Source organism: Mesorhizobium sp. AD1-1 (genome assembly GCF_020164655.1).
GTDB lineage: Bacteria > Pseudomonadota > Alphaproteobacteria > Rhizobiales > Rhizobiaceae > Mesorhizobium > Mesorhizobium ciceri.
In genome coordinates, this window is the sequence record NZ_JAIUGP010000012.1 from 1 (window position 1) to 111,327 (window position 111,327).

Here is a 111,327-nt window from a genome sequence, read left to right on the forward strand (position 1 = left end):
CCCCACCGGAGAGACGGCGGCCGCGAAGCGGCCGGATGAGGGGGCATCTTTACTGCCATGAAGATGCTTCGCAAATTCGCTGTTGGAGCGGCAGGGTGCGCCGGCATCCTCGCCCTTTCCGCCGCGTCCCTCTGGGAACTCGACCGCGCCTTCCCGCCCCCGCTTCCAGCCGAACTCACGGTCTCCACCGAAGTCCAGGACCGCGACGGCCAGTTGTTGCGCGCCTTCGCCACGCCGGACGGCTACTGGCGGCTCGAAACCCGGCTCGACCAGGTCGACAAGCAATTCGTCGACATGCTGGTCACCTATGAAGACAAACGTTTCTGGGACCATGAGGGCGTCGACGTGCTGGCGCTGGCGCGCGCCGCCGGCCAGTTCGCCACCAGCGGCCACATCGTTTCCGGCGGCTCGACGCTTTCGATGCAGCTTGCCCGGCTGATCGAGCCGCGCGAAAGCCGCAGCCTCGGCTCCAAGATCAAGCAAATGCTGCGCGCCATCCAGATCGAGCGGCGGCTGTCGAAACGCGAAATCCTCGAACGCTATCTGACGCTGGCGCCTTATGGCGGCAATCTGGAAGGCGTGCGCGCCGCCTCGCTGGCCTATTTCGGCAAGGAGCCGAAGCGGCTTACCGTTTCCGAATCGGCGCTGCTCGTCGCCCTGCCGCAGCTGCCGGAAAAACGCCGCCCCGACCGCAATTTGAAGATCGCCCACGCCGCCCGCGACCGGGTGCTGACCCGCATGGTCTCCTCCGGACTGCTCGGCGAGCGCGAGGCCGCGCGTGCCGCCCTCGACGATGTGTCGGGCCTGCGCCGTACCCTGCCGGCCCTCGCTGCGCATGCAGCCTATGCGATGCTGCCCAAGGCCGTCCCCGGCCAGCCCTTGCAACTGACAATCCGCAAGAGCGTCCAGGAGGGGCTGGAACAGGTGGCGAGGGACGCCGCCACCAAGCTCGGCCCTCGCCTGTCGGTCGCCATGGTGCTGGCCGACTCCCGCACCGGCGACATCCTTGGCGAAGTCGGCTCGGCCAATTTCTTCGACGCCAGCCGCTCCGGCTGGATCGACATGACAAAGATCGTCCGCTCGCCCGGCTCGACGCTGAAGCCGTTCATCTACGGTCTTGCCTTCGAACAGGGCCTGGTGGCGCAGGAGACGCTGATCGATGACAGCCCTGTCGATTTCTCCGGCTACCGGCCGAAGAATTTCGACATGGGCTACCAGGGCGATGTCAGCATCCGGCAAGCGCTGCAACTGTCGCTCAACGTGCCGGCGATCCGCGTGCTCGACGCGGTCGGGCCAACGCGGCTGATGGCGCGCTTCCGCCAGGCCGGCGTCAGCCCCATACTGCCGGTCAACGAGGCGCCGGGCCTGGCCATCGGCCTTGGCGGCGTAGGCGTCACGCTGCGCGACCTCGTCCAGCTCTACACAGGGCTCGCCAATGGCGGCAAGACGCACACGCTGCATGACGGCACCGAGCCGGCCAATGCCGAGCGCACCAGCGCCACCATCCTCGACGGTCTGGCCAACTGGCAGATCATCGACATACTGTCGGGCGTCAAGCCGCCCGAGGGTGCCCTGCAGCGCGGCATTGCCTACAAGACCGGCACGTCCTACGGCTACCGCGACGCGTGGTCGGTCGGCTTCGACGGCCGCTATGTGCTCGGTGTCTGGGTCGGCCGTCCCGACGCCGGCGCGGTGCCCGGACTGTCCGGTTATGTCTCGGCCGCTCCCATCCTGTTCGAGGGTTTTGTCCGCTCGGGCCTGGCCACCGTCCCCTTGCCGGGCAAGCCGCCCGGACTGTTCAACCCCAGGCGCGAGGACCTGCCGGTGACGCTCGCCCGCTTCGGCGCCGGGGCGGACGGCCTGGTGCAGGCGACGGTGACCGAACCCGCACCGACCATCATCTTCCCGCCCGACGGCGCCCGCGTCGATCTCGGCACCAATTCGGTCGACGCCTCGCCGCTGGTGCTGAAGCTGCAAGGCGGCCGTGCGCCATTCCGCTGGCTGGCCAACGGCAAGCCGCTGGTGGGCATCGACCGTCGCCGCACCGCGACCTGGCAGCCCGACGGCGCCGGCTATTCGACGCTGACCGTCATCGACGCCGCGGGACGTGCGGCGAGCGTGAAGGTGTTTGTCGAATAGACGGCTGCAAGCGATTCGTGGAATTGGCTTTCCACAGGCTCAGCGGATAGCAGGATACTTCACCCATGCCTGTTCCGAGGCACCCCCCTCTGGCCTGCCGGCGATCTCCCCCGCAAGGAGGGCGATCGGATGTCCTTGCCGCTTTCGCCAGTTATCAATGGTGGAGCAGGACGCCAAAGCTGCCAATCTCCCCCCTTGCGGGGGAGATGCCTGGCAAGGCAGAGGGGGGTGCCTCGCGCGATCCTTTCCTGTCGGCAGCCTCAGCACTGGCAGCAACAATCCTTGTCCCGGTAATCACCCTCCCTGCTCTCGCTGACCCACTCCCCGCCGGCTTTGTCCGGCTCGCCGATGTCGACCCCTCGATCCGCCAGGACATCCGCTACGCCGGATCGGATAATTTTCTGCACCGCAAGGTGAACGGCTATGGCGCCCCGGTCTGCATCCTCACCGAGGATGCGGCGAAGGCACTCTCCGCTGTCCAGAAAGCGATCGCGGCCAAACGCCTGACCCTGGTGGTGTTCGATTGCTACCGCCCTGCCCGCGCCGTCGCCGACATGGGCGAATGGACAAAACAGGGCGGGCCGCCCGATCCGCAATGGTATCCGGAGGTCAGGCGCAGCGACCTGATCGCCAAGGGCTATGTCGGAGAGTTGTCGACTCATTCACGTGGCTCGACCGTCGACGTCGCCGTCGCCCGGATGGACCGCAGGTCCAGCCCGAACCCGGCCTGCGGCACCGGGGATGCCGACACGCTCGATTTCGGTACCGGTTTCGACTGCTTTGATTCAATGAGCGAAACCGCATACCGCGGCCCTGCCAGTGAAGCGGCGGCAAATCGCAAGATGCTTGTCGAAGCCATGCGCGCGGGCGGCTTCAAGAACTATGCAAGGGAATGGTGGCACTTCACGCTGAAAAGCGAACCGTTCGCCAAACAGCGTTTCGACTTTCCCATCACCGCCGATTGAGGCACCGGATCAAATTCCACACCTTGCCTCGGCACTACCCATTGCTAGATAGGCTGAGTGGCAGGGCCATGGATTCTTCCTTTGGCCGCAAGAGGAAAATATTTCTCCAAAGGACGAAATGGCGCCGAACATTTTCTCAAGAGGGGCAAAAAAGGCAACATTGAATGCATCTAATTTCTACCAATTCGGTAGATTTGGCGCGGGTTCAACGGAGGCAGAAATGACCAAACCTCATTTCAGGAAACTGCTCGGCGCACTGGTCGCCACATCTGTCCAGTTCGGCACGCTCGGTTTCGCGTTTGCCGATACCACCATTCTCAACGTCTCCTACGATCCGACACGCGAGCTCTACAAGGCCTATGACGAAGCTTTCGTCGCCCATTGGAAGGCCGAGACCGGAGAGACGGTCACCGTCCAGCAGTCGCATGGCGGATCGGGCGCCCAGGCCCGCGCCGTGATCGACGGCCTCGACGCCGATGTGGTGACGCTGGCACTCGAAGGCGACATCAATGCCATCGTCTCGAAGTCGAAGAAGATCAATCCGGACTGGCGCACCAAATTCGAAAACAATTCGGCGCCCTACACCTCGACCATCATCTTCCTCGTGCGCAAGGGCAATCCCAAGGGCATTCACGACTGGAGCGACCTCGTCAAGGACGGTGTCCAGGTGATCACGCCCAATCCCAAGACGTCCGGCGGCGCGCGCTGGAACTATCTCGCCGCATGGGCCTACGCCAACGCCAATGACGGGGGCGACGAGACCAAGACCAAGGAGTTCGTCGGCAAGCTCTACGCCAATGCTCCGGTGCTCGACACCGGCGCGCGCGGCTCGACCGTGACCTTCGCGCAAAAGGGTCTCGGCGATGTGCTTATCGCCTGGGAAAACGAGGCCTATCTGGCGCTCGACGAGTTCGGCGCCGACAATTTCGACATCGTCTACCCGCCGACCTCCATCCTGGCAGAACCGCCGGTGGCGGTGGTCGACGCCAATGTCGATGCCAAGGGCACGCGCAAGATCGCCGAAGCCTATCTGAGCTGGCTCTATTCCAAAGAAGCGCAGACGATCATCGCCAAGAACCATTATCGTCCTGCCAAGCCCGATCTGGTGCCGGCCGAGGACCTCGCCAAGCTGCCGCCGATCAAACTTGTAACCATCGACGATCCACAGTTTGGTGGCTGGAAAAAAGCACAGCCTTATCATTTCGGCGATGGTGGTATATTCGACCAGATCTACAAGCCCCAGTAAGCAGTCGATATTCAGGACGACATGACCACAGCACCCGCCCAAGCGGGGTGGCGATTCAGGCAGCCGAGCGTCATTCCGGGTTTCGGATTGACGCTCGGCTTCTCGCTTGCCTACCTCACCCTCATCATCCTCATCCCGCTATCCGGGCTGCTCTGGCGCTCGGCCGCCCTTGGCTGGCCTGAATTCTGGGCGATCGCCACCGATCGCCGCACCATCAATGCGCTGAGAATCAGCTTCGGCACTGCCTTCGTCGCGGCTGCTGTCAACGTCGTCTTCGGCACGCTGGTCGCATGGGTGCTGGTGCGTTACCGCTTCCCCGGCCGCCGCATCGTCGATGCCATGGTCGATCTGCCCTTCGCCTTGCCGACGGCTGTGGCCGGCATCGCGCTGACCACGCTCTACGCGCCGAACGGCTGGATCGGCAAATTGCTGATGCCGCTCGGCATCAAGGTCGCCTATACCCCGCTGGGTATCGTCATCGCGCTGATCTTCATCGGCCTGCCCTTCGTCGTGCGCACCGTGCAGCCGATCATGGAGGAGATCGACAAGGAAGTGGAGGAAGCCGCGGCCACCCTTGGCGCCAATCGTTTCCAGATCATCACCCGCATCCTGTTTCCGGGCCTGGCGCCGGCCATCGTCACCGGCTTCGCGCTCGCCTTCGCGCGCGGCGTCGGCGAATACGGCTCGGTCATCTTCATCGCCGGCAACTTGCCCTACAAATCAGAGATCGCGCCGCTGCTGATCGTCATCCGGCTGGAGGAATACAATTACCCGGCGGCAACCGCGATTGCGGCGATCATGCTCGCTCTGTCATTCATCATGCTTTTGGTCGTCAATCTCGCACAGTCGTGGAGCCGCAAGCGCTATGGCTGATCCGGAGATCAAATCCTACGAACCGCACCATGAAAGCCAATCGGCGGCGGTCACGGAAAGCCGCCCGGCGCGCCTGGCCCTGATGGCCGTCGCCTTTGCCTTCCTCGGCATTTTCCTGCTCTTGCCGCTGATCATCGTCTTCAACGAAGCCTTCGCCAAGGGCATCGGTGCCTACACCGAAGCGCTCGGCAATCCCGACACACGCTCGGCGATCCGGCTGACGCTGCTGGTCGCCGCGATCTCGGTACCGCTCAACATTGTGTTCGGCATCTCCGCCGCCTGGGCGATCGCCAAGTTCGAGTTCAAGGGCAAGGCCTTCCTGACCACGCTGATCGACCTTCCCTTCTCGGTCTCCCCGGTCATATCGGGCCTCGTCTATGTGCTTCTGTTCGGCGCCCAGGGGCTGCTCGGCACCTGGCTGAAAGCGCATGGCATCGTCATCCTGTTTGCCGTGCCGGGCATCGTGCTGGCCACAATCTTCGTCACCTTCCCCTTCGTCGCCCGCGAGTTGATCCCGCTGATGCAGGAGCAAGGCAATGGCGACGAGGAGGCAGCGCTTTCGCTTGGCGCCAATGGCTGGCAGACCTTCTGGTACGTGACCTTGCCCAACGTCAAATGGGGGCTGCTCTACGGCGTGCTCCTGTGCAATGCGCGCGCCATGGGCGAGTTCGGCGCAGTCTCGGTGGTGTCGGGCCATATACGCGGCCTGACCAACACCATGCCGCTGCATGTCGAAATCCTCTATAACGAGTACAACGCCGTCGGCGCCTTCGCCGTCGCTTCATTGCTTGCGGGCCTGGCGCTCGTCACGCTGGTCTTGAAAACACTTCTCGAGATGCGCTACGGCGCCGAGATCGCCGCGACGCGCGGACACTGACAGAGGGATTTGCATGGAAGTTCGCGTTGCCAACGTGCGCAAGGAGTTTGACCGGTTTCCGGCCCTCCACGACGTGTCGCTCGATATCAAGTCGGGCGAACTGATCGCGTTGCTGGGGCCGTCCGGCTCCGGCAAGACGACGCTGCTCAGGCTGATCGCCGGACTGGAGCGGCCGACGCGCGGAAATATCTTCTTCGGCGACGAGGACGCCTCGCACAAGTCGATCCAGGATCGCAATGTCGGCTTTGTCTTCCAGCACTATGCGCTGTTCCGGCACATGACGGTGGCCGACAATATCGGCTTCGGCCTGAAGGTCCGGCACGGGCCGTCGCGCCCCCCGGCGCAGGAGATCCGCCGCCGCGCCTCCGAGCTTCTCGACCTTGTCCAGCTGTCGGGGCTGGAAAAGCGCTATCCGGCGCAGCTTTCCGGCGGCCAGCGGCAGCGCGTGGCGCTGGCGCGGGCCATGGCCATCGAACCCAAGGTGCTGCTGCTCGACGAACCGTTCGGCGCGCTTGACGCGCAGGTGCGCCGGGAATTGCGCCGCTGGCTGCGCGAAATCCATGACGCCACCGGCCACACCACCGTCTTCGTCACCCACGACCAGGAAGAGGCGCTGGAGCTTGCCGACCGCGTCGTGGTGATGAGCCAGGGTCGCATCGAGCAGGTCGGCACCGCCGACGACATCTACGACACGCCGAACTCGCCCTTCGTCTACGGCTTCATCGGTGAATCGAGCTCGCTTCCCGTCAAAGTCGAGAATGGCGAGATCTGGCTCGCCGACCGTCCGATCGGGCTTGCCGCGCCCAACGAGCCCTCGGGCGATGCGACGCTCTACTTCCGCCCGCACGATGTCGAATTGCTGGACGGCTGCAGCGGCTGCATCGCCGGCACGGTCGCCGCCAGCCGGCGCGTCGCCGGCACGCGCCGGGTCGAGCTTGAAATCGGTGGTGAGCGTCAGCGGGTCGAAATCGAGTTGCCGGTCGATCATCCCGCGGCGCAAAAAAGCCGGGTGGCGTTCCGCCCCGGCCGCTGGAAGCTTTTTCCGGCGGCTTGATTCTCGGCTCAAGCGCTACGCCAACCAGTTTTCGACCTTCAGATTCCTGATCCGGGTGAACTCTCCCGTGTTGGGCTGCGGTTGTTGCGAAACAGCTTCGCCTCCTTGGGCGGCGTTGAATGACGGTTCTGGGGCATGGCGGCAGCTCTTTGTATATGCCTTTTGTATATGCCATGCAGCACCGCAAACAAGGCGCAGAAAAACTCCGACGAAGGTAGCCATCTCCTGGAACAGAATTCCAACAGGTGCCAACTTAGGCGATATATTTTTCCCACGACGAGGCCGCGAACCGACAGCGCATGCCTCGTCGCGCATGATACGTCACGGCTATGGTCCGACCATCAACGCATTGCATCGGAGCCTGTTTTCATGAAACGATTTTTCCTCGGGCTTGCCACCGTCGCCGGCCTGTTCCTTGCATCCTCCCAAGCCTGGTCGGCCGACAAACTGCTCAACGCATCCTATGATGTCGGCCGCGAACTGTTCGTGCAGGTCAACAAGGCTTTCATCGCCCAGCATCCGGGCGTCACCGTCGACCAGTCGCATGCCGGCACTTCGGCGCAGGCACGCGCCATCGCCGAGGGTCTTGGCGCCGACGTTGTTACCTTCAACCAGGTCATCGACATCGACTTCCTGGTCAAGAAGGGCCTCGTCTCGGCCGACTGGCAGAAGGATTTCCCTGACAATGCCTCGCCCTTCTATTCTCTGCCTTCGTTCCTTGTCCGCGCGGGCAACCCCAAGCACATCAAGGACTGGAACGATCTCGTGCGCGACGACGTGCAGGTGATCTTCCCAAACCCGAAAACATCCGGCAATGCGCGCTACACCTATCTGGCGGCCACCGCCTACGCCAAGGAAGCCTTCAAGGGCGATGACGCCAAGGTGAAAGAGTTCATCACCAAGCTGTTCAACAACGTGCCGATCTTCGACACCGGCGGCCGCGCCGCGACCACCACCTTCGTGCAGCGCGAGATCGGTGATGTGCTGATCACCTTCGAGTCGGAGACGCGCGGCATCCGCAAGGAGTATGGCGACGACAAGTTCGAGCAGGTTACGCCTTCGGTCAGCCTGCTGGCCGAATTCCCGGTCGCCATCGTCGACAAGGTTGCCGACGATCACGGCACGCGCGATCTGGCCAAGACCTATCTCGACTTCCTCTACACACCGGAGGGCCAGGACATCGCCGCCCGCAACGGCCTCAGAGCCCGCGACGCCGCTGTGGCGGCGAAATACAAGGCCGATTTCCCCGATGTCCGGCTGCTGACGGTGGAAGACGTTTTCGGCGGCTGGGACAAGGTGCAGAAAGAGCATTTCGCCGCCGGCGGCCTGCTCGACCAGACCTACGGCAGCCGCTGAGGCAGCGATACCTGCACAGCAGACGAAAAAGCCGGCGCGCTGCCGGCTTTTTTCGTTTTTGAACGCCGATAACCTGGTTATCAGCGGAATATCCGCGTTCTCAGTGCAAAACGTTACAAAGAATCAACGCGTTTATGCCTAACGTGCAATTTGGTGGCTGTTTCGCGAAACATCATCGCGCGGCGAAGACGTCATTATTTGCACACAAACAGTCGCCAGATGCGAGTGGTTGGGGCTTTTATGGGTTGATCTGGGCATGCTGACAAAAAAAGGCAAATACGGCCTCAAGGCCCTCGTGCATCTGTCTGGCCTGCCGGCCGGCCAATTGGCCTTCGTCAATGACATCGCTGTGGCCAACAATATCCCGAAGAAATTCCTCGATGCCATCCTGGGCGAATTGCGCAATGCCGGCTTCGTCCAGAGCCGCAAAGGCAAGGAAGGCGGCTACCGCCTTGCCCGGCCGGCCTCCGAAATCAAGATCGGCCATGTCGTGCGCGTGCTTGACGGGCCGCTGGCGCCGATCCCTTGCGCCAGCCGCACGCAGTATCAACGCTGCGAGGATTGCGACGAGGCGACCTGCCAGGTCCGCCACATGATGCTGGAGGTGCGGCAGGCAATCGCCGAAGTGCTGGATAATCGCAGCCTCGCCGCCATGCGCGATGCCGACAATGACGATTTTCCGGTCGAGCTGACGTCGCAGATCTAAACCACCGACTTCAAGCTGATCGCGTTCAGATAGAGATTCCTGCATTGAAGGAGAGGTTCTCCAAATCTCGGGTTGCGAAGCTCGAAATCACGGAGAACCTCATGCAGTTTTGGCCTATCCGTTCACATTAGACGCAGCCTCGAATACAGCGCGTGCGGACGTCGTACCCGCTACGTGCTCAGTACCCGCCACACCGAGGTCCATCCATCCCGCATTCACGGCCTCGAACATTTCTTCGGCAGGCCCGGAGTGACCCTTCGGGATGCCGAATTGCTCGAACGCTTCCGCCCACCCCGCACGCGGAATTGCAAAGGCCTTCACGGCGAGATTCAGGACTTCACCCAACTGCTCGGCGACTTCATCCGCGGTGACCATCGAACCGATCTCGACGATGCGTTGCCCTGACCACGTCGACCCGGTCAAAAGGGTTGCGACCTGTGCGCCGATGTCGTTCGTCGCAACCATGGTCGATTTCCGGTTTGTCGGATTATAGTAGACCGGCAGCATTCCGCCCTGCGCGACCTGCAAGCCGTAGAGGAAATTTTCGAAGAATCCCCCCGCGCGCACAAATGCGGTTGGTGATGTCAGGCCGCGAAACCCTTGCTCCAGAAGCGACAAGGCCGCGATCACCCCGTGCCCGCTTGTTCTGTTCGCACCCATCGACGAAAGCGCAACCACTCGCGGCGGCGCTGCCTTGGTCAGAGCCTCGACATAGCTAGCAATCACGCTCCTCGCTTCTTTGTAATCGGGCGACGGCGCCCAGACAGGGGGCAACATGACGAACGCGCCTTCGACGCCTTTGAGGGCTCGCTCGATGGCTGCCGAATCATTCCAGTCGCCGTCTACCAGTTCCACGCCCTGGTTCGCCCAATTGGCCGCCTTGTCGCGGTTGCGGACGAGTGCGCGTACCTCCTTGCCGTGCGCCAGCAGATGCTCTGCCGTTGCGCCGCCAACTTTTCCCGTGATTCCCATTACTAGGAACATGTGTTTTCTCCTGATGTCGGGGGACAGAGCTGCCCCTGTTGGTTCAATGGATGAGCGGCAGAATGGCCCGGATACGGGGATCGCGGAGATAGAGGCCGCCCCAGGTCATCGCGCCCAGAAGCAGGGAGATGATTTCCGGCGGCGACCCCAACTCACCGATGCGGAGATGGGCGCAGATGGCACCTCCCAAAAAGCCCGTCACCAGGATCGCGCCGAGGACGGCGGTGACCGGGATGGCGTAGAGGATGGCGCAGGCGAGGATGATCGGACCCACGACACGGGTCAGGTCCATCGCAAACCCGGTTTCCTGCAACATGCTGGCGATCTGTGCCGGCGCGAAAAGCTGAACAGTGCCATCTGCCGTCAGGGCGATGACGACAAACGCGCTCATGATCCGGCCGGCCCACAGGGCGCGATGCAAGATCATAATTTCCGGTGTCTGATGCAGGTTCACAGTTTCGGACACTTGTCATTCTCCGATGGGGAGATCCCATATTCGAAGCTTACTGTGCCTCTCAACTGTGATAAATGCCGAGGAAATGAACCAACTGTTCTCTTTTTGGGGAACAATCCGAGGCACAAAAATGCAGAATCTCGAACCCATCCTCATTTTCACAACGGTCGCGGAAATGGGGAGCTTCACCCGCGCGGCCGACAGCCTGGGCATCCAAAAGGGGAGAGCCTCAACGGCGGTCCGCAAGCTGGAAGAAGATGTGGGTGTCAGGCTTCTGCACCGGACGACGCGCAGCGTGCGGTTGACGGAGGACGGACGCGCATTTCATGCCCGCGCCCGCGATCTGCTTGCTGAAGTCGATGATCTGCACTCGATGTTCGCAGGCGACCGCGTGGCACTTCGCGGCCGTTTGCGGGTCGACCTTCCGACCGAAGTGGCGCGCACAACGATCGTACCGGCTTTGCCGGATTTCATGGCGGCTCACCCCGAGTTGGAGCTGGAGGTGTCGAGTACGGATCGGCAAGTCGATCTGGTTCAAGAGGGGTTCGATTGTGTATTGCGGCTTGGACCCATTCGGGACGAGACCCTGATTGCCCGCCCGTTGGGCCTGTTGCGCATGGCCAACGCAGCCAGTCCCGCCTATCTGGCGCGCCATGGCGTGCCTCGATCGCTGGAAGATCTCCAGCGTCAGGAACATAGGGCAATTCATTTTTCGACGCTGCTGGGCGCGCGACCCTATGGATGGGAATATCCGGACGGCGACAGCTACGCGACGCTTCAGTTGCCAGGTGCGCTACACGTCAACAGCGCACAGACCTACGAAGCAGCGGCCCTCGCCGGCCTTGGCCTGATCCAGGCGCCACTCTTGGGCATTGGCCGATACTTGGAGAGTGGAGCGCTTGTCGAGATCCTACCCGATTTTCGTCGCCGGCCGCTCGCCGTGTCCCTCGTCGTCGCACATCGGAACAATCTATCGCGCCGAGTCCGCGCGTTCATGAAATGGATCGAAGATGTGCTGATGCCATATATGGAATAGCGATACGACTATCTTCGTCCGGCCTTCGAAATCAACACTTCGTAAGCGGCGCGCTTGTCTCAAGTCTAGGGCAAGCGAAATTTGCGGAAGTCTCGAGCGCGGACATGACCTTGCACGGCCCAAGCCGACGCAGTAAAGCGGGGTTCGAAGAACGGGCTGGACCGATGAGGCTGTGGTGGTTAGAAAAATCCCGCAAGGCCGCCCGCAAGCTGCCGTCGGCAGCCAGTTTCCGCACTGAAATCATCGCCGACGTCTTCGTCCCGGAACGGGCGGAGGATGTACGCTTCTTCAGCCGCAAGCTGGTTCGCCCTGGCCGGCTTCGCCGCTTTTCCAACAAGGATCTTCGCGAAGGCCTGCTGTCTATCTTCTATCTCGTGGTGGCGGCGGCACTGCCGGTGCGGTGGTGGGCGCCGATCTGCGGCCGCGTATCGAGGTTTCGCCTCAAGCGCCATATGCGCAAGGAATTCCCGGCCTACGCTGCCGCCACGCTCGCGGTGCTGGGCGATGGTATCGATGCACGCAAGCTGTTCGAGGGATTGCTGGCAGCGCGCCACCGCCGCCGCTTGCAGCTCGCCGCTCATCTGGTGGCCGGCCGCTGGTCGCCGACGATCCGGCTGGAGGGGCTGGCGGGGCTGCGGTCGGCCTTGCAGCGCGGCCACGGCGCCATCCTCTGGTGCGATCAGTTCACCGCCCAGACCATCATCGGCAAGCGCGCGCTGTACGAGGCCGGTATCGAAGCGCATCAGGTGAGCGTCAACACCCACGGTATTTCCGAATCGGCGTTCGGCTTGCGTTTCCTCAATCCGCCGCTGATCGATGTCGAAAACCGGTTCCTGAAAAGCCGGGTCGTCTTTGGCCGCGACGACACCTATCAAGTCACCATCCGCATCCAGAAGATCCTGAAGCAGAATGGCGTGGTGACGATGACCAACACCGTCCACGCCGGCACGACCTTCACCGAGGCAGCCATGGGCGAAAGCGGCTGGACGCATCTCGCCTCGGCACCGGCGAATTTCGCCGCCAGGGGCAGGACCGCCCTGTTTGCCATGTCGACCTTCGAAGTGGTTCCCTTCATCGAATACCGGGCCGTGCTCAGCCCCGAGCTGACGCCGGAGGCATCTGTCAGCCCGGCAACGGACATGGCCAGGGATGGCGCCAAGAACATGACTGTGCAGGCGCACTACATCCTGCTCAAACGCGACCGCCTGCTGGAAGCGCTGAAGCTCTACCCCGAGCAGATGCTGACGTGGTCCCGCCGGCAGCGGCTGACCGAGGTCTCGGACAGCATCGGCATCGGAATGGATGAAGGCTCATGACCGGCGTATCAGGCGGACCGCGGCGGCGACGAGCTCACCGACCGGGCGTGTGGCATTGAGTTTCGAGGCGCGCTCATCCGCAGCCGGCGGCTCGAGGATGGCGAACTGGCTGTCGACCAGGCTCGCCGGCATGAAGTGGCCCTTGCGGCTGCCGACGCGCTGCCTGGCCGTACCAGGGTCGATCTCCAGATAGAGGAAGACGATTTCCGGGCAGAAGCCGCTCAGCCGGTCGCGGTAGCTGCGCTTCAGCGCCGAGCAGGCGGCGACCACGCCGTTGCCCTGCCCCACCGACGCGGCGATGCGCTCGCCGATCGCGTTGAGCCAGCCTTCGCGCAGCTGATCGGTAAGCGGCTCGCCGCTTGCCATGCGTGCGACGTTTTCCGGAGGATGCAGCCTGTCGCCCTCGATAAAGGTAACGCCCAGAGCGGCGGCAAGCCCAATGCCCACCGCCGACTTGCCGCAGCCGGCGACGCCCATAACCACGATGGCCGGCACCGAGCCGGGGGCGCTCGTCGGCGCCTGTGCTGCCGCTTCGTCCACTGTCAGCGGCTTGCCGGCGCGCGGCCGTAGAGCAGCAGCATGGCGACGATGACGACACCGTAGATGATCTGCCGCCCCGCCTCCGGCATCTGCATGACCGACAAGATGGATTGCAGCAACGTGATGAGGATGACACCGGCGACAGTGCCGAGATAGGAGCCGCGCCCGCCCAGGATCGAGGTGCCGCCAAGCACCACCGCGGCGATCGACGGCAGCAGATAAGCGTCGCCCATCGACTGCGCCGCCTTGGAGGCATAGCCGGCCAGAAGCACGCCGCCGAAAGCCGAGAGCCCGCCGGAGACGGCGAAGGCGATCATCACCACGCGCCTTGTGTCGATGCCGGAGAGATAGGCCGCGCGCTCGCGGTTGCCGATGCCGTAGACGGTGCGGCCGAAGCCGGTCCGCGTCAGCACGAACACCATCGCGGCCCCGATCAGCGCCCAGATGATGACGGCGTTGGGCACGCCCGGAATGGCGAAACCGGTCGCCAGGTAGCGCATCGCGCCCGTCGCCGAATCCTGCGGCGAGAAGCCGCCGGTGTAGACCACCATCAGCCCTTGCGCGACAGCGTTGGTGGCCAATGTGATGATCATCGAGGGGATGCGCAGATAGGCGACGCCGATGCCGTTGACGACGCCGATCAGCATGCCGCAGATGATGCCGAACGGGATGGCCAACGCCACGCCGACCGGGCCGTACGCCGCCGCGGCGCAGGCCATCATGGCGCCCGCCGCCACCGCCCACGGCACCGACAGGTCGATCTGGCCGAGCAGGATGACCAGCATCATGCCTGTCGCGATGACGCCGAGGAATGAAGCCACCTTGAGCTGCTGCAGGAGATATTCAGGCGACAGGAAGCTTCTGGAGTAGAGGCTGCCGAAGAACAGCAAAAGCACGATGCAGGCAAAGGCCGTCAGCACCGCCGGATCGGCGCGGCGGATGAATCTGGGCATGCGGCCGGCAATGCCGCCAAGCGTCGTTTCGCTCACAGGAACCACTCCAGCCGGTTGCGGACCCGAAACAGGGCGAAGGCGCCGAGGCTGACGGCGACCAGCAGGATAACGCCCTGGAACAGCGGCTGCCAGAGCGGATCGAAATCGAAGACGAACAACAAGTCGCCGATCGTGCGGAAAGCCAGTGCGCCGAAGATGGCGCCGATGGCGCTGCCCTTGCCGCCGAACAGCGAAACCCCGCCGAGCACCACGGCGGCGATCGAAAACAGCGTGTAGGAGTTGCCGCTGGCATAGGCCGCCTCACCCGTATAGGTGAAGAAGGTCAGGAACAGTCCGCCGATCGCCGCCAGCAGGCCGGCCAGCGTGTAGGCGGCGAACTTGCCGCGCCGGATCGGCACACCCGACATGTAGGCCGCCGTCTCCGATGAGCCTGCCGCGTAGGCGGCGCGGCCAAGCACCGAGCGGCTGAACGGCACCCAGATCACCAGCACGATGGCCAGCAGCACGATGAGACTTGCCGGCACCACGCCGAACACACGGCCGGTCAGCGCATCGGCCAGGTCCTCATTGACCGAGCCGCCCGGAAATGGCCGCAGCAACAGGCCGATGCCGTAATAGACGGCGCCTGTGGCAATGGTGGCGACAATCGGCTGCAGCCGGCCATAGATGACGATGGCGCCGTTGATGGCGCCGCACAGCAGTCCCACCGCCAGCACGGCGATGACGCCGAGCGTCGTCTGCATCGGCGTTCCCACCACCAGCCACGAAGCCAGGCAGTTGGTGAGGAGAAAAATCATGCCGACGGACAGGTCGATGCCGGCGGTGATCACCACCAGCGTCTGCGCCATGGCGACGAAGGCGAGCAGCACGCCCTTGTTGGCCGCCGTCTGCACCACATTGGCGGTGAAGCCGGCCGGATGGTTCGAGGTGTAGATGACGAACATGACGATGAAGATGCCGAACGCCAGCAGCGTTCCGCGCTGCTCGGCCAGCCAGTAACGCCAATCCTTCATGCGCCCACTCCCAGGCCCACCGGGCTCTCCTCGCCATGGATGTTGAGCGCGCTTGATATCAGCGCCCGCTCGGTGATCTCGGCGCCGACCAGCTCGCGCTTGACCGCCCCGTCATAGAGCACCAGCACACGGTCGCAGCAGCCGATCAGCTCGTCATAGTCGGTCGAGTAGAACAGGATCGCCGCACCCGCGTCGGCCAGTTTGCGCATCAGCTGGTACAGCTCCTGCTTGGTGCCGACGTCGATGCCGCGCGTCGGATCGTTGAGCAGGATGATGCGCGGCTGGCGCATCAGCCATTTGGCGATGACCACCTTCTGCTGGTTGCCGCCCGAAAGCGCGCCGACCGGAATGTCGAGGCCCGCGGTCTTGATCGCCAAAAGGCCGACCATGTCGTCGATCAGCCGCTGCTCGGCGGCACGGTCGATGATGCCGGCTTTCGACAGCCGGTCGAGGGCGGCGAAGGACAGGTTCTCGCGCACCGTCATCGGCAGCATCAGCCCTTCGGTCTTGCGGTCCTCGGGAATGAGCGCCATGCCGATGCCGTCGTCGCGCGCAACGGATGGACTGGTGATCGACACAGGCTTGCCGTCGATCAGGATCTGGCCGCTGAGGCCGCGCAGCACGCCGAAGAAGGCGAGCAGCAATTCGCGCTGGCCCTGGCCGTCGAGGCCGCCAAGGCCGACCACCTCACCTGCCCTGACGGTCAGCGAGATGTCGTGCAGCCGGTCGGCCCATGAGAGCTTGCGGGCCTCGAGCCTGGGGGCCGCGGCGGCAGGCACGGCCGTCGGCTTGGGCGGAAAGATATGGCTGTATTCGCGGCCGATCATCAGTTCGACCACCTCATTGTCACTCTTCGAGCCGGCTGGATAGCTGGCGACATTGCGGCCGTTGCGGAACACCGTGCACTGATCCGCCAGTTCGGCGATCTCGTTCATGCGGTGCGAGATGTAAAGCAGCGCCAGCCCTTCCGAGCGCAGCCGCTTCAGCACCGCGAAGATCTTCGAGACATCCGCGGCAGTCAGCGCGGAGGTCGCCTCGTCGAGGATGAGGATGCGCGGCTTGCGTGCCAATGCCTTGGCGATCTCGACCATCTGCCGGCGCGACAATGGCAGGTCCTTGACCAGCGCCAGCGGGTGGATGTCGGCGGCGCCGGCACGAGCAAGTGCTTCTTCGGCGATGCGGCGCTGCGCCTTGCGGTCGATCATGCCGAAGCGTTTGGGCGGGTCGGAAATGACGATGTTGTCGGCAACGCTTAGCTCGGGGACCAGCGACAGTTCCTGGAAGATGCAGACGATGCCGGCCTTGTTGGCGGCACCCGGAGAAGCGAAGGTCGCCTCGCGCCCGTCCAGCGTCATGCGGCCCTCATCGGGCGCCACGACACCTGCCATGACCTTGATCAGCGTCGACTTGCCGGCGCCGTTTTCGCCGAGAATGGCGTGGATGCTGCCGGCTTCGACAACAAGCTCGGCCTTTTCCAGCGCGCGTACACCGCCATAGCGCTTGGATATGCCTTCCATACGAAAGAGCGGAGCCGCACCGTCCATCGGCCCTCCCAGGGCGATTGTGGAATTGAGACAAACGCCGCGGCTCAAGCCGCGGCGCCAGGTGACAGCCAGCGATGATTTACTGGTTTTCCTTGGTCTGACCCATGATTTCCTGGGCGCTGAAATTGATGCCGCAGGTCGGGAAGGAATTGCCGACGAAGAAATTGTCGGATTCCTTGGGGAAGTAATCCGTGCCTTCCTTCATGTTCGGGTCTTCGGCGATCGCCAGCGGCAGCTTCACCTCTTGTGGCACGACTTCGCCTTCGAGTGCGGCGATCGCGGTCTTGATGGCGACGGCGACCTGAGCCGGGCCCGAGCCCGCGGACGAGCACTTCAGCCCGTCGGCTGAATGCGCGGCGCAGAACTTGCGGAAGCCGTTCTCGGTCTCGCCGCCAAACGGCACGAACGGATGCTTGGCGTCGATCATCGCCTGCACGATGCCCGTGTCGCCGCCCTGCCCGGTGATGCCGTCGAACGGACCGTTGGTGGCGATCGCATCCGCGGTCACCTTCTGTGCCACGCCGTCATCCCATTTGCCGGCGACTTCGGTCACGTCCCACTTCTTGCCGGACGCATCGAAGACCTCGTGGATGCCGTTGTGACGATCGGTGTCGACGGAGGTGCCGGCGACGCCGCGCACTTCCAGGATCTTGCCGCCGTTCGGTATCTTGCCGACCAGCCACTTGGCCCACAATTCGCCAAGACCCTTCTGATCGACATTGACGTTGATGGCGTCCTTGGTGTCGAGAATGTTGTCGAAGGCGACCAGCACGATGCCCGCTTCCTTGGCACGCTTGATGACCGGACCGAAGGCCGTCGGGTTCTGGGCGTCGGTGACGATGGCGTCATAGCCGGAATCGATGAAATTGTTGATCGCCGAGATCTGTGCCGGCACGTCCTCGCCCGTCGAGACGACCTTGAATTCCTTGATCTTGGCTTTGACTTCAGGTTGCGCGGCGTAGGCCTTGGCCGTCTGCACCATCTGGATGCGCCAGGTGTTGGCGATATAGCCATTGGCGAAGGCGATGCGGAACGGCCCTTCCTTCTTGGGATATTTGAAGAATTTGGTCTCCGCGCTCCACGGCGCGAAACAGTCCGCCTGAGCGGCGGGACCCGACACGATTTCGGGTCCGGCGGCCATGGCGGCCGAATTGAGCATGACGAATGCAGTGGCGGCAACGACGCCACCAACAAGTGACTTGATCATCGATAATCCTCCCGATTGCAGTTCTGATTGTTCGTTTCGCAATGCGAATTTTTCGCGCGATGGACCGGCACCTCCCGCCTCGCCATGCGCTTCCTCGGCCGCCCGTGATGGCCGACCCGGTACCTCCCTTGTCGCCGCCAGCGGGGCGAAAACTATCATATTATCCATAATAAACAAGTATTAGTTGTCGCTTATGTATAATAAACAGGTGCGACCTGTCGTTCATGCACCTGCCTGTAGGAGATGGTAGCGCTACCAAATTGGCGTGTAAACCGGCATTCGCACAGTCGCTTCTGTGCGTTTCAACGCGCCGTGCTCTCGCGGCGCTTGAGCTCGAAACCGAGGTCTACGATCCGTTGCTCCGGTCTTTTGCCGGCGATCGCAGCAAGCGCCATGGCGACGGCACGCCGGCCGATCTCATAACGATGGGTGCGGATGCTGGTGACCGAAGGAAACGCCACCTGCATCATGTCGAGATCGTTGAAACCGACGATGCCGATCGTCTTCGGCACCGCGATCGAGGCGCGATGGCATTCGAACAAGACGCCGAGCGCGATGTCGTCATTGTTGCAGAACACCCCGTCGAGTGTCGGCACCTTGGCCAGCGCGTCGCGGAACATCTCGCGGCCGAGCGACACGCTGGACAGCACCGGCGTGGTGGTGACGAGGCGCGGGTCGAACAGGCCCGCGGCCTCCATCGCCGCGCGATAGCCGGCAAGGCGCCGCTGCGAACGCGGATCCATGCGCGCGCCGATGAAGCCGATGCGGCGATAGCCGGCCTCGATCAGATGCTCGGTCGCCGCCCTCCCGCCATCGAGATGCGAGAAGCCGACCATCATGTCGACCGGATCGGGACCGGTTTCCATCACCTGCACCACAGGGCAGCCGGCACTTTCCAGCAGCTTTCGCGAAGCCGGCGTCTGATCGATGCCGGCGACGATCAGCGCCGCTGGCCGTTGCGAACCGAACAGCTGCAGCAGCCGCTCTTCCTCGAGGCCGGAATAGTGGGTGTTGCCAAGCTGGATGCGGAACGGGCTGGCCGACAGGCTGTCATAGATGCCGCGCACCACCTCGGCGAAGACGTTGTTGGTAAGCGACGGCACCAGCACGCCGAACACCTCGGCGCGCGCCGAGGCCAGCGCCCGGGCATTCGGGTCCGGCACGTAGCCCAGTTCGTCGACAGCGGCCTGGATCTGGCGGCGCAACTCTTCGGAGACACGCTCCGGCTCGCGCAGGGCGCGCGACACGGTGATGGCGCCGACACCGGCCTTGCGCGCGACATCCGCGATGGTCGGCCGGCCGCCGCCCCGGCGCGTGCGCAGCTTGGTCAAAATCGAGTCCTCGCAAGATACAGATCGGAAGCCATCGCGCCCGCAGCCGTCATATGTTGTCAAAGTGGGATATTTATCCGCGTGCTTCCTTCTCGACGCTAGGTCAATGTCCGCTCCCCAAAGAGAAAAATCAGCAGAGAAAGAAGACCAAACGAGACTAAAAATCCGGCCCATGCTCCAAACAGGAGCTTGCGAAGCGATCGGAATTCGTCAGCAACAAGAAATCTGTTGAAACGGCTATTCCTGCGGCCGGCTCGCTCGCTCCAACCAAGTGATCTTTCCTCAGTAGTGTCTACAAGCGCCCCGGTTCTGCCGAGCACCAGGATAATCGAATAGAAAATTGCGGCGGCGCCTGCGAAGCATCCCGCGGTGCAGGCCCACACCGCTATTGTTAGAAGAATGGGCTTACCGTGAAGATCGAGATGCATTTTGTGCGCCCGGAATAAGGCTTAAGCTGCAACCGTCAATGATCGCCGCGACCGCCACAATAACAGAACGATAGCCAGTATATTCAAGATATTCCAGGCAATGCCGTTCAGGAACGCAGCCGCATAAGAGCCGGTCAAATCGTAGATCCAGCCCGACATCCAGCCGCCGATCGCCATGCCGAAGATGGTCGCCATCATGACGATGCCGATACGCTGGCCGGCCTCGTTGGCCGGCATGTAATCGCGCACGATGATCGCGTAGCAAGGCACGATGCCGCCCTGCGACAGGCCGAACACCAGCGACACCACATAGAGCGAGGCAAGCCCGTCGAACGGGATGTAGAATAGCAGCGACAGGCACTGCAGGACCGAGCCGATCATCAATGTCCACACGGCGCCGATACGGTCGGCGAGGAAGCCGGACGCCAGCCGGCTGACGACGCCGCCCGCCATCATGATCGACAGCATGTCGGCGCCATGTGCGACGCCGTAGCCAAGGTCCATGCAATAGGCGACGATATGCACTTGCGGCATCGACATCGCCACGCAGCAGCCGAGCCCGGCGACGACCAGCAGCACCTGCAAGGCCGCCGGCGACAGCGAGATCGGCTGCACCGACCGGCTTCCGGGCGAACCCGCGACGGCCGCCGCCGGGGCACCGCGCCGCAGCATCAGCACCAGCGGCACCATTGTCACCAGGCAGAAGATGCCGATTGCCGCATAGGTGAAGCGCCAGCCCTCCGCCTTCATCAGCGTCGGCATGATGGTCGGCCACAACGCCCCGGCAAGATAATTGCCGGCCGCCGCCGCCGTGACCGCAACACCGCGACGGCGGTTGAACCAGTGCGAGATATCGGCGATCAGCGGCCCGAAGATCACCGACGTGCCGATACCGATCAGCACTCCCTGGGCAAGCGTGAATTGCAGGATCGAGGTCGATAGCGCCGCGAGCAGCAGGCCGGCGGAAAGCGCAATCGAAGAGATCAGCGCCGGGATCCAGTAACCCATCCGGTCGATGGCGCGGCCGACCAGCACGTTGCCGGCGGCGAAACCGACCATGGTCGCCGTGTAAGGCATGGACGCCGCGGCGCGGTCGACGCCGAACTCGGCCTGCACGGCGGGCAGCACGACGACGACAGCCCACATGCCCACGGCGCCGATCGTCGCCAGCAGCATCGAGATGGCAAGCCGCATCCAGGCATAGGAGCTGTCGATGCCGGGGCCGGGCTGGAGGCTGTCGGTTCGGGTCAAGGCGTTTCCTGTCGGCGGTCTCGGAGATCGGCTGCCGTTTGCGGCACTATCGGCGCATTCTCAGGCCGCAGCAGCGCCACAGCGGGCAAATCCGTGGCTCCAGAGCCAGGGGCGGGCGTGGGGTCAATGCCAATCTGCGGAGCTTCCCGACAATGACAAAAGACGGCCAACGTGCAGTTAGCTACCGACATTGGTAGACAGCGTAGGTGATGTCACAGTCGGCTCTCGTCAGCGAGCCACAATACGTGATATTTTCCGCTACATGAGGGGACCCGAGACCAGCTATATAGCCGCCACGTCTATCGCCGCTTTCTTGGGCGGCTTTGCGTTTTTGTACGGCACGCATTTCGCCCTATTTGATGCTCATTGGTGTCTTGTCAGCGAAAAGAATTGCGTTAGAGAGTGGGTGGGCGCGCTTAGCGGTTGGGCCGCGTTCGTGGGCGCGATACTCGCACTGCCATATGTCGCTTCGCAGGTGCGTGAAGCGCGTCGTCAAACGGAGTTCGCGATCGGCGACGCAGATCCCGAATTTATCATTGGGAGAAACCGTCGGACCCGACGAACCGTGCTCACGGTTCGCAATTGGAACAGACGACGGATTATGGTCGACACCGTTACGATCGTTAGAAACACTAATCGCCTTGCGATCTATGACCTAGCCGATGCCGATGACCTTTCGGTCCCGACATGGAAACAACAGCAATATCTCGGTGAGCGCGCTAGCTTCGGAGTAGACGGGTGGGTTGATCGGAGTCAGCAACCGCCCAAGCGGCGGCTGAAGATCCTCTTATCGAAAGATGGAGAATTTACCGAAGACCCTGATGTAATTGGATCCAAGATGGATTTAGAGATTTCATACCGCGTTGTGGGCCAGTTGCATGAGCAACGTCAATCGACCGTTACAACTCTCGACATTGCAGATGAATAGCAGTGTCATTGCCGGCTCTCAGCCATATGAGGAAGCCGGATCGGTTGCTCCTCTGTGGCTAGCGCTGAATAGGCGAGCCGGAGATCACCGCATAAAGCAGCGCCACAACTGGCAAATCCGTGGCCCCAGAGCCGGCAAGGTGGCAGGAACCGATGCCGATGTGCGGAGTTTCCCGGCAACCACCCCGCAAAGGAGTCCTGCGATGACCGCCACCAGGAAAAAATGGTCGGCCGAGGTGACCGAGCACAGCAACGCAATGGATCTTGAGGATCACGTCTTCGAATCCGACGACGCCAGGAAGATCGCCGCCTCGCTGAAACGATCCGCCGAACACAGCCACAGGCGCAAGGCCGAGCCTTTTCAATCCGCCATGTCGATGCTGAATTTTTACATCAACCGCGCCGGCAAGAACTTGCCTGCCGCGCGCAAAAAAGTGCTTGAGGACGCCAAGGACGAACTGCGCAGCGCCTTCGGACGTGACAAGGATGATTAGCGGCCGGTCCGGCCCTACCGGGCGCGGATGACGCCGTCTGTGTTGGCGAGCAGTTTGCGCACAGCATTGCGCGCCGCGTCGGGGCGCTGCAGGCGGATGTTCTTCTCGATCGCCTCGTGCAGCTTCTGCGCGTGGTTGAGATCGTCGATCTCCCGTGTCGTATAGGCAAAGAGATGATCGAAGGCGGATTCGATCAGTACGCCGAGCGGCACCAGCAGGTCGTTGCCCGAAGCCCGCAGGATGGCGAGATGGAAGCGCGTGTCGGCGCGGGTCCGCTCCTGCAGGCTCGTCGCCGCGCCCATCTCACGGCAGGCCAGGCTGATCTCGGCCATTTGCTCGTCGGTTCTTCGCATGGCGGCGAACGCGGTCGCTTCCGGCTCGATGATGTGGCGGAATTCCTGCACGGTCTTGAGGAACACTTCGCGGTCCGGCGACGTCGCGTACCAGGCCAGCACATCGCGATCGAGCAGGTTCCACCGTTCCTTCGGCTCGACCCAGCTGCCGATCTTGGGACGTGAGGCCAAAAGGCTCTTGGCCATCAGCATCTTGATCGCTTCGCGCACCGCCGAGCGGCTGACGCTGAAGGTCTCCGACCATTTCGCTTCATTGGGCAGGATGGTGCCAGGCGGATAATCGCCGCGCACGATCCTGAGGCCAATTTCACTGGCCAGCGAGGCGTGGACGCTGGAGCCGGGAATACGCGCGGCGTCCGCCCGGCGAACGCCGCCCGGACGGTCCCCGGAGGCCGCTTTCCCCAACGATTTTTCCTTGTTCGGCTTCGCGTCCCGCATGGGGTCCAGAAAGTCCGTATTAAGCAGGCTGTCAAGCGCGGCAAGCGGCTTGCATCGCAAAGCTGCCCGCTGTGCACAGATCAGCCCCGATCCGCCGCTTGATTGGCATGTCGATATTCAGATCAGGCCGAGCCGAGAATGACGGATTTCAAGAACCGGAGCGCAGCGTACTTTTGGGTACGTGAGCATCGGCCTACGCCGGCCGTAGCCTTGACTGCCACGACCACTCATAAGCGCTTCGGCCGGCGAAGGCGGAAGCGCAGAAAGCCGTCATTCGCAGGCCGGCATCACCTGAGTGTCGACATGCCTAGGCCTGCTTGACGTATTTGCGCCAGCTATGCTCCGGGCGGAAGCCCAGCACGTCACGCGCCTTGCGGTTGGAGAGCAGCGTCTCGTATTCGCCGAGTTCGGCCTTGACCGGCACGCCGGGGTAGAACCGCTTCAAGAGTTCGGCTGTCGGCAGGTCGGACGAGGTGTCGTCATTGGCCGCGTTGAACACCTGATAGCCGAGCCCGTCCTTCTCTATGGCGCGCAGCGTGATCTGGCCAAGGTCGCGCGCGTCGACATAGCTCCAGGCGATGCGCTTGCGGAAACCCGGATCGGCGAACCATTTCGGAAACAGCGAATATTCGTGCGGCTCGATGACGTTGCCGATGCGCAGGGCATAAATGTCGGTGCCGTTGCGCTGCGCGAAGGCCCGCGCCGTCTTCTCGTTGACGACCTTGGACAAGGCATAGCTGTCCATCGGATCGACGTCATACTCCTCGTCGAGCGGGAAATATTTTGGATCGCGCGGCTCGTTGGCGAAGACCAGCCCATAGGTGGTCTCGCTGGAGGCGATGATTACCTTTCGGATACCGAGCTTAACTGCCGCCTCGATGACATTGTAGGTGCCGAGCGCATTGATGCGGAACACCTCGTTGTCGGTGGTGATCATGATGCGCGGGATGGCGGCGAAATGCACCACCGCATCGACCGGCTGCGGACGCAGCGAGGGGTCGAATTCATGCAGGCCCATATAGCTCGACAGTGCGTTGAACACCTGCCCGCTGTCGGTGATGTCGGTGATCAGCGTGCGCACCTTGGGGTTGTCGAGCGGCTTGGTGTCGATGTTGAGCACCTGGCAGCCTTGCTCGACCAGATACTGGACGACATGGCGTCCGGCCTTGCCGCTGCCGCCGGTGAACATGATCCGCTTCGTCATTTTGCTCTCCACATCCTCAGGAATTTATGTGTATTGTCAGACAATATCGCCATCCGCAACCACCCACGCCTGCAAAACGGCAGCGCCTGACATCCATCATTGCAACAGGACTTGAAGACATGAACACGACTGCCGCGAGCGAAAAGATCGGCTTCATCGGGCTTGGCCTGATGGGCCACGGGATCGCCAAGAACATCGTCGACAAGGGCTACAGCCTGACCTTTCTCGGCCGCAAGAACCGCAAGCCGGCGGAAGACCTGCTTGGCCGCGGCGCCACCGAAGCATCGACCTCGCGCGATGTGGCGGCGGCATCGACAATCGTCTTCATCTGCGTCACCGGTTCGCGCGAGGTCGAAGCCATCATTCGCGGCCCGGGCGGCCTCAAGGAGGGTTTGAAGAAAGGTTCCGTCGTCGTCGACTGCTCGACCTCCGACCCCGTCTCGACCATTGCGCTTGCCGCTGAACTCAAGGCGCTCGGCATCGATTTTGTCGACGCACCGCTCAGCCGCACGCCGAAGGAAGCCTGGGAAGGCACACTCGACGCCATGGTCGGCGCGCCGGACGCCCTCTTTGCCAGGGTGAAACCGGTAATCGAAACCTGGGCCGGCCGCATCGTCCATATCGGCGACACCGGCGATGGCCATCGCATGAAGCTGCTCAACAATTTCATCTCGCTCGGCTACGCCGCGATCTATTCCGAGGCACTGGCACTGGCTGAGAAGGTCGGCATCTCGCCGCCGCGCTTCGACAGCGTCATCCGCAATGGCCGTATGGATTGCGGCTTCTACCAGACCTTCATGCGCTGGACGCTGGAAGGTGACCGCGACGCGCACAAATTCACCATCGCCAATGCCTTCAAGGACCTGACCTATCTGGAATCGATGGCGGGTGCGGCCGGCATTGCCAACCCGCTCGGCAACGCCACCAAGAACGCCTTCGCCGGTGCTCATGCAACCGGCCCGGCCGAGCAATTCGTACCGATGCTGGCAACGCATATCGGCAAGGTGAACGGCGTCGACCTGATGCCGATGAAGGATGGCAAGAAGCAGACCATTTAACCGATTGCCCAACGCAGGCGCCGATCACCGCCTCCAGCGCCCGATCCCTTCATCGGTATCCGCAAGCAGCTTGTGCACGGCGTTGCGCGCGGCGGCTGGGCGCTGCAGGCGGATGTTCTTTTCGATTGCCTCATGCAGCTTCTGCGCCTGGCGCTGATCGGCCACCTGCTGTGTCGTGAATGCGAAGAGATGGTCGAGCGCCGACTCGATCAACACGCCGAGCGGCACAAGGAGGTCGTTGCCGGAGGCGCGCAGGATGGCCAGATGAAAGCGCGTATCGGCGCGGATACGCTCCTGCAGGCTCAAGGCCTCGCCCATCTCGCGGCAGGCCTGGCTGATTTCCGCCATTTGCTCGTCACTGCGCCGTATGGCGGCAAAGGCCGATGCTTCCGGCTCGATGATATGACGAAACTCCTGCACGGTTCGCAGGAACGCCTCGCGGTCGGGCGCCGTCGCGTACCAGGCCAGCACGTCGCGGTCGAGCAGGTTCCAGCGCTCCTTCGGCTCGACCCAGCTGCCGATCTTGGGGCGTGAGGCCAACAGGCTTTTCGCCATCAGCATCTTGATGGCTTCGCGCACCGCCGAACGGCTGACATTGAAGATCTCGGCCCATCTGGACTCGTTGGGCAGGATGGTGCCGGGCGGATAGTCGCCACGCACGATCCGCAGGCCGATCTCGCCGGCCAGCGAGACATGGACGCTCGCTCCCGCAAAATGCGCGGCACCGGCCTTGCGCATGACAGCCGGGCCGTGGCTGGCTTGTGCCTTGGCCCGGTCGGTTCGCTTGCTTGACTTCTCGTCCGGCATCCACGTTCCAATGCGTCGACCGTCTGTCGTCCGGACTGGTCCGAACCGCACGGGCGCCGATCTCGTTGCCGAAAAATCCAGATCACGGGCGCAGCAAAGCCGGAGCCGGTTGCCCCAACCATTGCGTCCGTTCGGGAATTATCGCTTCCGTCCAGGAATGACGGGGCGCCCGCAGCCGGGCGCCCCGAAATCGAGAACCTACTTCTGGATGCAGGTGTCGACCGTATCCTTGGTGCACTCGTCGAGGCCGGTGAACACCGGATCGGCGACCGCCTTGCCTTCGATCAGGTCGATCATCACCGACGGTGCCTTGTAGCCCATTTCGAACGGCCGCTGGCCGACCAGAGCCGTTACAAGGCCGTCACGAGCGATCGCAATCTCGTCGCCGATCGTGTCGGCGGCGCCGATGACGAAGTCGTTGCTGGCGATCCGGTCCTTGAGCGGTCCGAACAGATCGCGATAGGGCTGCGGCGCGCCGAACAGCGGCCAGCCGCCCATGATGCCGAAGGCGTCCAGCTTGGGGTTGGCGGCGAGGATGTCGGTCATCGCCTGCACGCCCTTGGCGCCATCGTCGTTGGTGAACACCGGGCAGCCGGCGACTTCGGTCCAGCCACCTTCACCGGCAAGTGCGGCGAGGCCCTCCTTGCCCGACAGTGCGTCACGCATGCCTTGCGCACGGCGCAGGATGTTGTCGGCTGCCGGGTTGCCTTCGATGGTGCAGATCGTGCCACCATTCGGCTTGCCCTTCTTGATGTACTCGCCGATCTTCTTGCCCATCAGGTAATTGTCGGTACCGAGATAGGTCTTGCGAAGACCTGCGTCTTCCTTGCTGAGATCGGCATCGACCGTCATGATCGGGATCGACGGATTGGCACTCTTGATCGTCTGCGCGATCAGCGGCGCGTTGGACGGCGAGATCGCCATCGCCACCGTGTCGGCCTTGCTCAGCATGTCCTGGACGATCTGCGCCTCGCCGGCCTCGTCCGAAGTCGACGCCGGACCGGTGTAGAAGCATTCATATTCCGAGCTGGCGTTTTCCTTGTTCCACTTCTCGCAGCCCTGGTGGATGGCCTCGAAGAACGGATTGTCGAGACCTTTCACGACAATGACGAGCTGTTTCTTGGCCAAAGCCGGCCCGGCACCCAACGCCATGGCGGCGACGGCGGCGAGCAAAAGTGTTTTCCTCATGTCAGTCCTCCCTTGAAACAAACGGACACGGCGTGCCCGCCATACAGATCGACCGGATGCGTGATGACCGAGGGTCGTTTCGCGAGCGCTCGTGTCGCCAGGACAGATCGATAAGCATTTCCAGATTCGGCTTCAGACCAGCTCACACACAGGTGCCGCCGGATCCTGGACCGTCAAACCTCCGCCAATTCCGGCCGGCGAACCGCCAGCGGAGATCGGCATAATCTCCTCCGACGCTTAGCTAATATCGGCTTGGCGCCAACGTCAATGCTATTTGTCCTACAAAACGGATTTTTAAAATAGTCCTGGCCCAATTCGTCCGACAATTGATTGACGTGCGCCGGCTTTTGCGTAAAAGAACGCTAACGCCGTCTTCGGGAGGAGCCGGGGAGAGCGAGGCCAAAGCAGCGTCGGCATCCACGCCGGTAACAGCTGCAGGTCGCAAAACACGGGGAGGCAAAGGCTGGTGGCGGTTCTCGAACTCACCAACATCTCAAGGCATTTCGGCGCCATCCAGGCCGTCAACGACGTTTCGCTGTCGATCGAGCCCGGACAGGTGGTCGGCCTGATGGGCGACAACGGCGCCGGCAAGTCGACGCTGGTCAAGATGATCGCTGGCAATTTCCGCCCGAGCCATGGCACCATGCACATGGACGGCAAGGAATTGATCCTGCACAAGCCGGCGGAAGCCCGCCAGCACGGCATCGAGATCGTCCACCAGGACCTTGCGCTCTGCAACAATCTGACTGCCGCCGCCAATGTCTATCTCGGCCGTGAGTTGCGGCGCGGCGTCGGGCCGTTCCGGATCCTCGACTATGCCTCGATGTACAAGCGTGCCGGCCAGCTCTTCGCCGAATTGAAGTCCGAGACCCGTCCGCGCGACCTCGTCAAGCAGATGTCGGGCGGCCAGCGCCAGGCGGTGGCGATTGCCCGCACCATGCTGTCGCAGGCCAAGATCGTGCTGATGGACGAACCGACGGCGGCGATCTCGGTGCGCCAGGTCGCCGAAGTGCTGAACCTTATCCGCCATTTGCGCGATCAGGGCATCGCCGTCGTTCTGATCAGCCACCGCATGCCTGACGTGTTCACCGTCGCCGACCGCGTCATCGTCATGCGGCGCGGGCGCAAGGTCGCCGACAAGACGATTGCGTCGAGCTCGCCCGAGGAAGTCACGGGGCTGATCACCGGCGCTATCGAACAGGTTTGATTTCAAGCGAATTCCACCACGCACAGCAGATGAAGGTCGACGATGGCACTGACAATTGACCAGCCGATCGAGCATAAGCAGCAATCCTTGGCCGCGAGACTGTTTGCCAGCCAGACTTTCTGGGTGGTGATCGCGGTCATCCTTGCCTGCGTGTTCCTGTCGTTTGCCACCGACGCTTTCGCCACCTCGAAGAACCTCTACAACATCACCCGCAACATCACCTTCGTCGCCATCATCGCGCTCGGCATGACCTTCGTCATCATCACCGGCGGCATCGACCTGTCGGTCGGCTCGGTGCTGTGCCTGTCGTCGATGGTGCTGGCCGTCACCATGCATGCCGGCTACTCGATCGAGGTCGGCATCCTGGCCTCGATTGCCACCGCGCTCGCCATTGGCGCCTTCAACGGCGTGCTGATCGCCTATCTCGGCTTTCCACCCTTCGTGGTGACGCTCGGCATGCTGTCGATCGCCCGAAGCCTCGCCATGGTCGCCTCCAACAACACGGTGGTCTTCCAGTTCGGGCCGGACCATGCCAAGCTTCTGTCATTGGGCGGCGGCGCCTGGGTGTTCGGCATCGCCAACCCGGTGCTTTACATGATCCTTCTGGCGCTGATCACCGGCTTCATCCTGCGCTGGACCAAGTTCGGCCGCCATATCTTCGCCATCGGCGGCAATGAGCACGCGGCAACGCTGACCGGCGTTCCGGTGCGCCAGATCAAGGTTGCCGTCTACATGATCTCGGCACTGTCGGCGGGCATTGCGGGCATCATCCAGACCGGCTGGCTGGGTGCCGTCACCACCAATCTCGGCACCGGCATGGAGCTGCAGGTAATCGCCGCCACCGTCATCGGCGGCGCCAATCTGGCCGGCGGCGTCGGCACCGCCTTCGGCGCCATCGTCGGCGCGGCCCTGATCGAGGTGATCCGCAACAGTCTCGGCCTGCTCGGCATCAATGCCTTCTGGCAAGGCGTCTTCATCGGCGGCGCCATCCTGCTGGCGGTGCTGTTCGACCGCATCCGCAATTTCCGCCGCAGCGACTAGAACCATGATCCCGAAAAGTGGAAACCGGTTTTCTCGGACAAACGGAACCGTTTGTCCGGAGATCATGGTCAAACAAAAGACGGTTTGATGGCCAACTCCCTGTTCAGCCTCGAGGGCCGGCTGGCGCTGGTGACCGGCTCCGGCCAGGGCATCGGCTTCGCGCTGGCTCGGGGCCTGGCCGAACATGGGGCAAGCGTGGTGCTGAACGGCCGCGACGCCGCCAGGATCGACAGCGCCGTCGAAAAGCTGCGCAACGCCGGCTTCAAGGCGCACGCCTCGGTATTCGACGTCACCGATTTTCAGGCGGTCAACGAGGACATTGCCCGCATCGAGGCCGAGATCGGCGCCATCGACACCCTCATCAACAATGCCGGCATACAATTCCGCGCCCCGCTCGAGGACTTTCCCGAGGAGCAATGGGAGCGCCTGTTCAAGACCAATGTGTCGGGCGCCTTCCATGCAGCCAAGGCGGTCGCCCGCCACATGATCCCGCGCGGCAAGGGCAAGATCATCAACGTCGGTTCGGTGCAGAGCGAACTGGCAAGGCCGAACATCGCGCCCTACACCGCCACCAAGGGCGCGATCCGCAACCTGACAAGGGGCATGTGCGCCGATTGGGCCAAACACGGCCTGCAGATCAATGCGATCGCGCCCGGCTATTTCCGCACCGAGATGAACCAGGCGCTGGTCGACAATCCCGAATTTTCCGCCTGGCTGGAAAAGCGCACGCCGGCCGGGCGCTGGGGCAATGTCGACGAGTTGATCGGCGCCGCCGTGTTTCTGGCGTCAGATGCCTCGTCCTTCGTCAACGGCCATACGCTGTATGTCGATGGCGGCATGACGGCTTCGGTTTGAGGTTGGCAATTCTCCCGACCGCCATTCGTTCCAGTGCCTATCGCTCAGTCTGAAAATCCGGCCTCACTGGCCGTCATTCGCCCTCGCCGCCCGCGCGCGTCTTGACGCGGCCCCGAACTCGGCCGCACAATCCCCACTGCAGGCGAAGGGAGGCCAGTCGCCTGCGGGAGGATATACCCATGACGGAAGCGATCAGGCTCTACTGGGGCCGGTTCGGACATGTTTCTATCCTGAATGTCGCAAGCGACTTCGTCACCCATGCCCATGTCGAGGCCCATCTCATCATCTGGCTGGAAGGTACGGCCGGCGAAATGACCATCGGCCGCGAGACCGTCCGGCTTGGACCTGGAACGGCCGCCGGCATCAACTCCTTCCAGCCGCACAGCCATGTTCTGTCGCAAAACGGGACGCCCGGTCTGTTTCTCGCCTTCTACGTCGATCCCGACTGGGCGCGGCGCCGCCGCGACCTGCCTTCGTCGGCGCCGCTGTTTTCACAAGCCGCGATCACGCTGGAACCGTGGCTGCATCAGGCCGCCGCCAATCTGCTCGACCACCTCAGCGACAATGAGAGCGTCGACGACATCGCCAACTACGAGATCGAGCGTTTCATCGATAGCGTGCTCGACGCCGCCGACGCCTCGGCGCCGCAGGAGGGCCGTGTCCGCATCAACACCATGCAGGATTTTCGTGTCCGCAAGGCAATCCAGCTGATGAAGGCCAATGTCTGCGAGCGCATCTGCTTCGACGACGTGGCGCGCAGCGTCGGGCTGTCGCGACCGCATTTCTTCGCTTTGTTCAAGGAACAGACCAATCTGACGCCCAATGTCTACTGGAACACGCTGCGCATGGAGGAAGCGGTGCGGCAGCTGCAATGGTCGCAGGAACCGCTGATCTCGGTCGCCTGCAATCTCGGCTTCACCACGCAGGGCAATTTCTCGCGCTTCTTCCGCGACCATGTCGGCGTGCCGCCGACGCTCTACCGCGAGGCCGCGCGGGCGATCGCCTGAGCCAACCGCCCTTTTTCAGACTCCCCGCCCTTTTTCAGACTCCCCGCCCTTTTTCAGACTCCTTGATAGGCGCTCAAGACGCATTGATAAGCGTCGCTGAAATGGCCGCCCTACCCTTGCACCGGATCGCTTTTGCAAGGGAACATTTTGAATGGCCAAAGTCACCATCTCCAGCGTCATCGACGCGCCGGTCGAAAAGGTCTGGGCGCGCATACGCGACTTCAACGGGCTGCCGGACTGGCATCCGCGCATGGTGGAAAGCCACATTGAAGACGGCAAGGATGCCACCACAATCGGCTGCGTGCGCAATTTCCAGCTCGCCAGCGGCGCCCGCCTACGCGAAAAGCTGCTCGACTTCTCCGATCAGAATTTCCTGGTCAGCTACTCCATCCTCGAGACGCCGCAGCCGCTGACCAACCACAAGGCGACCCTGCAGCTGCGGCGCGTGACCGATGGCGACCGCACCTACGCCGAATGGACCGCCAGCTTCGACGCCGCCCCCGAGGAGGCAGACAAGCTGGCCGAGGGCATGGGCGCCAATGTCTTTCAGGGCGGCTTCAACGCCCTGAAAAGCCATTTCGCCGGCCAGAGCTGACAGGAGCCAACCATGGCGCTGGCACTGCAGACTTTTGCAACGGTGAAAGACGCGAACGCGGCACTGAAGGCGGCCGGCACTCGCTATCTCGGTGGCGGCACGCTGGTCGTCCGCGCGGCCAATGAAGGCGATGTTTCGGTATCCGGCCTTATCAGGTCGACCGAGCCGTCCCTGTCCACCATCGCCGTTGCCGGCGATAAAGTCCGCATCGGCGCTTCGGTGACCATGGCGGCGATCGCCGGCCATCCGGAGCTCGGCACGCTCGCCAAGGCCGCCCGCGCCGTCGGCGGCCCGGCCATCCGCAACATGGCGACCGTCGGCGGCAATCTTTTTGCCCCGGCCCCCTATGGCGATTTCGCCGTTGCCCTGCTGGCGCTCGATGCGACGGTCAGCACCGATGACGGTGAAACGCCGATCGAGACTTTTCTGGCCAATCGGGGCGGCAGCCGCGCCGTCGTCACTTTCGTGAGCGTCACGCTTCCGAAGGCCGCCAGTTTCCGCTTCCTGAAAGTGTCGAGGATCAAGCCCAAGGGCGTCTCCGTGCTCAGCATAGCCGGTGATCTGGAACTGTCGTCGGATGGCTCCGTGACCTCGGCGCGGATCGCGCTCGGCTGCATGGCGGATCGGCCCATGCGCGCCAGGGCGGCAGAAAAAGCGCTGATCGGCCGAACGCTGACCGCTGACGGCATCGCGCCGGCTATGGCCGCGGCCGGTGATGGCATCTCGCCCATCACCGACTCGATCGCCAGCGCCTGGTATCGCGCCGAAGTCCTGCCGGTTCATCTCGGCCGGTTGCTGCTCGCATAATATTTCGTTCGGGGGCGCGCGTCTGTCCGCTGGTTCGGGCAGGCGCGCTGGGAGGAAAACATGGCAAAGGTTCCGGTTCAATTCACGCTCAACGGCTCGGAAAAGGCCGAATTCATCGACAGCGGCACGACGCTGCTTCAGGCGCTGCGCGACAAGATCGGCGACACCTCGCCGAAAGGCGGCTGCCATCAAGGCACCTGCGGCGCCTGTTCTGTCATCATAGACGGCGAACTCCGGCTCTCCTGCCTGACGTTGGCCGAGACCTGCAATGGCGCCGTCATCAGCACGACATCAGGGCTTTCGGAAAGCGGCGTGCTGCACCCGTTGCAGCGGGCCTTCCTCGACACGTTCGCCACGCAATGCGGCTTCTGCACGCCGGGCATGCTCATGGCAGCCAAGGTGCTGCTCGACCACACGCCCAACCCCAGCCGCGACGAGGTGGTCGAAGCGCTGTCGGGCAACATCTGCCGCTGCACCGGCTACGAGCCGATCATCCAGGCGGTGCTGACCGCCGCGCGGTCCAACTCTCAGAACGCGGCTTGAGGTTACAAAAAATGGAACTGCGCAAGAGCTACTTCGCCGATGTCCGCAAGGATGATCTGCACGAGATCGGCCAGCCGCGGCCGCGCTCGGATTCACCCGGCCATGTCACCGGCAAGACCGCCTTTTTCGCCGACCGCAACTTTCCCGGCATGCTGCACCTGAAGATGGTGCGCAGCCCGCATCACCATGCCCGCATCCGCTCGATCGACACCTCCGAGGCGGAGAAACATCCAGGCGTGGTGAAAATTCTGACCGCCAAGGATGTGCCGCACAATGTCTACACCATCCTGATCCTGATCCAGATCGGGCCGGAGGACGAGACGGTGCTTGCCGACGGCAAGGTGCGCTGGAAGGGCGAGGCCGTGGTCGCGGTGCTGGCCGAAACCGAGCGCGCGGCACAAGAGGCCGCAGCCAAGGTCAAGGTCGACTATGAGGTGCTGCCGGCCGTCTTCGACATGGAAGAGGCGCTGAGACCCGACGCGCCGCTGGTCAACGAATATCACGGCCAGAATTATTACCTCTATGATAGCGGCGAGTGCCGCAAGGTGCGCTTCGGCGATGTCGAGGCGGGCTTCGCCGGCGCCGACCACATACTGGAGCAGAGCTACCAGTCTTCGCCGATCGAGCACGCGCCGACCGAGACCACCGGCTGCGTGGTGGCGCCCGAGGGCAATGACCGCTTCACCTGCTACACCAACACGCAGGCGATGTTCTTCACGCTCGACAACACCTCGATCATCCTGCAGATGCCGGGCAGCAAATTGCATTTCGTCGGCGGCACAGTCGGTGGCGGTTTTGGCGGCAAGGTCGACGTCATCGTCGAGCCGATCGCCATCCTCGGCGCAAAACTAACAGGACGACCAGTCTGTTTTATCTACAGCCGCGAGGAGGAGATGCAGATCTCGTCGCCGCGCGCCGCTGAAAAGGTCGTCATCAAGGACGGCGTCATGAAAGATGGCCGCATCGTCGCGCGCAAGGTCACCGGATACACCGATGCCGGCGCCTATTCGCGCCACTCGCCCTATGGCGCGCAGAAGGGCGCGGGGCATTATCCCGGCCCCTACACTATTCCGAATGTCTGGATCGACACCTACTGCGTCTACACCAACCGCACGCCGTCGTCGGCCATGCGCGGCTTCGGCGTCACCATCGGCGATTTCGCGCTGGAGGTGCAGATGGACAAGCTGGCGCGCCTGATCGGCATGGATCCGCTCGAATTCCGCTTCATCAACGCCTATCGCGACGGTGATATGAAAGCGCACCGCCAGCCGACAGAGGGCGCCGCACTGATCGAATGCATGCAGGAAGCTTCGCGCGCCGCCAACTGGCCGGTGGCGGAAAGGTACATGGCGATGTCCTCCTACGTGAAGGGAGCTTGAGATGGCGATCAGGCGCGGACGCGGCGTTGCCGCGATCAACTATCCCACCGGCATGAACCTCGGCGGCGACCCGACGCAGGCGCTGGTGCACTCGACGCCAACAGGCAATTTCATGGTGACATTGTCCTCCGTCGATCTCGGCCAGGGCATGAAGCAGATCATGGCGCAGATCTGCGCCGAGACCATCGGCGTGCCGACAGACCGCGTCGTCGTCGACACCGCCGACACCGACACCGGCCCGCACTGCATGGGCACCTTCGCCTCGCGCGGTACGCACCGCGCCGGCAACGCCGTCATCCAGGCGGCAAGGGAAGCGCGGCAGGTGATGCTGGAAGTGGCCGCCGAGGAACTGGAGGTGAACGCCTCCGACCTCGAGACAGACGGCCAGGGCAACATCCTGGTCAAGGGCGCCCCGCAAAAATCGATCTCGATCTTCGATGTCGCGCTGTCCGCGCATTTCAAGCGCGGTCGCTCGATCTCGGGCCGCGGCATGTTCCTGATCCCGCGCTCCTATCCGGAGAAAGAGACTGGCGCGATGAAGCCGTCGACCTGCTACGCGCATGCCTGCACCGTGGCCGAGGTCGAGGTCGACGACGAGACCGGCGAGGTCACCGTGCTGACGGTGAAGAACGTCTTCGAGATCGGCCGCGCGCTGAACCCGAAAATGGTCGAACAGCAACTGGTCGGCGGTTCGTGGATGGGCATCAGCCATGCGCTCTACGAGACGACCGAGCCCTATTATCCCAACCGCGACCATGGCGGCACGGACTTCAACCAGTATCTGATGCCCGGCCCCGGCGACCTCGCCGAGACCGAGATCATCGTGCTGGAGCGGCCATCGGCGGACGGACCATACGGCGCCAAGGGGCCGGGCGAAATGTGCGCCAACCCGCAGATCCCGGCGGTCGCCAATGCCGTCTTCGACGCTGTCGGCGTGCGCATCGACACGCTGCCGATCACGCCGGAGCGCATCCTGCGCGCGCTGAAGGCGCAAGCGGCGAACTGAGGCTGGAATGAACGGGACAAGCGCCGAGACTGTCGCAATCTCACCGGAGGCGGTGGCGCAGCATCTTGCCGCCTCGCGCTATCTGGCCGACGACAGTCTTGCGACCGCGATCTTCCTGGCGATCCGGCTGGGGAAGCCGCTGCTGCTCGAAGGCGCACCAGGCGTCGGCAAGACGGAAGCGGCCAAGGCGATCGCCGCGCTGCTCGGCCGCGATCTGGTGCGGCTGCAATGCTATGAAGGCATCGACGCCGCGCATGCGCTCTACGAATGGAATTATCAACGCCAGCTGCTCGCCATTCGCCACGCCGGCGAGCACGAGATCGACATCTACGAAGACCGTTTCCTGATCGCCCGGCCGCTGCTGCAGGTGCTGAAAGCGCCGGAACAGCGCGTGCTGCTGGTCGACGAGATCGACCGCTCGGATCATGAATTCGAGGCGCTGCTTCTGGAATTCCTCTCCGATTTCCAGATCAGCATTCCCGAACGCGGCACGATCCGCGCCACGGCACAGCCGATCGTCATCCTGACCTCGAACCGCACCCGCGAGCTTGCCGAGGCGCTGCGCCGCCGCTGTGTCTACCACTGGATCGGCTATCCCGACGCCGAGCGCGAGGCCGCCATCATCATGCTGCGCGCAGGCAATGTGGCCGAGGTAACGGCGCGCGCGGTGGCGGCGGCCGTGCAGACCATCCGCGCCCGGCCGCTGGCCAAGCCGCCGGGTATCGCCGAGGCCGTCGAATGGGCCAATGCCGCGACCATCCTGGAGAAGGGCGGCAGCCCGTGGCCGGAAGCCTTCCGCCGCGCCATCGGCGTGCTGATCAAGGACGAGGAAGACCTTTCCTACATTGCGCCGGAGCTTGGACGGATCGTCGAGGAGGCACTGGCGTGACGCGGGAGGTCATTTCGCAAGGCTGGCGGGACAGCGCCCCCCTCTGTCCTGCCGGACATCTCCCCCTCAAGGGGGGAGATCGGATGTCATCCCCGCTTTCGCTAATCGCTGACGTCGCCGAACAGAGCGAAGCGCCGAAGCTGCCAATCTCCCCCCTTGAGGGGGAGATGTCCGGCAGGACAGAAGGGGGCGACACAGAATGATGCGGGAAACAAGCTTCCCCCGCGCCGCCTCGCCATTCCTGGGTTTTGCCAGGCTCTTGCGCCGCTACGGCTTTGCCATAGCCCCCGAGCAAGTCTCCGGCTTCATGCAGGCGGTGACGTTGCTCGGGCCGCGCTCGATGGCCGACATCCGCGAGGCGGCCCTCGCCACCCTGGCGCCGCCGCCCGACCGCCGCGACGAATTCGAAGCGCATTTCCAGAGCCATTTCTATGGCAACAGGTCCGCCGTGGTCGAAGGCGACGCCGACGAGGAAACCCGCATCAAGGATGATGGCGGTGCGAGCCAGGAAGAGATCGAGGTCATCAGCCATCAGGAAGGTGGCGAACTCTCTTCCGGCGCCGAACAACTGAGTACCCGCGATTTCAAGCGCGACGACGACAACCTTGCCGCTTTCCGCCGCAGGCTCGCTTCAGCCTTGCCCGCCCGCCGCTCGTTCCGCACCGTGCGCACGCATTCGCGCGGCAAGCTCGATCTGCGCCGGTCGCTGCGGGAAATCGTCAGCGCCGATGGCGACGTGCCCTCGCCGCTGCTGCGCCGCCGCCAGACCGTGCCGCGCAAGCTGCTGCTGCTGATCGACGTTTCCGGCTCGATGAAGCTGCACACCGCAGACTATCTCAAGCTGGCGCATGCCGCCGTGCAAGGTGCCGACCGCGCCGAAATCTTCACCTTCGGCACGCGGCTGACCCGCATCACCACGGCATTGCGCATCCGCGACCGCGACCAGGCATTGGCCCGCGCCGCTGCCCAGGTCGACGATTGGGACGGCGGCACCCGGATGGGGCCGACGCTGCTCGCCTTCCTCTCGGTGCCGCGCTTTTCAGCCTTTGCACGCGGTGCCGCTATCGTCATCCTGTCCGACGCGCTGGAACGCGGCGATCATGCCGAGTTGGAGACAGCCATGCGGCGGCTGAGCGCCCGCGCCTTCCGGCTGTCGCTGGCCACACCTTTGGCCGGCGACCCGCGCTTCCGGCCGGCAACGGCGGCACTTCGCGCCATCCTGCCCGACCTCGACGATCTCGTCGACGGCTCGTCGCTTGCCGGTCTCACCGATTTCATCCTGTCGCTCGCCCGCCCTGCTCCGGCGGCGGCGACAATCTGGAAGAGGGTTTCATGATGCAGAAAACCATCGACGCACATTTTCACATCTGGCGCCAACAGGACCAGCCATGGCTGGTCGGACCGATGGTGCCGCGCATCTTCGGCCCCTACGAACCGATCCGGCGCGACTATCCGATCGAGGAATTTCTCGAAGACCAGAGGGATTCAGGCGTCGAGAAGGCCGTCTACGTCCAGACCAACTGGGCCAAGGAGGATTTCGAGAAGGAAGTCGCTTTCCTGCAGAAGACGTCCGACGAAACCGGCTGGCCGCATGCCATCGTCGGCTACACCGACATGACCGTCGACGATATCAGGCCTCAGATCGATCGCTTGATGAAATACAAGCTGCTGCGCGGCGTGCGCATGCAGTTGCACTGGCACGAGACCCCGGCCTTCCGCTTCGCCGCCTCCGCCGATCAGGTGATCGACCCGAAAGTGCGCGCCAATGTGGCGCGGCTCAAGGATTATGGCCTGTCCTTCGACCTGCAGCTCTTCCCCGCCCAGATGAAGGACGGCCTGACGCTGGTCGGCGAGAACCCCGAAACGAATTTCATCCTCACCCATGCAGGCATGCTGACCGGCATGGAACCGGAAACCACCGAGGCCTGGAAGGCAGGCCTGCAAACGCTGTCGGCGGCGCCCAATCTTTACGCCAAGCTGTCGGGCCTCGGCACCTTCGTCCACCGCAACGATCCCCTGCTGATCGCCTATGTCGTAGACAACGCGATCGATATCCTGGGCGCCGACCATCTGATGTTCGGCTCGAACTTCCCGATCGAGAAGCTGTGGACCAGCCACGCTGAGCTGATCAAGGCGCACCGCGACGCGGTGGCCAAGCATGGTGCGGTGGCCGAGGCGGATATCTTCTGGAACACGGCGGAGAAGGTTTACCGGCCGGTGTGACGCCTCACTTCACCGCGAACTGCGGATCGACTGGAATCTGCATCGCCGTCACCAGATGGTTGGTCTGGCCGGCGAGCCCGATGATCGACACCAGTTCGCCATGCTGCGCATCGGTCATGCCCTTGGCGCGGGCTGCCGCCGTGTGCGAGTGGACGCAGTAGGAGCAGCCATTGGCGGTCGACACCGCGATGTAGATCATCTCCTTGGTCAGCGGATCGATGGCGCTGTCGGCGACCATCACCACCTTCAACTGTTCCCAGATCCGCTTCAGCGCCGGAGGATCATTGGCCAGCCCGCGCCAGAAATTGTTGACGAAATCAGATTTGCGCGTCGCGCGGATGTCTTCGAACACGGCTTTCACGGCGGGAATCTTTTCGACCTCGGCATCGCTGAGGAGTTTTGTGGTGGCCATGGGGTTTTTCCTTCGTTGGATCGTTACGTGAATTGAATCAGGTCTTGAGCAATCGCGGCCAATCCACTCGTCCGATTCACTTTTCCAGCGCCGGCGTCTAGATTCAGGTCAGGCCGAGTCGAAAATGGTGGGTTCCGAGAACCGGAGCGGAGCGTACTTTTCGTACGTGAGCACCGGAAGCGCAGGAAACCGCCATTTGCAGGCCGGCCTCACCTGAATCTAATGCACGGCCGCGTACATGATCTTCTCCTCCGTGGCCTCCGCCGGCGAAAACTCCTCGACGATGCGGCCCTGGCGGCAGACCAGGATGCGGTCGGACAGGTTCATGATCTCCGGCAGGTAGGACGAGATGACGACGACGGCCAGCCCCTCATCGGCCAGCCGGTTGATGATCTGGTGGATCTCGGCGATCGCGCCGACATCGACGCCACGTGTCGGCTCGTCGAAGATGACGATGCGCGGCTTCTGCACCAGCCCCTTGCCGATCACCACCTTCTGCTGGTTGCCGCCTGACAGCTCGACGACGCGCGCATTGTCGTTGATTGCCTTGATGTTCAGCGCCTTCGTCCATTCGGCCGAGAGCGCGCGCATCTCCTGCGTGTTGATCACCCAGGCCTTTTCGCGGCCCGCCGCCAGCAGTCCGCCGAACAGGTTTTCGGCAATGCCCATCGTCTCGAAGATGCCTTCGCTCTTGCGGTCCTCGGTGACATAGACGATGCCGTCGGCCACCGCTTCGCTCGGCACGAGATAGCGCACCGGTCTGTCATCGAGTTCAATCGCGCCGCCGCGCAGGAAATCCCGCTTGTAGATGCCTGAGACGATCTTGAATGTCTCGGTGCGGCCGGAGCCGATCAGCCCAAACACGCCGGTGATCTGGCCCTCGAAGATCGAAAAAGAGGTGTTGCGCACGACATTGCTCATCGAAATGTCCTGCACCGACAGCACTTTCTTGCCCGCCTTGCGCAGCTTCGCTTCGTCGCGCTGGCGGTAGATCTGTCCCGATAGCGTGCGCCCGACCATGGCGGAAACGATCCTGTCGCGGTCGAAGGCGGATGTGTCGTCGGTAATGACCAGCTCGCCGTCGCGCAGGATGGTGATGCGGTCGGCGATATCGAGCGCCTCTTCCAGCGCATGGCTGATGAAGACGATCGAGACGCCGCCCGCCTTCAGCCGGCGGATCAGCGCGAAGAAGTGCCGCTTCTCCTCCGGCGTCAGCGTCGCCGTCGGCTCGTCGAAGATGATGATCTCGGCATTGTGGTGGACGGCGCGCGCGATCTCGACCATCTGCCGCTTGGCCGCACCCAGCGTTGCCACCATGGCGTTCGGATCGACCGGAAAATTCAGCGACTGCAGGAACTGCTGCGCTGAAATGTAGGTGCCGCGCAGCCGGTTGAGGAACTTTTCGGTGCCGAGATAAAGGTTCTGCGCCACCGTCATCGACGGCACCAGGCTGGTCTCCTGGAACACCATCGCGATGCCGGCTTCAAGCGCTGCGTGCGGCGAGGCGTAGGCGATTTCCTGGCCCTTGTGGAACATCTTGCCTGAAGTGGCGTCGACCACACCGGCGATGATCTTGGTCAGCGTCGATTTTCCCGCGCCGTTCTCGCCGAGCAGCGCATGGATCTCGCCCTTGCGCAGCTCGAAGCTGACGTTCTTCACCGCGGGCACGCCGCGATAATTCTTGGTGACGTTTTCCAGCCGAACGATCGGTTCCATCAGAAACCTCCCGAAGCGAGGTCGATCGCCAGCACGCAGTCACCGCCTCTGGAGGCGACAAACAGCCGGCCGTCCTTTTCCGCAACGCTGCAGATGCCATGACGCGTGCCGTTGGCGCGGCTGTGCAGGCTGAACAGCGGCTGCATCTTCTGGTCGAGCCTGACCACCAGCCCATAGGAGCGGCTCGGCGACCACGGCTTGTGGATGCCCATGGTGCGGATGCCGCCGCATTGCAGCGGCTCGAGGAAGCTGCGGCTGGACGCCAGTGCCGGCGCGATCCAGTAGGCCGGCGGCACTTGGCTCAGCATGTCCTGCCGGTAATGCGTTTCCTGCAGCACGAATTCGATCAGCCGGTTGCGCGGCGCAAACAAGGTCAGCCAGGCCCCACCATCGGCGGACGGCGACAGCCTCGCGGGATAGCCTGGCAGATGCGTCAGAACCGTCGAACGGCTGCCCGTCGCGCCGCCGAAACGCACCAACTGATGGCGCCAGCTTTCACTGACAAGCACATCCTTGCCGACAGGATGCAGCCCGTAGGGAAAGGCAATGTCGCCGGCGAGCTTGCGAAAATCACCGCCTGCCGCGTCTCGCTTCCAGAGCGAACCGGACGCGCCCTTCTTCATCAGATCGGCGGCCCATTGCGATGGCACATGCTCGGCCGAGCCGTTGGCCAGCCACAGCGTGCCGTCATCCGCATAGGCTAGTGCGGTGATGCAGCTGATCCCGGCCGGCAGCGAAACCTCCACGCCTGACATCAGCAACTTGCCGCTTTCCAGCCCGACCGTCAGTTCGCCCAATGGCGACAGCGCCAGCGCGGTGACGGCAGACGGAAAGGTCTCGACCACGACAGGTTGCGCTCCAGCAGCAATCGAATGGATGGCGTTGCCGCTGGAGACCACCAGCCTGTCACCGGTAACCAGCAGATTATCCGGTTCCGTCAGCTCGGCAAAAGCCGGCGCATCATCCAGCCGCGTATTGGGGCGAAAAGCGCCGTCGAGCGGCGGGATGGTCACCGCCTTGCCGCGGAACAGGTCGAGCACCGGGTCGAGGATCATGGCTTTGCTCCCCAATAGGAAGCGGGGCTGGTCCAGTTCGGGTCGGCGCCTGCAATCTTGTAGCGGCCGATGCGGTTGTTGAGGATGCCGCCTACGAACAGATACCCCTTGTGCTCGCGCATCGAGGTGACCATCGGGTGCGCGCCGCCGGTGAGATCGCCCATCGCTTCGACGATGCCGCCCCTGTCATTGAATTTCACCACACCGCCGGTGTTGATGTTGGGGAACAGCCATTCGTCCTGCGGCAGCCGGCGCGTCATGCGCTTGCGCATGTCGGGATGGCGCAGCGACAGGTCGAAGCTCGGCGTGCGCATGCCGAGCCACGCCATCCAGTAATTGCCGTCGGAGGCGCGGTTGATGTTGTCGGGATAGCCCGGCATGTCGCGGATGACGCATTCGGCGGTGCCGGCCTTCGGCCCTTCCAGCCAGTAGCGGTGCACGCGGCAGGCCCAGCTTTCGGCGAAGAACAGCGACTTGCCGTCATGCGCCATGCACACACCGTTGGTGTAGCGGTAGCCGTCGAGCAGCGTCTTCGTCGAACCGTCCTTCGGGTCGTAGACCAGCAGCCGGCCGGTGGCACGGTTCTCGATCGAATCCAGCGCCCAGTCATGGGCGTCATAACGCTTGGTCGAGTCGGTGAAATAGATGCGGCCATCGGGTGCGATGTCGCAGTCGTTGGGGTCACGCAGCCGCGCATCGTCGACGATCGAGGTCCAGGACCGCGATGTCTCGGCCGACAGCCGTTTGACTTCGCGCTGCGGCGAGACCGAATAGAGTCCCATGGCGCCGACGCAGCTGATCAGATTGCCTGATTTGTCGAAGGCCAGCCCCAGCGGGAAACCGCCGATATGGGCAAACACCTCCGACCTGACATAATCGGGCGCGAAGAAACGGACGATCTCGCCATGGCGCGTGCCGCAATAGAGATTGTCGTCGCGGTCGAGGATGACGTCTTCCGGCCCCTCCAGCTCGCCAAGCCCGATATGCTCTGCGGCCGACAGCCTGTTGTCGAGTTCGTATGGGGTGCCCGAGCCGGGTGCGGCCGACTGTGTCTCGCCCATCTTGAGATAGACCGGCGCGACATAGACCTCGTTCAGCACCTTGTGCCGGTTCTTCAGCCAGCGGATGTCGATGGTCACCGCCACTGCCAGCATGATGCCGAGCACCATCTGGTTGGTGCCGGTGCCGTAGCCCAGCCGGATCAGCCCATTGGTCATGGTCAAGACGATGATGGCGCCCATCAGCCCCTTGATTACCGAGCCTCGCCCGCCGCCGAGGCTGACGCCGCCGACCACCGCCGCCGTCAGCGCCATGATCTCGAGGTTGAGGCCGGTTCCCGGCCCTGCCCCGCTCAACCGGCAAGCAATGAGGAAGCCGCCGATCGAGGCGCAGAAGCCGGAGAAGACATAGGTCATGAACACGGTGCGGCGCACGCGGATGCCGGCATTGTGCGCCGAGCGCCTGGAGCCGCCGACCGCCAGCACGTGCCAGCCCGGCCGCGAACGCGTCAGCGCGATATGGGTGACGATGGCCAGGATGATCGCCAGCCACACCGAGACGGACAGCCCCCAGAAGGTGCTGTCGCCGATGAAGTCGAGCACATCCGATGTCGCGGTCGAGAGCTGCACATCGGCGGCATAGGTGGTGACCAGGATGTCGAACAGCGCCCGGCCGAAGATGAAGGTCACCAGCGTGGTGAGAAAGGCGCGCAGCCTGAGATAGCCGACAAGGTAGCCGTTGATGGCGCCGAAGATGAGGCCGGTGGCGAGCGATGCGGCCAGCGCCAGCCAGATCGACTGTTCGAGGATGAAGAAGACATAGACGGCGGAAAAGCACGACAGCGCGAAGATCGAGCCGACCGACAGATCGATGCCGCCACCCAGCATCACCACCGTCATGCCGGTGACGACCATCGAGAACTCGCCGAGCTGGCGGGTCGATTCCTGCAAAGCGGTCAGCTTGAAGAAGCCGGGAATGACCGAGCCGAAGGTCGCCAATGTCGCCACCAGCGCCAGGAACGGAATGGCGTTGTCGGTCCAGCGTTTGGTCAGTATCTCGCCGACGACATGGTCGGGCACGAGATTGTAGCGCCAGGACTGGAGGCGTTCGCGAAAGGACATCGGCTGCTGCTATTCCATGAGGGGACGAGGTGACCGGATCCTTCCGGTCACCTCGCTTGTACTTCAGTCGAAAAGGTGCGGCTTACTTTGCCGCCGCCGCTTGTGCCTGCAGCGCCTTCAGGTCCCAGCAGCTGTCGGGCTTGAGGTCGGCCTTGGTCGTCGCCTTCTCCAGCGTGTAGATGTAGGTGTGCGAGGTGCCGGCCGGCTGGCCGCTCTGCAGCAGGAACTTGATGATGGCGTTCATGTCGCCCGACTGGCGAGCAAGATCGGTCATCACCACAGCGCCATAGGTGCCGTCGACCAGCTTGTCGCAATCGGCCGCCTTCTCGCCGCCGCCGGTGGTGACCAGGAACACCTTGCCGTCGAGTTTGGCATCGCGGATCGCGGCGGACGCGCCGGTGGCGTCGCCATCCCAGAAATCGATGATCGAGCAGATATCCGGGTTCTGCTGCAGCATCGTCGTCGTCACGTTGCGCGAGGTCGTCGCATCCCAGTTGGAATCGGGCTTGGCCACCACCTTGAAGTCGGGATTCTTGTCCAGCACCTTCATGATGCCGGCATACTGATAGAGGCTGGAGGAATTCGCCTGGTCACCCTGCACAAGGCCGATCTTCTTCGACGAGTTCGGGCCGCAGCCCTTGATCGCCGCTTCGGCCTCGAGCTGGCCAAGCCGGTCCCAGTCACTGCCGATAAAGGCGTCGGCCGGGAAGTTGGCGGGATTGTCGACCAGGATGACATAGGTGCCGGCGGCCTGTGCCTTCTTCATCAGCTTGGAATAGGAGTTGAGGTCCGGCGCGTGGATGATCAGCACATCCGGCCTGGTGTCCGAGGAGATGGCGTCCGTGATCGCCTGCGCGCCGGCATCGACGACCCAGTTCGGGTCGCGCGTCTCGAACACGCCGCCCCAGGCCTCGACTTCGGTCTTCAGATAGTGCGCCCAGCCCTGCGCCAGGTCGAAGCCCATTGCCAGCGGCACCAGCATGACGCGCTTGCCCTTGAGCGCCTGCGCGTACGCAGCCGGCCCCGGATCGTCGGCGGCGAAGGTTGGCGCCACGAAGGCGGTGACGGCGAGCGCCGTGGCGGCGGCCATGAGTGTCTTGATCAGTTTCATGTCGGATCCTTTTGCTTTGGTCGTTGTTATCAGCGGCCGGCCCCAACCGTCCGCCGCAGTTCAGGTCTAGATGTCGCCCTGCTGGGCGGTCTGCTCGTCACGTGGATTGATGATGCCGTCGACGATGATGGCGCCGAGCAGGATCGCTGCCTTGATCAGGTTCTGGTAGAGCAGCGGAATGTCGATGATGGTCATGGCGTTGAGCAGGATGCCGATCAGTGCCGCACCGACCAGCACGTTGCGCACCCCGCCGCGCCCGCCGGACAGACCGATGCCGCCGATAACCGCCACCAGCACGATATCGTAGAGCAGCGTCGAATTGACGACGCGGGTGTTGATCGAATGCAGGCTGGCCGCCGTCAGCAGGCCGGCGACCAGTGCGACGAAGGCGGAAAGCACATAGCGCAGCACCAGCATCGGCCGCACCGGCATGCCGATGTTGCGGGCGGCCACCGGATTATCGCCGGCGAAATAGATATAGCGGCCCCATTTGGTGTGGCGCAGGAACAGGAAGAACAGGAAGGCCAGCCCTGCGAAGACGAACACCTCGATGGGAATGTCGAGGAAGCGCAGGCCACCGAGCAACTCGACCCAATGGCCCTGCGGCACCGGCACGGCATCCTGCGTGATCAGTTGCGAGCGTACATAGCCGAAGACGAAGGAGCCTGTCGCCAGCGTCACGAAGATCGCCGGCACGTCGGCATAGGCGACGAGAAAACCATTGAGCAGGCCGATGGCCAGCACACCGGCCAGCACATAGGCGAAGGCAAGCCCGTCCGGCGTCCCCGAATTCAGCAGTTGCAGGTACCAGGCGACCGACATCGCCATGATCGCGACGGCAGAGAGGTCGATGCCGCGGCCGATGATGACCACGGCCATGCCGAGCGCAAGGATGCCCAGCACCGACACGGAGCGGACGATGGCGACGAGATTGTTGGGGTCGATGAAACCTGGCAGGCCTATAGCCGCTGCAACGAACAGCACCACGGCGATGGCAAAGACAATGCCTTCCTGGTTCAGGCTCCTGAAATTTGGCCAGCCGATGGTGTTCATGTCTGCGTTTGCCCCGATGGCAGCGCTGCCATCCCTGGGAAAGAACGCTAATCGGCCCAACGCCGGTTCGTCAAATGAATCCGCGCCCGGAACCCAGGCCGGCTGCGATATTTATCGAGTGGACGCATCGATTGCCGAAGCTGGCGCAATGCGCGGAAAACTCTGCGCTTTTGGCAATTGGTTGCGCCATTGCGGCCGCACGCGAAAGCGCTGCACCAAGGCAAAGGGACAGGACGGAATTTATCTCCGCATCAGGCGGAAAAATCGATCTGAATTTCCCGGCGAGTGCCCGGAAACCTCCGCGCCCGCACCTGGCGGGAGCACGAGAAAACGCAGCGCCGCCACCAGCCCGATGGCGCCGATCACCAGAAAGGCTACTCGAAAATCCACAAGATCGAGAGCGGGGCGATCCCTGACGATCTGCGACAGATTAAGGATCGCCGCCGCCACCGCGACGCCAAACAGCATCGCCACCTGCTGCAGCATCGAGGACAGCGTCGCCGCCGAGCTTCGTTGCGACGCATCGATGTCGGCGAAGGCCAGCGTGTTAAGGGCGGTGAACTGCATCGAGCGCGACAGGCCGGCAATCAGCATCAGCGCCACCACCAGCGCTTGCGGCGTCTGCGGCGAGATCGCTCCGCAAGCCATGATCGAGGCCGAGGCGATGATGCCGTTGACGACCATCACCGAGCGGAAACCGAAACGGCGCAGCGTCGGCGTGGTCACCGTCTTCATGCCGAGATTGCCAAGGAAATAGGCCAGGATCATCAAGCCGGCATCGACAGGCGAAAGGCCGAAGCCAACCTGGAACAGCAGCGGCAGCAGGAACGGCGTAGCGTTGATCGCCACCCGGAAAATGGTGCCGGCGGCAAGCGTCGAGATGGCGAAGGTCAGCACCTTGAACGAGGAGAGATCGAGCAGCGGATGCGGCGCGCGCCTGAGATGGCGCACCGCCAGCCAGCCGAGGACGATGCCGGCTACGATCAGCAGCGCTGTCGGCAGCACGCCGTCCTCGGGATGCGCGATACGCTCGAGACCGTAGAGCAGCAAGGCAAGTCCCGCCGATGTCAGGAAAAAACCGGGCCAGTCGAGCGGCTTGGGGTCGGCCTCGCGGTCGCCTGGGATGAAACGGGCGACCAGCGCCAGCCCGACCGCGCCGAGCGGGATGTTGATGAAGAAATTCCAGTGCCAGGACAGATAGGTGGTGATGAAGCCGCCGAGCACCGGCCCGACCACCGGCGCAAACAGTGCTGGCCAGGTGATCAGCGCCGTGGCGTTGAGCAGTTCGGATTTCGGCGCATTGCGCAGGACGAGAATGCGCCCAACCGGCGTCATCAGCGCGCTGCCGAGCCCTTGCACGACACGTGCGGCGACGAACTGGGTCAGGGTTTGCGAGAGGCCGCAGGCGAGCGAAGCCAGGGTGAACAGGACGATCGCCAGCAGGAAGATGTTGCGCGCCCCGAACCGGTCGGCGAGCCAGCCCGACAGCGGCACGAACACCGCCATGGTCAGCATGTAAACGGTGATGCCGATGCTCATCGCCACCGGCGACACGCCGAAGGAGGCGCCCATCTGCGGCAGCGATGTCGAGATGATCGTCGAATCCAGCAACTGCATGAAAAAGGCGATGGCGACGATCAACGCCACGCGCCGCGCATGGGTGGCCGTTTCGGACAAGGTTGCGGTCTCGGGAATGGCAGTCATGACGGAACCGGTTTGAACAGCATCTCCCCGGCGGCGTCCAGAGACGTCGCAACAAACTTTCGTGTGCCGCCATGGCCTGCTATGGAATGGATGGGGCCGTCGAGGAGAGTATACGCGTAACATGAAGCCCATCTACATCGACTACCTCAATGCCCTCGATATCGATGCCCTTGCCATGACCGATGGCGAAATCATCGCCGCCGTCGAGGCTGGCCTGGTGGCGCAAGGCAAGGGCCAGACGGTGATCGAACCGCGCGTCCATCTCGAGCCGGACCCGTCCTTCCACGGCCATTTCAACGTGTTGCGCGGCTACGTCGCGCCGCTCGACACGGCCGGCGTCAAGATCGTCGGCGACTATGTCGACAATTACCTGCATGGCCTGCCTTCCGAATTCGGCATCCTCAACCTGTTCGACCCGCGCACCGGCGCGCCGCGCGCCATCCTCGACGCCACCGTCATCACCGACATGCGAACCGGCGCCGTCACCGCCATCGGCGCCAGGCATCTGGCGCGCAAGAATTCCAAGGTGCTGGCCCATATCGGCGCGCGCGGCACCGCCTACTGGAATGTGCGCCTGCTCGACCATCTCTTCGACTTCGACGAGATTCGCGTCCATTCGCGCCGCCCGGAAAGCCGCGACGGTTTTGCCGCCGAACTCTCCGCCGATCTCGGCAAGACGGTGACGGCGGTGGCCGACTGGAAGAGCTGCATCGAGGGCGCCGACATCGTCGTCGAGGCCTCGCGGCTGCCGGAGCCGCAGCCGTTGCTGAAGACCGAATGGATCAAGCCCGGCGCGCTGGTCGTGCCCTATGGCACGATGAGCGCGGTGGAACTGTCGTTGACCGACATAATGCAGAAAATGGTCGTCGACGATTGGGGCCAGTGCAAGGGCGGCAAGTTCGGCTCGCTACGCGCCCATGTCGAGACCGGGCGGCTGAGCGAGAAGACGCTGCATGCCGAGCTCGGCCAGATCGCCGCCGGCCTGAAAGTCGGGCGCGAAAGCGACGACGAAACGATCCTGTTCTGGCATCGTGGCCTGTCGCTGTCTGATATCGCGTTGGGCAAGGCGATGCTGGCCAAGGCGCAGGCGCAAGGCATCGGCCAGAGACTGCGCTTCGCATGAGCGCGCTCGTCCTCACCGGAACCGGCGTCGGCGTCGGCGATGTCGCTGCGGTCGCCCGCGATGGGCGCAAGGTGGAGATCGGACCCGATGTCATCGGCAGGCTGGAGAAGACACGAAGAGTGCTCGACCAGGCTGCAGCGTCCGGCCAGCAGATCTATGGCTTGAACACCGGGCTCGGCGCCAATCTCGGCACTGCTGTAGAGGGCGATGCCGGAGCCTTCCAGCGCCAGTTGCTGGAGGGACGCAGCGGCGCCGTCGGCGAAGGATTGCCGGTCGATGCCGTGCGGGCAAGCATGGCCGCGCGTGCAGCGATGCTGTCGGTTGGCGGATCCGGCCTTTCGTCTTCCGTCTTCGTTGCTTTGCTCGACGCGCTCAATGCCGGCGTCCATCCCGTCATGCCCTCGCTCGGCTCGATCGGAGCCGGCGACCTGGTGCTGATGACGGCACTCGCCCGCATGCTCACCGGCGAAGGCGAAGCCGACTATCAGGGCCGTCGCATACCGGCGGCCAAGGCGCTGATGATGGCGCGCCTCGCCCCGATCAGCCTGGCGCCCAAGGACGGGCTATCGCTGATCAACGCATCGGCGGTTTCCGCCGGCAGCGGCGCACTTGCGGTGACGGATGCCCTCACTGCCCTGGCCCAGCAACAGCATGCCGGGGCTTTGACCATGGAAGGTTTTGGTGCCAACCGCACCATCCTCGACCCGCGCCTGCATATGGCGCGCCCGGCAGCCGGCCAGCAGGAAGCAGCCAAGGTGCTGCACAATCTGCTCGTCCGAGACGACGCGCCGGCACCGACCACCTTGCAGGACCCGCTGTCGATCCGCTGCATGTCGTCGGTCCATGGCGCACTGATCGAGGCGATCGGCCAGGCGAGACAGGCTGTCGAGATCGAGCTCAACGCCGCCGCCGACAACCCGCTGGTGCTGGGCGATGATGAACTGGTACTGTCGACCGGCAATTTCCACACCGCCGCACTGGCGCTCGCCTTTGAGACGCTCGGCCTGGCGATCGCCCAATGTGCCGCGGCCAGTGCCGCGCGCTTCATCCAGCTCACCGGTTCGGGCCGCAATGGCCTGCCGAAATATCTGTCGCCGGTCGGCGGCGCCTCCGCCGGCTTCGTACCGCTACAGAAGACAGTGACCTCGATCCTGGCCGCCATCCGCCATAAGGCCAATCCGGTGATGCTCGACTTTCTGGCCGTGTCGGAGGGCGTCGAGGATCACGCCACGCAGACACCTCTGGCGGTTGCGAAATGCGCAGGGATGATCGCGCTGTGGCGGCGGCTGATCGCCTTCGAATTGATGGCCGCCGCGCAGGCCGTCGACCTGCGCGACGGCTTCACGCTGGCGCCGCGCACCGCCGCAATTCACACGGCAATCCGCGCTCTCGTCCCCATGCTGAAAGAGGACCGGCCGCTCGGTATCGACGCCGAAGCGCTCTACGCCGCGCTCGCCGGCGGAAATTGGCCGGCCTGACGCGGCTTCTCAGAAGACGATGGTCTTGTGGCCGTTGAGCATGACGCGGGCTTCGAGATGCAGCTTGACGGCGCGCGCCAGTACCCGGCTTTCGATGTCGCGCCCGACGGCGACGAAATCCTCGGCGCTCATCGCATGGGTGACGCGTTCGGTCTCCTGATCGATGATCGGGCCCTCGTCGAGGTCGGAGGTGACGTAATGCGCCGTCGCACCGATCAGCTTGACGCCGCGGTCGAAAGCCTGGTGGTACGGCTTGGCGCCCTTGAAGCTCGGCAGGAACGAATGGTGGATGTTGATCGCCCGTCCGAACAGCCGGTCCGACAGACCTTTTGAAAAGACCTGCATGTAGCGCGCCAGGATGACCAGTTCGGCCCCTGTCCGCTGCACCAGGTCCAGCAGCTTCTGTTCCTGTTCGGCCTTGTTCTCCTTGGTGGTCGGCCAATGGTGGTAGGGAATGCCCTCCAGCTCGGCGAAGCGGCGGGCATCCTCGTGGTTGGAGACGACGGCTGCAACCTCCGCGTTCAGCCAGCCGACCCTGATCTGGTACAGCAGATGGAGAAGCGCGTGGTCGAACTTGGAGACCATGACGATGATCTTCGGGCGGCGTCCCTGATCGACCAGCGCGGTCTTCATGCCGAAGCGGTCGACGCTCGATTCCAGGGCCCGCGCCAGACTGTCCCCGGTCGAGCCTGGCGGGCTGATGAAGGCGATCCGCATGAAAAAGCGATTGGTCTGCCGGTCCCAGAACTGGCTGCTTTCGGCGATGTTGGCGCCGTTCGCGGCAAGCTCCGCCGTGACGGCGGCGACGATCCCCGGCCGATCCTCGCAGGAAAGCGTGAGAATATGAACCGGCGCGGCCTCGTCCGTCGCATCATTGCCTTGAGATTTCACGCCCCGTCGACCCTCTTCATGAACAGGCTGAGTTCAGCCGGATCCATATGCACCACATGCCTGTCTTCGGGATAGGCGAGACTGTTCACGTCGGCAACATATTCCGAAAACGCGGCGATACGCTCGGCCTGCAAACGATCATATTCGGCGGCGAAATTGCGATACACCTTGGAATGACGGGGCATGTGGCCACGGTTCTGGCCGAGAATGTCGTCGGCGAACAGATATTGCGCATCGCAACCGGTACCCGCTCCCATCGACAGCATGATCAGCGACGTCCGCTCCGAGATCGCCTTGGCCACCTCGACCGGCACCACCTCGATCTCGGCGCCGATGGCGCCTGCAGCCTCCAGCTGCTTCACCGCCGCGAAGACCTCCATGGCGGTGTCGGCGGTCTTGCCGACCGCCTTGAAGCCGCCAGTCCAGGTCGCCCGTGACGGGATCAGCCCGACATGGCCGATCACCGGGATATTGTCATCGGCCATCCGCTTGATCGTGGCATAGCCGGCGCTGCAATAGACCGCGTCGGCGCCGGCCTTGTAGAGCCGGAAGGCCCAGCGCACGAAATCGTCCGCCGTGCCGATCTCGTAGAAATTGTCGCCCGGCATGGTGAACAGGCTGGGCGCCGCGTCGCGGTACTCAGGGTTGAGCACCAATTCGGGCGGCACCGAGACGATGTCGACCCCTGCGCGCTCCGCGGCCTCGGCCTCGTCCATCGTCAGCACACGCAGCATGGTCAGCTGTCGCTTGCCCTTCATGGCGCGCAAATCCGCCACCGTCGGTCTTTTTCGGCTCATCAAAAGGGTTCCCTCAGTTGCATTCGGCGGCAGGTCAGCCGATCTGGATCATCACTTTGCCAGCCTCGACCTTCACTGGATAGGTGGCGAGATTGACGCATACCGGTGCGCCTCGAGCCACGCCCGTCTTGTAGTTGAAGCGGCCGTTGTGCTTGGGGCATTCGATGATGTCGTCCATCACCAGCCCATCGGCCAGATGCGCCTTCTCATGCGTGCAGTACCCGTCGGTTGCGAAGTACTCGTCATCGGGACTGCGATAGATGGCGAAGGTACGGCCGCCATGATCGAAGCGGATGACATCCTCTTCCTCGACATCGTCGACGCCACACGCTTCAACCCAGTCGGCCATCTGCTTTTCCCTATTCCGCCGCCGCCGGAACGGTCAGTGCATGGAATTCGTCCCGGTACGGCCGCGCCGTCGGCGGCAATTCACGTTTGAGGAAATAATCCTCGTACTGAAGCTGCTTCAGCAGCACCGGCCAGACCTCGCGATAGGCATGCCACATCGAAGGGTTCGGCTCGGGCAGATCGTGCTTGATCAATTCGTGCAGCCTCGGCAGCGCGTGATAGGGCACCATCGGAAACATGTGATGTTCGACATGATAGTTCATGTTCCAATAGATGAAGCGGCTGATGGGGTTCATGTAGACGGTGCGCGTGTTCAGCCGGTGGTCGGTGACATTGTCGGCCAGCCCGATATGCTGCAGCAGGCCGGTCAGCACCATGTGCCAGCTGCCGTAGAGGCGCGGCAGGCCGATCAGCACCAGCGGCAGGAACGACCACAGATAAAGCGCCAGCCCGATCGCCCCGACATAGATGGCGACATGCCAGCGCGCGGCTGTGACCACCTTGTGAAGCTCCATCTCGGGAATAAAGCTTTTCTCGTCCGGCGAGATGCTGCCGAACGCATTGCGCACCAGCGTCGGCAGCGAATAGCGGAAATCGAGAACACCGGTGAAGGCGAGTGCGGCGCGCAGCAGGTCCGGCGGACGCATCACCGCGATCTCGGCGTCGCGGCCGACGATGATCGTGTCGGTGTGGTGGCGGGCATGGCTCCAGCGCCAGGTCACCGGATTGCGCATCAGCATGAAGCTGGCGATCTGGTAGACGGCATCGTTCATCCAGCGTGTGCGGAAGGCGGTGCCGTGGCCGCACTCGTGCCAGCGCGAGTCGCTGGACGAGCCGTAGAGCACGCCATAGACGAGCAGGAACGGCACCACCCACCACGTGCCCCAGAACCAGGCGATCCCGGCGGCGGAACCCAATATGGCAACGATCCAGATGATCGTGTCGCGGATCGCCGGGCCGTCCGAGCGCTGCATCAGCTCTTTCATCGCCTTGCGCGGCACATCGGTGTGATACCACTCGGCCGAGGCCAGCCCGGTCTCGATCGCGATGCGCGTGCTTTCCCCGACCAGGCTGTAGTCGCGCTTTTTCTCCATCACATCGACCTCCGATTTCCGGCCCGCCAGCCGGAGCATTCGTTTCGCCTCATGCCCTGTCCGCCAATCCCGGAAAATTACCCGACGGCACAGGATAATCCTGTTGCGGCTGCCTGGCGATCGACGCGATCTTTGCTTCGGCCTCGGCGATCGCGCCGGCGCCGTCGAGCACCCGGAACACTGCGTCGTAAGAACGGCTTTCACTATGCTCCAGCCAGATCATCTCGCCCCGCTCGCGCGCCGCGAGATTGCCGAGCACATGATGCGTCGAGGGTTCGATGCCCAGCGCATACTGCCCCGCCTGAAAATTCTGCCATTGATATGCGCAAGGCAGCTGGTCCTTGCGCGTCACCACTTCGAAGCCGAGCCCGAGCTGATCGTTGACCACTGCCACCGGCACCTCGCCATTGGCGTCCGCCGCCATCTCGTGCTGCCAGACCTGCTCGCTGAAACCCGATTGCGGCGCCGGCATCGTGCGGTAACCCACCTTCTGCGCCTGGTAGCGCTCGCCGGCATGGCCAGCCCAGACGACGTCGCGGATCGGCGCCAGATAGCGCGAACCCTCGTCGAGCAAGGGATGGCTGACATTGACGTGGTAAAAATACATGTGCGGCGTGCGGTTGAAACCGTGGTTGACGACGCGATCCGACAGCCGGATCTCGTTGCCGCCGACATCGGCCTCGATACGCCGGATCAGATGCAGATCCTCGCCGAACACTGCCGATTGCTGCACGGTGCCTTCGGCCCACAGCACGCAGCGGTCGCCGTCCCAGGTCTCGCCATAACCGGTCAGCCGCGCCGGAATGGTGCCGACGCGGCCATGCAGCGAATGGATCACGGTCTTCCTGCCCGGGTAGTTGTAGCTATCGGCCGGCACTTCTTCCCGGCCCAATATGTGGTCGAGGCCGCAGGTGACAAGCAGCCCTGAAAACGAACGCGCCCAAGCGAGCCCCCCTTCCCCCTCATAATCGTGCAGGCCGGGGTGGCGAAAACCGCTCGGCGAATGCCAGCCGATCGCCTGGCCCTTGAAGTCGCAGTCAGCGATGTCGAGCGCCCGGTCGACCAGTGCCGTGAAGCGCAGGCCCGAGCCGGTGCGGAACTCCAGCATGCGGATGCCGCGTTCCACCCCGTCGCCAAGCGTCATCAGCCGCACGCCGGCAAATTGCGACAGCATGCCCGAACGTTCCGACACCTGCCGGCGCGAAAGCGTCTTGCCGTAAAGTTCTACCATGTGACGGCCAACTTCTTCACTTCGCTCTCGTCTCTTTCAGCAGGGCCGACATGTCGGCGCCGGTGATGATGCTTTCCACGGTCAGGAGATCGGTATCGGCAACCGTCTGCTCGGCGACGATCTCGCCGCGGCGCATGACGATGATGCGGTCGGCGACCTGGAACACGTGATGGATGTTGTGGGTGATCAAGAGCACGGAATGACCGGCGTCACGCACCTCCTTGACGAAGCGCAGCACGCCATGGGTTTCCTCGACACCGAGATTGTTGGTCGGTTCGTCGAGGATGATGACCTTGGCAGCGAACTGCATGGCGCGAGAAATCGCGATCGACTGCCGCTCGCCACCCGATAGCGTCGAGACCAGCGCATCGGCGTCGAGTTTTTTCGAGATGCCGACGCGCTTCAACAGCGCCGACGCCGCGTCTCGCAATTTGGCGAAATCGAGCGGCGCGAACACGCCCAGCCATTTCAGCTTGACCGGCTCGCGCCCAAGGAAAAGATTGCGCGCGATGCTGAGATCCGGCGCCAGAGACGTATCCTGGTGGATGGTCTCGATGCCGAGGTCCATCGCGTCGCGTGTCGAACGGATCGAAACCTTTTCACCGCGCACATAGATGTCGCCACGGTCGATCGGAAACACACCGGAAATCGCCTTGATCAGCGTCGATTTGCCGGCGCCGTTGTCGCCGAGCAGGGCCACCACCTCGCCTTCCTTGAGGGCAAAGGACGCATTCTTCAGCGCGCGGACGCTGCCGAAGGATTTTTGCAGATTCTGCAGCCGGAGAACTTCCATCGTCAGCCCCTTGCGGCGTTCTTCTGCAGCAAAGCGTGCAGGATGAGCATGGCGAGGATGATCAGGCCGACGAAGATATTGTAGGCGAGGCCCGGCACGCCGATCAGCACGATGCCGTTGCGGATCGCGCGCAGCATCAGCGCACCGACGATGGTGCCGAGGATCGTGCCGCGTCCGCCGGTCAGCGCCGTGCCGCCGACCACCACCATGGCGATCACTTCGAGTTCGTAGCCGGTGCCGGCCACAGGTGAAGCGGCCGAAATGCGGAAGGCGCTGATCATGCCGGCCAGCCCCGCCAGAACCGAAGTCAGGATGAACAGCCACACCTTGACGGCGTCCGCCGGCACGCCACGCGCCACCGCCGCGTTGCGGTTCGACCCGATGGCGCTGATCCAGTTGCCGAGCTTGGCATAGCGCAGCACATAGATTGCCAGCAGCGAGAGACCGATGAACCACCACAGCGAGGTGTAGAACCGGAACGAGCCGACATTGAAGCTGCCGGCCAGCAGCGTCACGAAAAAACCCGGCTGGTCCCAGGATTTCAGCGGAAAGCCCTGTGTGATGTAGAGCGCTGCCCCACGCACCACGAGCAGCATCGAAAGCGTGACCAGGAAGGACGAAATGCCGATCTTGGTGACGATCAGCCCGTTGATGGCGCCGATGGCGATGCACAGCAGAAGCCCGGCCAGAAGGGCGGCACCTATATCCACGCCGCCGTTCTGCACCAGGAGCATGACGACGACCGGGGCCAGCCCGAACACGGCGCCGACCGACAGGTCGAACTCGCCCGCCGTCAACAGCAGCGTCATGCCGAGCGCGATGATGCCGAGCTCGGGCAGGAACGCCATCATGTTGGAGATGTTGAGCGGCGACAGGAAATTGGCATCGGCAATGGCGAACACCGCGAGCAGGACAATGAGGATGACGAGCGAGGAGAATTGCGGCGAGCGCATAAGGCTCGATCTGCGTTTCCCGACAGGCATTTCGTCTTCTGCGGCGATCATCATGACTGCTTCAACCATGCTTTGAAGAGACGCCCGCAGCTTACGCCGCGGGCACCGTTTTCACTTCGTGTCGTAGAGTTTCAGGATCGGTTCGACGCTCGAGGCGTCGTAGAGGCTGAACGTATGGATGTCGTAGCCGATCGGCTCACCCGAAGCGGCGAGCCCGAGCAGCGCCACCGGCATGAAGCCCTGCGCAGACGGGAACTGCCAGGCGGCCGCGTTGACGAAACCGGATTTGACGGCTTCCGCGGTTTCCTTGGAATTGCCCCAGCCGACGACCGGGATCTTGCCGGCCGGCACGCCGGCGCCGTCGAACACCCGCTTGACGCTGGCCGCGACGGAATCGCCAAGCGCGATGATCGCCGGCGGATTGTTGGCGACCATGTAGTCGGTCATTTTGGCAATGATGCCGGCCGGGTCGGTGCCGCAATCGACCACATCATATTTGATCCCCAACGGATCGAAGACACTGGCGATGCCTTCGGTCTCCAGCTGCTGATAGCTGGCGCCGGGCACTTCCACCGGCAGGAACACCTTGTCGCCCTGCTTCACCATCTTGTGGTCGACAAGATACTTGGCCCAGGTGACCCCCGCCTCCTTGAGATCGGCGCCGACATAGGCTTGCCGTCCGGTCGCCGGATCGTCGGTGTTGAAGAACACGATCGGGATGCCGGCTGCCTTGGCCGCCTTCACCTCTTCCGTCCACAAGCCCGGCTGGGCCGAGGTGGTGGCGATGCCGTCGGGCTTGGCCGCAAGCGCGGAATTGAAGGCCTCCTTCTGCGCCGCCATGTCGCCGCCGCTGAATGAGATCTTGCAGGTCACCTTGAGCTGGTCGCAGGCTTTGGTCGCGCCGGCATTCCAGTCCAGCCAGAACGCATCCGACGGACCGCCATGCGACAGCAAGTAGAACGTCTTCTGGCCATCCTGCGCCATTGCCGGCGCGCTCAACGAGACGCCGGCGAGCAGCGTTGCGGCAGCCGCCAGTTTCAATGCGAATTTCAACATTTTTTCTCCTCCCTTACTTTGGAACCGAACCGCGCCGCCGCGAACCAGCGGCGCGAGAAGGCCGTCACAGACCGTTGGCGCGGAACTTCCCGTCGAGGAATTTCTTGGCGCGCGGCACGTCGTCTTCCGAGAGATGCTCGATGATCACCGGGATGTTCGGATGCTTTTCCGCCAGCCGCTGGAGATAGAGGTCGTAGTTCAGCGAACCGAGGCCCGGTGCCGGCAACTCGATCTCACCGACGCCACGGAATGTATGGCTCTCCAGCGCGTCCTCGTCGCCGATATCGGCGTGCTTCTCGGACTTGTCGCCGCCCGAACGCTTGACGTCCTTGGCGTGAGCTATTCTGATCTTGTCGGTCAGCGTGTCGAACACCTGGTTCAGGATCTGGTCCATCCTGTCGATGTTATGCGTCTCGAAATAATTGGTCGGGTCCATCAGCAGACCGAGGCCGGGGTGATCGACCTGCGCGAACATCTTGACCGTCTCCTCGACCGAGCCGACGACGTTGTTGACATAGGTTTCGAGCAGGAAGACCGCGCCGTGGTCATAGGCCGTCTGGGCAAGGTCGGCGACCACCTTGCGGCATTCCTCGAACCCTTCCTCGGTCTTGTTCTTGGGGTGATGCACCCAGTCGGATTCGGTGTTGTAGGTGCCGGTTTCCGAAATCACATACGGACTGCCGAAATGGCGGGCGTTGCGGATGATCTCTTTGAGGTAGCCGACGCGCTTGTCGCGCTCGGCCTTGTCCGGGTGGATGATATTTGTGTAGCCGGAAATGCAGCACACCGGCAGGTGATGATCGCGGAAGACGTCGCGTACCTTCTTGGCCTTATCCTTGGTGATCTGCCCCGCCGACAGGTCGACGTCCTTGAAGTGGAGGTCGAGTTGCACCGTGTTGAAATCGAGCCCGCGGATCTTCTTCGCCGTCTCTTCGAGTCCGTACGGGAAATAGCCCGTGAAAATACCTGCCTGCATCATGGTATGAATTCCTCCCTGTAAGCGATTCAGTTGTTTGGTGTTTCAGCTGCGGTGATCAGGTAGCGATTTCGGAAAGCTTGACCGTGCGGCCCTCGTCGATCGAGCGATAACCCGCCTCGACCAGCGCCATGGTCTTGACGTTGTCGGCGACCGACAGCGCCGGCGGCGTGCCGGTCTTCACCGCGTGCTGGAGCTGCTCCATCACACCGATAAAGGCATGCGGGAACCACATCGTGTCCCAGCTCGGGCTGACCCATTCGCCGCCGGTCGTCTCGGTCGAAGCGTAAGTCAGCGTCGAGGCAGCGCCCGTCGGCCAGCCGATGGTGCCCTTCGCGACCCCCTTGCTGCCGTCGACGCGCCAATTGATGTGCTGGTCGTCCTTGTAGCCATCCTGGCGCGGACCGGACCAGACATCCTCCAGCGACACAGCGAGCACACCGGACGGAAAGCGCAGCGTCGACACCGTGATGCCGTCCGAGTGGTCGAATGTCGTGCGCGGGTCTTTGCGTGTCAGCGTGGTGATCTCGTCGGGGTCGCCGAACAGGAAGCGCAGCACGTCGAGATGATGCACGCTCATATTGGCGAGCGTCAGCCGGTCATAGTCCTCGAGGAAGCTCTGCCAATGCGGGATGGCGTGCATGTCGATCTGCGCGAAGACGATGTCGCCCAGCGCGCCGCTGTCGATGATCTGCTTCAAGACGCGCATCGATTGGTCGTAGCGCATGTTCTGATTGACCGAGAGGATCTTGCCGGCCTTGGCCGCCTCATCGCGCAGCTTGACCGCTTCCTCGACTGACAGCGCCAGCGGCTTCTGCGCCAGGATCGCCTTGATATGCTTCTGCCTCAGCGCGTGACGGATCAGCGCCGGCTGCAGGTCGGGCGGGAAAGCAAGGTCGATGATCTCGACATTTTCGTCCTCGATCAGTTTTTCCGGTGTGTCGTGGACGGTCGGAATGCCCCAGCGCGTCGCCACCTTCTCGGCGCTGGCCCTGGTGCGCGAGGCGATTGCCACCACCGGGAACCCGGCTTCCTTGTAGGCGGCGAGATGGCACTCGGCCATGATCATGCCTGCGCCGACACAGCCGATCTTGTATTCCTTCGTGCGGACCTTCACGTCCGGCTCGAAGCCTTTGCTTGCCATCTCTTCCTCCCGAAAGTCTTTCCTTGCGGCGGCCGTCATCGTGCCAACGCCCCGCCGCTTTGTTCGAAATAATGCACTCTGGCCGGCTCGCAGGATATCGCCACCATGGCATCCGGCCGGATGTCGGGCTGGCCGCGCAGCAACGCCTTCAGCCGCGCCTGCCCGGCAGCGAGCGTCACCACGGTGTAGCCGCCAAGCGGCTCGACCTCGAACACTCGCGCCGGGCGGCCCGGGCCCCCATCCGCCCACGGTCTGACCTTGATGTCCTCCGGCCTCAGCCCGATCTCCACGGCGTCGGCGGGCGCTGTCTTGTCGTCGATGCGGATCGTGCCTTCAGCCGCTTCGACACCGCCATCGCCGCGCGCCGATCTGAGGATGTTCATCATCGGCGAGCCAAGCAGCCTTGCTACATAGGTGCTGGCCGGGCGGTCGTAAATTTCTGCCGGCGTACCGATCTGCCTGATCTTGCCGTCCTCCAGGATGGCGATGCGATCGGCGACCGACATCGCTTCTTCCTGGTCATGCGTGACGTAGATCAGCGTCTTGCCGAGTTCGCGCTGGATGCGCTTCAGCTCGACGCGCGTTTCTTCGCGCAGCCTGGCGTCGAGCGCCGAGATCGGATCGTCCATCAGATAGGCATTGGGATCGCGCACCAGAGCCCGGGCGATCGCCACGCGCTGCCGCTCCCCGCCCGAAAGCTGTCCCGGCGGCTTGTGCAGGATATGGCCGATATGCAGCTTCGCCGCGACGTCGGTGACCCGCCGCTTGATCTCGGCCTCGGCGACCCGGCGTTCGACCAGGGGAAAGCGGACATTTTCGAGCGCGCTCATATGCGGAAACAGCGCCAGGTTCTGGAACACCATCGCCACGTTGCGCTCGGCCGGCGACATCGCGTTGACCGGCCTGCCTCCGATCAGGATTTCCCCGGTGTCAGGTGTCTCCAACCCGAGCACCAGGCGCAGGATGGTCGACTTGCCCGACAGCGGCGGACCGAAGAAGCAGAAGAACTCATTGTCGTTGACGGTGAACGAGGCGTCGTCGACGGCGAGTGTATTGCCGTAGCGTTTGGTCACATTACGGAAGACGATATCGGCCATCTCAACCCGCCTTCATCGCAAGGCCGGTAGCGGCGTCGAAGACGCGCACTGACGACGTAGTGGGAGCGATGACAGCGGTGTCGCCGATAGCCAGCCCGACATCATTGTCGAACACCGCTTTCACAGCCGCCTCGCCCTGGCCGAGATGAACGATGGTGCGCGCACCGATCCGTTCGACAAAGGTCACCGGCATTGCGAGGCCCTGCCCATTCTGCACCAACGTCGCCTGTTCAGGCCGGAATCCGTAAAGCACCTCGCCGCGTGCACCACGCATGGCCGCTGCGAGTTCGCCCGGCAGCGGCGGCGTGACGCCCAACGGTCCGAGATCGACGACCAGTCCGCGGTCGCTCTCCGCCGGCCTGCCCTTGAGCAGATTCATGCCCGGCGCACCGATAAAGCGGGCGACGAAGACATTGGCTGGATCGTTGTAGACCTCGAGCGGCGTGCCGACCTGCTGCAAAACCCCATGATCCATGACCGCGATGCGGTCGGCCATGGTCATCGCCTCGAGCTGATCGTGGGTGACATACACCATGGTCTGGCGGAACTGCCGCTGCAACTGCTTCAGTTCGGTGCGCATGACGGCCCGGAAAGCGGCGTCGACATTGGAGAGCGGCTCGTCGAGCAGGAAGATCGCCGGCTCCATGATCGCCGAGCGGCCGATCGCCACCCGTTGCAATATATTGACCGACAGCCTGTCGGCCTTGCGGTCGAGCAGCGGCGAAAGCTGCAGCATCTCGGCGATGGCGCCGACGCGACGGTCGATCTCGGCTTTGGCGGCACCCCGCATCCTCGGCCCGTAAGCGAGGTTCTGGCGCACCGTCATATGCGTGAAGATGGCGTAGTTCTGGAAGACGAAGCCGACGCCACGCCGGCCCATCGGCACGCCGGCCATGTCGCGGTCGCCAAACAGGATCTTGCCGCCGGTCGGTTCTTCCATGCCGGCGATCATGTTCATCGTCGTCGACTTGCCGCAGCCCGACGGGCCGAGCAGCGCCATGAACTCGCCATCTGATATTGCCAGGTCCATGGTCTTCAGCGCGGTGAAGTCGCCGAATTTCTTGACCAGGTTTTGCAGGTGGATGGCGCTCATGCCGGAACCTCGCGTGCCCGCGCCATGCGCTTCATGGCAAACACCGCGACGATCGACAGCACGACCAAAATGGCCAGCGCGATCGCCGCCACATAGCCCCAGATCAGGTCCTGCGTGGTGAGCTTGTAGATGTAGACCGAGATGGTTTCGGTAGCGACGCCTGGACCGCCGCCGGTCATGATGTAGAGCGTGTCGAAGATCTTGAAGTTCTCGATCACCCGGATCGCCAACGCGATGATGATGATCGTCTTCATCTTCGGCAGCACGATGGTGACGAAGCGCTGCCACGGATTGGCGCCGAGCAGCGTCGCCGCCTTGATCTGGTCCTCCGGCACGCCGACCAGGCCGGCAAGCAGGATAAGGAACATCAGCGGCGTCCATTGCCAGATGTCGGCGACCATCACCGCAATCAGCGCCAGAGTCGGATCCGACAGCCAGGCGATGGTGACGGGAGATCCGGTGAGCGCCGACAAGATGTCGTTCACCGGGCCGCCCGACTGGAACAGCATGAAGAACATGTAGCCGGCCACGGCAGGCACCACCATCATCGGCATCAGCAGGATCGAATAGAAGACGCGCTTGCCCGGGAAATCGTCGGCAAACAGTGTCGCCAGCGCCAGCCCAAGCAGGAATTCCGCCGGCACGCAGACGATCATGACGATGGCCGTACGCTTCAGCGCGCTCCAGAAGCGCGCGTCGGCGGCGAGATCGGTGTAGTTGGCAAAGCTGTTCCACATCGACCAGGCGTTCCACCAGCCGGTGCCCGACAGGGGCGACCAGTCGGTGACGCTGATGTAGAGCTGCATCAACAGCGGGAAGGCCGAGATGAACAGCACCAGGATCTGCGCAGGCAATGTCAGCCGGAAACCCAGCCTTGCGCCCTCATCGCGCGAAACCGGCTTTGCTCCGACGGCTTTCACCTCATCCTTGGAAGTCATGACAGTCACCGCGCTCATTGCTTGAGCGCCCCGAACGTCAACCCGCGCACCAGATGGCGTTGGATGGCGATGCCCATGATGACCGGCGGCACGGCCGCGATCAGGCCAAGCGCCGCCTTGGCGCCATAGAGCTGCCCGGTCATCGAGGAGGATAGCGAGGCCATGTAGACCGGGATGGTCACCCATTCGCGCGTCGTCAGAAGCAGCGCGATCAGATAGTCCGACCAGTTGAGGATGAAGACGAAGAGCGCGGCACTGGCCAGCGGCGCGCGCATCATCGGCAGCGTGATGCGGGTGAAGACGCGCAACCGCGAACAGCCCTCGACAAGCGCTGCCTCCTCGATCTCGCGCGGCATGTCGTCGAAGAAGGTCTTCATCAGCCAGAAGGCGAACGGCAAGGTGACGATGCCGTAGATCAGCGCCAGGCCCCACCAGCTGTCGGTGAAGTTGAGGAAAGCCCACATGATCATCACCGGGATCATGACCGCCATCGGCGGAAAGATCCTGAGTTGGATCAGCGCCAGCGGCAGGTTCTGGCCGGAGCCGAAACGCGAGAGCCCATAAGCCGCGGCAGTGCCCGCCGACATGGCGATCACCGTGCCGAAAACCGCCGACAGCAGCGATGCGAGGATCGGCTTCAGCGCGGTACGGTCGAGCGCGACGATCAAATTGTTGGTCGACTCGCCGAAGACGAAACGAAAATTGCTGAGCGTCGGGTTCTTCGGCCACCAGGTCAGGTCGGCGCCGGTCGCCGACCATTCGGCGATCGGCTTGAACGCCATCGATACCATCCACAGGATCGGCACCAGCGTCACCGCCATGGCCGCGAAGATCGCGGCATAGCGGAATATCAGGAAAGGAACGGAACGCTTCATCTGGCGGCTTTGCTGGTGGCGTTGTGGGCGGAGGGGAAAAGCAGGCTCCTCCCCTCCTTCGATGTGATCCAGGGAGATGGATCAGACGATCGGGTCGAGAACTGTCGGCCAGGCCTCCTTGTTGGTCTTGATGGCTTCGAGCAGTTTGTCCTCGCCGGTGCGCCGCACGATCTTCTTCCACTCCGCCTCGGTATCGGCCATCGCCTGCTCCGATGTCTTGGCCTTGGTCAGCGCCGCCATGAGGTTCTCGTCGAGCGCATTGTGGAAGGCTGTCGCGCCGGGATAGTTGATGGTCGGCACGGTGCGCGCCACCGTCTCGCGCACGACGTCCATGTGGTAGGCATGATAGGTCTGGCGCACCAGCGGATCGGAGAAGTCCGAAAGCCGGAACGGGTCCAGATAACCGCCGGGATTGGCACTCATCCAGGCGTAGATACGGGCCGAGCCCAGCCATTGCAGCAGGAGATAGGCAACCTCCTGGTTCTTCGACTGCGACGAAACCATGCCGGTCAGCGAGAACCACAGCACGGAACGGCTGATCAGCTTGCCGTCGATCTCGCGGCCTGGCGGCAGCATCGAGCCGATCTTGCCGGTGACGGCCGAATCCTTGTTGCCGGCATTGTCGAGGAATTTCGGCAGGTTGGAGAAGGCGCAGGTCATCGCCGCACCACCCTTGGCGAAGTTGCCGTATTGCTCCGGCCAGCCCCAGGAGATCGCATCCGGCGAGTGATGCGCGAGCGAAGCGACATATTCGTTGGTGGCGGCGATGCCTTGCTCGGAATTGATCATCGGCTTGCCGTCATCGCCAAACAGGAATTGGTTGGGCGAAGCCATCGAGACGTAGCGCTGGTACCAGTTGGTGTAGCCCCAGCCCTGGTTGCGCAGGTCGGTCGAGCCGAACAGGCCCTTGTCCGGGCGCTGGAAGAAGGCGGCGATGTCGCCATGCTGCTTCCAGGTCTTCGGCGGCGCCAGATCCTAGCCGTATTTGTCCTTGAAGGCCTTCTTCTCGGCTTCGTCGCCGAACAAATCGGTGCGGTAGACCCAGGTCTGGAAGTCGCCGTCCAGCGACACGCCATAGTTGGAGCCGCGGTATTTGTTGAGCAGCGACACGCCCTTGGCGCCGTTGACATAGCCGCTGACGGGATCGTCCCATTCGGGCTTGTGCTGCGCGACAAAGTCATCGAGCTTGGCGATGCCGCCGGTTTCAGCGAGGTCGCCGAGGCGGTTCCATTCGGTCGAATAGATGTCGTAGGCCCCACCCTTGGTGGAGATGTCCTGCATCGTCTTGGTGAATTCCTGGCCGTTCGGCAAACCGACGATTTCGATCGCGATGCCGGTTTCCTTTTCCCACAGCTCCTTGATCGACGGCGCACCGGCCGGGAACGGCTGCGTGAGCTGGCCGATCGAGCCGTCGGACAGGCCGAGCACGATCTTGGCGGGCGCCTTGCCGGCGCCCTTCAGCGCCTTGGCCGCTTCGATGGCGCGGCCTTCCGGCGTGTCGGCGCCATACTGGTAGCGCTCGGCTCCATCGAAGCCCGTCGGGCCGCCGATCATGCCTGGCGCCAGCGCGTCGGCCGCATAGGCGCGGCCGGGACGAATGAATTGGGGTGCGATACCAGCGGCGGCCATGATCACAACCGCCTTTCCTCCGGATGCCAGCAGCCGGCGCCGCGAGATGCGGATCAAGTCAGACATTGAAACTCCTCCCTCAGGGCCACGTTTCCTCCACGGCCCTTATGAGGGATATTGACGGCAGCATGGCAAGGCTGTCAACATCATAAATAATCAAAACACCTCACAACATCGCAATAGGGCAAGGAAATGCACAAAAACGGGATCCATGCATCATGCCGGGTGCTTCAATTTGAGGGCACACGACTCTTCCCGCCCCTGCGCAGCCCTGCCGGACTATTTGATTTAGCGCAGCGGCTTGCGCATGGGCTAAGGGCGGATACATCATTTCCCATCAGAATCGCCGATGGCGGGGAAGCCGTCACCAGCCGATCTGACGCATGCAGGAGATGAAAGACGGTGCGTTCCACCCTGACTGACATAGCCCGGGAAGCCGGCGTCTCGGCCGCCACCGTCGACCGCGTGCTCAACAACCGACCCGGCGTGCGGGCGCGCACGCGCGAAATCGTGCTCGAAATGGCGCAGCGCCTCGGCTACATCGCCGAAGGCCCGAACGGCGCGCCGCCACGGCCCTCGCCTGGCGAGGTCATCCGGCTCGACTTCGCGCTGCCGGCCGGCACCAATTCCTTCATCAAGATGCTGCACCGGCACATCGAGGCACAGGCTCTGGCGCGGCCCGACCTCGATGTCCATATCGCCACCATCGAGGGCTTCAATCCTGACCGGCTCGCCCGCCTGCTGCAGGACCTGCGCGGACAGACGCAAGGCGTCGGCGTTATAGCGCTCGACCATCCGACGGTGCGCGAAGCGATCCGATCCCTGTCGGCCAACGATATCAAGGTGGTGACCATCGCCTCCGACATCCTGCATGTGCCCAGGGTCGCCTATATCGGCATCGACAACCGCGCCGCCGGGCGGCTGGCCGGCTATCTGCTCAACCGCTTCATGGGATCGGGGCATCCGGGCAAGGTGGCGCTGTTCGCCGGCTCGCTGTCCTATCGCGGCCACGAAGAACGCGAGATGGGGTTCCGCCACGTCCTGACCGAGGAATCACCCAACCTGCAGATCGTCGAGATGCGCGAAATGCTCGACGACCGCGAGAAGGCCTATTCGGAGGCATCGGCCCTGCTGGAGCGGCACCCCGACCTTGCCGCGATCTACAATGTCGGCGCCGGCAACACCGGCATCGCCCGCGCGCTCAAGGAGCACGGCCGCGCCCAGTCCATGGTCTTCCTCGGCCACGAGGTGACGGACGGCACCAAGGACCTTCTGCTCGACGGCACGCTCGACGCGGTCATCGACCAGAACCCGCGCGTCGAGGCCCGCGAAGCGCTCAACACTTTGACCCATGCGGTCCGGGGATTGCCCTATGAACTGCACCAGCCAAGGCTGCAGGTGATCTTCAAGGAGAACATCCCTGAGATTTGACGGACCAGACGAGCGGGGCAGCGCGGTAAAGCGCCCGCCCCGCTCGATGCTTCCAGTCTATTGGACGGCAGCGACTTCAGCCGCGGCGCCATCGACAAAGCTCTTGTCGACCCATTTGCCGTAGTCGATCGAGCCCTTCAGGAGCCCGGCGCTGGCCATGAATTTCTCCTCGCCCTGCAAGGCGGCGATCGCGTCGTCGGTGAGTTTCGGATCCTGGTGGAACACCCCGTCGGCATAGGTCTTGCGGACGGATTTTTCCGACGACTTGGTCGCCTCCACAAACGTTTTGATCGTCTCGTCCGGATGAGCGTCGGCCCAACGCGAAATCTCGATGTCGACCTTCAGCAGCCGCTTGACCAGATCGGGATATTTCGCCGCGAAGACGCCGTTGACCGAGATGACGTTCGGCACGTTCCATTCCGGATGGGTGCTGGTGTCGAACAGCACCCGCGCCTCGCCGGTGTCGACCAGCTTGGCCGCCGTCGAATCCGTCTCGACAATGGCGTCGATATCGCCGCGTAGCAGCGCCGGGCCGGATGCCTCGAAAGGCAGGTTCAGACCTTCGACGTCATTGGTGGTCAGGCCGACGCTGTTCAGTGCCTTGCTGAAGTTCGAATGCCGCACCGTTCCGGTGAGATAGGCGACCTTCTTGCCCCTGAGATCCTGCAGCGTCTTCAACGGCGAGTCGGTTTTGACGACGATGTAGGAACCGCCGGCCTTCACATAGCTCGACAGGCCGATCAGCTTGACGTCGGCGCCGGACGCAGCAACGCGCAGCGCCGGATTGTTGCCGGTATAGGTGAACTCGATGGCGCCGGTCGCCAATGCCGTCGTGGCTTCCGAGCCGCCGTTGAAGGTCACCAGTTCGACCTTGATGCCGTCCTTGGCGAATTCCTTGTCCCACCAGCCGTCCTTCTGGGCGAGGATGAATTTGAGGTGCCCCGGCGCCGTGCTGCCGATGCGGATGATGTCAGGCTTGTCCTGTGCGAAGGCAGGCATGCCGCCAAGGCCGATGACGACGGCAATGGCGCCCTTCAGCAGCAGCCGGCGAATTGCGTCGAATGGAATGTTGGGCATGGGAAAATCCTTCCTGTTTGGAATGAATGGGGCCGCTTAAATGAGCGAGGTCTCGGACTGGCCCTTCCAGGCTGTTGCCCAGCGCTCGAACCAGACGAGCAGGTAATTGACGGTCAGGCCGATGACGGTCAGCGTCAGGATGCCGGCGTACATGTCGGCCGTTTCCATCATCAGCTGCGAGTTCTGGATGAGGAAACCGAGGCCGGATTTGGCCGCCAGCATCTCGGCGCCGATGACCGCGAACAGCGAGGATTTCACCGCCAGCCGAGCGCCGGCGACGATCGAGGGAATGCTGGCCGGCAGGATGACTTTCCGGAACAGGTCGAAGTCGGACGTGCCCATCGAGCGCGCCGCCTTGATGAGCAGCGGATCGACCGATTTGACGCCGCTGATCGTGTTGACGAGGAGAAAGAAAACCGAGGAGTAGAAGGTGATCGCCACCTTCGATTCCTCGCCGATGCCGAGCAGCAGGATGAACACCGGCAGCAGTGCGAATTGCGAGGTGTTGCGCAGCGTCTGCACCAAAAGGTCGGAAACCTTCTCGAACAGCGAATAGCGCCCCATCAACAGACCGAGCGGGATGGCCACCACCACGCCGAGTGCGAAGCCGATCGCGGCACGCTGCAGGCTTATGCCGATATGCTCGATCAGCACGCCCGAAGCGAGCAGCGCCCACCAGGCGACCAGCACCTCGCTCAGCGGCGGAAAGAAGATGCGGTTCAGCCAGCCGAGCCGGGGCGCGATCTCCCACAGCAGGAAGAACAGGCCGAGCAGCGGCAAGCCATAGAGGAATGTGCCGTGGCTCGCTTTCTTGCTCCGGATCTTGGCGTTGGCCTTGATGGCGGGGACCCTGGCGGCGGCTACCGTTTCGCCAGCGCCGGCAAACAGGTGGAGCGCTCCAGCGGAGCCAAACTTCTCGGTCAGATAGGCCATGGGTCCAGTTCCTCAGTGACTGAAGGCTGGCGACAGGGTCCAGTCCTTCTGCGCCTTGTTGACCTCGTCGCGCAGCACGTCCCAGACGCGAGCGCGATATAGATTGAATTCGGCGCTGGCGCGGATGTCGCCGTCGCGCGGCCGTGGCAGGTCGATATCGATGATCTCCTTCACCGCGCCCGGCCGCGCCGTCATCACCACCACCCGGTCGGCGAGGAAGATCGCCTCGTCGATCGAGTGGGTGACGAAAATGACCGTCGTGTTGATCTTGCCCCAGATCCGCAGCAGCTCGCCTTGCAGAAGCTCGCGCGTCTGCTGGTCGAGCGCCGCGAACGGCTCATCCATCAGCAACACTTCCGGGTTGCTGGCCAGCGCACGCGCGATCGCCACACGCTGCTGCATGCCGCCGGACAGCTGGTTGGGAAAACGGTCCTCGAAGCCGGCAAGGCCGAACAGCGACAACAGATGGCGGGCCGTCGCCGTGCGCTCAGCCTTGGCCACGCCGCGCACTTCCAGCGCATATTCGATGTTGGCGAGCGCCGTGCGCCAGGGAAACAGCGCATATTGCTGGAAAACGTAGCCGGTCTTCGGGTCGGGCCTGGTGATGCGCCGGCCATCGAGCTTGACGTCGCCGCCGGTCGCCTGCGTCAGCCCGCCAATGATGTCGAGCAGCACCGACTTGCCCGAGCCGCTGGGGCCGACCAGCGTGATGAACTCGCCCTTACGGATCGAGAGGTCAACGCCGTCGAGCACGGTGACGCGGTCGGTCGCCTCGCCATCGACGGTGACGAACTGCCCCGGCTTGAGCTGGAAGGTCTTGCTGATGTCGCTGACGACGATACGGTCCATATCTGTCTCCGATCGGTTCACTGCGCCACGCGGATGCGGTGCGTCGGGTCGAATTCCGAGCCGCCGGCCTTGCCGCGCTTCCAGCCGAGCGCGCGGGCATAGGAGCCAAACAGCTGTCGGGCGTCGGCCTGAGCTTCCGTGATGCCGGTCGGCCCTTCGGCGAACTCGGCCACATAGAGCGCGTCGGTCGGGCAGTAGATCTCGCACAGGAAGCAGGTCTGGCAGTCCTCCTGGCGGGCGATCACCGGCACGCCGCTCTCGGTCGCGTCGAAGACGTTGGCCGGGCACACCTTGACGCAGATGTCGCATTCGACGCAGCGCGTGGCCGAGACGATCTCGATCATGACGCCAGCTCCGCCAGCCGCTCAGGCGCGCCTGCGATGCGGAACGGATCCACACCGGTGATGACCAGCCGGTGCGCGAAGGCCGGGCTCTTGCCCGGCAAATCGGTGCGGCGATGCATACCGCGGCTCTCGGTGCGGTGCAGCGCTGCGGCCACGGACCAGCGCCCGGCGGCGGCGATCGAAGCTGCCTCTCGGGTACGGACCCTATCCAGCCCGTCGCCCTGCAGATGGTCGCGCACGTCGCGCCAGACACTCTCCAACCGCTCGCCGCTTTTCTCCAGGCCTTCGCCGGTGCGGAAGAAATTCTTGTCGAGCGGCGTCACCTCACTGCGCACCGCCTCGATGACTTCGCCTGCCGAGATGTCGACGCGCGGCGATGATGCAGGACGTAATCCAGCCTGGCCAAGCGACTGCACCTCAGTGCGGAATGCCTTGCCGGTCCGGCGCTTGGCATGGGTCGAAGCGCCCTTGCCCGCCCACCAGCCGCTGGCCAGCGCCCAGGACGAATTGACGGCGCCGCCGCCCGACACCGCACCGGTCATGATCTCGCGGCTGGCCGCGTCGCCGGCGACATAGAGGCCGGGTACGCCGGTGGCGCAATCGTCGGAGACGATGTCTATGCCGCCCGTGCCGCGCACCGTGCCTTCGGCGCGCAGGGTGATGCGGAACAGCTCGCTGAAAGGGTCGATGCCGGCGCGGTCATAGGGCACGAAGCAATTCGGCTGGCCCTGGCGCAGCCAGCCCTGCAGCGCTGGTTCGGCCTGATCGAGCCGCGCATAGACCGGGCCGTCGATCAGCGCGCGCGCCACTTCCTCCTCGCGGTCGCCGATGCCGTTGCGCAACGGCTCGCCGGTCGGCCCGACGATCGGTGAGCCATCTTCGCGATGGAACGACGCCCAGCGGAACGGCAGCCCCTTGTTCAACGAGGAGCCGTAGGGCGCCAGCGTGTATTTGCCGGTGAACTCCATGCCCGACAGGCTGGCGCCGGCCTCCGCCGCCATCAGATAGCCGTCGCCGGTCAGCCCGGTCGCGCCGAGGATGCGCTCGCGGAAAGCGCAGCCACCGGTCGCCAGCACCACCGCGTTGGCGTCGACGCGCCAATCCTGGCCGATCTGCCTGGCGACACCGGCGGCGCCGACGATGGCATCGCCGTCCGACAAAAGTTCGAGCGCGGGATGATGGTCGAGGACGGTGACGCCGGCCAAAAGCACGCGGCGGCGCATGAAGCGCATGTAGTCCGGGCCGCGCAGATTGGCGATGTAGAGCCGGCCGTCATCCTCGCTCGGGAAGGGATAGCCCCATTCGGAGAGCCTGAGCAGGTTGCGGTAGGCGGTGTCAACGCAGCGCAGCATCCAGCGCGGGTCGGCGAGTTCGCCGGTGCGCTGCCAGCGTCGCTCGACCACGGCATGCCTGTTGTCGCCCGGCGGCACGCACCAGGTGCCGGTGTTGGACGGCGCGGTGGCGCCGCTGGTGCCGAGATAGCCCTTGTCGGCCAGCACCACCTTGGCGCCGGCCTCGGCCGCGGCGACTGCTGCCCAAGCTGCCGACGGACCGCCGCCCAGCACCAGCACGTCGGCCTGGAGCAGCAAGCTGTCGGAAGCGGATTTTTGCGGCTTGGGCATGGAGACCTGGCGAATAAAGTCGAAGCAGGCGCTAGGCCGCGCGGGCCGCGCTGGAAGACCACACCGGCTCGTTGCCCGCGCTCCACTTGATGTTGCAGCCGATCGACGGCGCCTGGCTGGCAGTGGGCCTGCCGCCCTCCAGCACCGTATCGACCGCCGCGCGCAGATCGGCACCCGTCACCGGCTTGCCGTTGCCCGGCCGCGCATCGTCGAACTGGCCGTGATAGGCGAGCCGCCGGTCAGTGCCGAACAGGAAGAAGTCGGGCGTGCAAGCCGCGCCATAGGCTTTCGCCGTCTGCTGCGACGCATCCTTGAGATAGGGGAAGGAATAGCCGAATTTTTCGGCTTCCTCGCCGATGCGGGCGAGCGTCTCCTCCGGATGCGCCTCGTGGTCGTTGGCGTTGATCGCCACCACCTGCAGCCCCTTGCCGGCGTAATCCCTGGCGAAAGCGGCAAGCTGCTCGCGGATCAGCACGACGAACGGGCAGCGGTTGGAGATGAAAGCGACGAGCAAGGCCGGCTTGGCGTCGAAATCGGCAAGGCGGTGCAGCACACCTTGCGCGTCGGGCAGCAGGAAGTCGGCGGCCCTGGTGCCGAGGTCGACCGGATTGGACTCTGTTTTCGGCATCGATGCGCTCCCTTGTTCAACCATTTTCACAGGCCAAGATGCGAGCGCTCCGAGCGTTTGCAGTTAGTCTATGAATTTAGTATAATTATAGGCTGGAGAGCGCATTCACGGTCAACCGCGCGGCTTAGAATATCGTGCCAATGTTTCAGGCCGAGCCGCCAAGTTTGTTCGGGCGGAAGCCGATCCGGAGAAATCCGGACGGACAGCATTTATGAAGCGCAACGGGGTTCGGCGACGAAATTGTACTGCCCAGCCGAACCGTCTTGCGATTTTCGCGACGTCATTCCCCTTCCGGATAGAGCGCTTTCGCCAGGTCGCGGATCGCATCCGATGTGCGCGGGCCGAAGCCGATCATGTAGGCGCCGTCGAGCACGACCAGCGCCTTGTTGGCCGCCGCCGGCGTTGCCGCCAGCGCGCGGTTGCCGAACACCAGCTCGGCCGTCGGCCCGCCCTTGCCGTCGCTCATCATCAGGATAGCGTCAGGCGCCATCTCGATCAGTTTTTCCTCCGACGCCGCCTTGTAGCCCTGTACGATGTCCATAGGGTTGAGGCCGCCGGCATAGCGGATGATGGCGTCGGCAGAAGTACCCGCGCCGGCAGCGCTCAGACGTACCAGGCCATGGAAGAACACCACCTTCTTGCGCCGCTCCGGCGGAATTTGCGACGCCAGATCCGCGGCAGCCTGAAAGGCGGTGAGCACCTCGGCGGAAACCGCCTTGCCCTTGTCCTCGAGCCCAAGGCTGGCGGCGATCAACGTGATCTTGTGCTCGATGCCTTGCGGGCTGTTGTCCTGCGGGACCAAGACGATCGGGATTGCCAGCGACTTCAGCACCTCGACCGCTTCAGGAGGCCCGCTGTCTTCTGCGGCCAGGATCAGGTCGGGACGCAGGCTGGCCAGCCCCTCGACCGAAAGCTGGCGGCGGTAGCCGACATTGGGTTTTTGCGCGACTTCAGGCGGATATTTGCTGCCGCGATCGATAGCGACGATTCGCCCGCCGGCGCCCAGCGCGTGGACGATCTCGGTGACGTCGGAACCGAGCGTCACGATCCGGGTCGCCGCGCCCGGCACGACGGTTCGTCCCAGCGCATCGACAACGGTCTCGGCGGCCAGCGCCTTGAAGCCGCAGGAAGGCGCCAGCACCGACAGTGCCAGAAGCAGCACCGCCGCGATCCTGCCCGGTTGCGACCAGTGGGTCGTCTTGCCTTCGCCTAAACTGCCGACCATGCCGCTGTTCCCGTGCCAGATGCTTCTCGAGGATGGTCGGCTATAAATTTAAAGTTGACTTGTGTCATCATGTTTTAATATGTGACCCGTGCCCTGACCTGCCTGGTCGAGGGATTTTCAATCATGCCAGCCAAGGCCGCTCAGCCACCGCCAGCAGTTTTGCTTTTGCTTGGGGGCTGCATGACAAGGACAACAAACACGACATTGATGGCGAGCACGGCGCTCGCCTTCGTGCTCGGCCTCTGCGCCGTCCCTCTTGCCAGCGCGCAGGAACAGGACCGGGAGAAAAAGGCCGCCGCCAAGACCGGCCGCCTGGCGCCGGCCAGTGTCGCGCAGAACCAGCCGGCGACGATGCTCGACGTGATCACCATCTCGGCAACGATGATCAAAACGGCAGTGATCGAATCGATGGCCGCCATCAGCGCCGTCGATCAGGACGAACTCGACCGCATCCAGCCCGACACAGCCGCCGACATCTTCCGCACCACACCGGGCGTCGCTGCCTCGATGAATGGCGACGATCCCGCAACCGCCATCAACATCCGCGGCCTGGAGCAATATGGCCGCGTCGTCGTCACCCTCGACGGCGCCCGCCAGGACTACTGGCGCGTCGGTCATGGCTCTGGCTCGTTCTATGTCGAACCCGACCTGATCAAGGAAGCCACCGTCATTCGCGGTCCGGTCTCGAATGCCTATGGTTCCGGCGGCATCGGCGGCGTCGTCTCCTTCGAGACCAAGGATGCCGGCGATTTCCTCAAGAAGGATGAGCGCTGGGCGCTGAGCGAGAAGCTCGGCTACGAGGACAATGGCGACGGCTTCACCACCAGCACCACCGGTGCCTACCGCTTCAGCGACGATGCCGATATCATCGGCAACCTCATCTACCGCGACCGCGACAGCTACACCGATGGCAATGGCGACACCGTGCCATGGACCGGCGAGCGGGTGACCAGCGGCTATCTGAAGGCGACGTTGCGGCCGGCCGATGGCCATGAGCTGAAGCTCGGCGCCATCCTGCAGCGCTACAACGAACAGATCACCGGATCGAGCGGCTCGGCCTCGCCGACCCTGAGCCGCTATGACACCGACACCACCAACCAGACCTACACCGCCGCTTACACCTGGAAGCCCGACGACAACGCGCTGATCGACTTCAGCGCCAATGCCTATCACAACCGCACCCGCGCCGAGCAGACGCAGGTCTGGCCGACCTCGGCGATCGGCAATTTCCGCTTCTACGACGTGGCCACGACAGGTTTCAATGTGAAGAACTCCTCGCGTTTCGACGTCTGGGGACTAACACATACGCTGACCTACGGACTCGACTACTACTATCTCGAGGCCTCCTCGGAAGCGGCGCATTTCGGCGCTGGCCAACAGCAGGGTTATGGCGGCTTCCTGCAGTGGCAGGGCGATTACGGGGACTGGCTGCAGGTCATCGCGGCGATGCGCTATGACGGCTACCAGCTCGATGGCGAGACGCGCATCCCGTCACCGCAGGAAGCCTCGATCTCCGGCGATCGTTGGTCGCCGCGCCTCACCGTCGGCGTCACGCCATTCGATGGCTTCCAGCTCTATGGCACCTATTCCGAAGGCTACCGGGCGCCGGGTCTGCAGGATGTCTTCCGTGGCGGCGGCGCGCATGGCGGCGGTGATACATATCGGCCCAATCTTCTGCTGCAGCCCGAGACGGCGAAGAACTGGGAGGCCGGCGTCAACGTGAAATATGACGATGTGCTGACGGCGGGTGATCGGCTGCGCGCCAAGGTCAACGTTTTCCACACTGACGTCGAGGACTACATCGACGTCGACCTCACCGTGCTGCCGCGCACGGCAATCAACATCGGCGACGCACGCCTGAAGGGCGTAGAGGCCGAGATGGTTTATGATTATGGCTGGGGTTTCGTGAACTTCTCCGGCGCGCTGATCGACGCCAAGATCGTCAGCGGCGTCTATTCCGGCCAGGCGTTGAACAACACGCCGCTCGACCGCTTCTCGGCCACGATCGGCTTCCGCATGCTGGAGGACCAGCTCACCGTCGGCGCGCAATATCTCAGCGTCGGCAAGATCACCCGCACCAGCCGCACCAATCCCAACGCCGTGCCGGTCGTCGATGACGGTTTCGATCTGGTCAATGTCTTCGCCAACTGGCGCGTCAACGACAACCTCAAGCTCGATTTCGGCGTCGATAACATATTCAACACCGCCTACACCGATCCGCAAAGCGCATGGTCGACCTCGGCGGCAACAGAACAGGGCAAGGGCCGCACCTTCAAGGTGGCCCTCACCGGCAGGATGGGAGGCTGACAATGAACGAAGCATCGGTGCGTGAACTGGCCTGCGAGGCACGGCTCAACCTGCGGCGTCTGCCGGACTACATGGACAGCATCTCCGACAGGCTGCGGAGCTTCGAGGCCGATGCTTCGCATCAGGGACAGCGCATCGATTTCCGCTTTGCCTTCGGCGGCGCCTCGTTCGACATGGAGCGGCTGGTGATGCGGGCCAATGCTGCCGACCGCGACGGGCTCGCCCGTATCAAGGACCTGCTCGCCACAGCCGTACAGGTCTACGCCAAGGAGGAAAACCCCGAGATCGTCTGGACCGGCGATCTCTCAGGCGAAACCAGCCTCGCCCAGTTCCGCGAGATGGTGGTGACCGATGTTCGCGACCTCACTCCGCATATGCGCCGCATTCGTCTGGCCGGCGAGAATCTCTCGCGCTTCGCCAAGTTCGGCGGCATGCATATCCGCATGCTGTTTCCGACCAGGGACGTCCCCGATCCGCTGTGGCCGGTGCTGGGCGGCAATGGCTTACCGGTCTGGCCCACCGACGACCGGCGCCCGGTGGCGCGCGTCTACACCATCCGCGCGCTTGACGTGGAAAAGGGCATCATCGATGTCGACTTCCTGATCCATCCCGGCGAGAGCGTCGGCTCCGCCTGGGCCATGCAGGCCGCGCCCAGCATGAAGGTTGGCATCATGGGCCCGGTCGGCCGTCCGGTGCGGCAGGCAGAATGGTACGTCATGGGCGCCGACGAAACCGGCTTGCCGGCGCTGGCTCGGCTGCTGGAGACGCTACCGGCCGGGACAAAAGGCGTCGCCTTCGTCGAGATCGCCAATGATGGTGAAAGACAAGCGATCAACAATGGCACGGGCATCGAGGTGCATTGGCTGACACGGGATGGCGTGGCGGCGGGCGAGGACAGACTGCTGGCCGAGGCTGTCCGCTCGGTGGCGTGGCCGCAGGACGGTTCGGCCTTCGGCTGGTTCGCGGCGGAAGCCGCTGCCGCCAAGATCGTGCGCGAATGTTGGCGCGACACGCTGGGGCTTGGTCGCGATCAAACGCTGGCGGCGGCCTATTGGCGGCGTGGCTCTGCCGGATTGATGGCGGGGTGAACTCTGATGATCGGCCCGCCGTCTTTGCCGATGCCGATATCAATCTGATCACCGAAGACAAGGTTCGAAATATCGCACACCACCAGCGGCATGCGGATGTCATAAAGAAATTCGGCAACGATGGCACCGACCGCCAGGATCGGGTCCGGCCGCTCCAGAAGAATACCGGCCGGCGCCGTGCCCCTGCGGATCGCCTCTGCCAGGACCGAGGATGACGACGACGAGCCGCGACCGCTCGGCATGACCAAAATCCTGCCAGCGACATTTCGGCCGAGGCCGGGGTGCGAATGGTCTGTTATCTCGCCGGTCTCGGCATCGATACCGCCCCAGAAGCTGAGCGGTTGCGAAAACACCAGCGCCTGACCCTCAGCGTCACCGGCCAGCTGGAAAGTGCCGGTTCGTTCCACCGGTCGCGTCATGACGCGCTCCGCACAACATGCCCGGCCGCAGCAGAGCGGATGCAATCCCGCATCTCGGCGAAGGCGACGGACACACCGATATTGCCGGGTGCGTAGTGCGCCCATTTGCCGGAATTGGTCATCACCACGCCATCGAGGCGTTCCAGGATCGATGTGACATAGGTGCAGGTATCGGCGACCGGGATCAGGCCGAACGCCTCCATACCGGCCAGCGCGCCCTCCTCCTGCAATCGCGTCAGCGTCGCGCGGCCGGTGTTGACATAGATCGGAATGCGCCTACCCGGTGCTGCCTCGCGCAGCAACGGCAACAGTCGCATCCATTCCTCATGCGAAAAATGCGGCGTGCCGAGCGACACGGCCGCCAGCGGCGCGCCATCGGGCACGGTCGATAGCCTGGCCAGCGCATGATCGATGTCGGCGCGGCTGATGCGGATCGTCTCGTCAGGCGCATGACCCTGGAACGCCTCGTCGAGCGTCATCGCTTCCGGCGTGATGCCGACCGCATGGAACAGCGCCACAGCACCCGTCGTTGCCGCCGCCGCGCCCAACGCCTTCAGCTGGTCCTCGTCGCGCGGTTGCGGCAGGCCGGCAATCACCGGAATGCGGTCGCCGCTCGCCTGCCCGATGACAAGTCCGATGCCGACGAACAGGCTGTCGCTCGGCTCGGGGTCGGCAAAGGCCAGTTCGAACAAGATCCGGCCGCGCCGGTTCTCGCTCAGATGCAGCCCCCAGGCCGGCGCACGTCCGGTCATGGCGCAGCACAGATCGATGAAATCGCCATAGCGGTTGGTGCGCGCGCCAATCACCGAATTGGCAAAGACGATGGCGTTGGACTCACCCCAGGCGATCTGCTGCCCAAAGCTCGGCCGGAAGCGCGTCTGGTAGGGCGCGCAGGTGAATGTCGCCTGGCAGCCGAGCTCCATATGCGCCTTCATCAACCGTCGCGCCGGCACCTCTTCGGCCGCCGGCAATTTCACCATGCCGGGATGGATGAGATCGAACGACCCGACATTCAGCGTCGTCGGCACCTGAACGCGGCCGCCACCTTCGACCAGCCGCTCGACGAAATCGAGACCGGCCTTGCCATGGTAGAGACAACCATCGATATGCGCGCCGGCAATGTCGAGCAGACGACCTGCCCCGATCGCATTGGAAAAGGCGACCAGGATTTTCATGGCAGCAGCCGCTGACAGGCCATGCTCGCCGTCGAGCATGGATCGGTCGCGTGCAGTCAGTTCCAGGGTCATCGGTATGCTCCGGGTCGTGCCCGTCTATGCTGTCCCTGATTGCGGACGGTCTGGCAAGACCCGGTGAGGATCAGTTCGCCGCGATCAACACCGTGCTTTCAGGCGACCAGCGCAGCACGACATCCTGACCTTCTGCCAGCCGTTCCATGCCGGTATTCTGCACAATCACTTTCAACGTCTGACCAGCATGCTCGACGAAATAGGTGCTGTTGCTGCCGGCGAAGATGCGCTTGGAAACCTGTCCCTTGAGCATGTTGGCGTTGCCATCCGGTGCTCCGGCATCCCTGGCGATGCGGATGCGTTCGGGCCGCACGGCACAGCTCGCCCTGGCGCCGGCGGCAAGCTTGGCACCCACACCAGCGGCAATCGCCGTTCCGTCCGCAAGCCTGATGCCATCGCCCGTGCTGTCACCGCGAAAAATGTTGGCGTCGCCGAGGAAGGTGGCGGCGAACTCGCTCTTCGGCCTGTTATAGATCTCCTCCGGCGGTCCCTCCTGCACCAGCCTGCCGTCGCGCAATATGCCGATGCGGTCGCTCATCGTCAGCGCTTCTTCCTGGTCGTGCGTGACGAAGATGGTGGTGATGCCGATCTCGCGCTGGATGCGCTTGAGCTCGATCTGCATATCGACGCGCAGCGCCTTGTCGAGCGCGCCGAGCGGCTCGTCGAGCAAAAGCACGCGCGGCTTGGTGACGATAGCGCGGGCGAGAGCCACACGCTGCCGCTGCCCGCCGGAGAGTTGGTGCGGCCGGCGGCCACCAAGCTTGCCGAGCTGCACCAGATCGAGCGCGCGCTGCACCTCCGTTGCAATCACCGCCTTGGCCTCGCCGCGCACCGACAGGCCGAAGGCGACATTGTCGGCGACGCTCATATTGGGAAACAGCGCATAGTTCTGGAACACCATGCCGATGCGCCGCTTTTCGACGGGCACCCGCTCGACGCTCTCGCCACCGATGGTGATGCGGCCCGAATCGGGAAAATCGAAACCGGCAATCTGGCGCAGCAGCGTGGTCTTGCCGCTGCCCGACGGCCCCAGCAGCGCATAGAATCCGCCATCGGCGAAATCGATGGAGACATTGTCCAGCGCCTTGTGTGCGCCGAAACTGCGCGAGACATCAGATACCTGCACGCCGGCCATTATTTCTCTCCGCCGAATTTGAAGAACCGCGCCGTGAGCAGCATCAGCGCCATCGACACGACAATGATGATCGTCGAGACCGCATTGATCTCGGGCGTGAATCCTTTGCGGATCGCGGCGTAGATTTCCACCGGCAGCGTCGTCTGCCCAGGCGTCGCCAGGAAATAGGACACCACGAACTGGTCGAACGACACTGCAAACGCAAACAGCCCTCCGGCAATGACGCCTGGCGTGATCCAAGGCAGCGTGACGCGCCTCGTTACCTGCCACTGGTTGGCGCCGAGCGAGCGTGCCGCCTCTTCCAGCTCCGGCGCGAAGGTCTGCAGCCGGGCCGAGACGACGACGATGACATAGGGCAGCGCCAGTGCGACGTGGCCAAGCAGGATCGCATGCAGCCCGCGACCGATGCCGACGCCGAAAAAGAAGATCAGCATCGCCGTGCCGGTGATCAGCCACGGAATGGCGATCGGCGGAAACAACAGCGCCTGCAGGAATTTCTTGCCGCGAAACTCATAGCGATAGAGCGCCAGCGATGCCGCCGAGCCGAGCACGACACAGATGACGGTGGTGATGACGGCGATCTCGACGCTGTTCCAGGTGGCGGCGATCAGCTGGTCGTTCTGCCACAGCGAAGCGTACCATTCGGTCGTCCATTCGAACGGCAATTGGTAGAAGGGCGAGACGTTGAACGACATCAGCGCCATGATGATGATCGGCAGATAGAGGAAGGCGAGCAGCAGGCCGATGTAGAAGCGGCCAAGCCATTCGAGGACGCGGGTCGTCGCCATCACGCGGCCCTCCGCAGCACCGGCGACGCCACCGCCAGGATGACCAGCACCACGGCCAGCAGGATGAAGGAAAGCGCGGCACCGAGCGGCCAGTTGAACACGGCGACGAACTGGTCCTCGATGACCGTGCCGTAGAAGGTGCCGGTGCGACCGCCGAGGATGCGCGGCTCCATGAACGAGCCGACGACGGGGACGAAGATCAGGGCCGCACCCGCGACCAATCCGGGCATCGACAGCGGGATGATCACCCGCTTCAGCACCTGTAGCCGTGAAGCGCCAAGCGAACGCCCGGCCTCAATCAGGGAGTCATCGATCGCCTGCAGCGTGAGATAGCAGGTCAGCACCATGTAAGGCACGTAGGAATGCACCAGCCCGATGATGACGGCTGGATAGGAATACATCAGGTCGATGTTGATCTTGAACGGCAGCACGGCGTTGAGCGCGGTGTCGAGAATGCCGCCCTCGCGCAAAACCATCGCCCAGGAAAAGATGCGCACCAGCCCGTTCGACCAGAACGGCAAGATGACGAGCAGGAAGATCGCCTCGCGGCTGCGCCCCTTCAGCACTTTGGCGAGCACGTAAGCGGCGGGATAGCCGATGACGACGCACCACAGCGTCACTTCGAGGCCAAGCCGCAGCGAGGCCAGCAGCAGTGTCAGATAGAGGCTTTGCGAGAAGAAGGTGGCATAGTTGCCAAGGGTGAATGTCCACGGCTTTCCCGACAGCGGCAGCTCGGTCATGAACGAGAAAAAGACCATGGCCGAGAGCGGCAGGAAGATCGCCACCGTCAGCCAGAGATAGGCTGGCGCCAGCAGCGGCAATGCCGATCTCAGCCCGCTTCGCGACGCTGTCGCTGCTGCCATGATACCCTCCCCCAGGATTGAAACGCCAGCCGGCGCGAACCGCCAGCTGGCCGGGATGTTGGCTCTATTTCACGTCGACCTTCAACTGCTGCCACAGCGCCAGATAGGCTTCGCGCTGGGCATCGGTGATCGGCGCCTGGAACTGGATGCGTTTGGCCACCTCGGGGTCGCCCATGACCTTGCGGTTGAAGGCATCCTCGGGCAGCGCTTCCACCGCCTTGGTGTTGGCGGAGACAGGAGCACCGACCTTGGTGACCCATTCGACGTAGAATTTCGGGTCGATCATGTAGTTGATGAAAGCCTCGGCGCCGGCGACGTTCTTGGCGCCGACCGGAATGGAAAACGCGTCGAGCCAGGCGACGGCACCCTCCTGCGGCACGACCAGAGAGACCGGCAATTTGAAATGCGTCTTGGCGCGATCGGCCGAGCCGCTCCAGTAGGTGCCGATGTCGATCTGGTTGGAGGCGACCATCTGGTTCCAGTCGTTCTCCGAACTCCAGAAGGTCTTGATCTGCGGCATCAGCGAGGTGAGCTTCGCCTTGACCGCATCCATATCCTTGATGTCGTTGATGTTCTGGCCCGTTGCGATGGCGCCGAACTGCACCGCTTCGACGGCATCGTCGCGAATGACGACGCGGCCCTTGTGGGCGGCATCCCACATCTCGGCGATGCTCGTCGGCGGCTTGTCGAAGGATTTGTCGTTGATGGCGAGCGCGGTGAGGCCCCACACCCACGGCACGCCATAGACCTTGCCGTCATGGACGAGCATCGGCGATCCCGCCTTGTCCTTGCTGATGTCGGCGTAGTTCGGCAATTTGGAGACGTCGATCGGCTGGATCAGTTTGCCGTCCATCGCCTGGTCGTTGAAGGCGGCATTGATCATGACCACGTCGTAGAGACCGGGATTGGTCCGGATCTTGGTCAGCATTTCCTGTTCGGAATTGAAGAAGTCGTTGACGACCTTGTTGCCGGTCGCTTTTTCGAAAGCCTCCACCGCCCATGGTTCGTCGGCGCCGTATCCCTTCCAGTTGAGCACATGCACTTCGTCAGCCTTGGCAGCGAACGCGAGTGCGGAGGTAAAGACGGCGGTCGCCGTCAGCAGAGCAGTCAAGTCAGGCATGCGCATGGTTGGTTCCTCTCTGTGGGTTTGCCCGGTTCCCGGGCTTGTCAGGCTTTACAGCTGTTATGCATTGGCCTTCTGTGTCCGGCCTGCTCCCGACGGATCGGCGGCATGGCTCAGGAATGTCTGGATTTGGTGGTCGGTCGGCGCCGACGAGCCGCCATGGCGGGTGACCGATATGGCCGCTGCCGCATTGGCATAGCGCGCTGCCTCGAAGGGCGGGATGCCGCGCGCCAGCGCGCTGACGAAAGCACCGATATGGGTGTCGCCAGCGCCATTGGTGTCGATGGCGGTGACCTTGAAGCCGGCAACGGTCTGCGCCGTGCCGTCGGCCAACCTGATATGGCAACCCTTTGCCCCGGAGCGGATGACCACGCCCGCTGCTTTCGGGCAGTGGTCGCCCAGCAGCCGTACCGCGAGGCCCTCGACATCGCCTGGGCCGGCAATCTCGGCGGCTTCCGTCGTGTTGCAGCTCAGCCATGTGGTGCGGGCAAGCACCCGCGACAGGATGGGACGCGGAATGTCTGTGATGACCGGCGTCGGGTCGAAGACGAAGGGAATACCTGTCGGCAGCGCCTCGATCCAATCAGTGAGCGCATCGCGACTCTTGGGGTAGCTCAGCGTGTAGCCGGAGGTGAACACCCAGTCACCCGGTGCCACCGCGACCGGCGCCATCATGTCGAGGCTGAGAACGCTCTCCGCACCAGGCCACGACACGAAGGTGCGTTCGGCGTCGCTCGAAATCATGGCGACGCAGTTGCCGCTGTCCATCACGGGCGATGGCGGCGTCAGTGTCTCGATACCCTCGGCTATGAACGCAGCGCGCAGGAAATCGCCATTGGGCCCGCTGCCGAGTTGGCCGCCGAACACCACCTGCATGCCGGTGCGGCTGGCCGCCACCATCATGTTGAAGCCGCCGCCGGCGACCTGGGCAAAGCTCGATGCCGTCTTTTCCATGCCGGGCGCCGGCAGGGCGTCGATGCGGTAGACATAGTCGACCACGGCACTGCCGACATGGACGAGACGGCCGCTCATTCCGCCGCGTCCTTGCCGGAACCGATTTTCGCCATCCTTGCTGCCACGAGATCGGCGGCGAGCGCGCGAACCTCCGACATGTCGAGGCCGACAAGCCGGGCGATATGCTGTTGCGGCAATCGGGAAAAACCGCTGCAGGCGCCGGCCATGCCGGCAGCGATGGCGCCGATCGTATCGGTGTCGCCGCCGAGATTGGCGCTGATGACGGCTGCTTGCCATGGGTCGCCACGCGCGACTTCCAGCACGGCGAAGGCCGCCGGAACGGATTCCTGGCTGGCGACGCCGGTGCCAACCAGATCGGTGATCAGCCGGATCGCATCCCTGATCGCCTTGCCGTGCACGATGTCTTGCGCCCAGACGATGCGCGCGGCGATGTCGCCGCCGGTCACCCAATGTCCGAGTGTCGCCCCTCGCCTCGCCGCCGCGACCGCGCTGGCGGAAGCGTCGCGCCAGCCACCGCCGGCGACGCCGCGGCTGACGGCTGCCGCAACGGCAGCGGCGGAGGCGATGGCAATCGAGGTGTTGTGCGTGGCCCGGCAGGTCTCAGCCACCTTGCCGACGAACCCTTCCAACGGTTCGAGCGGCATCATGATGCCGACCGGCGCGATACGCATCGCCGCACCATTGGTGTCGCCGCTGCGTCCCGCTTCCTCAGCCGGCACACCATTGTTGATGGCGTCGATGGCGCGTTTGGTCGATGGCCCCAAAAGGTCATAGCTGCCACGCGCCTTCACCTCGCGTTCCCAGTCGAGCAGCGCATTGACCCAGCGCGCATGGTCGAAACGGTCGCCGGATTCGACCAGGATGCGGCCGAGCAGCAACGCCTGCTCGGTATCGTCGGTGATGGTGCCAGCGGCCAGTCCCTTCGACACCGGATGATCCGGGAAAGGCTCGATGAAATCCTCGACACGGCCGTAGAGTTCGGCAATGCGAACCGGCGACAGAAGCTGCGTCGGCATGCCGAGCGCATCGCCCAGCGCTCCGCCGACAAGCGCCCCCATGGCGCGATCAATGGCCTTGCTGGTTGCATCCGACATCGCTCAGAACCTCATATGCAGCGCAAAATGCGCCGGATTGAGCAGGCTGGTGACGTACTCGATCGGCCGGTCGTCGGCGGCGCGCGTCAGCCGGCGGCCACGCAGGAAAGGCGTGCCTTGCGGGCAGCCGAGGATGGCCGCATCCTCGGCATTGAGCATCTCGATCTCGACCCATTCCTCGCCATGGTCGGGAATGAGGCCGGCGACGCGCAGCGTCTGGTGCAGCGAGCCCTCGCGCAATCCGCGCAACGGTACGTCCTCGAGCTCGGAGGACAATGGCAACCGGCTGCGCTCGATGGAGATCGCATGGCCGTCGCTGGCGTTGGTGCGCACCCGGTCGACGGCGATGAAGAACGGGCTTTCGATGCCAAGCAGCGCAGCCAGATCGGGGTCTTCGATGACCTCCAGCCGCAGCGTCCGCGTCTCGGCATTGGCGCCGGCATCGGCCAGCGCGCGCGACCAGCCGATCGAGTCGTCGACCGGCTTGCCGTCGAAGGTGACGAACGAGCCGATACCAACCTTGGTCGTGATCAGCCCGCGGCTGGACAGTTCCTCGAGGCCTTTGCGGACCGTATTGCGGCTAACGGAGAAGCGCTGGACGAGTTCGTTCTCGCTTTGAAGGCGGTCGCCGAAACCGAGGACGCCGGAACGGATCTCATGTTCGAGGACGGTGGCGATCTGCTCGGGCTTGCCCGTGCCGGGAGACAGTTGAACCGCGCGCCGCTTCATAAGGGTACCTGTTCAATGAACCTGTATAATCCTGTTCAATACCGAGGCCCGGATGCTATGTCAACAGATGCCGAAGACTGACCAACAGGCAGCGAAATGTGCGGGATAACCGTGCAGGGCGTGCCGAGAGGCAGGTCAATAGCCCTGAAAAGCCGGTCGGCGATCGCCAAAAAGGGGCATACATCAAGGGGATGGAGCCAGATCCTGATTCAATTTCACCAGGGGCAGGCTACGGGATCGACACCTCACGCGGTTCGACGAGGATGTCCGCCTCGATAGCGGCGTTGATGAACGCCGCTCTTGCCGCCGAGACTTCTTTCTTTCCCTCGAGCACGGCCAGACAGGCCTTGCGGGCAACCATATGCTTTTGCCCGGTCGCAACCGGCCAGCGGTTCAGCAGGATGTCGGCAGCCTGAGCGACCCGCTCCACGTTGAAGATCGAGTTTCGCGATCGGCCGAGCGCAATCCTGACCGGCTCATCGAAACGCTGATCTTGCACGATGCCACTCCCCAAAGTCGGCATTCATCGATTCGCGGCCTTCAACCCCGAGCAATGTGATAGGTTCTGCGCCAAAGGTGCAAGATGTCCGATTCCAGTGGCCAGAAAAATCCCAGGCTGATCGTCGTGGTCGCGTTCGATCGCGGTGAGGATGGCGAGTTGTTCCCAGCCTTTGGACCCGCCGACCAGCAGAGCGAGGATCGCGCCATACGCACCGCCAGGGCTCTGACGGCAAAGCATTCCGGCGTCATCGCCTGGAGCCGTGAGGCCGATCCGACGCTGGGCGAATATGGTCCGCCGAACACGCTCTTCGTCAGCGGTGACGTGCCTGACATGGAGTAGTCGACTGGCGCCAGCATCTGAACGCCTCGCCCATAGGGTTTGATGCGAGCCGGTTTTGCCTCGCCAGCAAGCAAAAGCCCGCTACGGTGAACCGGAGCGGGCCTTGGAGGAGGACAAGGGGTGGGACCCTCTCCTCTTGTTTCCACGGGGGGGTGTGGACCGCAATGACCATACGAAAGTTTTGCAGAGTGCAGGATCACAAGCCGGCTTGCCTGCATCACAATCCGGTGCACGCCGACATTGGGGCGCTCACGAGATTGCGATCAGTTGGCGATAACCCGGCTAGATGCGCCCGAGCACGACAAGCACGATGACGATGAGCAGCACGAGCCCAAGGCCGCCGCCGCCATAGGGTTGAACGTCGCAGCTGCGATGTTCAAAAGACGAGCGCTCCAAAGGCCTACCGTTCCGCGATTGTGGCGGGCATCGCGCGGAAGAAGTCACGCCAGCAACAGAAACGGCCATCCAGGTGACGGCAACCAGGATTTAATTCCGGCACGCCTGTGGACCGCAGAAAGCCCACCAGCGTGGCGGGCTTTCCGATCGGCCGGAGATGGCGAGAAGCCGATTGCAGAAGCAATTACGCGAGGTAGTGAGTTTCAGCTTCACAGAGAGAATACTGAAATTGAAGTGTGGTATATATATCTCAAAATTTCTGAAATAATAAAGTTGTAACATTAGTTTGCACAAACAATGCGCAGGTCTATTGACGATCAACGTTGCCAGTGTGGTTGCTGCGCGCCGGGGCGCTTGTCAAACGACGCCGTAGAACAGCCTGTAGTGGACGCGCTTCATATAGTCCCGGTACTCCGGCGTGGCGGCCAGCAGCGCCTCTTCGCGCAGGATGCGGTGCACCTGGAAGAAGGTGATCACCGCGTAGACGGCTAGATTGTAGAAGGAAAAGGCCGATAGCAGGAACAGGACATGGCCGGCAAGATAGCCGGCATAGATCGGATGCCGCACCAGACGGTAGGCACCGCCTGTCATCACGCCGCGATTGCCCGGCAGAATGGCGAAAGAACGCCCCAGCGATATCTTTCCCCAGATCACGAACCCCAACGCCAGGGCCTGCAGCGGCGCCGCAACATGGACCGGGATGATCGCCACGCCCGGCTCCAGGTCGATGAAACCGACACCGAAGCTGGCGATCACGGAGACAACCACCGTGAGCGGGTTCCAGTCGCGAACCTTCGGCCGACGCGACAGAAGCAGCCAGGTAAAGGTCAGGATCTCGGAAATCGCCACCAGCGCCACATTGATGCGCGTCGGGTCGAGCATCAGGTGATACACGCCGCGGTAGACGAACATGCCCGCGAAGGCCAGCGCGCAGATCCGAAAGAAACCTTCGCGCAAATCCACCAGGATCTCACGCTTTCGGGCTGCGGACAGAATCGTGCCGTCACTGACGTGCGAAAGCGCCTCGCTTTTTGATATGAGCAATGCAGACACCCCAATGATCCCTCAGGGCGACCTTTGCACGCAACCATTGCCGGGCAGTTAATCAACAAGATCAGATCGGTCTTAAACTGGCTGTCGGGGAGCCAGGGCGCCGCTTCCAGACGACCTGCTCCACGCGGTCGCCCAGAAAGACTGGCGACCCATGTCATTTGGTTTTGCCAGACTAGCTCAGATAGTCGTTGCGGAAATAGCTCCCGAAATCCGGGCGTCGAGCAACCAGCTTGCCGTCGGAATCGCGCAGAATGCCGGAGGCGAAGAGATAGTCGCCAATCGCTTCCATCTTGGCCGGATCCATCGTCCCGATGGCCCCGCTTTGGCTGCGTAGATAATGGCCGTCGATCAATGCCTTCAGCGAGGCGTGGATCAGCGCCGGATTGGTCAAGGCATCCTTGTTTGCAGCGATCAGCAGGGTTGCCGCATCGTCGGGGTGGTCGACAGCGAACTGGTAGCCGCGTCGCGTCGCCTGAACGAAGTCGGCCGCAGGCTTGGGATTGGCCTGGAGATAGGCTTCGCTCGAAGAGATCAGCGTCGTGTGCTCGTCAGGCACGCCATAATCGGCATAGACGAAGCTGCGCTGCTTGACGCCCCTGAGCTCGGCTTCGACACCCTCCCAGGTCGAGACTTCGAGCGTGAAATCGACCGACCCATTGGCCAGCGCCTCATAGGCTGAGGTGCCGAGCGTCACCGTCTCGAAATCGCCCTTGCCGCCGTCGTGGCGGATGATGGTCGATATCAGCGCGTTTTCCCAGGCACTGCCGAAGCCGCCATAGATCAAGCCGTCGAGGCTTCTTGGGCTTTTGATCTCGTTGCGTGCCGCATTGAAGACCACGCGGCCTGTTTCGGACTGCACCACCGCATAGACGCCCTTCAGATCCGCCCCGGCGGTTCTCTGGGTGAACAGGCTGATGGTGCCGTTGATGCCGAAATCGGCGACGCGGTTTGCGACCAGCGTGCCAGCACCGGTATCGCTGTAGGGCAGGATGTCGACCTCGAGTCCGGCCTCGCGATAAAACCCTTTGTCGCGGGCAACGAACAGTCCGATGTGGTTGGTGTTGACCGTCCAGTCGAGGGCGACGGTGACCTTTTGTGCCGCCGATTGTGCTCGAGCCCGACGCGTTCCGGCAATCAAGGGAAGGCCGGTGGCAAGGGTCAGCAACAAGGCCTGCCGGCGCGTCAAGTCAGTCATGATCGTGTCCTTTGGATGGATTGGGGTTGAGGATGATGTCGAGGATTTCGGCCTCGAGCGCGCTTGCCTGGCGCGCGGCATCGCCGCCAAGGCTGCGCGGGCGCGGCAACGGCACCCTGATTTCACGCACGATGCGGGCCGGGCGCGCCGACAGCACATAGATGCGGTCGGACAGGAACACGGCTTCGCGCACGTCATGGGTGATCAAGAGCGCCGTCCAGCGATGATGCCGCCACATCTGTTCGAGCCAGCGCTGCATGGCGGTGCGGGTCAGCGCATCGAGCGCGCCGAAAGGCTCGTCGAGCAGGAGCATGTCGCGCTTCTGCACCACGGTGCGCAGCAAGGCCGCGCGCTGGCGCATGCCGCCGGACAGCTGCGCGGGAAAATGCCGCTCGAAGCCGGCAAGCCCGAATTCGGCAAACAACGGCGCAACGCGCGCCCGCGCCGCCTGTCTCCTCATACCTTGCACTTCGAGCCCGAGCGTCGTGTTGTCGAGGATGCGCCGCCATGGCATCAGCGCGTCGCGCTGCGGCATGAAGGCGAAGTGCCTGCCGTGGTCGTCGAGCCGCGCGCCGTCGAACAACATCTCGCCCTCGCCATGCTCGGCGCCGGTCAGAAGCTGGAACAGCGTCGACTTGCCGGCACCCGAGGGTCCAAGGATCGAGACGAACTCACCAGCGCCGACGCTGAGCGAAATATCGGCCAGCACGTCGAGGCCACCGAACGCCTTGTGCACATGCCGCAGTTCGAGCCGGCTCATCGCCAGGCCCCCTTCCCGGCAGTTTCCCTGCCGGCTCGCTCCCAGGGCATGGCAAGACGCTGCAGCAACACGGTCAACCCGAACAGGACAAGGGTCAGCGCCGCGCTGACACCGACGGCGGCAAGAACCAGATCAGGACGGAAATTGTTTTTGGCGTTGAGCATGTAGATGCCCAGTCCCTTTGCGGCACCGGCATACTCGGCGAAGATGGCGCCGACCACCGCATAGGTGATGGAGATCCTCAACCCGGCAAAGAAGTAAGGCAGCGCCGAAGGCAGCCGCGCGAGCAGGAAGATGCGCCAGCGCCCTGCCCCCATGGCGCGCAGCATTTGCCCGATCTCGGCCTCGGTCGCCTCATAGCCTTCGACCAATGCGACCAGCATCGGAAAGAAGGTGACCAGCGCCACCAGCATGATCTTGGGCGCCAGCCCGAAGCCGAACCACAGCACCACCAGCGGCGCGATCGCCACCAGCGGCAAGGTCTGGCTGACGATGAAGACGGGAAACAACGCACGCCGCAGCGGCTGGAAGAAGTCGACCAGCATCGACAGCACGAAGGCTGCGCTGAGCGAACAGGCAAAGCCAAGAAGCGTGGCACGGATGGTCGGAACGGCATTGTCGGCCAGCGCCTCGCGATTGAGCATCGCTTGCTCGAAGACGCGTGACGGCGCCGGCAGTATCGTGGCCCTGATGCCGGAATAGGTGGCATAAAGCTCCCACGCCAGCAGGAGCAAACCGGCCGAGATCATGGCCGGCATTGCCTTGACGAGAAAGCTCGCGATCGGGCGCGAAGCGACTGATGATGAGACCACGGGAGATAACCTTTGACGGCCGCGAGAGCGGCGCGGCTTCAGACGGCCGACGGGCTGTTGGCCGAGACCGTGACGTCGAGGGTTACGTGGCCAGCGCCTGGTCCGAAACGGCAGAAAGCCTCGTCCAGCGCCGAAAAGATCGCACCGGCATCACCGCGCAGTTTCGTGCAGAAATGTTTGGAGCGCTCATAGACGCCGGACTGCTTGAGAAAGTCTATGCAGCCGTAGATCTCGTCCATGTGGTCGTCTGTGCCCATCACATAGAGCGAGAACTGCGCCGCCGCAGGCTGGCCGGTGGCAGCAGCATTGCGCACCGCCTCGATGGCCGCGTCCTTGCGCGGGCCGAGTGGACCGACGGGCCCGCCAAACGCATCGGAGCGGCAGATCGGATCGTCCGGCTCGCCAGGGCAGCCGCGCGAGATGGTGGCCGACAACACGCAATGTTTGCCGCTGCGTGCCGCCGCCACGAAGAGGTCGCGCATGGCAGGAAACAGCACTTCGGGCGGCCCGACCAGCAAGGTCGAGATGTCGTCGGTCTCGATCCTGAGTTTGTCGCGCCAGGGATCGAGCGCACCGAGCGCGCCAAGGATGACACCGACGAAATCGTCGGTCATGGGATATAGGGAAATCTGTGCGCCTGAAAACATCGCCCGCCTCGCTCCGCTGGTATTACCCAGATCAGCTTCTAGGGTCTGTGGGCTTGCCGCCCCCGTCTCAGCCCCGACCGTACGGAGCACCCCTGTGGATGTGCGCCTTAAAGCATCATTCGAGTTGAAGGAAAAGCCGTTTTTTTATCGCACTGCGCCAAAAGCATTGCGCCAGGGCGGGAGCGGCTGGCTCTGCCGGCGCGAGAATTTATCGGGAACCTTCACCAGGCCGCGAGGTTGTCCCACCAGTCGCTACGCGACGAGTTCACAGACAATGGAGACAAACCATGTTCATGAAAATCCTCGCAGCTTCGGCGCTCACCATTGGCCTGGCGACATCGGCCATGGCGCAGAGCAATGGCACAAGCGGCACCGACGGATCCGGCGGCAGCGGCAAGTCGGTCACCGTCGACCCAAATACGCCGGCTTCGCCGAACACGGTAGACCCCGGCACGACCAACAGTACGACGGTAGCACCGGGCGCCACGAATTCAAACGCGGATGAAAATTGCCCTGCCCATCCGCAGGGCGCACAGCCCGATGCCAGTGGTACGTCGCCGGGCACCACCGCGCCGACAGTTAACGACAACCATTGCGGCAAGTAGGAATTGCAATGAAAAGAAGCCGCGGAGCGAGCGCTCCGCGGCTTCTCAAATCCTGTCGTATCAGTGAAACTACGGCACCGCTTTTTCCCGAACCGGCAGCTTCCACCCCGGCCTGACGAAGTGGCAGGTGTATCCGTTGGGATATTTCTCCAGATAGTCCTGATGCTCGGGCTCGGCTTCCCAGAAGGGGCCAACGGGTGCGACTTCGGTGACGACCTTGCCCGGCCACAGGCCCGAGGCATCGACATCGGCGATCGTGTCCTCGGCGATGCGCTTCTGTTCGTCGCTGGTGTAATAGATCGCCGAGCGATAACTCGTCCCGACATCGTTGCCCTGGCGGTTGCGGGTCGTCGGATCGTGGATCTGGAAGAAGCGTTCCAGCAGCGTGCGATAGCTTATGATGGCCGGATCGAAATTGATCTCGATGGCTTCGGCATGGCTGCCGTGGTTGCGGTAGGTGGCGTTGGGCACGTCGCCGCCGCTGTAGCCGACACGGGTGGAAATGACGCCGGGATAGCGCCGTATCAAATCCTGCATACCCCAGAAGCAGCCACCGGCAAGGACTGCGCGTTCGGTCGAAGTCGCCATATCACGTCTCCTCAAGGCAAGTTTGTCTGGACATAGATGGGCATTGTCACCTGCTTCGTCCAGCGGACCGGCGGATCTGCTTCAGTTGCTCGGTCGGGCGAGGCCGTCGATAGCACCCGGCAACTGCCGCGCGCCAGGCGGAATGGCGGCGAAGCTGATCGCCACCGGCGGCGCCTTGAGCGACCAGTCGAAAAGAACGGTTTTGACCGGGATGTCGCCCACCCACGCCTGCAGATAAGATGGCACATCGCGCCCGGGCCAGACCAGCAATATGCCATGCTCGCGCAGCCGCTCCTTGGTGATCCAGGGGGCGTACTGCATGTTCAGTTCGGTGAAGATCGAGGGCTTGTCATAGGCATTGAGGCCCGCCAGCGGCGCAATAAGGGCATGGCCGCCGACGATGTCGAGCCGATCGGGCGTCGCAGCGTGCCAGACAGCCTCTGCCTCATCCGAGATCTTTTGCGCCGGCCAGCAGACGGCGTCCATGCGCCCACGCAGATTGCATTTCGTCCAGCGGATGCCCGCATAGGCACCGGATATGCCGACAATGGAGATGAGCGCGCAGATCGCCAGCTTTCGCATCTCGATGGCGCCGAGGCGATGGCCCAGCAAGGCGAGCGCCACAACGCCAGCAAGATTGTACATCGGCGCGCCCCAGGCCTCGCCGGCGCCGGTGAACAGGGACGCCACCATCACGAGGATCGCCGGGCCAACCCCCATCCACAAGAGATAGACCAGCGTGCCGCGCCCGACGGGCTTTTGCGGCGCGGGCGAGCGCCGCAGCAGCCCTGACATCGCCAGCACCAGAAGAAAGCCGCAGAACCCAGCCATCTGGACGCCGATATAATAAAAGCGGGAGCGATGGGCCACCACCCACTGATCGCGCCAGGCGGCATAGGTCAGCGGCAGGAAATCGACGCGGCAGAGTTCGGCGGCCAGTGGAGCGGCGACAGCGCCGAAAACCGCGAGCCCGAGCCATGGCCAGGGCGTGGCGAGCCGACTGCGTGCGCGTGTGTCCGACAGCAGCCAGATCGCCCCGAAAAGCAATAATAGGCCGGTGGAAAGCTTGGCATAGAGCCCGACGCCCGACACCAGCCCGAGCGCCAGCCACCAGCCCGGCCCACCACCACGGCCCGCACGCCACAACAGCCAGCAGATAGCGGCCCAGAAGGGCATCTGCGCGTAGTCATGATTGAACTGTGGGGTCGGCCAGCCGAAGAAATAGAGCGACGGCATCAGAAGCACGGCGGCCAGCGCGCGGGTTCGCCCGAGCATGTCGCGGGCCAGCAGATAGACTAGCACGAAAGTGGCCGAGATCGTTAGCTGAGCCACGAGATATTGCGGCCAGCGGAACGATCCGGTCAGAAGATGGCTGATCTCGAGCAGCCAGCCGGGAAGCTGTGGATGCTTGTAGGTCAACAGCACCCATTCGCGGCCCCACATGAAGCCTTCGACGACATCGTTGGGCGGTGACACGTCGACAAGCGCGGGCGCCACGGTCCAGCACAGGATCTGTGTCAGGCACAAAAGCGCTAGGCCGGCTTCTGGATAGCGCGTCAGCCCCTGCCAGATCGACGACTGCCGCCAGTCGCCTGGAACAGAACTGCCGACCGGCAGCCAACCGTTCATGGGTTCGTCGATTCGCGTCATGCGGTGGATAAATCACACCGGACGGTTTTTGGAACAGCCCAGAACTCGAAGCTTACGAAAATGTATACTTGGGTGACCATGGCAAAACCAAGATTGAGGCAGAGTTTCGCGCCACCATGCCGCCTCTCTCATCATCACATGCCAGCAGGACAACAATGGAACACGCCGTCCCGGAGCGCCCTGAACATGCCGGGCACGGCGCATCGGGCGTGATCGCGGCAGGCGTCGCCTACGCCTGACCGGTTCCCGTCCCCAAAAAAGCATCCAGGATTTGATAAATGCGCCACCACCATGCCGTCATCCACTACCGTGCGCTCGATTTCTGGATGGCCCGTGCGGCCGTTCTCGTCATCATCTGCCTGCAGCTTCTGGTCATCAACAATCTCTCATTCGGGCCGCGCTGGCTAGCGCCCGCGCTGGAGGCCGCTCTGCTGCTGCCCTTGTCGGTGGCCACCGCCTGGACACAGGCCGCCACCCGCAAGGCGGTCGAGGACCACGAGTGGCATGCGATCGGCCAGTTTCGGGTCATGATCCGCAGAACAGCCCTGACCATGACCGCCATCATCAGCATCATGAACTGCGGTTCGCTGGTCCTGCTGGTGCGTGCCTTGCTGGAGGGCCATGCCGGCAACAGCGGCACGACGCTGCTGATCGACGCACTCAACATCTGGGTCACCAACGTCATCGTCTTTGCCTTGTGGTTCTGGAGCACCGACCGCGGCGGCCCGCCGACCTGCGGCCTCGTCAAGCTTGCGCAGGCCGATTTCCTGTTCGCGCAGATGACGTTGAACGACCGTGACCTCCGAGATTGGCTGCCCGGTTTCGTCGATTATTTCTTCCTCGCCTTCACCAATGCGACAGCGTTTTCGCCCACCGATACCTTGCCCCTTTCCCAGCGCGCCAAGCTGCTGATGATGGCCGAGGCCATGATCTCGCTGCTGACCATCGCGCTGGTCGCGGCACGCGCGGTCAACATCCTCGCTTGATCGGCCCGACACGCGAAATAGCCCGCCCGGCGCACCGGAACGGGCTATTTTGGGTTGCCTTCGACAGTTGAAATGCATCGCCGGCCTAGTGGCGCTTGCCCAGCCTGTAGCTGTTGCCGCCCAGCAGGTTCACGCCGAGCCCGCTCAGAACGCCACCGACGATGCCGGTCTTGTTGCCGTTTAGAATGCCTGAGACGACATTGCCGCTCAGGATGTTGTTGCCGCTGAGCACGTCGTTCAGCGCGGTGATCTTGCCAAGGTCGATGGACGGCGAAACATTGATCAGGCTGCTCGAATTGCCTCCCCAGCCGCCCGAACCTCCGCACCCACAACCTGCCTCGGCGGCTCCAACGGACGATGCAACTGCAACAGCGGCGAAAATAACAGTGAACTTGTTCATGAAAGCTACTCCCGTTTGATGATGGAGATGGCTTCCGTCTTCTGTGGTCTACCTCTTGCTTAACAATATATGAACACTTCATCCGCTCAAGTCTTTATCTAGTTTCGGTGCTTCAATCAAAAATTAACAATAATCATTATGCATAACCGACATGATTAACTTGCTTATCACAACGGACAATGACGAGACCGGTCAACTCGAATGCCGCTCAGCAATGGCCGATCGGAAATGCAAAAAAGCCCGCCCCGGCGTGAGCCGAAGCGGGCAGCGGTCGGTCCTGGAAATGAGAGCCACGCCGCGCCAGGTCCACCTGTCTCGGTAATTCCGTCAGGCAGCAGCCAACAGACGACGCGGTGCCAACAGCTACTCCTCCACCCCCGGTTTGAATCTCCGCACCACAAACTCGAACAGCACGTCCGAAATCCACATCGCACAGACGCCGATCAGGAAGGCGGCCGCCAGTGTGGTGGTGTCGTCGGCGGGATCGGGCATCGGCAGGCCGGCGATCCTGGCGTAGGAGACCGCCGGCAGCGTCAGATAAGCCGCCGCAAGCGCGCCGCAGATCGGCGAGGCCACCATTTCGCGCAGCTTGTAGCGATGCCGCGACAGCGCGCGCAGAACGCCGCCGGCGAGACCCGCCGCCACGACCGGTCCCTTGATGCCGAGCAGGTCGAAAAGATCGTTCATCATGGCCTCCAGCCGCAAAGTTTCTGGCCCTTTTCGTTGTGAGCCAGGATCGCCGCCACCGACGCGTCGGAAAGGGCCGCCGCCTCTGCCCTTGTCGGTCGGATGGGATGCCCGGCCGCGCAGAACGATCCGCCTGATGTGGTGCAGCCGGCCAGCAGGAGCGAGAGCGCTATGATTTTGACCATCTGGCCAGCCTCCCTCTGTTGTCGTCCGGCGCCCGGCCGGCGACGGCATCGTCGATCTCCTGGGCTTCGGTGCGCGCCGCGGCGTCGGCGGCATCCTGCCTGGCCTTCTGGTTGGCCTTGCCCTTGGCGTAGGCCGTCCAGACACCGGCGAGCGCGGCGCCCATTGCCAGAAGATACGGCCAGGCCTGGCCAAGCAGCGCGAAAGCGAGTGTTCCCATCTCATGTCTCCTTGGCCGGCGCGACCATGCCGCGCGGCCCGTCACGCACCGCGTTGATGATGATCTTGGCAAGGGCAATGGCGCCGCTGATCTGAAGGGCGGTGCGGTCGCTCACGCCGAGCAGCGTCCAGTCAAAGCCGGCGAGCGCGCCGCCGCAGATGATGGCGATCAGCGTGTTGAGGAGATTGTGCAGCGCATTGGTGTTGAACCATGTCATCGAAACAGGCTTCCGAAAAAATCGGCGATCTGATGCCGGACGGCCGCGAGCGCTCCGGCCATGAGAACGAGGAGGCCGGCCACGGCAGCCGTCTTGCCGCCGGGCGTCGGCTGCTCGAGACGAACCGACGGCGCCCCATTGGCCGATGTTTCGACCCTGGGCGGCGCCGCCGCGGTCACCGGTGCGGCGGGGCGCTGCGCCGACATCAGCAGGGCCTGAACCCGCACCGACCTGACCCGATCCGACCAGCCGCGCCCGAATGTTGCCCATGTCGGCAACCGCTTCAGGAACGCCAGCCGCGCATCGCAAAGTGCATCGATGGTCACACCGGCCGGCTTTGCCTTGGCCGCCGCGACGGTGACCGGTCCGATCCGGCCGTCCTGCGCAACGCCGACGGCCGCCTGCAGATATTTGGCCGCCCGGCCAGGCCCGCTGTTGACGGCGAAATCGAATACCGCGTGATCGACGCCATCGGGCAACTCGGCGCCGAGCACAGCGTCCCAGTAGAAGCGGCGATAAACGGTGGCGACCTGCGCGTCGCTGATCGCGCGCAGATCCGCCTTTGTCGCGCCCGCCTTCACATAGCGGCGGAAGCTGGCAAGCGTCACGCCCTTCATGGTGGCGCCGCCAGGATCAGCCGGATTGTCCGACCACCCGCCTTCCGATTTGAGAACAAGCGCAAGCGCCCGCGCGAAGTTGCGGTCCATGGTGTTTCCTTTCCGCCCTTCCGGGCAGTTGTTCAGTTTCGGCTTTCGATTTGGTTGGTGTTGTCCGGCTTGATCGCCTTGCCGCGAATCGGTTGGCGGCTGTAAAACGGTCATGCTTCAGGGGTGCTGGGATGAGAAACTACGTCGGCGCGGTCCAACGTTTTGCCTTCGAGCGTCTAGCGTCAGCGATAGATCGACGATGGAACAACGACCCGCTTGGCTCTCGCATCCGAGCTTCCAAGAAAGAATACTTGCGGCTTTTCGAGATAGCGCGGCGAGTAGAGTATCCGGAGATTGACCGGCTGGAGGCCGACACCGGCTTTGCCATCGACCGCGAATGGCTCGACAATCCGGCCCTGCATACGCAGATCACCATCAAGAAGAGCACCTTGGCTTACCCCACGGCCGAGTGCTCTACAGCATTTTACGACGCAGCTTACGAGTAACCCACGACCGTTCACCACCATTGTCGAGACCGGCACAGCGCGGTTTCTCATCACTCTGCATGGCAAAGGCTTTGGACGACGCTGGCGCTGCCGGCCACGTCATCACTCTGGACGTGCTGTCGCATAACCATCGGTTCTACTGGAACTGCATCGATGATCACGACGGGCGCAAGTCGCGCGCGGAACTCCTCCAACCGTGGCAATCCTTGTCAGATCGGATCGTGTTCCTTCAGGGCGATCCCCTTGTCCAATTGCCGAAAGTCGGAGTGAACAGAATCCATTTCGCCTTCATCGACGCGCAGCACACAACGAAAAATGTCTTACTCGAATCGGGCGGTTTCTGAGCTGCAACAAGCGGGAGACGTGATCGTTTTCGACGACGTCACACCAGGGCAGTTTGACGGCGTCGTGAAAGCGATTGAGCAGATCGAGACAAATGGGCAATATGGTATGCGTCGGCTCGTGGCATCAGACACACGGGCTTATGCTTGGGGCAAAAGACGCCGATGAGCCTCGTCTTCTTCGCTTCCGGCGCAAATTAGGCCGGCAGCTCTTTGCGAATAGCGCTGCGATAGATGGCAACGATCACTTCTAGCACGTATTAAACGCCCGCGGCCGGGACTATCTGCCGCTCCAACCTCCCGAACCAGATGCCATTCGGTGATCGAGGAAAATCCAAAGCAGGTGGCGGGCGTGAACCACAAGCAAGCCGTAGAAATGAGTCACGTTCCTAGCAAGCGACTGGACGAGTGAGTTTCAGCTCGCGAATTGGTGTGCCGATAAAGACGGCGCGGAGCAATTAGGCGAGCATACAGCGTCACGAGCACCACCGGAAGCAAAAGCATCGGCATCATGGCGACCCGATTGTAGTAGGGCAGACCGCTCGCCAACATATATATAACGGTCATGAGGATACAGAATTTTCCTAAGCGTTCGTCCGACTTCTTTGCGGCATTCCTGATCAGAAATACGCATGCTACGCATTGAATTAGAGAGTAGGCAAAAAATAGAACCTTGAACCCAACCTGATAGCTCAAAAACATATCAGTTGAGTACTTGCTATATATTCCTGCACTCGACAAAATAGGAGTTATTATTATATTAGATAACCATGATACAGAATTTGTAATGTATCCGGCGAAAATAATTGCAACCACGCCAACGATCAGCTTTTCTGAACGTGGAACGAAATCCGCCAAGACATATACCGAAACAAACAGAGCAGCGCTATAGTGACTACCTATTGCCAATATGCCAAATAAAATCGCCCAGTACCTCTTGCCGCCGTTCAACGCGAGAAAGAATACCAGAATGAAGATGAGCGAAAAGCCCTGCCGCAACGTGTTTTGACCCAACTGTTCGAACCATGGCAGCATGATCAGGCAGAGAGTCGACATGACACCAAGGATAAGACTATCGCTTTGCCTGACCGAGTAAAAATAGTAGGCTGAGATCATGATCATGCTGTTGGCTAGCATGCTATCAGAGATCGAAAATCCCAGATTGGCATAAATCCAATGCATGGCTATGAACACAGGCTCATGCGCTACAGCCGTCATATAGACTAAGAAAGTTGCCCTTGTCGCATATGCGAAATCTCTCGAGTAGGCGACGATATCACCTTCCAAAGCATACGAGGCATAGTTCGCGTAATCTGTTTTAGAAGCCGCGAAGAAGAGCACCGGGGCCAGAAAGAGCAAGGTTGGCAACCAGGGTCGGCGAAAAGGCCGCATTCGAATGCCTCTTTGATTCTCAACAAGACGTGCCATATAGATTCGTTATTGTCATGTGAAATGCAAAGTGCTGACACTCGCCAAGTAAAACTGACGACAAGGGCCACGCGGCCGCGGTAGGTATGGCTCTTGTTCGCGGTGATCGCGAAATGCGCCACCGCCCTAATCGGCGGTCTCGATCCGACAGATTGCTTGCATCAAGCCTTGCTTGTGCCAGCGGAATTTGAATTTACAGTCACAACATCACCGGAGTCCAGATATGCTCCAGCGGAGCTTGCAGGGGCGCCGCCATAGGCCTTCGCCCCGCCGTATAGATGCCGTTCTGCGCCTTGTCGGCCCAGCTCTTGACTAGGACGCGGTCACCCACGTTCGCCACCACTCGCTCGATGGCCTGAAGACCGTAGAGCACAATGTTGGCGGTCCTCGCCAGGCAGGCGCCCGAACGCTTGGGCCTGCCGATCAGCCGGCTGATGACATCAGTGGCGATTGTGATGGCGCAGCGGCGTCGAACCTCTCCGCAAAATCAAACCTCCTGAATCCGCACAACGGCGTTCCAGCCATAGGTCTTTGCCGCGACGCCGGTAACGGTCACCTCAATTCCGGAAGCCCCCACGGCGACGGAGGCGTCGAGTGAAGCGGCGTCAGTCGCATATTCGCCGATCACCGTTTTGGTGATCGCACCTTCGACCGCCAGGGTTCCGCCTGTGTTGCGGATCACACCGGCGAACACATAGCCGGCGCTGGTCGACGCTGAACCATCCGTGCGGCGGGCAGCGACATCGGCGGTGAACTTCGCGCCTTGCCCGGGCCTGATCGGAACAAAGCTGTTTCCGGCTTCGAAGACCATAAGAACGGGCGTTGCGTCCGGCGTCGATTTATAGCCCTTGAAAAGATCGCCGCCCCGGTTTCCTTCAATCAGCGCAATGTGCGATCCGTCATCGGTTGGCTTTCCCGTCGCCGTGCCGGAGTAGATGTTGCCCCGCACCTCGACGTTTGGCGAGGATCCGCTGATTTTCACATCGTTGACGACACTGCCGGTCGTCGCCTTGAAAAGGCCACCCGTCGCCCTCTGCCGTTCGCCCGATAGTGTCGACAAGGCGACATAGGACGATCGCGCATCCGCGATGCCTGCATGGGTTTGCGACATGTCGCCGTTCAATCGAACGCCGATGGACGCCGCTGCGCCGCCCATGTCGACAAGCGTGTCGGCCGACACAATGGTTTCATCCGCCGCGCTGAAGACGCCGTAGGCATCGGCCTGGGTAAACCCAAAGATGCGGCCGGCGCCAATCCTGACGCCACGCGAGATCTGTTGCCCGGCCGGGGTTTCGATATAGATCCCCTGATGCGTCGCCTGGATGTCGAACGACAGCAGGCGAAGATCTTCGATATGATGACCGGTGCCGGCGCGAATGCCTTGCTGCACGCCTTCCGTCACCAGGCTGCGCACCTCGATATCCTTGGCCCCTCGCAGCACCAGACCATAAAGGCCATCCCTGGACTTGGCACTGATGCGAAGGCGTTTGTACTTCAACACTGATCCGGCGGGCGCTGCGTTGCGGGTGAAGGCGACGGCCGCGCCAAGCTGGACGCTGCCCAGCTGCGTCCAGTCGATATCCACCTCGATATCGCTCACTGGCCAGTCGTCATCGCTCTCCGCATCGAAGCCGTTCAAATAGGCGCTCACGCGAGCACGACGGACAAAGACGTGACTTGTGCCGGAAACCTCGTCGTTGATGGTAACGATGTTGCGCGCCGTGTCGCCCCTGGCGTCGTCGATGTAGACCCAGTTGGAATCGGCAATGCGGTAGTGATCGCCTTGCGTACCGGTGAGCGTGCTATGCTCGATCATGACGCCTGAAATGCCGCTGATGTTGAAGACGCCAAAGCCGTTCGGAGCCGCGACATGATTCCAGGCGCCGTTGACCTTTGGAGCGATGATGCGGTTGTCGCCCTTCAGGTTGAATAGGTGCGTGACGTCCTCGGTGCGCTGTAGAAGCGCCTTGTCGTCAAACTCGACCGTCAGCCCCTGCGGAATGTCGATATTGCCGGCAAGCGAAAATGCGCCAGCCGGGATGATCAGCCTGCCCTGCCCGGCGGCAGCAATGGCGTTGACGATCGCGGTCCTGTTGTCGCCGGCTGCCGTGTCGGCGCCCGCCGCGCGAATGTTGATCTCCTTCGACCTCGGTGCGTTGATGATGTCGAAGCCGGCTCTCGCTCCGCCTTGCAGCGTGATCGCCAGACCGCCCCCGCCAGCCAACGTGGTGCCGTTCTTCTTGTAGAGAGCCTGACCGTCGCCGACTTGCGAATAGCCGGCAGTCCTGACGTAATGGGGCGCAACCGCCGGCGAGTATGCCTCCGCCGTCGCCTTGGTCGCGAATTGCGGATCGAGCACGGTTGTCATGGCGCCCGTCGCTACGTCCGCAGCGGCCTGGGCCTGGTCGATGATGCCTTGCGCGGCTGCCTGGATATCCCCGACTGTGTCGTCGGACTGGTAGAACGACAGCACAATGTCGTCGGTGCCGATCACAGGGTTCAGCGTCTGGAAGGCGAAGCTGCACTCACCCCGTCAACCACTTTCTGAGAAAAAATTCCTAGTCTGGTCGAAACTCCCGCGCTGAGCGACGCTGGCAAAGCGCGTAAAACCCTGCTGTGGGGATGTTTCGATCGGCAGCCTCGGCAACCTGGAGGTCAAGGCGCTGTGGCGCGAATATGGCGAACGGCTGACGCAGGAATAGGCGTTCGCCCGCAGCCTTTCTGGAGCGGAAATGCCGCTCGTGCGTTTCAACCCCAGCCACGGGAGCAATCGCCATGAATGTCGCCAACCTGCAACTCGAAGGCCTGTTGATGGCCGTCGCCTCGATCAATCGTCTCCTGGTTCAAAAGGGGGTGCTGACGGCGGAGGAAATCGACCTGGCCCTGCGCAAGACCGAGGCCGGCGAAACCAACGAGGAACGATCCGAAGGTATGTCCGCATCCAGCCGCGACGCCGTCAACTTTCCGATCCGGCTGCTGGAACTCGCCAACCAGTGCCAGCCGGAGGCGGAGCTGCCGTCCTTCTCCAAGCTGGCCCGCATGGTCGGCAAGATTAAGGAACCCTACAACGACCAACTGTGAGCGGTGCCGGGCCCGGCGCGCGTCCTTCGCGCGGGGGCCGACCGGCCTCGCCTCAAGCCCTGCCCGGCCATCCCAAATTGAGCGAAAGCACCTTGCCCGGTCCATGCACCGCCGCAAACAGCAGTCCGGCCAGGAACGAAAAATGGTCGATGAAGAAGCCGAACTCGGCCTGGTTGCCGGCCCAGTGGCTGGGTCCGTGGAAGGCAAGGGCCAGGAACAGCACATAGGCGGCGGCGACAAGGGCCGCCTGCGTGAAGAAGGCGCCGGTCAGGAAGCACAGCACCAGCGCGACTTCCAGGATCGCCGCGCACCAGGCCAGGAACAGCGGAAACGGAAAGCCGGCGGCGGCGATATAGCCGGCGGTGGCCGCCATGCCCATGAATTTGAACGTCACCGCCATCAGGAAGACGCCGGCGAAAATCAGCCGGGCGATGAGAAGGGCCGCGGTCTGCCACGGCGATTGAGTGATTTGCGACGACATGCTCGTTCTCCAGCTTTGCAGGTTGCTCGCCCCTAGGACGCGCGACTGGCGCCAGATCCGACACGCCAGGCCAATTTTTCTCGACAGGGCGCTTGCCGCGGGTCGAAGCAGGCTTCGAAGCCTCACACCGACGGCAAGGAGCGATCTTCGGTTTGCCGGCCGACGGTATAGCGTTGCTCGCTCAAAGGGGGAAACGGACATGGCCAAGGCATTGGCCATCGGCGCACCGCGGCATCCGGCGATGAGCACCGCCTACGAACAGGAATGCAGGGATATGCTGGCTCCGCATCTGGACGCCCTGCTCCGCAAGGTCGAGGCTGCCGGCTGGGACCGCGGGCAGGCCGCCTCGGCGCTCATGTATCTCGCCGCGATGCGGCTGAAGCCGGCCTGACGACACGCCGGCCCGAACGGCTTTCCGGCGCATCTCGCGATTGAAACTTGTTGGTAATCACGAATGTGATATTGTTAGCCGGGGCTAATGCAGCGGTGTGCCGGTGCAGCAATTTTGGGTGGGCTGAAATTTGCGAACAAGCGTCAGGTTTGGGGCGATACCTCGTGGCGTGGGGTCGGCGACGCTGGAATGCAGCGGCTGCGGCGGCGCTGGCCAGGTCTTCCAATGTCCGCGCTGGACGAGTTCCAACGGCCATTGTTGCCCTGCCGGCACCCACCGGCGCGGCTGCCCCGGCCTCAGCGCGGCATGCTCCGAATGTGACGGCGACCACGCTGCCGACGCCGACCCGATGCGGCCATCGGCCTGATACAGGCCGGTTGCAGCCTGGCCGTGTCGCCTGGTGGAACCGGCGGCGCCGATCTGTGTTATGTCGTGTTGATCGCGGGCGCCGAAGGTTGCGCGTTTCCCCGACAACAGAAAGCGAGGCCTGAGATGGCTGACGACAAGTCGAAGACGAAACAGGACCGCAAGCAGGTCTCGGGCGAAGAGCCCTACGAGGTTGCCGCCTTTGCCCGCAAATACGGCATTCCGCCAAGCGAGGCACAGACCATCATCAAGCGCTACGGACCCTCGCGCAAGAAGCTCGACGCCCATATGGCGGCCCGCGGCTAGCCGAAACCATTTCGCCTGGGCGGCGTTGAAGACGCTGCGGGCCGCGTCAACCGGGCCTGGTGGTACGGTGAACAGGATGTCTTTTTCCCGGTTTCTCATCCTGGCCAACGAAACGGCAGACGAGCATCTGTCCCACCCGGCCCGCAGCGCCACGCATTGAGGGAGGTTGTCATGTCCGACACCATACGCAGGACCGGCAGCTGCCTGTGCGGCGGCGTGCAGTTCGAGGTTCACGGCGCGCCGCTGCGCGTCGGCCTGTGCCATTGCAAGGATTGCCGCAAGGCCGGCGGTTCGGTCTATTCGGCCTTTGCCATCTGGCCGCGCCAGGCCTTCGAGACCACCGGCCTCGTCAGCTCCTATGGCACGCGCAGCTTTTGCCCGACATGCGGCGGCCGCGTCGCCTGGGTCGACGACAACGAGGCCGAGGTGGCAATCGGCAGCCTCGACATCGCGCCGACCGATCTCGTGCCCGAATATGAATTGTGGACCTCCAGGCGCGAGACCTGGCTGCACGCTTTGCCAGGCGCCGAACAGTTCGAGCATGACCGCCCAGCCACGTACAACGCCGAAGCGCCGACGCCGAGATCGCTGTCGGACATCGACGCAGAGATTTGATCTCCGGGCAAGGGAACCCTGCCCTGTCGCCGACGTTACCGGTCGCCTCTCACGCATGTCGCCCGGCGACTTGCGGCAATCATGGAGACGACCGTTGAACGACAAGATGTTTCCCCGCCCCATCAGGCTGAAATTCGCGCCTGAGCGCGAGCGCATCGTCCGCAGCGCCTGGGAAGGCCTGGAATGCCTCGGCGACTGGCCGGCTGGTCAGGGACGGCGCTACCGGGCGGCGTTGCGCAGCTGCCGCGATGCGCTGGATGGCTGGACGCCGCCGGAAAAAGCGATGCGGGCGGTGATCGACGCCGCGCGCGAAGCAAAACTCCTGCAGTAGTTGGAAAACAGGACATGTCCGAGCTCATTTTGCCCACACCGATGCGGATCAAGCCGCATGGCTCGGACACGATCCGCGACGTCGCCACGCTCAGGGATGCCAGCGAAATCCTGATCGACTGGCCGCAGGCCAAGCGCGGCCCGTTCTACCAGGCGGCGCGCGAAAAGGTCGAAGCCGCATTGGAAACCCAGACAGGCGCCGCCGAGGCGCAGGAAGCCTTCGCAGCGCTCTGCAGCCACGCCGGCGTCTTGGTGCGGTAGGTGTCAAAGGAAGCAGACGTCGTGCCTCGCCTGCTTTGTCATTTCGTTGGAAGCTCGCCCTGGACAATCGGCTGAGAGGTTTCGAATCCAAAGCTCTTCGGCACCAGAAGAATCAATGCAATCACGATGGCGATCGACGCAAGCAACGTGGCTGTGGCTGCAATATCTCTCACGATAATCTCTCCAAATTCCAAGTCGTGAGAAAACGCTCCCGAGAAAACGAGGTTCCATTAGCTTGTGCGATAATACCAGTGAGCCGGCGTTTATTGCTTCGGCGGCTGGGGTGGAACTTCACCCGGCTTGATCACCGGCGTCTTGCCTTCGTCGGGGGCCGGCGCCGCCATGCCCTGGTCTCCCGTCGGGGGCGGTTTCAGCACGCCGCCGCAGTCGTTGAGCTTCGCGGTCAAATTGCCGTCATCGGCTTGCTTTTCAGGCTGCTGTTTTGCCTCTTGCCCGGTCTGAGCCCTGCATTTGTCGGCCTGCGGCGCCTGGCTGTCGTTCTGCTGCTGGGCTGCGGCCGGCACTGCCAGCGCCAGCATAAGGCCGAATGGCATGATGGCGAGAGTTCTCATCCCTGCCTCCTTCTTTCTTTCACGGTCGCCCGCGGCGACCTTCCCTTCACAGGGACAACGCCTGTCGACGAAAAAGGTTGGCCGCGTCGCCGGGCGGCATTGCAACCAAACCCGTTCGCCGGCCGTTGCGCGTGCCGGAGGCGGTCATGTTCGAAGGTTTTCAAGGCGCGGAAATCGACACCGGCGATGCCGGCATATTCTGCCTGCGTGCCGGGACCGGGCCGCCATTGCTGTTGCTGCACGGCTTTCCGCAGACGCATCTGATGTGGCGCGACATCGCGCCCGCTCTGGCCAGCCGGTTCAGCGTCGTCTGCGCCGATTTGCGCGGCTATGGCGGCAGCTCCTGTCCGGCGTCCACTCCGGACCATGCACCCTATGCCAAGCGCGCCATGGCGGACGATTTGGTGAGGCTGATGGAGAAGCTGGGTTTCAGCAGCTTCATGGTCGCCGGCCATGATCGCGGCGGGCGTGTCGCCTACCGCATGGCGCTCGACCATCCGGGCAGCATCGACAGGCTCGCCGTCCTCGACATCGTGCCGACCGCCGATGCCTGGGACCGCGCCGACGCCAGGCTGGCGCTGGGCTATTGGCCATGGTCGCTGCTGGCGCAGCCCGAGCCATTGCCGGAAAAGATCCTGTCCGGCGCCGCCGAGGCGATCGTCGACAATGCGCTCAACGGCTGGGGCTCACAGCCATCGGCGTTTCCAGCCGAAGTGCGTCAGGCCTATGTCGAGGCCCTGCGTACGCCTGCCCACGCCCATGCCATCTGCGAGGAATATCGGGCGGCAGCCACGCTCGACCGCGAGCATGACCATGCCGACAAGGCAGCCGGCCGGCGCATCCGCTGCCCGCTGCTGGCGCTATGGAGCGGTCAGGGCGCGTTGGCGGATTGGTATGTCGGCGAAGGCGGGCCGCTGGCGCTGTGGCGCGGCTGGGCTGACGACGTGCGCGGCCAGGCGATGCCGGGTGGACACTTCTTCCCCGAGGAGGACCCGGCGCGGACGGCCGATCTGCTGGCCGGCTTCTTCAGTGAGACCGGTCACGGCATCTCCCCGCGATCGGAATTACCTTCGCCTTCCCTTTGATGGGGTCGAGGCCGCCTCCTTCTGCACCTTGGCCTGACTGCCTTCATCACCGGCGGCAAGGCCGGGTCCGCGTTCGAACCGGTGCAGGAAGCCGGCAACGACCAGTACGATCAGCGTGCCGAACCCGGCCACCTGCCAAAGACCAAGGCCGCAGGCTACGCCGATCGCGCCCGCCAGCCACATGCCGGCGCCGGTCGTCAGCCCATGCACCTCGCCGCGCGAAAACATGATCGAGCCGGCGGCGAGGAAGGCGACGCCGGCGGTCACCGCCTCGACCACCCGGATTGGATCGACCTTGACGGCTTCCCGCGCGAACATCGGCGCATGCACGATCTCGATCGTCAGGATGCCGAAGGTGGCGGCGGCGACGCAGACGAGAATATGCGTGCGAAGCCCGGCCGGGCGGTTACGCCATTCGCGCTCGAAACCGATGACCGCGCCGTAGAGCGTCGCCAGCAACAGCCTTGCCGCGATGACCGGAAACGAGGTGTAGGTGGGATGGCCGAATTCCTCGACGAGCTGTTCCATGATGTCCCCTGAAGGCCTGACGCCAACAACGCGGCCGCCGGGTCACGGTTCCCCCAGGATTGTCTTCAAGGTGGCCCGAGCCACGACGATCGTGGCAGGCTTCTCGACGGCTGAAAGAGGTGCAGCAAGTAGTTCGGGGTCGAGTGGCCGGGTCTCGTCACTCTCGCCTCGCCTGTTGGCCTCGCCTTTGGGCCAATTCCAAGCTGCGTGCATCATGCTGACAAAATCTGTCACTGCCTTGCTCTATATGCTGGCCATCAACACCGAACAAAAGGAACGAACGATGACTGGAACAAACGGCAAGGCTCTGGCGATCGCGCAGGCCTATTTCGAAGCGATGGCAAACAAGGACGCCGGCAATATCGTCTCTATTTCTGCCGAAGACGTGGCCTGTATTTCTCCGGTGGGCGAGCTTCAGGGCGTGCAAGCATTCCGTGGCTTTCAGGAAGGCTTCGCCAAGATGATCAAGAAGCTGACCCTGCTCGCAGCCTTCGGCGACGATGAGCACGCCGTCATTGTCTACGATGCGGAAACCTATTCGGTTCCGAACGCGATCGTGGCCGAGCACATCATCGTCAAGCACGGCAAGATCGCATCGACGACCGTGATTTACGATGGCACGCCCTTCGCCGAGTACATGAAAACGGTTCAACCGCACTGAGCCGCGCCGGCAGAAAGAAGTCCCCCAATGACTATCATTGCCCCTACGACACAACGGCTAGGCACCTTGGCCGAGGTGGTCGCCTCCACACCGAGCCCTGCTATGAGACGCATCCAGTATGACCGCTACGGCGGCCCGGAATTGATGAAGCTCAGGGATTTCGAGCTTCGCACCCCCGGAAAGGGTGAGGTTGCTGTCAGGGTCAGCTTCGCGGCCATCAATCCCATCGATTGGAAAGTGCGCAACGGTGCGCTGAAGATGGTGACGGGGAAAACCTTCCCGCGCGCCCTGGGCAGCGACTTTTCAGGGACCGTCACCGCCATTGGTCCCGGCGTTTCGCGCGTCAAGGTTGGTGATGCCGTGTTTGGCCTCGCCCCAATCAAGGATGGTGGCGCACTCGGCGAAGCCGTGATCGTGCCGGAAACCTTCATTGCCAAGAAGCCGAACTCCATCTCTTTCGAGGAGGCGGCGTGTCTTGCCACCCCCGGCATCACAGCCTGGAATGGCCTCGTCGACAAGGCGCGCCTGAAGGGCGGGCAGCAGGTCTTCATCAACGGGTGCTGCGGCGCCGTCGGTGAATCGGCGGTTCAAATCGCCCGTATGCTCGGCGCCACGGTGTCGGGCAGTTGCAGCGCGCAAGCGATGCAAAGGGCTGTCGACCTCGGCATGCAAAAAGTATTCGACTATCGCACGATTGATCTGTCCAAGCTCGGCGCCCGCTACGACGTCGTTTACGACACCGCTGGCATCATGACGGTGGCCGTGGGCCTCGGTTTGCTGCGCAAGGATGGCATATATCTAGACATCAAGCCGACGCTGCCCAAGTTCATCCGTGCCCTTTTCACGCGGCAGCTGAAGCCGATCATATGCACACCGGGGGCCGACATCCTGGATGGCCTTGCCCGGGCCGCAGGGGAAGCGCAACTCAAGCTGCCGGTTGCCGAGATTGTTCGGCTTCAGGACGCGATCCCCTTGGTGATCGCCCTTGAAGGAGGCCGCAAACTGGGCGGAAAAGCCTTGGTATCCATGGCCTGACAGCTCGCTGCCAAATTTTGGCACCAGCTGTGCTAGGATAGTTCCATGTCCAAGAGCAACCGGCTTTTCGAGCTTATGCAGATGTTGCGACGGCACCAACGCCCGGTGCCGGGCACGGAGCTTGCGCGCGAAGCCGGGGTTTCTTTGCGGACCATCTATCGCGACATTGCCGCCTTGCAGGCTTTGGGCGCTCAAATCGAAGGTGAGCCGGGCTTCGGTTACATTTTGAAGCCCGGCTTCCTTTTGCCCCCACTGATGTTCTCAGAGGAGGAAATGCACGCGCTCACGCTGGGGGCGCAATGGGTGAGCCGGCAGACAGATGCGGGACTGGCGCGCGCCGCGGAAAACTTGCTTGGCAAGATCGGCGCGGTGCTCCCTGTCGAGCTCCGCCCAATCCTGAATGAGAACGCCTTCCATGTCGGCCGCGCGCCAGACCATGCAAACGAGATCGATATGCAAATGGTGCGCCAGGCGATGCGCGAGCAACGCAAGCTGCTGATAACCTATCATGACCCGAAGGGGCCCGAGACCGAACGGATCATCTGGCCGATCGTGCTCGGCTTCGTCGAAACAAAGCGCTTTATCGCCAGCTGGTGCGAGTTGCGGCAAGACTTCCGGCTGTTTCGCATGGATCGGGTTGGCCGGGCGAAACTACAGATCGACCGCTATCCGGGACGCCGTCGTGATCTCGCCAAGCAATGGCGGGCAAAGGTCGATAGCGAAAACGCGAACACATCTCGCGACGGCAAACCCCGCGCTTAATTGGCGGCCGCCAAGAGCCCGACCCTCAAGCGCTCAGGACGTTTCGGTTTCAGGCAGGTCGGCGCCCAACTGCGGAACGATGATCGAATCCAGCGGCGCCGTCAGCGACCAGCTGAGATGGCCCGGGCTGCGATCCAGCACCGCCAAGCCGTTCAGCGATTGCGGCGCGACCCGTTGCAGGACGACGGTGCCGAAACCCTTGCGCGTGCTTTCGTCTTGCCGCCCCCCGGGCCGCTCTCCCTCACGCACCGGCATCGTCTCGTCCCAGAGCAGATGGATTTCCAGCTTGTCCGAAGCGCCTTCGACGATCCGCCAGGTGATCTCCAGCCGCCCGGCCTCGCTCGCCAGCGCGCCATATTTGGAAGAGTTGGTGCCGAGTTCATGGAACGCCATGCCGAGATTTTGCACGGCATTCGGCTGCAGGGTCAAAAGCGGTCCGGAAAGCGATACCCGCGCCTCGTGGCCGAACGGCTTGAGCTGCTCCTGGGCAAGGTCGAAGAGGCTGGCGCCGGCCCATTCCGAGTTCACCAGCAGATCGTGCGACCGCGACAGCGCCATGATGCGGGAACGGATCATCTCCTCGAACTCGCGCGGATCGGTCGAGCGTTTGCTGGTCTCCCGGATCATCGAGAGTATCACCGCGAACTGGTTCTTGACGCGATGGTTCACCTCGCGGAGCAAAAGCCTGATCCGACGCTCGCTCTCCTTGCTGGCGGTGATGTCGCGGGCGATCTTCGATGCGCCGATGATCTCGCCGGACGCATTCCTGATCGGCGAAATGGTCAGCGACACGGCGATGAGGCCGCCATCCTTGCGCCGGCGGATAGTCTCAT

General features: G+C 63.1%; 119 protein-coding genes and 1 riboswitch (1 of these 120 only partly in view). Of the genes, 45 read left to right on the forward strand and 74 right to left on the reverse strand.

Translation table 11 applies throughout. The features are described from left to right. Window positions 1–57: 57 nt before the first annotated feature. The 8 genes from pbpC (at window position 58) to LB519_RS21305 (ending at window position 9,216) form a co-directional block, all read left to right on the forward strand. Window positions 58–2,139 carry a penicillin-binding protein 1C gene (pbpC, locus tag LB519_RS21270; protein ID WP_224621119.1) on the forward strand — a complete coding sequence of 694 codons (2,082 nt, stop codon included), beginning with the start codon at window positions 58–60 and terminating at the stop codon, window positions 2,137–2,139. Between the two features lie 206 nt (window positions 2,140–2,345). Then, window positions 2,346–3,104, forward strand: coding sequence for a M15 family metallopeptidase (locus LB519_RS21275; RefSeq protein WP_224621121.1), 759 nt, complete (start codon window positions 2,346–2,348; stop codon window positions 3,102–3,104). A 220-nt stretch (window positions 3,105–3,324) separates the two neighbouring features. Beyond that, window positions 3,325–4,350, forward strand: coding sequence for a sulfate ABC transporter substrate-binding protein (locus LB519_RS21280; RefSeq protein ID WP_013530876.1), 1,026 nt, complete (start codon window positions 3,325–3,327; stop codon window positions 4,348–4,350). Window positions 4,351–4,371: 21 nt separating this feature from the next. Continuing rightward, entirely contained in the window at window positions 4,372–5,223 is an 852-nt protein-coding gene (gene cysT, locus LB519_RS21285; RefSeq protein WP_013530875.1) for a sulfate ABC transporter permease subunit CysT, read from the forward strand. After that, on the forward strand, window positions 5,216–6,100 hold the full coding sequence (cysW, locus tag LB519_RS21290) for a sulfate ABC transporter permease subunit CysW (RefSeq protein WP_013530874.1): 885 nt from the start codon (window positions 5,216–5,218) through the stop codon (window positions 6,098–6,100). The genes cysT and cysW overlap by 8 nt, the downstream gene beginning before the upstream one ends. 13 nt (window positions 6,101–6,113) lie before the next feature. Further along, a complete protein-coding gene (locus tag LB519_RS21295) occupies window positions 6,114–7,154 on the forward strand; it encodes a sulfate/molybdate ABC transporter ATP-binding protein (RefSeq protein WP_013530873.1) in 1,041 nt (346 codons plus the stop codon). 369 nt (window positions 7,155–7,523) lie between these two features. Continuing rightward, window positions 7,524–8,510 (forward strand): sulfate ABC transporter substrate-binding protein, encoded by a 987-nt coding sequence (locus LB519_RS21300; protein WP_013530872.1) that lies wholly within the window; start codon window positions 7,524–7,526, stop codon window positions 8,508–8,510. Window positions 8,511–8,766: 256 nt separating this feature from the next. After that, window positions 8,767–9,216, forward strand: a complete 450-nt coding sequence (locus tag LB519_RS21305; RefSeq protein WP_013530871.1) for an RrF2 family transcriptional regulator — start codon at window positions 8,767–8,769, stop codon at window positions 9,214–9,216. A gap of 114 nt (window positions 9,217–9,330) precedes the next feature. Here the strand turns inward: LB519_RS21305 and LB519_RS21310 are convergent, their stop codons facing one another. Both LB519_RS21310 and LB519_RS21315 read right to left on the reverse strand, forming a co-directional pair. Further along, window positions 9,331–10,200 carry an NmrA family NAD(P)-binding protein gene (locus tag LB519_RS21310; protein WP_024501528.1) on the reverse strand — a complete coding sequence of 290 codons (870 nt, stop codon included), beginning with the start codon at window positions 10,198–10,200 and terminating at the stop codon, window positions 9,331–9,333. Window positions 10,201–10,243: 43 nt separating this feature from the next. Then, on the reverse strand, window positions 10,244–10,666 hold the full coding sequence (locus LB519_RS21315; RefSeq protein WP_063172527.1) for a DoxX family protein: 423 nt from the start codon (window positions 10,664–10,666) through the stop codon (window positions 10,244–10,246). A gap of 118 nt (window positions 10,667–10,784) precedes the next feature. Here LB519_RS21315 and LB519_RS21320 point away from each other — a divergent pair, with 118 nt between their 5' ends. Both LB519_RS21320 and LB519_RS21325 read left to right on the forward strand, forming a co-directional pair. Beyond that, window positions 10,785–11,690 (forward strand): LysR family transcriptional regulator, encoded by a 906-nt coding sequence (locus tag LB519_RS21320; protein WP_064993862.1) that lies wholly within the window; start codon window positions 10,785–10,787, stop codon window positions 11,688–11,690. A 164-nt stretch (window positions 11,691–11,854) separates the two neighbouring features. Then, window positions 11,855–13,006 carry a hypothetical protein gene (locus tag LB519_RS21325; protein ID WP_063172529.1) on the forward strand — a complete coding sequence of 384 codons (1,152 nt, stop codon included), beginning with the start codon at window positions 11,855–11,857 and terminating at the stop codon, window positions 13,004–13,006. On the opposite strand, the gene LB519_RS21330 is transcribed toward LB519_RS21325, so the two are convergent. From LB519_RS21330 to LB519_RS21365, 8 genes are all read right to left on the reverse strand, one after another. After that, on the reverse strand, window positions 13,001–13,546 hold the full coding sequence (locus LB519_RS21330) for a gluconokinase (RefSeq protein ID WP_063172530.1): 546 nt from the start codon (window positions 13,544–13,546) through the stop codon (window positions 13,001–13,003). The genes LB519_RS21325 and LB519_RS21330 overlap by 6 nt on opposite strands. Before the next feature lie 2 nt (window positions 13,547–13,548). Continuing rightward, window positions 13,549–14,535, reverse strand: coding sequence for an ABC transporter permease (locus LB519_RS21335; protein ID WP_013530866.1), 987 nt, complete (start codon window positions 14,533–14,535; stop codon window positions 13,549–13,551). Beyond that, a complete protein-coding gene (locus LB519_RS21340; RefSeq protein WP_224621122.1) occupies window positions 14,532–15,512 on the reverse strand; it encodes an ABC transporter permease in 981 nt (326 codons plus the stop codon). Before LB519_RS21340 ends, LB519_RS21335 begins: the two co-directional genes overlap by 4 nt. After that, entirely contained in the window at window positions 15,509–17,056 is a 1,548-nt protein-coding gene (locus tag LB519_RS21345; RefSeq protein ID WP_063172531.1) for a sugar ABC transporter ATP-binding protein, read from the reverse strand. The genes LB519_RS21340 and LB519_RS21345 overlap by 4 nt, the downstream gene beginning before the upstream one ends. A gap of 79 nt (window positions 17,057–17,135) precedes the next feature. Further along, entirely contained in the window at window positions 17,136–18,263 is a 1,128-nt protein-coding gene (locus LB519_RS21350) for a sugar ABC transporter substrate-binding protein (RefSeq protein WP_013530863.1), read from the reverse strand. 302 nt (window positions 18,264–18,565) lie between these two features. Then, a complete protein-coding gene (locus tag LB519_RS21355; RefSeq protein ID WP_064993865.1) occupies window positions 18,566–19,594 on the reverse strand; it encodes a LacI family DNA-binding transcriptional regulator in 1,029 nt (342 codons plus the stop codon). Window positions 19,595–19,692: 98 nt separating this feature from the next. Continuing rightward, window positions 19,693–20,022 (reverse strand): hypothetical protein, encoded by a 330-nt coding sequence (locus tag LB519_RS21360; RefSeq protein WP_027160692.1) that lies wholly within the window; start codon window positions 20,020–20,022, stop codon window positions 19,693–19,695. A 21-nt stretch (window positions 20,023–20,043) separates the two neighbouring features. After that, window positions 20,044–21,273 (reverse strand): MFS transporter, encoded by a 1,230-nt coding sequence (locus tag LB519_RS21365; protein WP_064993866.1) that lies wholly within the window; start codon window positions 21,271–21,273, stop codon window positions 20,044–20,046. A 190-nt stretch (window positions 21,274–21,463) separates the two neighbouring features. On the opposite strand from LB519_RS21365, the gene LB519_RS21370 reads away from it, so the two are divergent. Both LB519_RS21370 and LB519_RS31440 read left to right on the forward strand, forming a co-directional pair. Further along, complete coding sequence (locus LB519_RS21370; protein WP_224621124.1) at window positions 21,464–22,201, forward strand: hypothetical protein; 738 nt, start codon at window positions 21,464–21,466, stop codon at window positions 22,199–22,201. Then, window positions 22,152–22,694 (forward strand): DUF3175 domain-containing protein, encoded by a 543-nt coding sequence (locus tag LB519_RS31440; RefSeq protein ID WP_411909261.1) that lies wholly within the window; start codon window positions 22,152–22,154, stop codon window positions 22,692–22,694. Before LB519_RS21370 ends, LB519_RS31440 begins: the two co-directional genes overlap by 50 nt. A gap of 14 nt (window positions 22,695–22,708) precedes the next feature. On the opposite strand, the gene LB519_RS21380 is transcribed toward LB519_RS31440, so the two are convergent. Further along, the gene (locus tag LB519_RS21380) at window positions 22,709–23,485 is read right to left on the reverse strand and encodes a FadR/GntR family transcriptional regulator (RefSeq protein ID WP_024501538.1); all 777 of its coding nucleotides are present in this window, start codon (window positions 23,483–23,485) and stop codon (window positions 22,709–22,711) included. A gap of 307 nt (window positions 23,486–23,792) precedes the next feature. Then, window positions 23,793–24,689, reverse strand: coding sequence for an NAD-dependent epimerase/dehydratase family protein (locus LB519_RS21385; protein ID WP_224621125.1), 897 nt, complete (start codon window positions 24,687–24,689; stop codon window positions 23,793–23,795). 119 nt (window positions 24,690–24,808) lie between these two features. On the opposite strand from LB519_RS21385, the gene LB519_RS21390 reads away from it, so the two are divergent. Further along, window positions 24,809–25,747 (forward strand): NAD(P)-dependent oxidoreductase, encoded by a 939-nt coding sequence (locus tag LB519_RS21390; protein ID WP_013530857.1) that lies wholly within the window; start codon window positions 24,809–24,811, stop codon window positions 25,745–25,747. Window positions 25,748–25,771: 24 nt separating this feature from the next. On the opposite strand, the gene LB519_RS21395 is transcribed toward LB519_RS21390, so the two are convergent. Together LB519_RS21395 and LB519_RS21400 are read right to left on the reverse strand one after the other, a co-directional pair. Continuing rightward, window positions 25,772–26,554 carry a FadR/GntR family transcriptional regulator gene (locus LB519_RS21395; RefSeq protein ID WP_013530856.1) on the reverse strand — a complete coding sequence of 261 codons (783 nt, stop codon included), beginning with the start codon at window positions 26,552–26,554 and terminating at the stop codon, window positions 25,772–25,774. Between the two features lie 198 nt (window positions 26,555–26,752). Then, window positions 26,753–27,742, reverse strand: a complete 990-nt coding sequence (locus LB519_RS21400) for a sugar-binding protein (protein ID WP_013530855.1) — start codon at window positions 27,740–27,742, stop codon at window positions 26,753–26,755. Window positions 27,743–28,208: 466 nt separating this feature from the next. Here LB519_RS21400 and LB519_RS21405 point away from each other — a divergent pair, with 466 nt between their 5' ends. The 12 genes from LB519_RS21405 to LB519_RS21460 all read left to right on the forward strand — a co-directional run bounded on the left by LB519_RS21405 (window position 28,209) and on the right by LB519_RS21460 (window position 39,294). Further along, complete coding sequence (locus tag LB519_RS21405; RefSeq protein WP_013530854.1) at window positions 28,209–28,949, forward strand: ATP-binding cassette domain-containing protein; 741 nt, start codon at window positions 28,209–28,211, stop codon at window positions 28,947–28,949. A gap of 42 nt (window positions 28,950–28,991) precedes the next feature. Next, window positions 28,992–29,990: an ABC transporter permease gene (locus tag LB519_RS21410; RefSeq protein WP_013530853.1), complete on the forward strand. Its 999-nt coding sequence runs from the start codon at window positions 28,992–28,994 to the stop codon at window positions 29,988–29,990. An 87-nt stretch (window positions 29,991–30,077) separates the two neighbouring features. Beyond that, complete coding sequence (locus tag LB519_RS21415) at window positions 30,078–30,845, forward strand: SDR family oxidoreductase (RefSeq protein WP_024501540.1); 768 nt, start codon at window positions 30,078–30,080, stop codon at window positions 30,843–30,845. 179 nt (window positions 30,846–31,024) lie between these two features. Beyond that, window positions 31,025–31,852: an AraC family transcriptional regulator gene (locus tag LB519_RS21420; protein ID WP_064993868.1), complete on the forward strand. Its 828-nt coding sequence runs from the start codon at window positions 31,025–31,027 to the stop codon at window positions 31,850–31,852. Between the two features lie 151 nt (window positions 31,853–32,003). Then, window positions 32,004–32,447 carry an SRPBCC family protein gene (locus LB519_RS21425; RefSeq protein WP_013530850.1) on the forward strand — a complete coding sequence of 148 codons (444 nt, stop codon included), beginning with the start codon at window positions 32,004–32,006 and terminating at the stop codon, window positions 32,445–32,447. Between the two features lie 12 nt (window positions 32,448–32,459). Then, window positions 32,460–33,254 (forward strand): FAD binding domain-containing protein, encoded by a 795-nt coding sequence (locus LB519_RS21430; protein WP_127366525.1) that lies wholly within the window; start codon window positions 32,460–32,462, stop codon window positions 33,252–33,254. A 60-nt stretch (window positions 33,255–33,314) separates the two neighbouring features. Further along, window positions 33,315–33,797 (forward strand): (2Fe-2S)-binding protein, encoded by a 483-nt coding sequence (locus LB519_RS21435; protein WP_127366526.1) that lies wholly within the window; start codon window positions 33,315–33,317, stop codon window positions 33,795–33,797. Between the two features lie 11 nt (window positions 33,798–33,808). Beyond that, on the forward strand, window positions 33,809–35,176 hold the full coding sequence (locus LB519_RS31245; RefSeq protein ID WP_127366527.1) for a xanthine dehydrogenase family protein molybdopterin-binding subunit: 1,368 nt from the start codon (window positions 33,809–33,811) through the stop codon (window positions 35,174–35,176). A 1-nt stretch (window position 35,177) separates the two neighbouring features. Continuing rightward, window positions 35,178–36,182 (forward strand): xanthine dehydrogenase family protein molybdopterin-binding subunit, encoded by a 1,005-nt coding sequence (locus tag LB519_RS31250; RefSeq protein WP_023756899.1) that lies wholly within the window; start codon window positions 35,178–35,180, stop codon window positions 36,180–36,182. A 7-nt stretch (window positions 36,183–36,189) separates the two neighbouring features. After that, window positions 36,190–37,071 carry an AAA family ATPase gene (locus tag LB519_RS21450; protein WP_063172537.1) on the forward strand — a complete coding sequence of 294 codons (882 nt, stop codon included), beginning with the start codon at window positions 36,190–36,192 and terminating at the stop codon, window positions 37,069–37,071. Window positions 37,072–37,270: 199 nt separating this feature from the next. Further along, window positions 37,271–38,407 carry a vWA domain-containing protein gene (locus tag LB519_RS21455; protein ID WP_127366528.1) on the forward strand — a complete coding sequence of 379 codons (1,137 nt, stop codon included), beginning with the start codon at window positions 37,271–37,273 and terminating at the stop codon, window positions 38,405–38,407. Continuing rightward, complete coding sequence (locus LB519_RS21460) at window positions 38,407–39,294, forward strand: amidohydrolase family protein (RefSeq protein WP_064994052.1); 888 nt, start codon at window positions 38,407–38,409, stop codon at window positions 39,292–39,294. Before LB519_RS21455 ends, LB519_RS21460 begins: the two co-directional genes overlap by 1 nt. Before the next feature lie 4 nt (window positions 39,295–39,298). Here LB519_RS21460 and LB519_RS21465 read toward each other — a convergent pair whose 3' ends face one another. The 7 genes from LB519_RS21465 to LB519_RS21495 form a co-directional block, all read right to left on the reverse strand. Next, entirely contained in the window at window positions 39,299–39,706 is a 408-nt protein-coding gene (locus LB519_RS21465; RefSeq protein ID WP_127366529.1) for a carboxymuconolactone decarboxylase family protein, read from the reverse strand. A 219-nt stretch (window positions 39,707–39,925) separates the two neighbouring features. Next, window positions 39,926–41,422, reverse strand: coding sequence for a sugar ABC transporter ATP-binding protein (locus LB519_RS21470; protein ID WP_127371473.1), 1,497 nt, complete (start codon window positions 41,420–41,422; stop codon window positions 39,926–39,928). Next, complete coding sequence (locus LB519_RS21475) at window positions 41,422–42,477, reverse strand: hypothetical protein (protein ID WP_027160705.1); 1,056 nt, start codon at window positions 42,475–42,477, stop codon at window positions 41,422–41,424. The genes LB519_RS21470 and LB519_RS21475 overlap by 1 nt, the downstream gene beginning before the upstream one ends. Then, on the reverse strand, window positions 42,474–44,597 hold the full coding sequence (locus LB519_RS21480) for an ABC transporter permease (protein ID WP_027160706.1): 2,124 nt from the start codon (window positions 44,595–44,597) through the stop codon (window positions 42,474–42,476). The genes LB519_RS21475 and LB519_RS21480 overlap by 4 nt, the downstream gene beginning before the upstream one ends. A gap of 82 nt (window positions 44,598–44,679) precedes the next feature. Then, the gene (locus LB519_RS21485; protein ID WP_013530838.1) at window positions 44,680–45,708 is read right to left on the reverse strand and encodes a sugar ABC transporter substrate-binding protein; all 1,029 of its coding nucleotides are present in this window, start codon (window positions 45,706–45,708) and stop codon (window positions 44,680–44,682) included. A 66-nt stretch (window positions 45,709–45,774) separates the two neighbouring features. Further along, window positions 45,775–46,761, reverse strand: a complete 987-nt coding sequence (locus tag LB519_RS21490; RefSeq protein ID WP_224621127.1) for an ABC transporter permease — start codon at window positions 46,759–46,761, stop codon at window positions 45,775–45,777. 240 nt (window positions 46,762–47,001) lie between these two features. After that, on the reverse strand, window positions 47,002–48,465 hold the full coding sequence (locus tag LB519_RS21495) for a DHA2 family efflux MFS transporter permease subunit (RefSeq protein ID WP_224621129.1): 1,464 nt from the start codon (window positions 48,463–48,465) through the stop codon (window positions 47,002–47,004). Window positions 48,466–48,586: 121 nt separating this feature from the next. On the opposite strand from LB519_RS21495, the gene LB519_RS21500 reads away from it, so the two are divergent. Together LB519_RS21500 and hutH are read left to right on the forward strand one after the other, a co-directional pair. Further along, the gene (locus LB519_RS21500) at window positions 48,587–49,588 is read left to right on the forward strand and encodes an ornithine cyclodeaminase family protein (protein WP_224621130.1); all 1,002 of its coding nucleotides are present in this window, start codon (window positions 48,587–48,589) and stop codon (window positions 49,586–49,588) included. After that, entirely contained in the window at window positions 49,585–51,066 is a 1,482-nt protein-coding gene (hutH, locus tag LB519_RS21505; protein ID WP_224621131.1) for a histidine ammonia-lyase, read from the forward strand. The genes LB519_RS21500 and hutH overlap by 4 nt, the downstream gene beginning before the upstream one ends. Window positions 51,067–51,075: 9 nt before the next feature. Here hutH and purU read toward each other — a convergent pair whose 3' ends face one another. From purU to LB519_RS31350, 15 genes are all read right to left on the reverse strand, one after another. Then, window positions 51,076–51,957 (reverse strand): formyltetrahydrofolate deformylase, encoded by an 882-nt coding sequence (purU, locus tag LB519_RS21510; protein ID WP_127369030.1) that lies wholly within the window; start codon window positions 51,955–51,957, stop codon window positions 51,076–51,078. Next, on the reverse strand, window positions 51,954–52,754 hold the full coding sequence (locus tag LB519_RS21515) for a 3-methyl-2-oxobutanoate hydroxymethyltransferase (protein WP_024501557.1): 801 nt from the start codon (window positions 52,752–52,754) through the stop codon (window positions 51,954–51,956). Before LB519_RS21515 ends, purU begins: the two co-directional genes overlap by 4 nt. 34 nt (window positions 52,755–52,788) lie before the next feature. Further along, complete coding sequence (locus tag LB519_RS21520) at window positions 52,789–53,103, reverse strand: MocE family 2Fe-2S type ferredoxin (protein ID WP_013530832.1); 315 nt, start codon at window positions 53,101–53,103, stop codon at window positions 52,789–52,791. A 10-nt stretch (window positions 53,104–53,113) separates the two neighbouring features. After that, the gene (locus tag LB519_RS21525) at window positions 53,114–54,235 is read right to left on the reverse strand and encodes a fatty acid desaturase family protein (RefSeq protein ID WP_127369031.1); all 1,122 of its coding nucleotides are present in this window, start codon (window positions 54,233–54,235) and stop codon (window positions 53,114–53,116) included. Between the two features lie 10 nt (window positions 54,236–54,245). After that, complete coding sequence (locus tag LB519_RS21530) at window positions 54,246–55,427, reverse strand: aldose 1-epimerase family protein (protein ID WP_013530830.1); 1,182 nt, start codon at window positions 55,425–55,427, stop codon at window positions 54,246–54,248. A 16-nt stretch (window positions 55,428–55,443) separates the two neighbouring features. Next, entirely contained in the window at window positions 55,444–56,226 is a 783-nt protein-coding gene (locus tag LB519_RS21535) for an ATP-binding cassette domain-containing protein (protein WP_024501560.1), read from the reverse strand. After that, entirely contained in the window at window positions 56,223–57,242 is a 1,020-nt protein-coding gene (locus LB519_RS21540; protein ID WP_224621132.1) for an ABC transporter permease, read from the reverse strand. The genes LB519_RS21535 and LB519_RS21540 overlap by 4 nt, the downstream gene beginning before the upstream one ends. Before the next feature lie 42 nt (window positions 57,243–57,284). Continuing rightward, complete coding sequence (locus LB519_RS21545) at window positions 57,285–58,229, reverse strand: substrate-binding domain-containing protein (RefSeq protein WP_224621133.1); 945 nt, start codon at window positions 58,227–58,229, stop codon at window positions 57,285–57,287. 64 nt (window positions 58,230–58,293) lie between these two features. After that, window positions 58,294–59,208 carry a sugar phosphate isomerase/epimerase family protein gene (locus tag LB519_RS21550; protein WP_013530826.1) on the reverse strand — a complete coding sequence of 305 codons (915 nt, stop codon included), beginning with the start codon at window positions 59,206–59,208 and terminating at the stop codon, window positions 58,294–58,296. Window positions 59,209–59,263: 55 nt separating this feature from the next. Continuing rightward, window positions 59,264–60,349 carry a Gfo/Idh/MocA family protein gene (locus LB519_RS21555; protein WP_224621134.1) on the reverse strand — a complete coding sequence of 362 codons (1,086 nt, stop codon included), beginning with the start codon at window positions 60,347–60,349 and terminating at the stop codon, window positions 59,264–59,266. A 35-nt stretch (window positions 60,350–60,384) separates the two neighbouring features. Beyond that, the gene (locus LB519_RS21560) at window positions 60,385–61,446 is read right to left on the reverse strand and encodes an ABC transporter ATP-binding protein (protein ID WP_013530824.1); all 1,062 of its coding nucleotides are present in this window, start codon (window positions 61,444–61,446) and stop codon (window positions 60,385–60,387) included. Between the two features lies 1 nt (window position 61,447). Further along, window positions 61,448–62,539, reverse strand: coding sequence for an ABC transporter ATP-binding protein (locus LB519_RS21565; RefSeq protein ID WP_224621135.1), 1,092 nt, complete (start codon window positions 62,537–62,539; stop codon window positions 61,448–61,450). Beyond that, complete coding sequence (locus LB519_RS21570) at window positions 62,536–63,495, reverse strand: carbohydrate ABC transporter permease (RefSeq protein WP_013530822.1); 960 nt, start codon at window positions 63,493–63,495, stop codon at window positions 62,536–62,538. Before LB519_RS21570 ends, LB519_RS21565 begins: the two co-directional genes overlap by 4 nt. Then, complete coding sequence (locus LB519_RS21575; protein WP_024501565.1) at window positions 63,492–64,352, reverse strand: carbohydrate ABC transporter permease; 861 nt, start codon at window positions 64,350–64,352, stop codon at window positions 63,492–63,494. Before LB519_RS21575 ends, LB519_RS21570 begins: the two co-directional genes overlap by 4 nt. An 81-nt stretch (window positions 64,353–64,433) precedes the next feature. After that, the gene (locus LB519_RS31350; RefSeq protein ID WP_318011947.1) at window positions 64,434–65,186 is read right to left on the reverse strand and encodes a hypothetical protein; all 753 of its coding nucleotides are present in this window, start codon (window positions 65,184–65,186) and stop codon (window positions 64,434–64,436) included. 1,197 nt (window positions 65,187–66,383) lie between these two features. Here LB519_RS31350 and LB519_RS21585 point away from each other — a divergent pair. Next, entirely contained in the window at window positions 66,384–67,412 is a 1,029-nt protein-coding gene (locus LB519_RS21585) for a LacI family DNA-binding transcriptional regulator (protein ID WP_024501567.1), read from the forward strand. A gap of 57 nt (window positions 67,413–67,469) precedes the next feature. Here LB519_RS21585 and LB519_RS21590 read toward each other — a convergent pair whose 3' ends face one another. The 7 genes from LB519_RS21590 to LB519_RS21620 form a co-directional block, all read right to left on the reverse strand. Continuing rightward, window positions 67,470–68,489 (reverse strand): aliphatic sulfonate ABC transporter substrate-binding protein, encoded by a 1,020-nt coding sequence (locus LB519_RS21590; protein ID WP_224621136.1) that lies wholly within the window; start codon window positions 68,487–68,489, stop codon window positions 67,470–67,472. Between the two features lie 36 nt (window positions 68,490–68,525). After that, window positions 68,526–69,422: an ABC transporter permease gene (locus LB519_RS21595; RefSeq protein ID WP_127366722.1), complete on the reverse strand. Its 897-nt coding sequence runs from the start codon at window positions 69,420–69,422 to the stop codon at window positions 68,526–68,528. Window positions 69,423–69,434: 12 nt separating this feature from the next. Then, window positions 69,435–70,271: an ABC transporter ATP-binding protein gene (locus LB519_RS21600; RefSeq protein ID WP_013530817.1), complete on the reverse strand. Its 837-nt coding sequence runs from the start codon at window positions 70,269–70,271 to the stop codon at window positions 69,435–69,437. A 17-nt stretch (window positions 70,272–70,288) separates the two neighbouring features. Continuing rightward, window positions 70,289–70,615, reverse strand: a complete 327-nt coding sequence (locus tag LB519_RS21605; RefSeq protein WP_013530816.1) for a ferredoxin family protein — start codon at window positions 70,613–70,615, stop codon at window positions 70,289–70,291. After that, window positions 70,612–72,237, reverse strand: a complete 1,626-nt coding sequence (locus tag LB519_RS21610; RefSeq protein WP_224621137.1) for an FAD-binding protein — start codon at window positions 72,235–72,237, stop codon at window positions 70,612–70,614. The genes LB519_RS21605 and LB519_RS21610 overlap by 4 nt, the downstream gene beginning before the upstream one ends. Before the next feature lie 31 nt (window positions 72,238–72,268). Next, window positions 72,269–72,865: a thioredoxin family protein gene (locus tag LB519_RS21615; RefSeq protein WP_013530814.1), complete on the reverse strand. Its 597-nt coding sequence runs from the start codon at window positions 72,863–72,865 to the stop codon at window positions 72,269–72,271. Window positions 72,866–73,145: 280 nt separating this feature from the next. Beyond that, a complete protein-coding gene (locus LB519_RS21620) occupies window positions 73,146–74,090 on the reverse strand; it encodes a hemin ABC transporter substrate-binding protein (RefSeq protein WP_224621138.1) in 945 nt (314 codons plus the stop codon). Between the two features lie 180 nt (window positions 74,091–74,270). Here LB519_RS21620 and LB519_RS21625 point away from each other — a divergent pair, with 180 nt between their 5' ends. Together LB519_RS21625 and LB519_RS21630 are read left to right on the forward strand one after the other, a co-directional pair. After that, window positions 74,271–76,397 carry a TonB-dependent hemoglobin/transferrin/lactoferrin family receptor gene (locus LB519_RS21625; RefSeq protein ID WP_224621140.1) on the forward strand — a complete coding sequence of 709 codons (2,127 nt, stop codon included), beginning with the start codon at window positions 74,271–74,273 and terminating at the stop codon, window positions 76,395–76,397. Between the two features lie 2 nt (window positions 76,398–76,399). Then, window positions 76,400–77,485 (forward strand): siderophore-interacting protein, encoded by a 1,086-nt coding sequence (locus tag LB519_RS21630; protein ID WP_224621142.1) that lies wholly within the window; start codon window positions 76,400–76,402, stop codon window positions 77,483–77,485. On the opposite strand, the gene LB519_RS21635 is transcribed toward LB519_RS21630, so the two are convergent. The 10 genes from LB519_RS21635 to LB519_RS21680 all read right to left on the reverse strand — a co-directional run bounded on the left by LB519_RS21635 (window position 77,446) and on the right by LB519_RS21680 (window position 86,357). Continuing rightward, entirely contained in the window at window positions 77,446–77,904 is a 459-nt protein-coding gene (locus tag LB519_RS21635; protein WP_224621143.1) for an aconitase X swivel domain-containing protein, read from the reverse strand. The two genes, LB519_RS21630 and LB519_RS21635, sit on opposite strands and share 40 nt — an antisense overlap. Then, window positions 77,901–79,151 carry an aconitase X gene (locus LB519_RS21640; RefSeq protein WP_063168548.1) on the reverse strand — a complete coding sequence of 417 codons (1,251 nt, stop codon included), beginning with the start codon at window positions 79,149–79,151 and terminating at the stop codon, window positions 77,901–77,903. The genes LB519_RS21635 and LB519_RS21640 overlap by 4 nt, the downstream gene beginning before the upstream one ends. Window positions 79,152–79,221: 70 nt before the next feature. Then, a complete protein-coding gene (locus LB519_RS21645) occupies window positions 79,222–80,286 on the reverse strand; it encodes an ABC transporter ATP-binding protein (protein ID WP_224621145.1) in 1,065 nt (354 codons plus the stop codon). Further along, window positions 80,286–81,074 carry an ABC transporter permease gene (locus LB519_RS21650; protein WP_224621147.1) on the reverse strand — a complete coding sequence of 263 codons (789 nt, stop codon included), beginning with the start codon at window positions 81,072–81,074 and terminating at the stop codon, window positions 80,286–80,288. The genes LB519_RS21645 and LB519_RS21650 overlap by 1 nt, the downstream gene beginning before the upstream one ends. Continuing rightward, window positions 81,074–81,937: an ABC transporter permease gene (locus tag LB519_RS21655; protein WP_013530806.1), complete on the reverse strand. Its 864-nt coding sequence runs from the start codon at window positions 81,935–81,937 to the stop codon at window positions 81,074–81,076. The genes LB519_RS21650 and LB519_RS21655 overlap by 1 nt, the downstream gene beginning before the upstream one ends. Before the next feature lie 64 nt (window positions 81,938–82,001). Next, entirely contained in the window at window positions 82,002–83,063 is a 1,062-nt protein-coding gene (locus tag LB519_RS21660; RefSeq protein WP_013530805.1) for an ABC transporter substrate-binding protein, read from the reverse strand. A 57-nt stretch (window positions 83,064–83,120) separates the two neighbouring features. Then, a complete protein-coding gene (locus LB519_RS21665; protein WP_013530804.1) occupies window positions 83,121–84,092 on the reverse strand; it encodes a PfkB family carbohydrate kinase in 972 nt (323 codons plus the stop codon). Beyond that, a complete protein-coding gene (locus tag LB519_RS21670) occupies window positions 84,089–85,129 on the reverse strand; it encodes an ADP-ribosylglycohydrolase family protein (protein ID WP_224621148.1) in 1,041 nt (346 codons plus the stop codon). Before LB519_RS21670 ends, LB519_RS21665 begins: the two co-directional genes overlap by 4 nt. Before the next feature lie 3 nt (window positions 85,130–85,132). Continuing rightward, window positions 85,133–85,858 (reverse strand): GntR family transcriptional regulator, encoded by a 726-nt coding sequence (locus LB519_RS21675; protein WP_013530802.1) that lies wholly within the window; start codon window positions 85,856–85,858, stop codon window positions 85,133–85,135. Window positions 85,859–86,087: 229 nt separating this feature from the next. Beyond that, window positions 86,088–86,357 carry a DUF982 domain-containing protein gene (locus LB519_RS21680; RefSeq protein ID WP_013530801.1) on the reverse strand — a complete coding sequence of 90 codons (270 nt, stop codon included), beginning with the start codon at window positions 86,355–86,357 and terminating at the stop codon, window positions 86,088–86,090. Between the two features lie 84 nt (window positions 86,358–86,441). On the opposite strand from LB519_RS21680, the gene LB519_RS21685 reads away from it, so the two are divergent. Beyond that, the gene (locus tag LB519_RS21685; RefSeq protein WP_013530800.1) at window positions 86,442–86,699 is read left to right on the forward strand and encodes a hypothetical protein; all 258 of its coding nucleotides are present in this window, start codon (window positions 86,442–86,444) and stop codon (window positions 86,697–86,699) included. 282 nt (window positions 86,700–86,981) lie between these two features. Here the strand turns inward: LB519_RS21685 and LB519_RS21690 are convergent, their stop codons facing one another. The 6 genes from LB519_RS21690 to LB519_RS21715 form a co-directional block, all read right to left on the reverse strand. Continuing rightward, window positions 86,982–87,095 carry a DUF3309 family protein gene (locus LB519_RS21690; protein ID WP_224621149.1) on the reverse strand — a complete coding sequence of 38 codons (114 nt, stop codon included), beginning with the start codon at window positions 87,093–87,095 and terminating at the stop codon, window positions 86,982–86,984. Between the two features lie 357 nt (window positions 87,096–87,452). Further along, window positions 87,453–88,148 (reverse strand): methyltransferase family protein, encoded by a 696-nt coding sequence (locus LB519_RS21695; RefSeq protein WP_013530799.1) that lies wholly within the window; start codon window positions 88,146–88,148, stop codon window positions 87,453–87,455. A 172-nt stretch (window positions 88,149–88,320) separates the two neighbouring features. After that, on the reverse strand, window positions 88,321–89,343 hold the full coding sequence (locus LB519_RS21700; protein ID WP_224621151.1) for an ABC transporter substrate-binding protein: 1,023 nt from the start codon (window positions 89,341–89,343) through the stop codon (window positions 88,321–88,323). Beyond that, complete coding sequence (locus LB519_RS21705; RefSeq protein ID WP_224621153.1) at window positions 89,336–90,103, reverse strand: ABC transporter ATP-binding protein; 768 nt, start codon at window positions 90,101–90,103, stop codon at window positions 89,336–89,338. Before LB519_RS21705 ends, LB519_RS21700 begins: the two co-directional genes overlap by 8 nt. Further along, entirely contained in the window at window positions 90,100–90,861 is a 762-nt protein-coding gene (locus tag LB519_RS21710) for an ABC transporter permease (RefSeq protein ID WP_224621222.1), read from the reverse strand. Before LB519_RS21710 ends, LB519_RS21705 begins: the two co-directional genes overlap by 4 nt. A 92-nt stretch (window positions 90,862–90,953) precedes the next feature. Next, entirely contained in the window at window positions 90,954–91,562 is a 609-nt protein-coding gene (locus LB519_RS21715) for a Ykof family thiamine-binding protein (RefSeq protein WP_224621155.1), read from the reverse strand. Beyond that, window positions 91,553–91,666, reverse strand: a riboswitch (TPP riboswitch). Its footprint overlaps the gene before it by 10 nt. Before the next feature lie 183 nt (window positions 91,667–91,849). Here LB519_RS21715 and LB519_RS21720 point away from each other — a divergent pair. Beyond that, window positions 91,850–92,167, forward strand: a complete 318-nt coding sequence (locus tag LB519_RS21720) for a hypothetical protein (RefSeq protein ID WP_013530794.1) — start codon at window positions 91,850–91,852, stop codon at window positions 92,165–92,167. Between the two features lie 69 nt (window positions 92,168–92,236). Here LB519_RS21720 and msrA read toward each other — a convergent pair whose 3' ends face one another. Both msrA and LB519_RS21730 read right to left on the reverse strand, forming a co-directional pair. Next, on the reverse strand, window positions 92,237–92,755 hold the full coding sequence (gene msrA, locus LB519_RS21725) for a peptide-methionine (S)-S-oxide reductase MsrA (protein WP_013530793.1): 519 nt from the start codon (window positions 92,753–92,755) through the stop codon (window positions 92,237–92,239). A gap of 81 nt (window positions 92,756–92,836) precedes the next feature. After that, window positions 92,837–94,384, reverse strand: a complete 1,548-nt coding sequence (locus tag LB519_RS21730; RefSeq protein ID WP_224621156.1) for a glycosyltransferase family 39 protein — start codon at window positions 94,382–94,384, stop codon at window positions 92,837–92,839. 299 nt (window positions 94,385–94,683) lie between these two features. On the opposite strand from LB519_RS21730, the gene LB519_RS21735 reads away from it, so the two are divergent. Then, window positions 94,684–95,391 (forward strand): hypothetical protein, encoded by a 708-nt coding sequence (locus LB519_RS21735; RefSeq protein WP_063172564.1) that lies wholly within the window; start codon window positions 94,684–94,686, stop codon window positions 95,389–95,391. Between the two features lie 85 nt (window positions 95,392–95,476). Here the strand turns inward: LB519_RS21735 and LB519_RS21740 are convergent, their stop codons facing one another. From LB519_RS21740 to LB519_RS21765, 6 genes are all read right to left on the reverse strand, one after another. Further along, window positions 95,477–95,791, reverse strand: coding sequence for a hypothetical protein (locus tag LB519_RS21740; RefSeq protein WP_013530790.1), 315 nt, complete (start codon window positions 95,789–95,791; stop codon window positions 95,477–95,479). Window positions 95,792–96,154: 363 nt separating this feature from the next. Then, window positions 96,155–96,478: a hypothetical protein gene (locus LB519_RS21745; protein WP_013530789.1), complete on the reverse strand. Its 324-nt coding sequence runs from the start codon at window positions 96,476–96,478 to the stop codon at window positions 96,155–96,157. Next, entirely contained in the window at window positions 96,478–96,663 is a 186-nt protein-coding gene (locus LB519_RS21750; RefSeq protein WP_013530788.1) for a hypothetical protein, read from the reverse strand. Before LB519_RS21750 ends, LB519_RS21745 begins: the two co-directional genes overlap by 1 nt. Further along, window positions 96,648–96,881 (reverse strand): phage-related exported protein, encoded by a 234-nt coding sequence (locus tag LB519_RS21755; RefSeq protein ID WP_013530787.1) that lies wholly within the window; start codon window positions 96,879–96,881, stop codon window positions 96,648–96,650. The genes LB519_RS21750 and LB519_RS21755 overlap by 16 nt, the downstream gene beginning before the upstream one ends. 1 nt (window position 96,882) lies before the next feature. After that, window positions 96,883–97,098 carry a hypothetical protein gene (locus LB519_RS21760; protein ID WP_063168557.1) on the reverse strand — a complete coding sequence of 72 codons (216 nt, stop codon included), beginning with the start codon at window positions 97,096–97,098 and terminating at the stop codon, window positions 96,883–96,885. Further along, complete coding sequence (locus LB519_RS21765) at window positions 97,095–97,805, reverse strand: glycoside hydrolase family 108 protein (RefSeq protein WP_224621157.1); 711 nt, start codon at window positions 97,803–97,805, stop codon at window positions 97,095–97,097. Before LB519_RS21765 ends, LB519_RS21760 begins: the two co-directional genes overlap by 4 nt. 131 nt (window positions 97,806–97,936) lie before the next feature. Here LB519_RS21765 and LB519_RS21770 point away from each other — a divergent pair, with 131 nt between their 5' ends. Continuing rightward, entirely contained in the window at window positions 97,937–98,251 is a 315-nt protein-coding gene (locus tag LB519_RS21770) for a hypothetical protein (protein ID WP_064993904.1), read from the forward strand. After that, on the forward strand, window positions 98,143–98,595 hold the full coding sequence (locus tag LB519_RS31445; protein ID WP_348629600.1) for a class I SAM-dependent methyltransferase: 453 nt from the start codon (window positions 98,143–98,145) through the stop codon (window positions 98,593–98,595). The genes LB519_RS21770 and LB519_RS31445 overlap by 109 nt, the downstream gene beginning before the upstream one ends. 378 nt (window positions 98,596–98,973) lie before the next feature. Here the strand turns inward: LB519_RS31445 and LB519_RS21780 are convergent, their stop codons facing one another. Beyond that, the gene (locus LB519_RS21780; RefSeq protein ID WP_224621158.1) at window positions 98,974–100,020 is read right to left on the reverse strand and encodes an EpsG family protein; all 1,047 of its coding nucleotides are present in this window, start codon (window positions 100,018–100,020) and stop codon (window positions 98,974–98,976) included. A gap of 487 nt (window positions 100,021–100,507) precedes the next feature. Then, window positions 100,508–102,514: a hypothetical protein gene (locus LB519_RS21785; protein ID WP_064993907.1), complete on the reverse strand. Its 2,007-nt coding sequence runs from the start codon at window positions 102,512–102,514 to the stop codon at window positions 100,508–100,510. 281 nt (window positions 102,515–102,795) lie between these two features. On the opposite strand from LB519_RS21785, the gene LB519_RS21790 reads away from it, so the two are divergent. Next, window positions 102,796–103,101: a hypothetical protein gene (locus LB519_RS21790; protein ID WP_013530780.1), complete on the forward strand. Its 306-nt coding sequence runs from the start codon at window positions 102,796–102,798 to the stop codon at window positions 103,099–103,101. Between the two features lie 52 nt (window positions 103,102–103,153). Here LB519_RS21790 and LB519_RS21795 read toward each other — a convergent pair whose 3' ends face one another. Continuing rightward, window positions 103,154–103,582 carry a DoxX family protein gene (locus LB519_RS21795; protein ID WP_063168563.1) on the reverse strand — a complete coding sequence of 143 codons (429 nt, stop codon included), beginning with the start codon at window positions 103,580–103,582 and terminating at the stop codon, window positions 103,154–103,156. Window positions 103,583–103,781: 199 nt separating this feature from the next. Here LB519_RS21795 and LB519_RS21800 point away from each other — a divergent pair, with 199 nt between their 5' ends. The 5 genes from LB519_RS21800 (at window position 103,782) to LB519_RS21820 (ending at window position 105,851) form a co-directional block, all read left to right on the forward strand. Further along, the gene (locus LB519_RS21800) at window positions 103,782–103,973 is read left to right on the forward strand and encodes a hypothetical protein (protein ID WP_224621159.1); all 192 of its coding nucleotides are present in this window, start codon (window positions 103,782–103,784) and stop codon (window positions 103,971–103,973) included. Between the two features lie 492 nt (window positions 103,974–104,465). After that, a complete protein-coding gene (locus LB519_RS21805; protein ID WP_013530777.1) occupies window positions 104,466–104,645 on the forward strand; it encodes a DUF3606 domain-containing protein in 180 nt (59 codons plus the stop codon). Window positions 104,646–104,816: 171 nt separating this feature from the next. Then, window positions 104,817–105,260, forward strand: coding sequence for a GFA family protein (locus tag LB519_RS21810; protein ID WP_224621160.1), 444 nt, complete (start codon window positions 104,817–104,819; stop codon window positions 105,258–105,260). A gap of 94 nt (window positions 105,261–105,354) precedes the next feature. Then, the gene (locus LB519_RS21815; RefSeq protein WP_013530775.1) at window positions 105,355–105,591 is read left to right on the forward strand and encodes a DUF982 domain-containing protein; all 237 of its coding nucleotides are present in this window, start codon (window positions 105,355–105,357) and stop codon (window positions 105,589–105,591) included. 14 nt (window positions 105,592–105,605) lie between these two features. After that, on the forward strand, window positions 105,606–105,851 hold the full coding sequence (locus tag LB519_RS21820; protein WP_027160738.1) for a DUF982 domain-containing protein: 246 nt from the start codon (window positions 105,606–105,608) through the stop codon (window positions 105,849–105,851). 38 nt (window positions 105,852–105,889) lie between these two features. Here LB519_RS21820 and LB519_RS31255 read toward each other — a convergent pair whose 3' ends face one another. Further along, entirely contained in the window at window positions 105,890–106,024 is a 135-nt protein-coding gene (locus LB519_RS31255) for a hypothetical protein (RefSeq protein WP_263484935.1), read from the reverse strand. 90 nt (window positions 106,025–106,114) lie between these two features. Continuing rightward, window positions 106,115–106,423: a hypothetical protein gene (locus tag LB519_RS21825; protein ID WP_013530773.1), complete on the reverse strand. Its 309-nt coding sequence runs from the start codon at window positions 106,421–106,423 to the stop codon at window positions 106,115–106,117. 146 nt (window positions 106,424–106,569) lie between these two features. Here LB519_RS21825 and LB519_RS21830 point away from each other — a divergent pair, with 146 nt between their 5' ends. After that, window positions 106,570–107,508 (forward strand): alpha/beta fold hydrolase, encoded by a 939-nt coding sequence (locus tag LB519_RS21830; RefSeq protein WP_224621161.1) that lies wholly within the window; start codon window positions 106,570–106,572, stop codon window positions 107,506–107,508. On the opposite strand, the gene LB519_RS21835 is transcribed toward LB519_RS21830, so the two are convergent. Then, window positions 107,488–108,036 carry an MgtC/SapB family protein gene (locus tag LB519_RS21835; protein ID WP_024501608.1) on the reverse strand — a complete coding sequence of 183 codons (549 nt, stop codon included), beginning with the start codon at window positions 108,034–108,036 and terminating at the stop codon, window positions 107,488–107,490. The two genes, LB519_RS21830 and LB519_RS21835, sit on opposite strands and share 21 nt — an antisense overlap. On the opposite strand from LB519_RS21835, the gene LB519_RS21840 reads away from it, so the two are divergent. From LB519_RS21840 to LB519_RS21850, 3 genes are all read left to right on the forward strand, one after another. Next, window positions 108,035–108,697, forward strand: a complete 663-nt coding sequence (locus tag LB519_RS21840; protein WP_224621162.1) for a nuclear transport factor 2 family protein — start codon at window positions 108,035–108,037, stop codon at window positions 108,695–108,697. The two genes, LB519_RS21835 and LB519_RS21840, sit on opposite strands and share 2 nt — an antisense overlap. Window positions 108,698–108,799: 102 nt before the next feature. Continuing rightward, window positions 108,800–109,732, forward strand: a complete 933-nt coding sequence (locus LB519_RS21845; protein ID WP_224621163.1) for an NAD(P)-dependent alcohol dehydrogenase — start codon at window positions 108,800–108,802, stop codon at window positions 109,730–109,732. 45 nt (window positions 109,733–109,777) lie between these two features. Next, complete coding sequence (locus LB519_RS21850) at window positions 109,778–110,494, forward strand: helix-turn-helix transcriptional regulator (RefSeq protein WP_224621165.1); 717 nt, start codon at window positions 109,778–109,780, stop codon at window positions 110,492–110,494. A gap of 33 nt (window positions 110,495–110,527) precedes the next feature. On the opposite strand, the gene LB519_RS21855 is transcribed toward LB519_RS21850, so the two are convergent. Further along, a protein-coding gene (locus LB519_RS21855; protein ID WP_013530772.1) for a sensor histidine kinase crosses the window boundary here: on the reverse strand, window positions 110,528–111,327 show its 3' portion. 268 nt of this gene lie beyond the right edge of the window; 800 of the gene's 1,068 nt are visible here — the last part of the coding sequence; its start codon lies off the right edge, out of view; it ends in the stop codon at window positions 110,528–110,530.

Bases quoted from the DNA above. Each gene is read 5' to 3' on its own strand.
- pbpC (WP_224621119.1), top strand. From the start codon at position 58: ATGAAGATGCTTCGCAAATTCGCTGTTGGAGCGGCAGGGTGCGCCGGC.
- LB519_RS21275 (WP_224621121.1), top strand. From the start codon at position 2,346: ATGCCTGGCAAGGCAGAGGGGGGTGCCTCGCGCGATCCTTTCCTGTCG.
- LB519_RS21280 (WP_013530876.1), top strand. From the start codon at position 3,325: ATGACCAAACCTCATTTCAGGAAACTGCTCGGCGCACTGGTCGCCACA.
- cysT (WP_013530875.1), top strand. From the start codon at position 4,372: ATGACCACAGCACCCGCCCAAGCGGGGTGGCGATTCAGGCAGCCGAGC.
- cysW (WP_013530874.1), top strand. From the start codon at position 5,216: ATGGCTGATCCGGAGATCAAATCCTACGAACCGCACCATGAAAGCCAA.
- LB519_RS21295 (WP_013530873.1), top strand. From the start codon at position 6,114: ATGGAAGTTCGCGTTGCCAACGTGCGCAAGGAGTTTGACCGGTTTCCG.
- LB519_RS21300 (WP_013530872.1), top strand. From the start codon at position 7,524: ATGAAACGATTTTTCCTCGGGCTTGCCACCGTCGCCGGCCTGTTCCTT.
- LB519_RS21305 (WP_013530871.1), top strand. From the start codon at position 8,767: ATGCTGACAAAAAAAGGCAAATACGGCCTCAAGGCCCTCGTGCATCTG.
- LB519_RS21310 (WP_024501528.1), bottom strand. From the start codon at position 10,200: ATGTTCCTAGTAATGGGAATCACGGGAAAAGTTGGCGGCGCAACGGCA.
- LB519_RS21320 (WP_064993862.1), top strand. From the start codon at position 10,785: ATGCAGAATCTCGAACCCATCCTCATTTTCACAACGGTCGCGGAAATG.
- LB519_RS21325 (WP_063172529.1), top strand. From the start codon at position 11,855: ATGAGGCTGTGGTGGTTAGAAAAATCCCGCAAGGCCGCCCGCAAGCTG.
- LB519_RS21340 (WP_224621122.1), bottom strand. From the start codon at position 15,512: ATGAAGGATTGGCGTTACTGGCTGGCCGAGCAGCGCGGAACGCTGCTG.
- LB519_RS21345 (WP_063172531.1), bottom strand. From the start codon at position 17,056: ATGGACGGTGCGGCTCCGCTCTTTCGTATGGAAGGCATATCCAAGCGC.
- LB519_RS21350 (WP_013530863.1), bottom strand. From the start codon at position 18,263: ATGATCAAGTCACTTGTTGGTGGCGTCGTTGCCGCCACTGCATTCGTC.
- LB519_RS21360 (WP_027160692.1), bottom strand. From the start codon at position 20,022: ATGCATCTCGATCTTCACGGTAAGCCCATTCTTCTAACAATAGCGGTG.
- LB519_RS31440 (WP_411909261.1), top strand. From the start codon at position 22,152: ATGAGCAACGTCAATCGACCGTTACAACTCTCGACATTGCAGATGAAT.
- LB519_RS21380 (WP_024501538.1), bottom strand. From the start codon at position 23,485: ATGCGGGACGCGAAGCCGAACAAGGAAAAATCGTTGGGGAAAGCGGCC.
- LB519_RS21385 (WP_224621125.1), bottom strand. From the start codon at position 24,689: ATGACGAAGCGGATCATGTTCACCGGCGGCAGCGGCAAGGCCGGACGC.
- LB519_RS21390 (WP_013530857.1), top strand. From the start codon at position 24,809: ATGAACACGACTGCCGCGAGCGAAAAGATCGGCTTCATCGGGCTTGGC.
- LB519_RS21395 (WP_013530856.1), bottom strand. From the start codon at position 26,554: ATGCCGGACGAGAAGTCAAGCAAGCGAACCGACCGGGCCAAGGCACAA.
- LB519_RS21400 (WP_013530855.1), bottom strand. From the start codon at position 27,742: ATGAGGAAAACACTTTTGCTCGCCGCCGTCGCCGCCATGGCGTTGGGT.
- LB519_RS21410 (WP_013530853.1), top strand. From the start codon at position 28,992: ATGGCACTGACAATTGACCAGCCGATCGAGCATAAGCAGCAATCCTTG.
- LB519_RS21415 (WP_024501540.1), top strand. From the start codon at position 30,078: ATGGCCAACTCCCTGTTCAGCCTCGAGGGCCGGCTGGCGCTGGTGACC.
- LB519_RS21420 (WP_064993868.1), top strand. From the start codon at position 31,025: ATGACGGAAGCGATCAGGCTCTACTGGGGCCGGTTCGGACATGTTTCT.
- LB519_RS21425 (WP_013530850.1), top strand. From the start codon at position 32,004: ATGGCCAAAGTCACCATCTCCAGCGTCATCGACGCGCCGGTCGAAAAG.
- LB519_RS21430 (WP_127366525.1), top strand. From the start codon at position 32,460: ATGGCGCTGGCACTGCAGACTTTTGCAACGGTGAAAGACGCGAACGCG.
- LB519_RS21435 (WP_127366526.1), top strand. From the start codon at position 33,315: ATGGCAAAGGTTCCGGTTCAATTCACGCTCAACGGCTCGGAAAAGGCC.
- LB519_RS31245 (WP_127366527.1), top strand. From the start codon at position 33,809: ATGGAACTGCGCAAGAGCTACTTCGCCGATGTCCGCAAGGATGATCTG.
- LB519_RS31250 (WP_023756899.1), top strand. From the start codon at position 35,178: ATGGCGATCAGGCGCGGACGCGGCGTTGCCGCGATCAACTATCCCACC.
- LB519_RS21450 (WP_063172537.1), top strand. From the start codon at position 36,190: ATGAACGGGACAAGCGCCGAGACTGTCGCAATCTCACCGGAGGCGGTG.
- LB519_RS21455 (WP_127366528.1), top strand. From the start codon at position 37,271: ATGATGCGGGAAACAAGCTTCCCCCGCGCCGCCTCGCCATTCCTGGGT.
- LB519_RS21460 (WP_064994052.1), top strand. From the start codon at position 38,407: ATGCAGAAAACCATCGACGCACATTTTCACATCTGGCGCCAACAGGAC.
- LB519_RS21465 (WP_127366529.1), bottom strand. From the start codon at position 39,706: ATGGCCACCACAAAACTCCTCAGCGATGCCGAGGTCGAAAAGATTCCC.
- LB519_RS21470 (WP_127371473.1), bottom strand. From the start codon at position 41,422: ATGGAACCGATCGTTCGGCTGGAAAACGTCACCAAGAATTATCGCGGC.
- LB519_RS21475 (WP_027160705.1), bottom strand. From the start codon at position 42,477: ATGATCCTCGACCCGGTGCTCGACCTGTTCCGCGGCAAGGCGGTGACC.
- LB519_RS21480 (WP_027160706.1), bottom strand. From the start codon at position 44,597: ATGTCCTTTCGCGAACGCCTCCAGTCCTGGCGCTACAATCTCGTGCCC.
- LB519_RS21485 (WP_013530838.1), bottom strand. From the start codon at position 45,708: ATGAAACTGATCAAGACACTCATGGCCGCCGCCACGGCGCTCGCCGTC.
- LB519_RS21490 (WP_224621127.1), bottom strand. From the start codon at position 46,761: ATGAACACCATCGGCTGGCCAAATTTCAGGAGCCTGAACCAGGAAGGC.
- LB519_RS21495 (WP_224621129.1), bottom strand. From the start codon at position 48,465: ATGACTGCCATTCCCGAGACCGCAACCTTGTCCGAAACGGCCACCCAT.
- LB519_RS21500 (WP_224621130.1), top strand. From the start codon at position 48,587: ATGAAGCCCATCTACATCGACTACCTCAATGCCCTCGATATCGATGCC.
- hutH (WP_224621131.1), top strand. From the start codon at position 49,585: ATGAGCGCGCTCGTCCTCACCGGAACCGGCGTCGGCGTCGGCGATGTC.
- LB519_RS21515 (WP_024501557.1), bottom strand. From the start codon at position 52,754: ATGAGCCGAAAAAGACCGACGGTGGCGGATTTGCGCGCCATGAAGGGC.
- LB519_RS21520 (WP_013530832.1), bottom strand. From the start codon at position 53,103: ATGGCCGACTGGGTTGAAGCGTGTGGCGTCGACGATGTCGAGGAAGAG.
- LB519_RS21525 (WP_127369031.1), bottom strand. From the start codon at position 54,235: ATGCTCCGGCTGGCGGGCCGGAAATCGGAGGTCGATGTGATGGAGAAA.
- LB519_RS21530 (WP_013530830.1), bottom strand. From the start codon at position 55,427: ATGGTAGAACTTTACGGCAAGACGCTTTCGCGCCGGCAGGTGTCGGAA.
- LB519_RS21540 (WP_224621132.1), bottom strand. From the start codon at position 57,242: ATGGTTGAAGCAGTCATGATGATCGCCGCAGAAGACGAAATGCCTGTC.
- LB519_RS21545 (WP_224621133.1), bottom strand. From the start codon at position 58,229: ATGTTGAAATTCGCATTGAAACTGGCGGCTGCCGCAACGCTGCTCGCC.
- LB519_RS21550 (WP_013530826.1), bottom strand. From the start codon at position 59,208: ATGATGCAGGCAGGTATTTTCACGGGCTATTTCCCGTACGGACTCGAA.
- LB519_RS21555 (WP_224621134.1), bottom strand. From the start codon at position 60,349: ATGGCAAGCAAAGGCTTCGAGCCGGACGTGAAGGTCCGCACGAAGGAA.
- LB519_RS21560 (WP_013530824.1), bottom strand. From the start codon at position 61,446: ATGGCCGATATCGTCTTCCGTAATGTGACCAAACGCTACGGCAATACA.
- LB519_RS21565 (WP_224621135.1), bottom strand. From the start codon at position 62,539: ATGAGCGCCATCCACCTGCAAAACCTGGTCAAGAAATTCGGCGACTTC.
- LB519_RS21570 (WP_013530822.1), bottom strand. From the start codon at position 63,495: ATGAGCGCGGTGACTGTCATGACTTCCAAGGATGAGGTGAAAGCCGTC.
- LB519_RS21575 (WP_024501565.1), bottom strand. From the start codon at position 64,352: ATGAAGCGTTCCGTTCCTTTCCTGATATTCCGCTATGCCGCGATCTTC.
- LB519_RS31350 (WP_318011947.1), bottom strand. From the start codon at position 65,186: ATGGCTTCGCCCAACCAATTCCTGTTTGGCGATGACGGCAAGCCGATG.
- LB519_RS21590 (WP_224621136.1), bottom strand. From the start codon at position 68,489: ATGCCCAACATTCCATTCGACGCAATTCGCCGGCTGCTGCTGAAGGGC.
- LB519_RS21595 (WP_127366722.1), bottom strand. From the start codon at position 69,422: ATGGCCTATCTGACCGAGAAGTTTGGCTCCGCTGGAGCGCTCCACCTG.
- LB519_RS21600 (WP_013530817.1), bottom strand. From the start codon at position 70,271: ATGGACCGTATCGTCGTCAGCGACATCAGCAAGACCTTCCAGCTCAAG.
- LB519_RS21605 (WP_013530816.1), bottom strand. From the start codon at position 70,615: ATGATCGAGATCGTCTCGGCCACGCGCTGCGTCGAATGCGACATCTGC.
- LB519_RS21610 (WP_224621137.1), bottom strand. From the start codon at position 72,237: ATGCCCAAGCCGCAAAAATCCGCTTCCGACAGCTTGCTGCTCCAGGCC.
- LB519_RS21615 (WP_013530814.1), bottom strand. From the start codon at position 72,865: ATGCCGAAAACAGAGTCCAATCCGGTCGACCTCGGCACCAGGGCCGCC.
- LB519_RS21620 (WP_224621138.1), bottom strand. From the start codon at position 74,090: ATGGTCGGCAGTTTAGGCGAAGGCAAGACGACCCACTGGTCGCAACCG.
- LB519_RS21625 (WP_224621140.1), top strand. From the start codon at position 74,271: ATGACAAGGACAACAAACACGACATTGATGGCGAGCACGGCGCTCGCC.
- LB519_RS21630 (WP_224621142.1), top strand. From the start codon at position 76,400: ATGAACGAAGCATCGGTGCGTGAACTGGCCTGCGAGGCACGGCTCAAC.
- LB519_RS21635 (WP_224621143.1), bottom strand. From the start codon at position 77,904: ATGACGCGACCGGTGGAACGAACCGGCACTTTCCAGCTGGCCGGTGAC.
- LB519_RS21640 (WP_063168548.1), bottom strand. From the start codon at position 79,151: ATGACCCTGGAACTGACTGCACGCGACCGATCCATGCTCGACGGCGAG.
- LB519_RS21645 (WP_224621145.1), bottom strand. From the start codon at position 80,286: ATGGCCGGCGTGCAGGTATCTGATGTCTCGCGCAGTTTCGGCGCACAC.
- LB519_RS21650 (WP_224621147.1), bottom strand. From the start codon at position 81,074: ATGGCGACGACCCGCGTCCTCGAATGGCTTGGCCGCTTCTACATCGGC.
- LB519_RS21655 (WP_013530806.1), bottom strand. From the start codon at position 81,937: ATGGCAGCAGCGACAGCGTCGCGAAGCGGGCTGAGATCGGCATTGCCG.
- LB519_RS21660 (WP_013530805.1), bottom strand. From the start codon at position 83,063: ATGCGCATGCCTGACTTGACTGCTCTGCTGACGGCGACCGCCGTCTTT.
- LB519_RS21665 (WP_013530804.1), bottom strand. From the start codon at position 84,092: ATGAGCGGCCGTCTCGTCCATGTCGGCAGTGCCGTGGTCGACTATGTC.
- LB519_RS21670 (WP_224621148.1), bottom strand. From the start codon at position 85,129: ATGTCGGATGCAACCAGCAAGGCCATTGATCGCGCCATGGGGGCGCTT.
- LB519_RS21675 (WP_013530802.1), bottom strand. From the start codon at position 85,858: ATGAAGCGGCGCGCGGTTCAACTGTCTCCCGGCACGGGCAAGCCCGAG.
- LB519_RS21685 (WP_013530800.1), top strand. From the start codon at position 86,442: ATGTCCGATTCCAGTGGCCAGAAAAATCCCAGGCTGATCGTCGTGGTC.
- LB519_RS21700 (WP_224621151.1), bottom strand. From the start codon at position 89,343: ATGACTGACTTGACGCGCCGGCAGGCCTTGTTGCTGACCCTTGCCACC.
- LB519_RS21705 (WP_224621153.1), bottom strand. From the start codon at position 90,103: ATGAGCCGGCTCGAACTGCGGCATGTGCACAAGGCGTTCGGTGGCCTC.
- LB519_RS21710 (WP_224621222.1), bottom strand. From the start codon at position 90,861: ATGCCGGCCATGATCTCGGCCGGTTTGCTCCTGCTGGCGTGGGAGCTT.
- LB519_RS21715 (WP_224621155.1), bottom strand. From the start codon at position 91,562: ATGTTTTCAGGCGCACAGATTTCCCTATATCCCATGACCGACGATTTC.
- LB519_RS21720 (WP_013530794.1), top strand. From the start codon at position 91,850: ATGTTCATGAAAATCCTCGCAGCTTCGGCGCTCACCATTGGCCTGGCG.
- msrA (WP_013530793.1), bottom strand. From the start codon at position 92,755: ATGGCGACTTCGACCGAACGCGCAGTCCTTGCCGGTGGCTGCTTCTGG.
- LB519_RS21730 (WP_224621156.1), bottom strand. From the start codon at position 94,384: ATGAACGGTTGGCTGCCGGTCGGCAGTTCTGTTCCAGGCGACTGGCGG.
- LB519_RS21735 (WP_063172564.1), top strand. From the start codon at position 94,684: ATGCGCCACCACCATGCCGTCATCCACTACCGTGCGCTCGATTTCTGG.
- LB519_RS21740 (WP_013530790.1), bottom strand. From the start codon at position 95,791: ATGAACAAGTTCACTGTTATTTTCGCCGCTGTTGCAGTTGCATCGTCC.
- LB519_RS21745 (WP_013530789.1), bottom strand. From the start codon at position 96,478: ATGAACGATCTTTTCGACCTGCTCGGCATCAAGGGACCGGTCGTGGCG.
- LB519_RS21750 (WP_013530788.1), bottom strand. From the start codon at position 96,663: ATGGTCAAAATCATAGCGCTCTCGCTCCTGCTGGCCGGCTGCACCACA.
- LB519_RS21755 (WP_013530787.1), bottom strand. From the start codon at position 96,881: ATGGGAACACTCGCTTTCGCGCTGCTTGGCCAGGCCTGGCCGTATCTT.
- LB519_RS21760 (WP_063168557.1), bottom strand. From the start codon at position 97,098: ATGACATGGTTCAACACCAATGCGCTGCACAATCTCCTCAACACGCTG.
- LB519_RS21765 (WP_224621157.1), bottom strand. From the start codon at position 97,805: ATGGACCGCAACTTCGCGCGGGCGCTTGCGCTTGTTCTCAAATCGGAA.
- LB519_RS21770 (WP_064993904.1), top strand. From the start codon at position 97,937: ATGAGAAACTACGTCGGCGCGGTCCAACGTTTTGCCTTCGAGCGTCTA.
- LB519_RS31445 (WP_348629600.1), top strand. From the start codon at position 98,143: ATGGCTCGACAATCCGGCCCTGCATACGCAGATCACCATCAAGAAGAG.
- LB519_RS21780 (WP_224621158.1), bottom strand. From the start codon at position 100,020: ATGGCACGTCTTGTTGAGAATCAAAGAGGCATTCGAATGCGGCCTTTT.
- LB519_RS21790 (WP_013530780.1), top strand. From the start codon at position 102,796: ATGAATGTCGCCAACCTGCAACTCGAAGGCCTGTTGATGGCCGTCGCC.
- LB519_RS21795 (WP_063168563.1), bottom strand. From the start codon at position 103,582: ATGTCGTCGCAAATCACTCAATCGCCGTGGCAGACCGCGGCCCTTCTC.
- LB519_RS21800 (WP_224621159.1), top strand. From the start codon at position 103,782: ATGGCCAAGGCATTGGCCATCGGCGCACCGCGGCATCCGGCGATGAGC.
- LB519_RS21805 (WP_013530777.1), top strand. From the start codon at position 104,466: ATGGCTGACGACAAGTCGAAGACGAAACAGGACCGCAAGCAGGTCTCG.
- LB519_RS21810 (WP_224621160.1), top strand. From the start codon at position 104,817: ATGTCCGACACCATACGCAGGACCGGCAGCTGCCTGTGCGGCGGCGTG.
- LB519_RS21820 (WP_027160738.1), top strand. From the start codon at position 105,606: ATGTCCGAGCTCATTTTGCCCACACCGATGCGGATCAAGCCGCATGGC.
- LB519_RS21825 (WP_013530773.1), bottom strand. From the start codon at position 106,423: ATGAGAACTCTCGCCATCATGCCATTCGGCCTTATGCTGGCGCTGGCA.
- LB519_RS21830 (WP_224621161.1), top strand. From the start codon at position 106,570: ATGTTCGAAGGTTTTCAAGGCGCGGAAATCGACACCGGCGATGCCGGC.
- LB519_RS21840 (WP_224621162.1), top strand. From the start codon at position 108,035: ATGATGTCCCCTGAAGGCCTGACGCCAACAACGCGGCCGCCGGGTCAC.
- LB519_RS21835 (WP_024501608.1), bottom strand. From the start codon at position 108,036: ATGGAACAGCTCGTCGAGGAATTCGGCCATCCCACCTACACCTCGTTT.
- LB519_RS21845 (WP_224621163.1), top strand. From the start codon at position 108,800: ATGAGACGCATCCAGTATGACCGCTACGGCGGCCCGGAATTGATGAAG.
- LB519_RS21850 (WP_224621165.1), top strand. From the start codon at position 109,778: ATGTCCAAGAGCAACCGGCTTTTCGAGCTTATGCAGATGTTGCGACGG.